The sequence below is a fragment of the Spirillospora sp. NPDC048911 genome, assembly GCF_043198015.1.
Classification (GTDB): Bacteria; Actinomycetota; Actinomycetes; order Streptosporangiales; family Streptosporangiaceae; genus Spirillospora.
Genome location: NZ_JBICUD010000011.1, coordinates 313934 through 427788, shown reverse-complemented (window position 1 = coordinate 427788; position 113855 = coordinate 313934). Strand labels below are relative to the sequence as shown.

General features: G+C 69.5%; 107 protein-coding genes and 3 pseudogenes (2 of these 110 running past the window's edge). 48 read left to right on the top strand and 62 right to left on the bottom strand.

Annotation, left to right across the window (positions count from 1 at the left end; translation table 11 throughout):
• On the top strand, positions 1-47 hold the final stretch of the coding sequence (locus tag ACGFNU_RS41180; RefSeq protein ID WP_392602046.1) for a phytoene desaturase family protein. The gene continues 1573 nt to the left of window position 1, outside the view; the window shows 47 of its 1620 coding nt (coding positions 1574-1620); its start codon lies beyond the left edge, outside the window; it ends in the stop codon at positions 45-47.
• A gap of 28 nt (positions 48-75) precedes the next feature.
• Here the strand turns inward: ACGFNU_RS41180 and ACGFNU_RS41175 are convergent, their stop codons facing one another.
• Complete coding sequence (locus tag ACGFNU_RS41175; RefSeq protein WP_392602045.1) at positions 76-564, bottom strand: SRPBCC family protein; 489 nt, start codon at positions 562-564, stop codon at positions 76-78.
• A 194-nt stretch (positions 565-758) separates the two neighbouring features.
• Here ACGFNU_RS41175 and rpsA point away from each other — a divergent pair, with 194 nt between their 5' ends.
• Positions 759-2231, top strand: coding sequence for a 30S ribosomal protein S1 (gene rpsA, locus ACGFNU_RS41170; protein ID WP_392602044.1), 1473 nt, complete (start codon positions 759-761; stop codon positions 2229-2231).
• 171 nt (positions 2232-2402) lie between these two features.
• Here the strand turns inward: rpsA and ACGFNU_RS41165 are convergent, their stop codons facing one another.
• Genes ACGFNU_RS41165 through ACGFNU_RS41150 form a run of 4 tightly spaced genes read right to left on the bottom strand, consistent with a single transcriptional unit; the run spans position 2403 to position 6874 of the window.
• Positions 2403-3758 carry a glycoside hydrolase family 36 protein gene (locus ACGFNU_RS41165; protein WP_392602043.1) on the bottom strand — a complete coding sequence of 452 codons (1356 nt, stop codon included), beginning with the start codon at positions 3756-3758 and terminating at the stop codon, positions 2403-2405.
• On the bottom strand, positions 3755-4612 hold the full coding sequence (locus tag ACGFNU_RS41160) for a carbohydrate ABC transporter permease (protein WP_392602042.1): 858 nt from the start codon (positions 4610-4612) through the stop codon (positions 3755-3757). Before ACGFNU_RS41160 ends, ACGFNU_RS41165 begins: the two co-directional genes overlap by 4 nt.
• Positions 4609-5556 carry a carbohydrate ABC transporter permease gene (locus ACGFNU_RS41155; RefSeq protein WP_392602041.1) on the bottom strand — a complete coding sequence of 316 codons (948 nt, stop codon included), beginning with the start codon at positions 5554-5556 and terminating at the stop codon, positions 4609-4611. Before ACGFNU_RS41155 ends, ACGFNU_RS41160 begins: the two co-directional genes overlap by 4 nt.
• Positions 5557-5560: 4 nt before the next feature.
• A complete protein-coding gene (locus tag ACGFNU_RS41150; RefSeq protein ID WP_392602040.1) occupies positions 5561-6874 on the bottom strand; it encodes an ABC transporter substrate-binding protein in 1314 nt (437 codons plus the stop codon).
• 148 nt (positions 6875-7022) lie between these two features.
• On the opposite strand from ACGFNU_RS41150, the gene ACGFNU_RS41145 reads away from it, so the two are divergent.
• The 10 genes from ACGFNU_RS41145 to ACGFNU_RS41100 all read left to right on the top strand — a co-directional run bounded on the left by ACGFNU_RS41145 (position 7023) and on the right by ACGFNU_RS41100 (position 16460).
• Positions 7023-7703 carry a FadR/GntR family transcriptional regulator gene (locus ACGFNU_RS41145; protein ID WP_392602039.1) on the top strand — a complete coding sequence of 227 codons (681 nt, stop codon included), beginning with the start codon at positions 7023-7025 and terminating at the stop codon, positions 7701-7703.
• A gap of 93 nt (positions 7704-7796) precedes the next feature.
• Positions 7797-8807, top strand: a complete 1011-nt coding sequence (locus ACGFNU_RS41140; RefSeq protein WP_392602038.1) for a LacI family DNA-binding transcriptional regulator — start codon at positions 7797-7799, stop codon at positions 8805-8807.
• 29 nt (positions 8808-8836) lie between these two features.
• Positions 8837-10099, top strand: a complete 1263-nt coding sequence (locus tag ACGFNU_RS41135; RefSeq protein ID WP_392602037.1) for an extracellular solute-binding protein — start codon at positions 8837-8839, stop codon at positions 10097-10099.
• Positions 10096-11190, top strand: coding sequence for an ABC transporter ATP-binding protein (locus tag ACGFNU_RS41130; RefSeq protein ID WP_392602036.1), 1095 nt, complete (start codon positions 10096-10098; stop codon positions 11188-11190). Before ACGFNU_RS41135 ends, ACGFNU_RS41130 begins: the two co-directional genes overlap by 4 nt.
• On the top strand, positions 11190-12128 hold the full coding sequence (locus ACGFNU_RS41125) for an ABC transporter permease (protein ID WP_392602035.1): 939 nt from the start codon (positions 11190-11192) through the stop codon (positions 12126-12128). The genes ACGFNU_RS41130 and ACGFNU_RS41125 overlap by 1 nt, the downstream gene beginning before the upstream one ends.
• A complete protein-coding gene (locus ACGFNU_RS41120) occupies positions 12125-13000 on the top strand; it encodes an ABC transporter permease (RefSeq protein WP_392602034.1) in 876 nt (291 codons plus the stop codon). The genes ACGFNU_RS41125 and ACGFNU_RS41120 overlap by 4 nt, the downstream gene beginning before the upstream one ends.
• A complete protein-coding gene (locus ACGFNU_RS41115; RefSeq protein WP_392602033.1) occupies positions 12997-13866 on the top strand; it encodes an SDR family NAD(P)-dependent oxidoreductase in 870 nt (289 codons plus the stop codon). Before ACGFNU_RS41120 ends, ACGFNU_RS41115 begins: the two co-directional genes overlap by 4 nt.
• Positions 13863-14765 (top strand): 5-dehydro-4-deoxyglucarate dehydratase, encoded by a 903-nt coding sequence (locus ACGFNU_RS41110; protein ID WP_392602032.1) that lies wholly within the window; start codon positions 13863-13865, stop codon positions 14763-14765. The genes ACGFNU_RS41115 and ACGFNU_RS41110 overlap by 4 nt, the downstream gene beginning before the upstream one ends.
• Before the next feature lie 35 nt (positions 14766-14800).
• Positions 14801-15826 (top strand): mandelate racemase/muconate lactonizing enzyme family protein, encoded by a 1026-nt coding sequence (locus ACGFNU_RS41105; protein ID WP_392602031.1) that lies wholly within the window; start codon positions 14801-14803, stop codon positions 15824-15826.
• A 97-nt stretch (positions 15827-15923) separates the two neighbouring features.
• The gene (locus ACGFNU_RS41100; protein ID WP_392602030.1) at positions 15924-16460 is read left to right on the top strand and encodes a molybdopterin-dependent oxidoreductase; all 537 of its coding nucleotides are present in this window, start codon (positions 15924-15926) and stop codon (positions 16458-16460) included.
• On the opposite strand, the gene ACGFNU_RS41095 is transcribed toward ACGFNU_RS41100, so the two are convergent.
• From ACGFNU_RS41095 to ACGFNU_RS41045, 11 genes are all read right to left on the bottom strand, one after another.
• Positions 16461-17282, bottom strand: coding sequence for an SMP-30/gluconolactonase/LRE family protein (locus tag ACGFNU_RS41095; RefSeq protein ID WP_392602029.1), 822 nt, complete (start codon positions 17280-17282; stop codon positions 16461-16463).
• A 49-nt stretch (positions 17283-17331) separates the two neighbouring features.
• The gene (locus ACGFNU_RS41090) at positions 17332-18495 is read right to left on the bottom strand and encodes an aldose epimerase family protein (RefSeq protein ID WP_392602028.1); all 1164 of its coding nucleotides are present in this window, start codon (positions 18493-18495) and stop codon (positions 17332-17334) included.
• Complete coding sequence (locus ACGFNU_RS41085) at positions 18495-19877, bottom strand: aldehyde dehydrogenase (NADP(+)) (RefSeq protein WP_392602027.1); 1383 nt, start codon at positions 19875-19877, stop codon at positions 18495-18497. Before ACGFNU_RS41085 ends, ACGFNU_RS41090 begins: the two co-directional genes overlap by 1 nt.
• Positions 19878-19915: 38 nt before the next feature.
• Complete coding sequence (gene mmsB / locus ACGFNU_RS41080) at positions 19916-21172, bottom strand: multiple monosaccharide ABC transporter permease (protein WP_392602026.1); 1257 nt, start codon at positions 21170-21172, stop codon at positions 19916-19918.
• Positions 21169-22743: a multiple monosaccharide ABC transporter ATP-binding protein gene (gene mmsA / locus ACGFNU_RS41075; RefSeq protein WP_392602076.1), complete on the bottom strand. Its 1575-nt coding sequence runs from the start codon at positions 22741-22743 to the stop codon at positions 21169-21171. Before mmsA ends, mmsB begins: the two co-directional genes overlap by 4 nt.
• Before the next feature lie 86 nt (positions 22744-22829).
• The gene (chvE, locus tag ACGFNU_RS41070) at positions 22830-23960 is read right to left on the bottom strand and encodes a multiple monosaccharide ABC transporter substrate-binding protein (protein WP_392602025.1); all 1131 of its coding nucleotides are present in this window, start codon (positions 23958-23960) and stop codon (positions 22830-22832) included.
• 24 nt (positions 23961-23984) lie between these two features.
• On the bottom strand, positions 23985-25001 hold the full coding sequence (locus tag ACGFNU_RS41065) for a hypothetical protein (RefSeq protein ID WP_392602024.1): 1017 nt from the start codon (positions 24999-25001) through the stop codon (positions 23985-23987).
• A gap of 53 nt (positions 25002-25054) precedes the next feature.
• Positions 25055-26062 carry a zinc-binding dehydrogenase gene (locus ACGFNU_RS41060; RefSeq protein WP_392602023.1) on the bottom strand — a complete coding sequence of 336 codons (1008 nt, stop codon included), beginning with the start codon at positions 26060-26062 and terminating at the stop codon, positions 25055-25057.
• Complete coding sequence (locus ACGFNU_RS41055) at positions 26059-27231, bottom strand: mandelate racemase/muconate lactonizing enzyme family protein (RefSeq protein WP_392602022.1); 1173 nt, start codon at positions 27229-27231, stop codon at positions 26059-26061. Before ACGFNU_RS41055 ends, ACGFNU_RS41060 begins: the two co-directional genes overlap by 4 nt.
• Positions 27232-27296: 65 nt before the next feature.
• The gene (locus ACGFNU_RS41050) at positions 27297-28325 is read right to left on the bottom strand and encodes a LacI family DNA-binding transcriptional regulator (protein ID WP_392602021.1); all 1029 of its coding nucleotides are present in this window, start codon (positions 28323-28325) and stop codon (positions 27297-27299) included.
• Between the two features lie 478 nt (positions 28326-28803).
• Positions 28804-29298 (bottom strand): SAM-dependent methyltransferase, encoded by a 495-nt coding sequence (locus tag ACGFNU_RS41045; RefSeq protein WP_392602020.1) that lies wholly within the window; start codon positions 29296-29298, stop codon positions 28804-28806.
• Between ACGFNU_RS41045 and ACGFNU_RS41040 the strand changes: the two genes are divergently transcribed.
• The 4 genes from ACGFNU_RS41040 (at position 29276) to ACGFNU_RS41025 (ending at position 31271) form a co-directional block, all read left to right on the top strand.
• Positions 29276-30124 (top strand): AraC family transcriptional regulator, encoded by an 849-nt coding sequence (locus ACGFNU_RS41040; RefSeq protein WP_392602019.1) that lies wholly within the window; start codon positions 29276-29278, stop codon positions 30122-30124. The two genes, ACGFNU_RS41045 and ACGFNU_RS41040, sit on opposite strands and share 23 nt — an antisense overlap.
• Before the next feature lie 29 nt (positions 30125-30153).
• Positions 30154-30360: a hypothetical protein gene (locus ACGFNU_RS41035; protein WP_392602018.1), complete on the top strand. Its 207-nt coding sequence runs from the start codon at positions 30154-30156 to the stop codon at positions 30358-30360.
• Between the two features lie 36 nt (positions 30361-30396).
• Positions 30397-30798 (top strand): helix-turn-helix domain-containing protein, encoded by a 402-nt coding sequence (locus ACGFNU_RS41030; RefSeq protein WP_392602017.1) that lies wholly within the window; start codon positions 30397-30399, stop codon positions 30796-30798.
• A 62-nt stretch (positions 30799-30860) separates the two neighbouring features.
• Complete coding sequence (locus ACGFNU_RS41025; RefSeq protein ID WP_392602016.1) at positions 30861-31271, top strand: VOC family protein; 411 nt, start codon at positions 30861-30863, stop codon at positions 31269-31271.
• 105 nt (positions 31272-31376) lie between these two features.
• On the opposite strand, the gene ACGFNU_RS41020 is transcribed toward ACGFNU_RS41025, so the two are convergent.
• Both ACGFNU_RS41020 and ACGFNU_RS41015 read right to left on the bottom strand, forming a co-directional pair.
• Entirely contained in the window at positions 31377-31607 is a 231-nt protein-coding gene (locus ACGFNU_RS41020; RefSeq protein ID WP_392602015.1) for a hypothetical protein, read from the bottom strand.
• An 89-nt stretch (positions 31608-31696) separates the two neighbouring features.
• Complete coding sequence (locus ACGFNU_RS41015; RefSeq protein ID WP_392602014.1) at positions 31697-33076, bottom strand: glycoside hydrolase family 16 protein; 1380 nt, start codon at positions 33074-33076, stop codon at positions 31697-31699.
• Between the two features lie 272 nt (positions 33077-33348).
• Here ACGFNU_RS41015 and ACGFNU_RS41010 point away from each other — a divergent pair, with 272 nt between their 5' ends.
• The 3 genes and pseudogenes from ACGFNU_RS41010 to ACGFNU_RS41000 all read left to right on the top strand — a co-directional run bounded on the left by ACGFNU_RS41010 (position 33349) and on the right by ACGFNU_RS41000 (position 35434).
• Positions 33349-34329, top strand: a complete 981-nt coding sequence (locus ACGFNU_RS41010; RefSeq protein WP_392602013.1) for a LacI family DNA-binding transcriptional regulator — start codon at positions 33349-33351, stop codon at positions 34327-34329.
• Positions 34330-34526: 197 nt separating this feature from the next.
• Positions 34527-34982 (top strand): annotated as a pseudogene (locus tag ACGFNU_RS41005) (histidine kinase dimerization/phospho-acceptor domain-containing protein); the annotation flags it as partial.
• A 347-nt stretch (positions 34983-35329) separates the two neighbouring features.
• Entirely contained in the window at positions 35330-35434 is a 105-nt protein-coding gene (locus tag ACGFNU_RS41000; protein WP_392602075.1) for a hypothetical protein, read from the top strand.
• A 2-nt stretch (positions 35435-35436) separates the two neighbouring features.
• On the opposite strand, the gene ACGFNU_RS40995 is transcribed toward ACGFNU_RS41000, so the two are convergent.
• On the bottom strand, positions 35437-36201 hold the full coding sequence (locus ACGFNU_RS40995; RefSeq protein ID WP_392602074.1) for a peptidoglycan recognition family protein: 765 nt from the start codon (positions 36199-36201) through the stop codon (positions 35437-35439).
• A gap of 14 nt (positions 36202-36215) precedes the next feature.
• Entirely contained in the window at positions 36216-36431 is a 216-nt protein-coding gene (locus ACGFNU_RS40990) for a hypothetical protein (RefSeq protein WP_392602012.1), read from the bottom strand.
• A gap of 402 nt (positions 36432-36833) precedes the next feature.
• On the opposite strand from ACGFNU_RS40990, the gene ACGFNU_RS40985 reads away from it, so the two are divergent.
• Positions 36834-37673 carry an IclR family transcriptional regulator gene (locus ACGFNU_RS40985; RefSeq protein ID WP_392602011.1) on the top strand — a complete coding sequence of 280 codons (840 nt, stop codon included), beginning with the start codon at positions 36834-36836 and terminating at the stop codon, positions 37671-37673.
• A 71-nt stretch (positions 37674-37744) separates the two neighbouring features.
• Here the strand turns inward: ACGFNU_RS40985 and ACGFNU_RS40980 are convergent, their stop codons facing one another.
• The 7 genes from ACGFNU_RS40980 to ACGFNU_RS40950 form a co-directional block, all read right to left on the bottom strand.
• Positions 37745-39076, bottom strand: coding sequence for a JmjC domain-containing protein (locus ACGFNU_RS40980; protein ID WP_392602010.1), 1332 nt, complete (start codon positions 39074-39076; stop codon positions 37745-37747).
• A gap of 20 nt (positions 39077-39096) precedes the next feature.
• Entirely contained in the window at positions 39097-40131 is a 1035-nt protein-coding gene (locus ACGFNU_RS40975) for a radical SAM protein (protein WP_392602009.1), read from the bottom strand.
• A 23-nt stretch (positions 40132-40154) separates the two neighbouring features.
• Complete coding sequence (locus ACGFNU_RS40970) at positions 40155-41435, bottom strand: MFS transporter (RefSeq protein ID WP_392602008.1); 1281 nt, start codon at positions 41433-41435, stop codon at positions 40155-40157.
• Entirely contained in the window at positions 41432-43894 is a 2463-nt protein-coding gene (gene lanKC, locus ACGFNU_RS40965) for a class III lanthionine synthetase LanKC (RefSeq protein WP_392602007.1), read from the bottom strand. Before lanKC (ACGFNU_RS40965) ends, ACGFNU_RS40970 begins: the two co-directional genes overlap by 4 nt.
• 170 nt (positions 43895-44064) lie before the next feature.
• Positions 44065-46578, bottom strand: coding sequence for a class III lanthionine synthetase LanKC (lanKC, locus tag ACGFNU_RS40960; protein WP_392602006.1), 2514 nt, complete (start codon positions 46576-46578; stop codon positions 44065-44067).
• Positions 46579-46666: 88 nt separating this feature from the next.
• Positions 46667-48178 (bottom strand): TetR/AcrR family transcriptional regulator, encoded by a 1512-nt coding sequence (locus tag ACGFNU_RS40955; RefSeq protein WP_392602005.1) that lies wholly within the window; start codon positions 48176-48178, stop codon positions 46667-46669.
• A 522-nt stretch (positions 48179-48700) separates the two neighbouring features.
• Entirely contained in the window at positions 48701-49579 is an 879-nt protein-coding gene (locus tag ACGFNU_RS40950) for a hypothetical protein (RefSeq protein ID WP_392602004.1), read from the bottom strand.
• A gap of 421 nt (positions 49580-50000) precedes the next feature.
• On the opposite strand from ACGFNU_RS40950, the gene ACGFNU_RS40945 reads away from it, so the two are divergent.
• Complete coding sequence (locus tag ACGFNU_RS40945) at positions 50001-50669, top strand: hypothetical protein (protein ID WP_392602003.1); 669 nt, start codon at positions 50001-50003, stop codon at positions 50667-50669.
• 6 nt (positions 50670-50675) lie between these two features.
• Here ACGFNU_RS40945 and ACGFNU_RS40940 read toward each other — a convergent pair whose 3' ends face one another.
• From ACGFNU_RS40940 to ACGFNU_RS40900, 9 genes are all read right to left on the bottom strand, one after another.
• Positions 50676-51437: a DeoR/GlpR family DNA-binding transcription regulator gene (locus ACGFNU_RS40940; RefSeq protein WP_392602073.1), complete on the bottom strand. Its 762-nt coding sequence runs from the start codon at positions 51435-51437 to the stop codon at positions 50676-50678.
• Between the two features lie 44 nt (positions 51438-51481).
• A complete protein-coding gene (locus tag ACGFNU_RS40935; RefSeq protein WP_392602002.1) occupies positions 51482-51751 on the bottom strand; it encodes an HPr family phosphocarrier protein in 270 nt (89 codons plus the stop codon).
• Positions 51752-51762: 11 nt separating this feature from the next.
• Positions 51763-52800, bottom strand: a complete 1038-nt coding sequence (locus tag ACGFNU_RS40930; protein WP_392602001.1) for a zinc-dependent dehydrogenase — start codon at positions 52798-52800, stop codon at positions 51763-51765.
• Positions 52797-53300, bottom strand: a complete 504-nt coding sequence (locus tag ACGFNU_RS40925) for a PTS sugar transporter subunit IIA (protein ID WP_392602000.1) — start codon at positions 53298-53300, stop codon at positions 52797-52799. The genes ACGFNU_RS40930 and ACGFNU_RS40925 overlap by 4 nt, the downstream gene beginning before the upstream one ends.
• Positions 53293-53604, bottom strand: coding sequence for a PTS lactose transporter subunit IIB (locus tag ACGFNU_RS40920; protein WP_392601999.1), 312 nt, complete (start codon positions 53602-53604; stop codon positions 53293-53295). Before ACGFNU_RS40920 ends, ACGFNU_RS40925 begins: the two co-directional genes overlap by 8 nt.
• 28 nt (positions 53605-53632) lie before the next feature.
• Positions 53633-54826, bottom strand: a complete 1194-nt coding sequence (mtlA, locus tag ACGFNU_RS40915; RefSeq protein WP_392601998.1) for a mannitol-specific PTS transporter subunit IIC — start codon at positions 54824-54826, stop codon at positions 53633-53635.
• 35 nt (positions 54827-54861) lie between these two features.
• Positions 54862-55794 (bottom strand): 1-phosphofructokinase, encoded by a 933-nt coding sequence (gene pfkB / locus ACGFNU_RS40910; protein ID WP_392601997.1) that lies wholly within the window; start codon positions 55792-55794, stop codon positions 54862-54864.
• A 407-nt stretch (positions 55795-56201) separates the two neighbouring features.
• Positions 56202-57104, bottom strand: coding sequence for an NAD(P)-dependent oxidoreductase (locus ACGFNU_RS40905; protein ID WP_392601996.1), 903 nt, complete (start codon positions 57102-57104; stop codon positions 56202-56204).
• Between the two features lie 11 nt (positions 57105-57115).
• Entirely contained in the window at positions 57116-57763 is a 648-nt protein-coding gene (locus ACGFNU_RS40900) for a helix-turn-helix domain-containing protein (RefSeq protein ID WP_392601995.1), read from the bottom strand.
• A 122-nt stretch (positions 57764-57885) separates the two neighbouring features.
• Here ACGFNU_RS40900 and ACGFNU_RS40895 point away from each other — a divergent pair, with 122 nt between their 5' ends.
• From ACGFNU_RS40895 to ACGFNU_RS40870, 6 genes are read left to right on the top strand one after another with little or no spacing between them, the layout of a single operon-like run.
• On the top strand, positions 57886-59220 hold the full coding sequence (locus ACGFNU_RS40895; RefSeq protein WP_392601994.1) for a M24 family metallopeptidase: 1335 nt from the start codon (positions 57886-57888) through the stop codon (positions 59218-59220).
• Complete coding sequence (locus ACGFNU_RS40890; RefSeq protein WP_392601993.1) at positions 59217-60197, top strand: thiamine pyrophosphate-dependent dehydrogenase E1 component subunit alpha; 981 nt, start codon at positions 59217-59219, stop codon at positions 60195-60197. Before ACGFNU_RS40895 ends, ACGFNU_RS40890 begins: the two co-directional genes overlap by 4 nt.
• Positions 60185-61165, top strand: a complete 981-nt coding sequence (locus ACGFNU_RS40885; protein WP_392601992.1) for an alpha-ketoacid dehydrogenase subunit beta — start codon at positions 60185-60187, stop codon at positions 61163-61165. Before ACGFNU_RS40890 ends, ACGFNU_RS40885 begins: the two co-directional genes overlap by 13 nt.
• Before the next feature lie 34 nt (positions 61166-61199).
• Positions 61200-62558 carry an amidohydrolase family protein gene (locus ACGFNU_RS40880; protein ID WP_392601991.1) on the top strand — a complete coding sequence of 453 codons (1359 nt, stop codon included), beginning with the start codon at positions 61200-61202 and terminating at the stop codon, positions 62556-62558.
• A complete protein-coding gene (locus ACGFNU_RS40875; RefSeq protein WP_392601990.1) occupies positions 62555-63412 on the top strand; it encodes a cupin domain-containing protein in 858 nt (285 codons plus the stop codon). Before ACGFNU_RS40880 ends, ACGFNU_RS40875 begins: the two co-directional genes overlap by 4 nt.
• Positions 63409-64092 (top strand): SDR family NAD(P)-dependent oxidoreductase, encoded by a 684-nt coding sequence (locus ACGFNU_RS40870; RefSeq protein ID WP_392601989.1) that lies wholly within the window; start codon positions 63409-63411, stop codon positions 64090-64092. Before ACGFNU_RS40875 ends, ACGFNU_RS40870 begins: the two co-directional genes overlap by 4 nt.
• Here the strand turns inward: ACGFNU_RS40870 and ACGFNU_RS40865 are convergent.
• Positions 64089-64400 carry a hypothetical protein gene (locus ACGFNU_RS40865; protein WP_392601988.1) on the bottom strand — a complete coding sequence of 104 codons (312 nt, stop codon included), beginning with the start codon at positions 64398-64400 and terminating at the stop codon, positions 64089-64091. The genes ACGFNU_RS40870 and ACGFNU_RS40865 overlap by 4 nt on opposite strands.
• Positions 64401-64753: 353 nt before the next feature.
• On the opposite strand from ACGFNU_RS40865, the gene ACGFNU_RS40860 reads away from it, so the two are divergent.
• The 4 genes from ACGFNU_RS40860 to ACGFNU_RS40845 all read left to right on the top strand — a co-directional run bounded on the left by ACGFNU_RS40860 (position 64754) and on the right by ACGFNU_RS40845 (position 69040).
• Positions 64754-65413 (top strand): hypothetical protein, encoded by a 660-nt coding sequence (locus ACGFNU_RS40860; protein ID WP_392601987.1) that lies wholly within the window; start codon positions 64754-64756, stop codon positions 65411-65413.
• A 163-nt stretch (positions 65414-65576) separates the two neighbouring features.
• Positions 65577-65954 (top strand): integrase core domain-containing protein, encoded by a 378-nt coding sequence (locus tag ACGFNU_RS40855; RefSeq protein WP_392601986.1) that lies wholly within the window; start codon positions 65577-65579, stop codon positions 65952-65954.
• A 735-nt stretch (positions 65955-66689) separates the two neighbouring features.
• Positions 66690-68576, top strand: coding sequence for a hypothetical protein (locus ACGFNU_RS40850; protein ID WP_392601985.1), 1887 nt, complete (start codon positions 66690-66692; stop codon positions 68574-68576).
• Positions 68573-69040, top strand: coding sequence for a hypothetical protein (locus ACGFNU_RS40845; protein ID WP_392601984.1), 468 nt, complete (start codon positions 68573-68575; stop codon positions 69038-69040). The genes ACGFNU_RS40850 and ACGFNU_RS40845 overlap by 4 nt, the downstream gene beginning before the upstream one ends.
• Before the next feature lie 175 nt (positions 69041-69215).
• Here ACGFNU_RS40845 and ACGFNU_RS40840 read toward each other — a convergent pair.
• Positions 69216-69926, bottom strand: a pseudogene (locus ACGFNU_RS40840) (IS256 family transposase); the annotation flags it as partial.
• A 107-nt stretch (positions 69927-70033) separates the two neighbouring features.
• Between ACGFNU_RS40840 and ACGFNU_RS40835 the strand changes: the two are divergent.
• Complete coding sequence (locus tag ACGFNU_RS40835) at positions 70034-71569, top strand: ISL3 family transposase (RefSeq protein ID WP_392601983.1); 1536 nt, start codon at positions 70034-70036, stop codon at positions 71567-71569.
• A 23-nt stretch (positions 71570-71592) separates the two neighbouring features.
• Here ACGFNU_RS40835 and ACGFNU_RS40830 read toward each other — a convergent pair.
• The 9 genes and pseudogenes from ACGFNU_RS40830 to ACGFNU_RS40790 form a co-directional block, all read right to left on the bottom strand.
• A pseudogene (locus ACGFNU_RS40830) lies at positions 71593-72105 on the bottom strand (transposase); the annotation flags it as partial.
• A gap of 192 nt (positions 72106-72297) precedes the next feature.
• A complete protein-coding gene (locus ACGFNU_RS40825; RefSeq protein ID WP_392601982.1) occupies positions 72298-73527 on the bottom strand; it encodes a glycoside hydrolase family 28 protein in 1230 nt (409 codons plus the stop codon).
• Between the two features lie 608 nt (positions 73528-74135).
• Positions 74136-75713, bottom strand: a complete 1578-nt coding sequence (locus tag ACGFNU_RS40820; protein WP_392601981.1) for a glycoside hydrolase family 28 protein — start codon at positions 75711-75713, stop codon at positions 74136-74138.
• 335 nt (positions 75714-76048) lie between these two features.
• Positions 76049-76969 (bottom strand): hypothetical protein, encoded by a 921-nt coding sequence (locus ACGFNU_RS40815; RefSeq protein ID WP_392601980.1) that lies wholly within the window; start codon positions 76967-76969, stop codon positions 76049-76051.
• Positions 76970-77265: 296 nt separating this feature from the next.
• The gene (locus ACGFNU_RS40810) at positions 77266-77448 is read right to left on the bottom strand and encodes a hypothetical protein (protein WP_392601979.1); all 183 of its coding nucleotides are present in this window, start codon (positions 77446-77448) and stop codon (positions 77266-77268) included.
• A gap of 442 nt (positions 77449-77890) precedes the next feature.
• Entirely contained in the window at positions 77891-78667 is a 777-nt protein-coding gene (locus ACGFNU_RS40805; RefSeq protein WP_392601978.1) for an aldo/keto reductase, read from the bottom strand.
• A 437-nt stretch (positions 78668-79104) separates the two neighbouring features.
• Entirely contained in the window at positions 79105-80013 is a 909-nt protein-coding gene (locus tag ACGFNU_RS40800) for a cyclase family protein (protein WP_392601977.1), read from the bottom strand.
• Between the two features lies 1 nt (position 80014).
• Positions 80015-80188 (bottom strand): hypothetical protein, encoded by a 174-nt coding sequence (locus tag ACGFNU_RS40795; RefSeq protein ID WP_392601976.1) that lies wholly within the window; start codon positions 80186-80188, stop codon positions 80015-80017.
• Positions 80189-80193: 5 nt separating this feature from the next.
• The gene (locus tag ACGFNU_RS40790; RefSeq protein WP_392601975.1) at positions 80194-81093 is read right to left on the bottom strand and encodes an LLM class flavin-dependent oxidoreductase; all 900 of its coding nucleotides are present in this window, start codon (positions 81091-81093) and stop codon (positions 80194-80196) included.
• A gap of 262 nt (positions 81094-81355) precedes the next feature.
• On the opposite strand from ACGFNU_RS40790, the gene ACGFNU_RS40785 reads away from it, so the two are divergent.
• The 9 genes from ACGFNU_RS40785 to ACGFNU_RS40745 all read left to right on the top strand — a co-directional run bounded on the left by ACGFNU_RS40785 (position 81356) and on the right by ACGFNU_RS40745 (position 93045).
• Positions 81356-82948 carry an ABC transporter substrate-binding protein gene (locus ACGFNU_RS40785; protein ID WP_392601974.1) on the top strand — a complete coding sequence of 531 codons (1593 nt, stop codon included), beginning with the start codon at positions 81356-81358 and terminating at the stop codon, positions 82946-82948.
• A gap of 6 nt (positions 82949-82954) precedes the next feature.
• Positions 82955-83911, top strand: coding sequence for an ABC transporter permease (locus tag ACGFNU_RS40780; protein WP_392601973.1), 957 nt, complete (start codon positions 82955-82957; stop codon positions 83909-83911).
• Positions 83908-84777, top strand: a complete 870-nt coding sequence (locus tag ACGFNU_RS40775; RefSeq protein ID WP_392601972.1) for an ABC transporter permease — start codon at positions 83908-83910, stop codon at positions 84775-84777. The genes ACGFNU_RS40780 and ACGFNU_RS40775 overlap by 4 nt, the downstream gene beginning before the upstream one ends.
• A 26-nt stretch (positions 84778-84803) precedes the next feature.
• Complete coding sequence (locus tag ACGFNU_RS40770) at positions 84804-85820, top strand: ABC transporter ATP-binding protein (protein ID WP_392601971.1); 1017 nt, start codon at positions 84804-84806, stop codon at positions 85818-85820.
• Entirely contained in the window at positions 85813-86649 is an 837-nt protein-coding gene (locus ACGFNU_RS40765; protein WP_392601970.1) for an ABC transporter ATP-binding protein, read from the top strand. Before ACGFNU_RS40770 ends, ACGFNU_RS40765 begins: the two co-directional genes overlap by 8 nt.
• Positions 86646-88757 carry a hydantoinase/oxoprolinase family protein gene (locus ACGFNU_RS40760; RefSeq protein ID WP_392601969.1) on the top strand — a complete coding sequence of 704 codons (2112 nt, stop codon included), beginning with the start codon at positions 86646-86648 and terminating at the stop codon, positions 88755-88757. Before ACGFNU_RS40765 ends, ACGFNU_RS40760 begins: the two co-directional genes overlap by 4 nt.
• Positions 88758-88815: 58 nt before the next feature.
• Positions 88816-90285 (top strand): hypothetical protein, encoded by a 1470-nt coding sequence (locus ACGFNU_RS40755; RefSeq protein ID WP_392601968.1) that lies wholly within the window; start codon positions 88816-88818, stop codon positions 90283-90285.
• Between the two features lie 181 nt (positions 90286-90466).
• Positions 90467-92248: a hydantoinase B/oxoprolinase family protein gene (locus ACGFNU_RS40750; RefSeq protein WP_392601967.1), complete on the top strand. Its 1782-nt coding sequence runs from the start codon at positions 90467-90469 to the stop codon at positions 92246-92248.
• Positions 92245-93045 (top strand): IclR family transcriptional regulator, encoded by an 801-nt coding sequence (locus ACGFNU_RS40745; protein WP_392601966.1) that lies wholly within the window; start codon positions 92245-92247, stop codon positions 93043-93045. Before ACGFNU_RS40750 ends, ACGFNU_RS40745 begins: the two co-directional genes overlap by 4 nt.
• 185 nt (positions 93046-93230) lie before the next feature.
• Here the strand turns inward: ACGFNU_RS40745 and ACGFNU_RS40740 are convergent, their stop codons facing one another.
• From ACGFNU_RS40740 to ACGFNU_RS40700, 9 genes are all read right to left on the bottom strand, one after another.
• Positions 93231-94157 carry a nitrilase-related carbon-nitrogen hydrolase gene (locus ACGFNU_RS40740; RefSeq protein ID WP_392601965.1) on the bottom strand — a complete coding sequence of 309 codons (927 nt, stop codon included), beginning with the start codon at positions 94155-94157 and terminating at the stop codon, positions 93231-93233.
• Positions 94154-95170 carry an agmatine/peptidylarginine deiminase gene (locus ACGFNU_RS40735; protein WP_392601964.1) on the bottom strand — a complete coding sequence of 339 codons (1017 nt, stop codon included), beginning with the start codon at positions 95168-95170 and terminating at the stop codon, positions 94154-94156. The genes ACGFNU_RS40740 and ACGFNU_RS40735 overlap by 4 nt, the downstream gene beginning before the upstream one ends.
• A 13-nt stretch (positions 95171-95183) precedes the next feature.
• Entirely contained in the window at positions 95184-95795 is a 612-nt protein-coding gene (locus tag ACGFNU_RS40730; RefSeq protein ID WP_392601963.1) for a TetR/AcrR family transcriptional regulator, read from the bottom strand.
• A 36-nt stretch (positions 95796-95831) separates the two neighbouring features.
• Positions 95832-97448, bottom strand: coding sequence for an amidohydrolase (locus tag ACGFNU_RS40725; protein ID WP_392601962.1), 1617 nt, complete (start codon positions 97446-97448; stop codon positions 95832-95834).
• Entirely contained in the window at positions 97445-98974 is a 1530-nt protein-coding gene (locus ACGFNU_RS40720) for an APC family permease (RefSeq protein ID WP_392601961.1), read from the bottom strand. The genes ACGFNU_RS40725 and ACGFNU_RS40720 overlap by 4 nt, the downstream gene beginning before the upstream one ends.
• 128 nt (positions 98975-99102) lie before the next feature.
• A complete protein-coding gene (locus tag ACGFNU_RS40715) occupies positions 99103-99936 on the bottom strand; it encodes an alpha/beta fold hydrolase (RefSeq protein WP_392601960.1) in 834 nt (277 codons plus the stop codon).
• On the bottom strand, positions 99933-100562 hold the full coding sequence (locus tag ACGFNU_RS40710) for an RraA family protein (RefSeq protein ID WP_392601959.1): 630 nt from the start codon (positions 100560-100562) through the stop codon (positions 99933-99935). Before ACGFNU_RS40710 ends, ACGFNU_RS40715 begins: the two co-directional genes overlap by 4 nt.
• A complete protein-coding gene (locus ACGFNU_RS40705) occupies positions 100559-101215 on the bottom strand; it encodes an RraA family protein (RefSeq protein WP_392601958.1) in 657 nt (218 codons plus the stop codon). The genes ACGFNU_RS40710 and ACGFNU_RS40705 overlap by 4 nt, the downstream gene beginning before the upstream one ends.
• Positions 101215-101877, bottom strand: coding sequence for an RraA family protein (locus ACGFNU_RS40700; RefSeq protein WP_392601957.1), 663 nt, complete (start codon positions 101875-101877; stop codon positions 101215-101217). The genes ACGFNU_RS40705 and ACGFNU_RS40700 overlap by 1 nt, the downstream gene beginning before the upstream one ends.
• A 74-nt stretch (positions 101878-101951) precedes the next feature.
• On the opposite strand from ACGFNU_RS40700, the gene ACGFNU_RS40695 reads away from it, so the two are divergent.
• Positions 101952-102851, top strand: a complete 900-nt coding sequence (locus ACGFNU_RS40695) for a LysR family transcriptional regulator (protein ID WP_392601956.1) — start codon at positions 101952-101954, stop codon at positions 102849-102851.
• Positions 102852-102885: 34 nt separating this feature from the next.
• Here the strand turns inward: ACGFNU_RS40695 and ACGFNU_RS40690 are convergent, their stop codons facing one another.
• Entirely contained in the window at positions 102886-103248 is a 363-nt protein-coding gene (locus tag ACGFNU_RS40690) for an amidohydrolase family protein (RefSeq protein WP_392602072.1), read from the bottom strand.
• A gap of 157 nt (positions 103249-103405) precedes the next feature.
• Between ACGFNU_RS40690 and ACGFNU_RS40685 the strand changes: the two genes are divergently transcribed.
• From ACGFNU_RS40685 to ACGFNU_RS40665, 5 genes are all read left to right on the top strand, one after another.
• Complete coding sequence (locus ACGFNU_RS40685) at positions 103406-104182, top strand: hypothetical protein (RefSeq protein ID WP_392601955.1); 777 nt, start codon at positions 103406-103408, stop codon at positions 104180-104182.
• Positions 104179-104544, top strand: coding sequence for a GntR family transcriptional regulator (locus ACGFNU_RS40680; RefSeq protein WP_392601954.1), 366 nt, complete (start codon positions 104179-104181; stop codon positions 104542-104544). The genes ACGFNU_RS40685 and ACGFNU_RS40680 overlap by 4 nt, the downstream gene beginning before the upstream one ends.
• Before the next feature lie 886 nt (positions 104545-105430).
• A complete protein-coding gene (locus tag ACGFNU_RS40675; RefSeq protein ID WP_392601953.1) occupies positions 105431-106198 on the top strand; it encodes an HD domain-containing protein in 768 nt (255 codons plus the stop codon).
• Entirely contained in the window at positions 106153-106566 is a 414-nt protein-coding gene (locus ACGFNU_RS40670; protein WP_392601952.1) for a hypothetical protein, read from the top strand. Before ACGFNU_RS40675 ends, ACGFNU_RS40670 begins: the two co-directional genes overlap by 46 nt.
• Positions 106567-106700: 134 nt before the next feature.
• Positions 106701-107360, top strand: coding sequence for a hypothetical protein (locus ACGFNU_RS40665; RefSeq protein ID WP_392601951.1), 660 nt, complete (start codon positions 106701-106703; stop codon positions 107358-107360).
• 181 nt (positions 107361-107541) lie between these two features.
• Here the strand turns inward: ACGFNU_RS40665 and ACGFNU_RS40660 are convergent, their stop codons facing one another.
• From ACGFNU_RS40660 to ACGFNU_RS40645, 4 genes are all read right to left on the bottom strand, one after another.
• Positions 107542-108174, bottom strand: a complete 633-nt coding sequence (locus tag ACGFNU_RS40660) for a group II intron reverse transcriptase/maturase (protein WP_392602071.1) — start codon at positions 108172-108174, stop codon at positions 107542-107544.
• A 131-nt stretch (positions 108175-108305) separates the two neighbouring features.
• Positions 108306-108992, bottom strand: coding sequence for a reverse transcriptase/maturase family protein (locus ACGFNU_RS40655; protein ID WP_392601950.1), 687 nt, complete (start codon positions 108990-108992; stop codon positions 108306-108308).
• A gap of 910 nt (positions 108993-109902) precedes the next feature.
• Entirely contained in the window at positions 109903-110439 is a 537-nt protein-coding gene (locus ACGFNU_RS40650; RefSeq protein WP_392601949.1) for a DUF3592 domain-containing protein, read from the bottom strand.
• A gap of 673 nt (positions 110440-111112) precedes the next feature.
• Positions 111113-112738, bottom strand: coding sequence for an acyl-CoA dehydrogenase family protein (locus ACGFNU_RS40645; protein WP_392601948.1), 1626 nt, complete (start codon positions 112736-112738; stop codon positions 111113-111115).
• 157 nt (positions 112739-112895) lie between these two features.
• On the opposite strand from ACGFNU_RS40645, the gene ACGFNU_RS40640 reads away from it, so the two are divergent.
• A complete protein-coding gene (locus ACGFNU_RS40640; RefSeq protein ID WP_392601947.1) occupies positions 112896-113612 on the top strand; it encodes a DUF1707 domain-containing protein in 717 nt (238 codons plus the stop codon).
• A gap of 23 nt (positions 113613-113635) precedes the next feature.
• On the opposite strand, the gene ACGFNU_RS40635 is transcribed toward ACGFNU_RS40640, so the two are convergent.
• Positions 113636-113855, bottom strand: partial view of a hypothetical protein gene (locus ACGFNU_RS40635; RefSeq protein ID WP_392601946.1) — the 3' portion only. 44 nt of this gene lie beyond the right edge of the window; 220 of the gene's 264 nt are visible here — the last part of the coding sequence; its start codon lies off the right edge, out of view; its stop codon occupies positions 113636-113638.

The following is a 113855-nucleotide window of genomic DNA, read 5'->3' as shown; positions in this document are numbered from 1 at the left end:
CTCCCGGCCTGTCGGCTCTCCAGCGCACCCTGATGCGCCCGCGCTGATCGCGTCGCTCAGCCGGGCACGCGCCGCCTAGCCGGGCACTTGCGCACTGGTGGGGCTGCCGACGGGGGCACCGGCGCCTGCCTGCTTCTTCTCCTGCACGAGGGCCGTCAGGTTGCGCAGCATCAGCCGGTTGCGCAGGTGCAGGATCATGTCGCCGGGCGGGCCGTGCAGCCCCGCGCTGATGCCGCGCAGCGGGTGCTCGTCGACGATGGCCACGGTGCCCTCGCCCCATTCGAGGAGCTGGAAGGCGACCCGGACGGTGCCGAGGAGCCCGACCTTGATCTCCAGTTCGAGCCGGTCGAGCGGCTCGCAGATCCGTACCACCGTCCGGTTCCGGTACTTCAGCGGACCCCAGCCGACGCTGAACTCGATCTGCGACCCGACGGCGGGCCAGGCGGGATCCTCGCGCAGGATCTCCTGGGTGCCGACCACCCAGTCGGCGTAGCGTGCCCCGTCCGCCAGGGCGGCCCAGACGGCCTCCCGGGGTGCGGCGAAATAGCTGTGTCGTACGGCCATTGCCACCGCCTACCCGCAGATATCACGAATTCACCCCCCAGAAAGGTCAGAAATCATCGGAAAAATTTTCGATCAAACCTATACTTGCCGGAACGAGCGCGATCCGCTGCCGCACGGTGAAGAGAGTGGGCCTATGACCGATTCGGCCGTCAGGGTGCAGACCGCCACCCTCGAACGGGCCTAAGGTCGGCTGCGTGGAAGACGAATACCCGGTCGAGAACTCATCTGAGCCGCCGCCCGCCGCCGTCCCGCCGAGCCCTGACGGGCCGGCCGTGGCGGACGGCGACCTTGTCGAAGGCACCGTCGTGCGCGTCGACGACGACCAGGTCATGGTCGACGTCGGCGCCGGGCACGAGGGTGTCGTCCCCGTCCGCGAGCTTTCGATCAGGCAGGACGTCGTGCCCGGCGACGTCGTGTCCGTCGGAGACCGCGTCGAGGTCCTCGTGCTCCAGAGGCAGGACGACGAGGGCCGCCTGATCCTGTCCAGGAAGCGTGCCCAGTACGAGCGGTCCTGGGGCACGATCGAGCGGACCAAGGCCGAGGACGGCACCGTCACCGGCACCGTCATCGAGGTCGTCAAGGGCGGCCTCATCCTCGACATCGGCGTGCGCGGGTTCCTGCCGGCCGCCCTGGTCGAGCGGCGGCGGGTCCGTGACCTGCGGCCGTACGTCGGCCGGGAGCTCGAAGCCAAGATCATCGAGCTGGACCGCAACCGCGACAACGTCGTGCTGTCCCGGCGGGCGTACCTGGAGCAGGCGCAGGGTGAGGCCCGCCGCACGTTCCTCGACAGCCTCCAGAAGGGCCAGGTCCGCAAGGGCGTGGTCTCCTCGGTCGTCAACTTCGGCGCGTTCGTCGATCTCGGCGGCGCGGACGGCCTGGTGCACGTCTCCGAGATGTCCTGGAAGCACGTCGATCACCCCTCCGAGGTGGTCGCGCCCGGCCAGGAGGTCACGGTCGAGGTGCTGGGCGTCGACATGGAGCGCAAGCGCGTCTCGCTGTCGCTGAAGGCCACCCAGGAAGATCCGTGGCAGCTGTTCGCCCGCACCCATCAGATCGGGCAGTACGTGCTGGGCCGCGTGACCAAGCTGATGCCGTTCGGCGTGTTCGTGCGGGTCGAGGAGGGCATCGAGGGCCTGGTGCACATCTCCGAGCTGGCCGAGCAGCATGTGGAGGTCGCCGATCAGGTCGTCCGGCAGAACGACGAGATCTTCGTGAAGATCATCGACATCGATCTCCGCCGGCACCGCATCAGCCTGTCCCTCAAGCAGGCCAACGCGGCCGACACGCGCGACGACTACTTCGACGCGACCCTGTACGGCATGCCCGCCGAGTACGACGAGCGGGGCAACTACAAGTACCCCGAGGGCTTCGACCCCGAGACGGGGGAGTGGCTCGAGGGCTTCGACGAGCAGCGCGACACGTGGGAGCGGCAGTACGCCGAGGCCTGGGACCTGTTCGAGCGTCACCGCGGGCAGATCGAGGCGACTCACCAGTCCGGGGAGTCCGGCGAGGAGCCGGAGGCGGGTGCGGACCCGGGCTCCGCACCCGCGGATGACGCCGAGCCCCCGTACTCCGACGGCGGAGAGACGTACTCCGGCTCCGATGACGCCGTGGCGACGGACGAGGCCCTCGCCGCGCTGAGGGAGAAGCTCATCGGGGGCCAGTAGACGGCGACAAGGCCTCAGCCGTGCCAACGGGGGCATGGCACGACCGAGGCCTTGCCTGGCGGGGGCCGGTCTGTGAGGAAACCCTGGCCCTCCCCAGCCCTTGCAGTCTCCCCCCGGCCGCGCCCCCGATCAATACGCCCGGACCGGATGGCGAGTTGTGGCCTAGATCCCCTAGCCGGCGGGCTTGAAGGGGGACGGGGGCGGGGTCGTGGCCAGGAGGCGGCGGGTGGTCTCCAGGCCCCACTCGTCGAGGTCGAGGACGCGGTCCGACGACGCGCGCAGCCCGCCGAAGCGTTCGACCGTCCGTGCCCACTCCTCCCGGTCCTCCATGGCGGGACGCGCGACGAGGCAGTCGGGGTCGTTCACCCAGAAGCGGCCGTGCTGCCAGGCCCGGGCGATGGTCGTCGTCGCGGCGGCGCGCTGGGAGGGCCGGGACATGTCGCCGGACGGCGGCTGCGTGGTGAGGCCGACGTCGGGGCCGACCCGCATCGCGTCCACCAGGCCGGCGCTGGGCAGGATCGGCGCGCCGCAGCCGAGCAGGTAGGCGCCGGATCCGGTCGCCTCCCGGATCACGTCGAGGCCGTGCCGGTAGGCGGCCAGGCCGGGCACGTCCGCGAAGCGCGGCCCGTCGAGCGCGCCCGCGTAGAGGAAGTCCAGCTTGAAGTAGTCGAAGCCGAGCTCGCGCAGGCGGGTGAAGACCTCCCGCAGGTAGGCCTCCGCGCCCGGGTGGGTGACGTCGAGGGCGCGCAGGCCCTGGTGCCAGTTCCAGCCGGCGTCGCCCATCAGCCACCCGGGATGGTCGCGGGCGAGGGCGCTGCGTTCGCCGGCGAGGAACGGGGCGACCCACACCCCGCACCGGTGGCCCGCGTCGCGGATGCGGCCCGCCAGCGCGGGGAGGCCGGCGAACGGGCCGGAGTAGTCGAGCCAGTCGCCGATCTCGGCCTGCCAGCCGTCGTCGATCTGCACGACGTCGACGGGCAGCTCCCGGTCCGCGATCGCGGCCACGTTCTCGATCACGTCCCCGGCGGTGACCCCGCCGAAGTAGTGGTACCAGGAGCACCAGACGGTCGGCGCCGCGCGCGGCGCCGGCATGCCCGCACGCGCCGCGAAGGCGTCCGCCCAGCCGGCCAGCGCGGACTCGATCGTGCCGGTGTGGCGGATCTCCTCGACCCCGCCGTCCGCCTCGATGCCGTCCGCGTCAGAGCCGTCCGCCTCGATGACGAGCCGGTCGCCGTCGAGGAGCGCCCGGATCGAGGGGACGCCGGTACGGCCGTCGCGCGCGGCGAACAGGCGCACCGGCGTGCCGTCGCCCGGGTCGACGGCGAGCAGGCCCTCGCCCTGGAAGCCGCGTGCCGGACCGGAGCGGCCCGGGCGCCAGCACATCGTCTGCATGACGTCGGGCCGCACGCGCGGCCGCTCGCCGGTCGCCGTCACGGGGTAGGCGGCGGACGGGCTCCAGCTCTGCCATCCGTGCTCGTACACGCGTCCCAGCCGGACGTCGACCGGCACCTCGGCGATGCGGTTCATCCCTTGGTCGCGCCTCCCGTCAGGCCCTTGACGAAATGTCTCTGCAGCAGCAGGTAGAGGATCAGCACCGGCAGCGTGGCCAGGAACATCATCGCGAAGACGCTGCCGAAGTCGGCCTGGTACTGGCCGATGGAGCGGTAGACGCCGGTGGTGACCGTGGTGCCCTGGCCGGGCCCCAGGATGATCAGCGGGTTGAGGAAGTCGTTCCAGATCCAGACCCCGAGGAAGATCAGCACGCTGGCGGTGGCGGGGCGCAGCAGCGGGAAGACGACCTGCCAGAAGATCCGCCACCGCCCGGCGCCGTCGATCGCCGCGGCCTCCTCCAGTTCCACCGGGATGGACCGCATGAACCCGGAGAACACGAACACGCCGAACGGCACGTAGTAGCCCACGTTGAAGAGCACCAGTCCCTGCACGGTCGTCATCAGGTGGAACGTGGAGAGGACCCGCGTGATGGGCAGCAGGATCACCTGCGGCGGGATCATCAGCCCGCACAGCAGCAGGAGCATGACCACCCGCGACCAGCGGCTGCCGGAACGCACCAGGTAGTGGCCGAGCATCGCCGACAGCAGGGTGAGGATCACCACCGAGAGCCCGGTGACGACGAGGCTGTTGGTGAGGCTCACCCAGAACAGCCGGTCGGGACGGCTGAGCACCGCCTGGATGTTGTCCAGCGTCGGCGGGAGGGGCAGCGACGCCGGTTCCTTGGCGATCAGCGGCCCGTCCTTGATGACGTTGACGCACGCCACGTACAGCGGGACGAAGAAGACCGTGCCGATCGCCAGCGCCACGAGCGGCCGCACCCACGGCGCCCGTTCCCCGCGCATCGCCGCCGCGGGCGAGAGCCGGGTCATAGCTGCACCTCGCGCCGTTGCAGGATCTTGAGGGCCACGGCGCAGGCGGCCGCGATGATGACCAGCATGACGATCGCCATGGCCGAGGCGTAGCCCTGCCGGTTGGCCACGAAGCCGGTCTGGATCACGTTGTAGGCGACCGTGGCGGTGGTGCCGGTGCCCGGCCCGCCCTTGGTGATGACCTGGACGTGGTCGTAGACCTTGAACGCCGAGATCAGCATCACCACCGTGTTGATGGTCAGCGCCGGGGCCAGCATCGGCCAGGTGATGTGCCGGAACCGCGACACCGGCCCCGCCCCGTCGATCGCGGCGGCTTCCTGGAGCTCGTGCGGCACGCTCTGCAGCCCGGCCAGGTAGACCACCACGCAGAAGCCGAGCATCTGCCAGGACAGGATGATCCCGAGCGAGTAGAGCGCGTACGCGGGATCCGAGAGCCAGCCCGGCGGCTCGGCGACGCCGAGCCCGCGCAGCGCCTTGTTGATGAGCCCGTCGTCGGCCATGAGCCGGATCCAGATGATGCTCACCACGACAGTGCTGAGGACGACCGGCGTGAAGAAGACGGTGCGCAGCGCGTTGTAGAACCAGCCGCGCCGGTCCAGCAGCACCGCGATCGCCAGCCCCAGCACGTTGGGCACCACGACCACGATGACGGTGAGGATCGTCGTCACCCGCAGCGAGAGCAGGAACTCCGGGTCCTGCATCAGGAGCCGGTAGTTGCGGAGCCCGACGAACCGGGTCGGCGGGCCGAACGGGTTGTAGTTGGTGAGGCTGTACCCGAAGCTCACGACGATCGGCGCGAGGACGAAGCACACGTACACCGTGATGCCCGGCGCGCCGAACGTGAGGAAACGCCACAGCTTTGGCCAGACCGGACGGCGGGCCCGGGTTCCCCGAGGCACCCGGGTCACGCCTCCGGTCTGGCGCGTCAGGACCCCCTGGTCCATCGCCTTAGGATCCCTTGGCCCATTCGGTGTCCAGGAACTTGCCGACCTGCTCCGGCGTCTTGCGGCCGGTGATCAGGTCCTGCGCGGCGGAGTCCCATTTCTCCACCACACCCGGGAGCATGCCGTCGTCTCCGGCCTCGAAGCCGAACGCGGGAACGACGGCCTTCGCCTGGACGCCCTGCCGGTACAGGTCGTAGCCGCTCTTGAAGACCGGGGCCGCGGTCGCCGGCGGCGTGTAGCCCTTGACCGCGGGGAAGAGCCCGTCGTTGGCGGTGGAGGTGTCGAGATTGGTCTTGTCGAGCTGGTAGCCCAAGGCGAACGTCTTGGCGGCGTCGAGGTTCTTGGCCTTGGCGCTGACCAGCAGGCCGCCGCCAGTGAACGCGGGCACGACGGGCTTGCCGTCCCCGGACGGCCAGAAGAACTGGCCGACCTCGAACTTCGGCTTGGTCTCCGGGTTGTCGGCCGCCGCCGCGAACCAGTTGCCCATCGCGTACATGGCGCCCTTGCCGTCCATGAACGCCTGCTGCGTCGCCGCGTAGTCGCGTGACAGGTCGCGCTTGTCGATGTAGCCCTTGCTCGCCAGATCGGCGAGCTTGCGGGCGCCGCTGACGAACTCGGGGTCGGCGAACTTCACCTTGTCCGCGCGCCGGTCGTGCATCCAGTTGGGGTTCTTGGCGTAGACCTCGGTGCCGAGGATGCCCGCCCAGGTCGGGCCGAGCGCGTCATGACCGCCACCGACGACCAGCGGGGTGATGCCCTTGCTCTTGAACTTGGCGCACGCCGCGAGGAACTCGGCGTACGTCTTGGGCGGGTTCGTGACTCCGGCCTTCTGAAAGAGGCTCTTGTTGTAGTAGACGACGGGGATCGTCTGCGTATTGGCCGGCAGCTGGTAGACCTTGCCGCCCACCGCGCCGTTGCCGGGGTTGGTGAAGTCCTTCAGCTCGTCCGGCCGCCAGGCGTACAGGTTGCCGCTCTCGGCGAACCCGGCCGGCGACACCGCCACCATCACGTCGGGGAACTGCCCGGACGTCAGGAGCTGCTTGGCGTACGCGGTGCGGTCCTGGGTGGGGGAGACGAGCTTCTTCACCTTGATGTCGGGGTGCTTGGCGGTGACGCGCTTGATGTTCGCGTCCCACACCTGGGGAGTGAGGTTCGGCGTCTCGAAGACGAGGAACGTGATCTCTTTCGAACCCGAGCCGGACGAGCCGCCCGAGTCGTCCTTCACCGAGCAGGCGCCCGCGCCGAGCGCCGCGGCACCGAGCACGAGACCCAGCGCCGCCGATAGCCTTGATGTCCGAGCCCCCGGACGTCGTGTCATGACCGGGTCCTCCCTTTCGCATCGTGAGCGGATGGAACTGGGTGGCCGGTAGGCGCATTAGATCCGACCTCTATGGCGCTGTCAACGGGGATCGATCAATGCTGTGGCATTCTCGGGCTCAAGACATCCGATCTATGGGGGAGCGGGCATGGCCGTCACCGATGAGGCGATCGAGCGGATCAAAGAGATGATCGTCTCCGGAGCGCTGCGTCCCGGCGACCGGCTCCCGCGCGAGGCCGATCTGGCGGCCCAGCTGGGCCTGTCCCGCAACTCGCTGCGCGAGGCGGTGCGCGCGCTGTCCCTGATGCGGGTGCTGGACGTGCGGCAGGGGGACGGCACGTACGTCACCAGCCTGGAGCCCAACCTGCTGCTCGACGCGCTCAGCTTCGTCGTCGAGGTCCACCACGACACGACCGTGCTGGAGTTCTTCGAGGTGCGGCGGATGCTGGAGCCGCACGCGGTCGCGATGGCGGCGATGCGCATGACCGACGAGCAGGTCGAGAGCCTGCGCGCCCATCTCGGCGAGGTCGGCGCCGACTCGTCGGCCGACGACCTGGTGGCCAACGACCTGGAGTTCCACCGGCGCATCGCCGAGGCGTCGGGCAACTCGGTGCTGTGCTCCCTCCTGGAGAACCTGGCGGGCCCGACGATGCGCGGCCGGATCTGGCGGGGGCTCACCCAAGAGGGCGCCTGGGGCCGGACGCACGCCGAGCACCAGGCCATCCTCGACGCGATCGCCGACCGGCAGCCCGATGTGGCGCGCGGCTGGGCGACCGTCCACGTCGCGGGCGTGGAGCAGTGGCTGCGCCGCTCCCTGCTCGACCCCTGATCCCCTGACCCGCCCGAGGGAATCGATCGCAGCCGGGAATTGATCGCGCCCCGGGGATTGACGCGTACCACAAACGTTTTCATACTCCCGGGCATGGGTGCTTCCGAGGACGGCGCCCGGGCGACGATCCGGGCGGTGGCGGCTCTGGCCGGTGTCTCCCCGTCCACGGTCTCGCGCACGCTCAACAACCCCGAGCTCGTCAACGCCGAGACCCGGCGGCGCGTGCTCGACTGTGCCGAACGGCTCGGCTACCAGCCCAATCGCGCGGCGCAGTCCCTCGTCCTGGGCCGCACGATGAGCGTCGGCCTGATCGTTCCCGACATCGCCAACCCCTTCTTCGCCCCGTTCATCAAGGGCGTCGAGGCCTACTTCCGGCAGACCGGCTACGCGGTCTTCCTCGCCGACACCGACGAGGACGCCACCACCGAGGTGCGGCTGGCCGAGGCCATGGTCGAACGCGCGGACGGGCTGATCCTGTGCTCGCCGCGCATGTCGGGGATGCGGGTGCGGTCGATCGCGGCCAAGACCCCCGTCGTGCTGGCCAACCGGCTCAGCCGCACGGTGCCGTCGATCACGATGGACGTCCGGCCGGGCATCGAGCAGGCGGTGACGCACGTCCACGCGCTGGGGCACCGGCGGTGCGCCTTCCTGTCCGGCCCGCTCGACTCGTGGTCCAACCGGCAGCGGCGCAAGTGCCTGCGCGCCGACTGCGCGGAGCGCGGCATCGAACTGGTCGAGCTCGGCCCGTACGAGCCCCGCTTCACCGGCGGCTACCGTGCCGCCGACGAAGTCCTGGCCGCGGACGTCACCGCGGCCTTCGCCTACAACGATCTCGTCGCGCTCGGCGTGCGGTCCCGGCTGTCGGACCGCGGCGTGCGCGTCCCCGGCGAGATGAGCGTGGTGGGCTTCGACGACATCCCGATGGCGTCGATGACCTCGCCGCCCCTCACCACCGTGGCGGTGCCGATCCCGGCCGTGGCCAGGACCGCCGCCGCGATGCTGCTCACGCGACTCGTCGGTGGGGCGCCGGGGGCGCCGCCACCCCCGCCGGCACCAGAGCTGGCGACCCGTCTCGTCATCCGGAGCACGACCGGGCCGACATAGGAGCCGGCTCGCCCAGGAGGACCACCCCCATGAGATCTCCGCGCCTCTCCGTCCCCTCCTTTCCTGCAGCCCCCTCCTCCCGTTCCGCCGTCTCCCTCGCCGCGGCGGGCTGCCTGCTCGCGGGCCTGGTGTCGTGCGGCTCGCCGGACTCGGGGGCCAAACCCGCCGCCGAGCCGGCGGCCGCCGACGTCAAGCTCCCGGGCAAGCCGGTCACGCTCAACATCGTCGACGTGGCCGGCAATCTGCAGCTCACCCAGCAGATCTTCGAGAACTACAAGGCGAAGAACCCCAAGCTCGTCAAGAACATCACCTACACCAAGGTCCCCGCGCCGGAGCTGGCCGGGAAGGTCAAGACCCAGCAGGACGCCGGGCGGCTCGACATCGACCTGGTGCTGACCGGCACCGACGGGCTGTCGGCCGGGCTGGAGCAGAACCTGTGGGTCGACCTGCTCGGCAAGTACTCCGACAAGCTGCCCGCCGTCAACAGCCTCTACCAGCCGCCCGCCGTCAAGATGCAGGAGCTCGCCAAGGGCAAGGGCGTCGTCGTCACCTACTACCCGTCGGGCCCGCTCATCGAGTACAACCCCAAGGCCGTGCCCAATCCGCCGAAGACGGCGCAGGAACTGCTCGCCTGGGCCAAGGCGCACCCGAAGAAGCTGATGTACGCGAGACCCGCCAACTCCGGGCCCGGCCGTACGTGGCTGATGGGCCTGCCCTACATCCTCAAGGACTCCAACCCCAAGGACCCCGTCGGCGGCTGGTCCAAGACGTGGACGTACCTGAAGGAGCTGGACAAGTACGTGGAGTACTACCCGACCGGCACGTCGCAGACCATGAAGGAGCTCGGTGAGGGGTCGCGCGACATCATCCTCACGACCACCGGCTGGGACATCAACCCGCGCGTCCTGCAGCAGGTGCCCAAGGAGATGAAGACCCAGTCCCTGAACGGCTTCACGTGGGTCACCGACGCCCACTACATGGTCGTCCCCAAGGGCATCTCGGGCGAAAAGCTCGGGCTGCTCGCCGACCTCATGAAGTTCGCCCTCACGCCCGAGCAGCAGGCGATCACCTACGACAAGGGCTACTTCTACCCGGGCCCGGCGGTGAACGGCGTGCCGGTGACGATGGCGCCGCCCGAGAGCCAGCAGGTCCTCAAGGAGTTCGGCCGGCCCGAGTACGAGAAGCTCATCGCCGACAATCCGAAGGTTCCGCCGCTGGAGTCCAAGGACATGGTCGCGGCCTTCGATAAATGGGACAAGGAGGTCGGCGGCCAGAAGGTGAAGAAGTCATGACGCCTGAGACCGTCACGGCGGGCGAGCGGCGTGCCGCGTTCGGGCATCTGCGGCTGGACGGCGTGACCCGCCGCTTCGGCTCGGCGGTGGCGCTCAGCGAGCTCGACCTGCGGATCGAGGGGGGCGAGTTCCTGGCGCTCCTCGGCCCGTCGGGCTGCGGCAAGTCCACCGCGCTCAACTGCCTGGCCGGGCTGCTGCCGCTCTCGGCCGGCTCGATCTGGCTCGACGGCGAACGCATCGACGGGCTGCCGCCGGAGCGCCGCGGCTTCGGGATGGTGTTCCAGAACTACGCCCTCTTCCCGCACCTGACGGTCCGCCGCAACGTCGCGTTCGGGCTCTCGGTGCGGCGGGCCGGCAAGGCCGAGATCAGGCGGCGGGTGGACGAGGCGCTGGCGCTGGTCGAGCTCACCGAGCACGCCGGCAAGCTGCCCGGCCAGCTGTCGGGCGGGCAGCAGCAGCGGGTGGCGATCGCCCGCGCCGTCGTGCTGCGGCCGCGGCTGGTGCTCATGGACGAGCCGCTGTCCAACCTCGACGCCAAGCTGCGCGTCCAGATGCGGACCGAGATCCGCAAGATGCACCAGGACCTCGGCCTGACCACGGTGTACGTGACGCACGACCAGGAGGAGGCGCTCGCCCTCGCCGACCGGCTCGTGGTGCTGCGCGCCGGGAAGGTCGAGCAGATCGGCTCGCCCGAGGAGGTCTACACCTACCCGTCGAGCACGTACATCGCGGGCTTCATGGGTTACCGCAACCTGCTGGAGCTGCCAGTCGTGACGACAGAGAACGGCAAGGTCGTGGTGGGGGAGGGCGCGTTCCGGCTCACCGGCGTCCCCCAGCAGGGCGTCCCCGGGCCGCGAGCGGTCGCCGCGGTGCGGCCGGAGGACTTCCGGCGCGCCGGGCCGGGCGATCTGAACACCTTCGACGTGCGGGTGGAGGTGTCGGAGTTCCACGGCCGGGAGGTGGCCGCCGAAGGGGTCACCGACGGCGGTCACGTCATCCATTTCCGGGTGCCCGAACGGGTCGCGCCGGGGGAGCGGATCGAGCTCGCGGTGCCGGTGGAACGGGTGCTCGTGTTCGGGGAGGGGGCGTGATGGCGGTCGACACCGAGCGAACGTCCCCGCCCGCGCCGCGGACGCCACGGAGGGCGCGCGGCGGCCTCCGGCACCGGCTGGCGGAACGCGGCGTCGACCGGGTGCTGCTCCTGCTGCTGCCGGCGCTGCTGGTCGTGATCGTGCTGTTCCTCTACCCGATGATGTACGGGGTCGGGCTCTCCCTCCAGCCGCAGAAGGGCGGCGGGACGCTCGCCAACTACCGCGTCTTCTTCGACGATCCCTATCAGCGCGACACCATCTGGAAGACGCTGCGGCTCGCGCTCCCCGCCGCGCTGATCAACGTCGGCGTCTCGGTGCCGATCGCGTACCGGCTGCGCGGCAGGTTCCGGGGGCGGCGGGTGCTGACGGCGATCCTCGTGCTGCCGGTGACGCTCGGGACGGTGCTGGTCGCCGACGGGCTGCTGCGCTACCTCGGGCCGAAGGGCTGGTTCAACCGGATCCTGCTGGACCTCGGCCTGGTCGACCAGCCGGTACGGCTGATCTACAACTACTGGGGCGTGCTGTTCTCGCTGATCATCACCGGTTTCCCGTTCGCGTTCCTGCTCGTGCTGGCCTACATGTCCGGCATCGACCCGACGCTGGAACGGGCGGCGGCGACGCTGGGCGCCGGGCCGTGGCAGCGGATCCGGCGCGTCCTGCTGCCGCTGCTGGCGCCCGGGCTGGCGACCACGTTCGTGCTGGCCTTCGTCCTGGCGTTCTCGGTCTTCCCGTCGGCCAACCTCGTCGGCGAACCGGCGGACGAGACGCGCGTGATGGCGATCGCGGCCTACCAGTCGGCGTTCGAGAAGTACGACTACTCGATGGCCTCGACGATCGCCGTGCTGATGGGCGCGTTCGAGCTGCTGGTCATCGCGGTCACGTTCGTGCTGCGCGGCCGTCTCTACACCGGTCCGGCGGCGGGAGGGAAGGGCTCATGAGCATCGCCGAATCCCCGCGGCGGCGCGGCCTGCCCGCCGGGCGCCTGCCCTTCGGGCGCGCAGGCGGCTGGCTCGTCTGGGGCTGCGTCGCGTTCTTCCTGCTCAACCTGGGCGCGCTGATCCTGTCGGTGGTGGTCAACTCGTTCGGCACCAGCTGGTTCGCCGGCTGGCTGCCGAAGGGGTTCACGACCGCGTGGTACTCCGACGCCTGGTCGGAGTTCGCGCTGGGCGAGGTGCTGCAGACGACGCTCGCGGTCACGCTCGCCGTCGTCGCGCTGTCGCTGCTCTTCGGGGTGCCCGCCGCGTACGCCCTCGCGCGCCGCGACTTCCCCGGCAAGCGGGTGGTGTTGCTGCTGCTCCTGCTCCCGGTGCTACTGCCGCCGATCACCTACGGCATCCCGCTCGCCACCGTGCTCTACAAGTTCCACCTGGCCGGGACGATGACCGGGGTCGTCGCCGCCAACCTCGTCCCGGCGCTGCCGTTCGTGGTGCTGGTGATGACGCCGTTCGTCGAGCAGATCGACACCAACGTCGAGTCGGCGGCGCGGATGTGCGGCGCGCGGACCCGGCAGGTGTTCGCCCGCGTCCTGGTGCCGCTCCTGCTCCCAGGCATCCTCGCCGCGGGCATCCTCGTCCTCGTCCGTACCGTCGCGATGTTCGAGCTGACCTTCCTCGTCGCCGACGCCGACAGCCAGACGCTCATCGTGGCGCTCTACAGCGCCGCGTTCACCCCGGGCATCCGCGCGGCCCAGGCCATCGACGCCATGGCCGTGATCTACATGGCGCTGTCGGCGACCCTGCTGATCATCGCGCTGGTGTTCGTCAACCCCACACAGATCGTGACCCAGGTGAAGGAGGCGACCGCCGAATGAGCGCCGTGAGATTCGACTACTGGGGCGAGCGGGTCCTGGTGACCGGCGCCGCCGGGCTGATCGGGCGCGCGCTGGTCGCGCGCTTCACCGAGTGCGGCGCCGACGTGGTGGCCGTGGACCGCGACGCCGACGGGCTGAAGGCCTTCCGGCACGTGCCACGGGTGACCACGGTGGCCGGCGACCTGGCCAGCGAGGAGGTCGCCGACGACGTCTTCGCCCGCCTCGACCGGGCCGGCGGCCTGGACGTGCTGGTCAACAACGCCGCGATCACCGAGGTCCGGACCCCGTTCATCGACATCGGCACCTCCCTCTGGGACGAGGTGATCGCCGCCAACCTGCGGTCGGCCTACCTCCTGTCGGTCCGCGCCGTTCGTTATTGGCGGGACGAGGGGCGCGGCGGAGTCATCATCAACATGTCGTCGCCGGGCGGCTCCCGGGCCCACGACGACCAGGCCGTCTACGACGTGGCCAAGGCGGGCCTGGAGGCACTCGCCCGCGCCATCGCCGTCGAGCTGGGCGGCCGGGGCGTGCGCGCCAACTGCATCGCCCCGGCGAGCGTCGTCGGCGAGACCCGGCCCGCCACCGACCTGCCCTCGGGACGGACGACGGCGCCCGAGGAGGTGGCAGACGCCGCCCTCTTCCTCGCCTCGCCCGCGGCCGCGCAGCTCAACGGGCACGTGCTCCGCGTGGACGGCGGCCTGCACGCCCGGCTGCGCACCGACCCGTCGCAGGAGCAGCAGCGGGACGCGGGCCCGCCATCGGGCCCGCCGCCAAGCCCACCACCGGAGCCGCCGCCGAGCCCACCACCGGGGCCGCCGCCGAGCCCGCCGGGAGCGAGCCTGCGGTGGGAGGGGAGCGACGCGTGAAGCTCGGCGGTGTCCTCTTCTTCCCGGTGACCCCGTTCGGCGCGGACGGGGGAGTCGCCGCCGGCGCGCTGGCCGAGCACATCCGCCGGGGCCTGACCCACGGCCCCGGCGGTGTGTTCGTGGCGTGCGGCACCGGCGAGTTCTCCGCGCTCTCGATCGCCGAGCACGACGTGGCGGTCCGCACGGCGGTGACCGCGGTCGCCGGCCGCGCCCCGGTGATCGCCGGGGCGGGCGGGCCCCTCGGCGCGGCCGTCCGGCAGGCCGCGCAGGCCGCCGAGGCGGGGGCCGGCGGCCTGCTGCTCATGCCGCCCTACCTGGCGCAGGGGCCCTACGCCGGCCTGCGCTCCTACGTCCGGGCCGTGACCGAGGCCGCCGCCGGACTCCCGGTGATCCTCTACCAGCGCGGCGGCGTCGTGCTCGACCCGGCCCAGGCGGTGGACCTCGCGCGCATCCCGGGCGTCGCGGGGCTCAAGGACGGCACCGGCGACATCGACCGCATGGCCCGCATCGTCCTCGCCGTGCGCCGCGAGCTGGGGCCCGACTTCACGTTCTTCAACGGCCTCCCCACGGCCGAGCTCACCGCCCCGGCCTACCGCGCCATCGGCGTGGACCTCTACTCGTCGGCGATGTTCGCGTTCGCGCCCGAGGTGGCGGCCGCGTTCCGCACGGCCCTCGACACCGGGGACGGCACGCGCGTCCAGCAGTTGACCGAGGGTTTCTACGCCCCCTTCGCGGAGCTCCGGGCCACGACGCCCGGCTACGCGGTGTCGCTCGTCAAGGCCGCCGTCCGGCTCAACGGGATCGATGTCGGCCCCGTCCGCCCGCCCCTGGCCGAGCCTTCCCCGCCGCATCTCGCCGAGCTGACCCGGATCATCGAGGCCGGACGGGCGCTCATATGATCACCGGGCTGAGCAGCACGCTCCACCCGGTTCCCATGATCCGTCCGTGGGGCCCGGAGATGACCCACATCCACGTCATCGTCACGGAGCTGACCACGAGCGACGGGCGCACCGGCACGGGGTTCTCGTGGGCGCCGTGGGTGGGCGGCCAGGCGATCCACGCTCTGCTCGAATCCGACATCAAGGACGCGGTCGTCGGCCTCCCCGTCCATCCCGGAGTGGTCTTCGACGAACTCTGGTGGCACCTGCACGAGGCGGGCCGGGGCGGCCTGGTCACCACCGCCCTCGCGGCCGTGGATCTCGCCCTCTGGGATCTGCACGCCGCGGACGGCCTGGTCGAGGCCCTCGGCCGCCGTCGCGACGCCGTCCCGGCCTACGGCAGCGGGGTCAACCGGCACTACACGCTCGACGAGCTGGTCGCCCAGGCCTGCCGCTGGGTCGAGCACGGCCACACCGCCGTCAAGATCAAGGTGGGCCTCGACGACCTGGCCGGCGACGTCGAGCGCGTCGCCGCCGTCCGCGACGTGATCGGGCCCGGCGCCAGGCTCATGCTGGACGCCAACCAGCGCTGGGACCTGCCCCGGGCCCTGCGCGCCATCGAGGCCTTCCGCCCCTACGACCCGTACCTCATCGAAGAGCCGCTCCCCGCCGCCGACGTCCACGCCTACGCCCGTCTCCGCGCGAGCATCGACGTCCCGATCGCCCTTGGCGAGAACACTTACACGCCCTACGAGTTCCGCGACCTCCTCGTCGCCGGCGCGTGCGACATCGTCCAGCCCAACGTGGTCCGTGTCGGCGGCATCACCCCGTTCCTGCGCATCGTCGAGCTGGCGCGCGCGTTCGACGTCCCGACGTTCCCCCACCTGCTTCCGGACATCTCGGGGCAGCTCGCCTGCGCGCTCCCGATGCCGGCGATGGTCGAGGACGTCGAGGACGCCTCGTTCGCCGCGCTCGGGCTCCTCCGCGAGCCGTATCCGGTCCGGATCGCCGGCGGCATGCTCACCACCGGCGGCCACCGGGGCCTGGGCCTCACCTTCGACCGCGCCCGCCTGGGATGTTAGGGAGGCCGCTTCCAGGTCAGATACATCGCGAGGCGATGTTTCCCAGGGAAGCGCTGAGATGGGGAGAACTGGGCGGAATTGACCGGATCGCTGACCCGTGATCCGATCCGGCGGCGAACTGGTCGAGACGGACTGGGACACCGCGATGGACCAGGTCGTCCGGAGTTCCCAGGACCTGCTGGGCGAGAAGGGGCCCGGCTCGATCGGCTTCTACACCTCCGGCCAGCTGTTCGCCGAGGAGTACTGCACGCTTTCGCTGATCGCCCATGGCGGCATCGGCACCAACCACCTGGACGGCAACACGCGGCTCTGCACCGCGACGGCGGCGGCCGCGCTGAAGGAGTCGTTCGGCTGCGACGGCCAGCCCGGCTCGTTCGCCGACGTCGACCACGCCGACGTGATCGCGCTGTTCGGCCACAACGTGGCCGAGACGCAGACCGTCTTGTGGGCGCGGATGCTCGACCGTCTCGCGGGGCCGGAACCACCCGCGCTGATCTGCGTCGACCCCCGGCCCACCCCGGCCGCGACCGTGCACCTGGCGCCCCTGCCGGGCACCAACGTCGCCCTGCGGCAGATGCGCTGGGCCAACGCCCTCATCAAGCAGGCGAGCCCCCAGATCCTTCTGCTGGGTTGATCAGCCGGGGAACGCGAAGGAGGGCAGACCCTGGCCCGCGTTGGGGATGACGAACAGCGAACCCGCGTGGGTGTCGTCCTCCGGGGCGCCGGTGGTCGCCGTGGTGACGTACAGGTCGCGCAGGTCAGGCCCGCCGAAGGCGCACGCGGTGGTCTGGCGGGCGGGGAGCTCGACGGTGCGGTCGAGGTTCCCCTCGGGGGTGTAGCGCAGGACCCGGCCGCCGCTCCACACGGCGACCCACACGCAGCCGTCGGCGTCCACGGTCAGGCCGTCGGGCAGGCCCGGGACCTCGGCGAACGGGTGGAACACCCCATCGGTGCCGAGGACGTCGATCCGGCGGGTGGGGGTGTCGACGTAGTACATCAGGCGGTGGTCGGGGCTCCAGCCGATGCCGTTGCTGACCGTGACATCGGAACGAACCATCGTGACGGCGCCGTCCGGGGCGATGCGGCGGAGCTTGCCGCCGCCGGGCGCCTCGTCGTAGCGCATGGTGCCCGCCCACAGCGCGCCGTCGGGGGCGACGGCCGCGTCGTTGGCCCGGCAGCCCTCCTCGGGCTGGTGAAAGAGCCAGCGGAACGCGCCGTCCGGGTCATGGAGCCCGACGCCGTCCCGCAGGTTGGCCACGAGGCCCCCGCCGGCCCGTGGCTTGGCCGCGCCGACATGCTGGCCGGCGCTGAAGACGTCATCGGAGCCCGTGGCCGGATCGTAGGTGTGGATCTCGGCGCCGAGCACGTCCACCCAGAGCAGCCGCCGGGTCGCGGCGTCCCAGGTGGGGCCTTCACCGAGCTGGGCCCGGGCGGCGAGGGCGATGTCCCATGTCATGAGGTGTCTCCGAGAAGGGCGGGCGGCGGGGCCGCCCGCCCTGGACGGGTCAGCGGGCGGAGAAGGCGTAGGTCGTGGTGGTGTCGTAAGTCTGGCCGGGCCGCAGCGTCGTCGACGGGAAGCCGGGCTTGTTGGGCGAGTCGGGGAAGTGCTGGGTCTCCAGGCAGAAACCGTCACCCTGACGGTAGGCGCGGCCGCTCGTCCCGACCAGCCGGCCGGTGAGGAAGTTGCCGGAGTAGAACTGCAGGCCCGGCTCGGTGGTCCGCACGTCCATGATCCGGCCGGTGCGCGGCTCGGTGACGCGGGCGGCGTTCTGCCCGTTCAGGACCCAGTTGTGGTCATAGCCGCGCCCGCGCACCAGCTGCGGGTGGTTCGAGCGGATCCGCTCGCCGATCTTGTGCGGCTTGGTGAAGTCGAGCGGCGTGCCCTTGACGGGGGCGAGCTGCCCGGTCGGGATCAGGCCGGTGTCGACGGGGGTGTAGCGCTTGGCGTTGATCCGCATCGAGTGGTCGTAGACGCCGCCGGAACCCTCCCCGGCCAGGTTGAAGTAGGTGTGGTTGGTCAGGTTGACCACGGTGGGCTTGTCGGTGGTCGCCTTGTAGGAGATCCGCAGCTCGTTGCGCGGGGTGAGGGTGTAGGTGACGGCGGTGGTGAGGTTGCCGGGGTAGCCCTCTTCGCCGTCGGCGCTGACGCGCGTGAGGCGCAGCGAGACGTCGCGGCCCTTCTTGACCGGCTGGGCCTTCCAGACCCGCTTGTCGAAGCCGTTCTTACCGCCGTGCAGGCTGTTGACGCCGTCGTTGGCGGGCACGTTGTAGGTCTTGCCGTCCAGGGTGAAGCTCGCCTTGCCGATGCGGTTGCCGTACCGCCCGATGATCGCGCCGAAATACGGGTTCTCGGTGGCGTAGGCATCGCTGAGGTAGCCGGCCAGCGACTTGAAGCCCAGCGCGACGTTGCCGCTGCGCCCGCGCCGGTCGGGGACGTCCAGCGACTGCACGATGCCGCCGTAGGTGAGGATGCGCACCCGCATCCCCCGCCCGTTCGACAGCGTGTAGCGCTCGATCTTGGTACCGGACGGAAGCGCGCCGAACGCCTCCTTGGAGATCTTCGGGGCGGCGGCCGGGGCGGCCGCGGCGGCGACGGCACCGGCGGGGATGAGGGCCGCCGCGGTGAGCACGGCGGCCGAGGTGGCCACGGGTCGGGGGGTGATCTTCATTAACGTCCTTTCAGGGGTGCGGGCAACAGCCGTGCAGGAACGTTCTGGTAGACGACGGGGACCAGGAAGCGGCGGATCGCGGTCGTGCCGACCGAGGTGTGCGAGGGCGCGGTGGTCGCGGGCCAGGGGCCGCCGTGGTGCATGGCGGCGGTGACCGCGACGCCGGTCGGCCAGCCGTTGAAGACGACACGGCCCGCGCGGTCGCGGACCTTGTCCAGGAGGGCGCCGGCGAGCCGGTCGTCTGCCGGCTCGGCGTGGACGGTGGCGGTCAGCGAGCCGGGCATGGCCTCGGCCGCGTCGAGCAGTTCCTCGTCGGTGTCGTACTCCACGATGAGCGTGGCCGGGCCGAAGTGCTCCTCCCAGAGCTCCGGCGTCAGGTCGCGTGCCGGGACGGAGAACACGGCCGGAGCCGGGTCGTCGCCGCCGTCCGGCCGCCTGCCCGCCAGCAGCGACACCCCGGGGCGCGCGGCCAGCTCGGCCACGCCCTCGGCGAAGGCGTCCTGGATGCCGCTCGTCAGGAGGGGATGCGGCGTCACCTCGCCGGTCAGGCCGTCCAGCATCTCGCCGAGACCGTGCCCCGCGGGGAGGAACAGCAGGCCCGGCTTGGTGCACAGCTGGCCGCTGCTGCTGGTGAACGACGCCGCGAAGCCGCGGGCGATCTCCTCGGCGCGCTCGCGCGCGGCCGAGGGCGTGACGAAGACCGGGTTGACGCTGCCGAGCTCGCCGTAGAACGGGATCGGGTCCGGGCGCCCGGAGGCCAGGTCGAACAGGGCCCGCCCGCCCCGGGTGGAGCCGGTGAAGGCCGCCGCCTTGATCGCGGGGTGCTCGACCAGCGCGCGGCCGGCCTCGAACCCCTCGACCATCGCGAACGTGCCCTCGGGCGCCTTCGCCAGCGCCTCCCGCACCAGCTCCGCTGTACGGCGGGACGTTCGCGGGTGGCCCGGATGCGCCTTGACGACCACCGGGCAGCCCGCGGCGAGCGCGCTGGCGGTGTCGCCGCCCGCGACGGAGAAGGCGAACGGGAAGTTGCTCGCCGCGTAGACGGCGACCGGTCCGATGGGCCGGTTGAGCCGGTACAGGGCCGGGTCGCCGTCCTCGATCACGATGTCGAGGAAGCCGCCGTCCTCGACGACGCCGGCGAACAGCCGGAGCTGCCCGGTCGTGCGGGCCATCTCGCCGGTGAGGCGGTCGGGCGCGAGCCCGGTCTCCTCGGCGGCCAGCGGGATCAGCTCGCCGGCGGCCTCGTCGAGCCGGTCGGCGATGCCGCGCAGGAACGCGGCCCGTGCCGCGAGGGGCACGGCGGAGAGGTCGCCGAATTCTGCGGCGGCGCGGCCGGCTGCCACGCAGGCGGCATCGACCTCCGCCACGGTGTGGTCGGTCATGATGTCCTTGAGATTCGGTTGGGCTGAGAGGCGTCGGGCTAGCGGAGCAGCGGGGCCCCGGAGCGGCGCTTGGTCCAGATGTCGAAGGCGACGGCGGCCAGCAGGACCAGGCCCTTGACGAGCATCACGCGCTCGCTCGGCGCGCCGATCAGCGACATGCCGTTGTTGATCACGGCCATGATCAGGCCGCCGGTGATCGCCCCGACCACCTTGCCCACGCCGCCCTGCACGGCCGCGCCGCCGATGAACGCGGCGGCGATGGCGTCGAGCTCGAACGCGTTGCCCGCGGTCGGGCCCGCCTGGTTGAGGCGGCCGGCGAAGATGACGCCGGCGAGCGCGCCCAGCACGCCCATGTTGACGAACAGCCAGAAGACGACCGACTTGGCCTTGACGCCCGACAGCACGGCCGACTGGAGGTTGCCGCCCACCGCGTAGATGTGGCGGCCGAAGACCGTCCGGCTCGTCAGCAGCGAGTACCCCAGCACGAGCGTGGCCAGCAGGACCAGCACCCAGGGCAGGTTGTGGAACCGGGCGAGCTGCACGGTGACCGCCATGATGAGCGCGCCCGCCGCGACGATCTTGGCGACGAACACCGGCAGCGGGTCGACCGTCTGCCCGTAGCCCTGGCGCGCCGCCCGGGTGCGCCACTGGGTGACCACGAGCGCGGCGATCACCGCGGCCGCCGCGAGCAGGCTGAACAGGTCGGCGCCGCCGAGCGGCCCCAGCGCGACGTTGCCGAGGTAGCCGCCGGTGAACCCGTTCGACAACGTGCGGACCGGGTCGGGGAACGGGCCGATGCCCTGGTTGCCGAGCACCGTCAGGGTCAGCGCGCGGAACAGCAGCATGCCCGCCAGCGTGACGATGAACGACGGGATGCCGAAGAAGGCCGTCCAGTAGCCCTGCCACGCGCCGATCGCCGCCCCGGCCACCAGGGTGATCACCAGCGCCAGCGCCCAGGGCACGTCGTGCTCGACCATGAGCGAGGCCGCGATCGCGCCCGTGACGCCGACGACCGAGCCGACCGACAGGTCGATGTGCCCGGAGATGATGATCAGGATCATCCCGATCGCCAGGATCAGGATGTAGGAGTTCTGCACGATGATGTTGGAGATGTTCTGCGGCTGGAGGAGGTCCCCTCCGGTCAGCACGGAGAACAGCACGACGATCAGTGCGAACGCGACGTAGATGCCGCTCTGCCGGAGGTTGAACGACAGCCGCGACGGTGGTGCGGGCCGGCCCGGCCCGGCCGCGGCGGATTTCGCCGTGGCGGTTGCGGAGGTGGCGGTGTCACTCATCCGGCCTGCTCCTTGGAGACGGTGGTGGCGGTATTGCCATTGGCGGTGTTGCCATTGGCGGTTGCGTTGAGATCCATGGTCATGTGGTGCATGAGTCGTTCCTGGGTGGCGTCCGCGCGGTCGACCTCACCGGTGATCCGGCCGGCCGCCATGGTGTAGACGCGGTCGCACATGCCCAGCAGCTCCGGCAGCTCCGAGGAGATCAGCAGGATCGCCTTCCCCTCGGCGGCCAGCCGATTGATGATCGAATAGATTTCGTACTTGGCGCCCACGTCGATGCCGCGGGTCGGCTCGTCCAGGATCAGCACGTCGGGATCGGTGAAGATCCACTTGGCCAGCACGACCTTCTGCTGGTTGCCGCCGCTGAGCTTGCCGGTCACCGCGAGGACGTCCGGCGCCTTGATGTTCATGCTCGTGCGGTACTCCTCGGCCACCTGGTACTCCTGGTGGTCGTGCAGCCAGCCGAACTTGGCCAGCTTGCCCAGGCCCGCGCCCGAGACGTTGGTCTTGATGGTCTGGATCAGGTTGAGGCCGTAGCGTTTGCGGTCCTCGGTCGCGTAGGCGAGGCCGTGCCGGATCGCCGCGCCGACCGAACGGGCCTCGATCGGCTTGCCGTCCTTGTAGAGGCGACCGGAGATCCCGGTGCCGTAGGAACGGCCGAACACGCTCATCGCCAGTTCGGTCCGGCCGGCGCCCATGAGCCCGGCCAGCCCGACGATCTCACCGCGGCGCAGCCGCAGGCTCGCCCCGGACACCACCGGACGGTCGGGCTGGGACGGGCTGTGGACCGTCCAGTCCTCGATCCGCAGCACCTCCTCGCCGATCTCCGGCTCCCGGGGCGGATAGCGGTGCTCCAGGTCGCGGCCGACCATCCCGGAGATGATCCGCTCCTCGCTGACCCCGCCGGTCGACGGATCGAGGGTCTCGATCATCCGGCCGTCGCGCAGGATGCTGATCGTGTCCGCGACCGCCAGGACCTCGTTCAGCTTGTGCGAGATGATCACCGAGGTGATGCCCTCGTCCCGCAGCCCGCGCAGCAGGTCCAGCAGGTGCGCGGAGTCCTCGTCGTTGAGCGCCGCGGTCGGCTCGTCGAGGATCAGCAGCCGCACCCGCTTGGACAGCGCCTTCGCGATCTCGACGAGCTGCTGCTTGCCCACGCCGAGGTCGGCGATCGGGGTCACCGGGTTCGCCGGCAGCCCGACCCGCTCCAGGAGCCGGGCCGCCTCGTGGTTGGTGCGGTTCCAGTCGACCACGCCGCGCCGGGCCTGCTCGTTGCCGAGGAAGATGTTCTCGGCGATCGACAGCTGCGGGCACAGCGCGAGCTCCTGGTGGATGATCACGATCCCGCGGGCCTCGCTGTCGCGAATCCCGTGGAACCGGCACGGCTCGCCGTCGAAGCTGATCTCTCCGTCGTACGAGCCGTGCGGGTACACCCCCGACAGCACCTTCATCAGGGTGGACTTGCCCGCGCCGTTCTCCCCGCAGATCGCGTGGATCTCGCCGCGCCGCACCGACAGCGTGACGTCTTCGAGTGCCTTGACGCCGGGGAACGTCTTGGTGATCCCCGTCATCGTCAGGATGCCGGCGGCCGGGACGTCGTCCTCGGGGAGGTCGTCGTCCCGAGCGCCATCGTTGCGAATGTCATGAGCCATGATGATCAGCCGAGCTGCGCTTGGGTGTAGTAGCCGGTGTCGAGCAGGGCCGACTTGACGTTGGACTTCTCAACGATCACCGGCTGGAGCAGCTGCGACGGGACGACCTTCTTGCCGTTCTCGTAGTCCTTGGTGTTGTTGACCGTGGGCTTGCCGCCCTTCAGCACGGTGTCGGCCATCTTCACCGTCTCGGAGGCGAGCTGGCGGGTGTCCTTGAAGATCGTGGAGTACTGCTCACCGGCGAGGATCGACTTGACCGAGGCCAGCTCCGCGTCCTGCCCGGTCACGATCGGGTACTTCTGCGAGCCGGTGCCGTAGCCGTTGCTCTTGAGCGCCGACAGGATGCCGATGGACAGGCCGTCGTAGGGCGACAGCACGCCGTCGACCTTCGCGCCGCCGCGGTAGGTCTTGGTGAGCAGGTCCTCCATGCGCTTCTGGGCGGTGGCCGGGTCCCAGCGCAGGATGGCGATGGTCTTGAAGTCCTTCTGGCCGCTCTTGACGACGAGGGTGCCCTTGTCGATGTAGGGCTTGAGCACCGACATCGCGCCGTTGTAGAAGAACGTGGCGTTGTTGTCGTCCGGGGAGCCCGCGAAGAGCTCGACGTTGAACGGGCCCTTGGCCTTGCCCTCGGAGCCGTCGGCGTTCTTCAGCTTGAGCCCGACGAGCAGCGAGGTCGCCTGCTGCACGCCGACCTTGAAGTTGTCGAACGTGGCGTAGTAGTCGACGTTCGGGCTGTTGCGGATCAGCCGGTCGTAGGCGATCACCGGGATCTTGCTGTCGGCGGCCTGCTGGAGCTGGGTCGTCAGGGTGGTGCCGTCGATGGACGCGACGATCAGCAGCTTGGCGCCCTTGGTGATCTGGTTCTCGATCTGGCTGACCTGGGTGGGGATGTCGTTCTCGGCGTACTGGAGGTCGACCTTGTAGCCGAGCTTCTCCAGGCTGGACTTGACGTTGTTGCCGTCGCTGATCCAGCGCTCGGACGACTTGGTCGGCATGGTGACGCCGACCAGGCCCCCCTTGGCGTCGCCCGCCGCCGGCTTCTTGTCGATGTCCTTCTCGGCGGAACCGCACGCGGTCGCGGCCAGGGTGGTGAGGGCGAGGGCGGTGACCGCCGTCGTGAGACGCCCGAGTTTCATGTCCTTCTCCTTGGGGTGGTGTTCTCAGGTGGTGAGCGCGGCAGCCTCGGCGAGCGGGAACCGCCGAAGCTGACCGGGGGTCCGGGATCCGAGCGGGGACATCCCGCCGTCGGCGCCGAGCCGGGCGAGGAGGTCCAGGACGAGCCGGCCGCGCCGCACGCGCTCGCGGCCGCTCTCGACGGCGAGCGCGTTCAGGTGCCGGCCCGCCGGGTAGATCGGCGCCGCGTTGCGCAGGCCGAACTTCAGATAGATGGGGGCGCCGCAGCGGATCAGCTCCGCCGCCTCGTACATCCGCACGAATCCGCCCAGGTCATCGGGCGTCTCCACGTAGAAGTCCATCGGGGCCCCGCTGATCGCGCGGATCTCGGCGATCTGGGCGAGGCTGAGGTCGCTGGGCACGTTCAGCGAGTCGCCGCCGAGCTGTTCCCACACGGCGTAGGAGGCCGGGTTGACCGGCCCCACCAGTGCCGAGACCTTGAACGTGGTGTCGGCGGGCAGGCGTCCGGCGGCGCGCATCCGGTGAAGCGTCCAGAGCACCCCCTCGTCCGCGACGAGCAGGCACCGCACGCCGAGCGCGGTGGCACGTTCCGCTTCCTCCACGCACTGGGCGAGCTGGTCGCGGCCCCGGGCGCGCGGCCCGGACGCCAGGTAGGAGCGGCCGCCGGCGCCCGGTTCCCAGGTGCCGCGCGGGCCGAGGAACAGGCACAGCTCGATGTCGTTCTCGTCGCAGGCCGCGACCATCTGGATGATCTCGGCGTCGGTGAGCATCCACACGCCGCTGCCCTGGCTGATGCGGTGCAGCGGGACCGCGAGCCGGGCGCTCTCGGCCAGGACGGCCTCCAGCACGGCGGGGCCCTCGCAGGACGGCAGCTCGGTCCGCCACGTCCCGCCGTCGGGGAACGCGTGCGCCGAGGACGGGACCGTCTCGGCGCGGGGCGGGAACCCGAGATCCTCCAGGGCGTGTTCGCCGGGCATGCGGGCCGCGGGGCGGCCGGCATACGTACCGGCGGCGTGCCGGTCGTTGATGGGCGAGGGAGTCATGGCGTCCTCGATCGATGCGATGGTTCGGTCATGGGTTCAGTCGAGGTCATGGGTCACTCGAGGTCGGGTCGGAGCAGGACCTTGCCCGCGTCGGCGGAGGCGCTCAGGCGCAGCGCGGCCTCGAAGTCGGCCAGTGGCAGCTCATGGGTGATCAAAGAGGCGGGCCGGAGCACGCCCGAGTCGAACGCGCGGACCGCGTAGGCCCAGTCCGCCGGACCCGCGCCGAAGACCGTGTGCAGTCGCAGGGCGCGTGTGACCAGCAAGGACGTGGCGACAGCGTCGGCGGGGTCGGAGGGAATGCCGGTGACCGCGACACGGCCGCCGCGGCGGGTGAGCGCCACCGCCGCGTGTGCGGTGCCGGGCGCGCCCGCGGTCTCCACCACGACGTCGAAGGTGCCTTCGGCGGCCTCGCCCGGGCGCAGGAACTGCGTCGCGCCCGCCTCGATCGCGGTCTCGCCGCGTTCGGCGCGCGGATCGATCGCCACCAGCCGCGCGGGGGACGCGGCGGACAGGAACTGCAGCGTGAGCATCCCGAGGGTGCCGGCGCCGACCACCGCCGCCGACTCGCCCGGCCGCAGCGAGACCTGCCGGACCACGGCGGCGATCACGGCGGCCGGTTCGAGCAGCGCGGCCGCGCGCAGGTCGGCGCCCGCCGCCAGGACGTGCAGCATGCGCGCGGGCAGGAGCAGATGGTCGGCGAACGCGCCGGGCCGGGTGAACCCGGTCTCGTCGTAGCCGGCCAGGCACAGGTTGGGCGAGCCATCGCGGCACGGGCCGCAGACCTGGCAGCCGCGGAAGCCCTCGCCGACCACCGGCGAGCCGACCATGGCCGGGTCGATCTGGGGGCCGACCGCCGCGACCGTGCCCGACCATTCGTGGCCGGGGACGATCGGGTACATGGCGAAGTCGGCCGGGCGGGTGCCGTCGTAGAGCTCGCGGTCACTGCCGCACAGCCCCGCGGCGGCGACGCGGACGAGGGCCTCGCCCGGGCCCGGCTCCGGCGGGTCGCCCGGGAGCACCTGGAAGCGGCCCGGCTCCGGCACCAGCAGCGAGCGGCTCACTTGCCGGTTCCCCGGCGCAGGTGCCAGTCCTCGGCGAACAGGTCGAAGTCCGCGTTCTGCTGCGGGAACTCGGCGACCGCGTCCAGATCGAGCTCGACGCCCAGGCCCGGCGCCTCGGGAAGCCCGAAGTAGCCGTCCACGACCTCGGGCAGCCCGGGGGCGACCTTCTTGATCGCGGCGTCGGCGAAGTCGTTGAAGTGCTCCAGGATCTTGAAGTTGGGCACGCAGACCCCGAGCTGGAGCGAGGCGGCGGTGAGCACCGGCCCGCCCACGTTGTGCGGGGCGACCTGGATGTAGTGGGTCTCGGCCGTGGCCGCCAGCTTGCGGACCTCGCTGATGCCGCCGCTGTGCCCGACGTCGGGCTGGATGACGTCGGCGGCCTGAAGTTCGAAGATCTCGCGGAACTCGATCCGGTCGTGGATGCGCTCGCCGGTCGCGATCGGCAGATCGGTGTGCTCGGAGACCTTGGAGAGGGCCTTCAGGTTCTCCGGCGGGACCGGCTCCTCGAGCCAGGCCGGGTCGTACGGGGCGATCAGCCCGGCCAGCCGGATCGCGGTGGCGGGGGAGAACCGGCCGTGCATCTCGACCAGCAGCTCGCGCTCGGGCCCGATCGCGTCGCGGACCGCCTCGATCAGGCTGATCGACCGCATCGTCTCGGCGTGGTCGAGCTCCATCTGGCCCGCGCCGAACGGGTCGAGCTTGAGCGCCTGGTATCCGCGCTCGACGACCCGCGTGGCGGCGGCGTGGAACTCCTCGGGCGTGCGGTCGACGGTGTACCAGCCGTTCGCGTACGCCTTGACGCGGTCGCGCACCTTGCCGCCGAGGAGCCGCCACACCGGCTGGCCGAGGGCCTTGCCGACGATGTCCCAGCACGCCATCTCCACGCACGCGATGCCGGACATGACGATCTCGCCGGCGCGGCCGTAGTCGCCGTACTTCATCCGGTGGACGAGGTCCTCGATGTCGAACGGGTCGCTGCCGACGACGTGCCGCCGCTCGGCCTCGGCGAGGTAGCCCCGGAGCGCCTCGGTGTGACCGAGCATCCTGGTCTCGCCGACGCCGGTCAGGCCCTCGTCGGTGTGCACGGTCACGAACGTGAGGTTGCGCCAGGGCGTTCCCACGACATGCGTGTCGATCTTGGTGATGCGCACGAGCTCTTCCTTACTCACTAGCACTAGTTTGCGTTAGCGCTAACATTCCGCCGCGCCGGTACGGGCGCGTTTCTCGTGGGTGGTCAGGTCCGAGGTCTGGGAGCGGTGCTCTCCCGGACCACCAGTTCGGGCTCGGCGGTGCGCCGGGGAGCTCCCGCCGCGCCATCGAGGCGTTCGAGCAACATCTGGAAGGCGTACCGCCCGACCTCGCCGAACGGCTGGCGGACGGTGGTCAGTGGTGGTGCGAAGTAGGGCGCCTCGGGCACGTCGTCGAAGCCCGCCACGCTCACGTCCTCGGGGACCCGCCGGCCCGCCTCGCGCAGCGCGCGCAGCAGGCCCAGCGCCATCGGGTCGTTGGCGGCGAACACCGCCGTCACCGCGGGGTCGGCGGCCAGCAGCCGGCCCTGCTCGTACCCGGACCGGGCGCTCCAGTCGCCGGTCAGCGGCGCGGGGATCTCCCGGCCGGCCAGCGCCTCCCGCCAGCCCGCGACGCGCGCCGCGGCGTCCACCCAGTCGGACGGCCCGGCCAGGTGCCACACGGTCTCGTGCCCGAGGTCCAGCAGATGGCGGGTGACCTTCGCGGCGCCCGCGTGGTGGTCGACGGCCGCCACGGGCAGCTGGAGGTCGTCGGCGGCCCGGACCGCCACCACCGGGAAGTCGCGCGGGAGCCTGCGCAGCTCGTCCACCGCCGACAGGTGCGGGGCGATGATGATGACGCCGTCGACCGACTGCGAGCGCAGCCGGTCGACGCCCGCCTCGATCGCCCCCCGGCTCGGCATGTCGAGGCTGGTGATCGTGGTGGTGTACTCCGCTGTGCGCGCGGCCAGCTCGATCCCGTGCAGGGTGGACGCGGGGCCGTACAGGGTCGTGTCGAAGCTGACCACGCCCAGGACGCCGGAGCGCCCGGTCGCCAGGACGCGGGCGGCGGAGTTGGGACGGTAGTCCAGCTCGCGCATGGCCGCGAGCACCTTGTCGCGGGTCTGCGGCCGGACCTTCTCGGGTGAGTTGAGCACGCGCGACACCGTCATCGCCGAGACGCCCGCCAGAGCGGCCACATCCTCCATGACCGCGCCGCGCGAACGGCCGGCGGGAGGAGGTGGGGCGGTGTTCATGTGATCTCCTGCACACTCGGGACGATGTCGGAATGTTTGCGCTAACTCCAGACCGATGTCAACACTTCGCCGCGAGATTCTGATAGCGCCAACATCCCACCACCCCCTGCCACAGCACCCCAAACCTGCACTGACCTGCACTTTCGCAAGATCACAAAGTGTGGATGGCGACCGGAATGTTATGCGCTAACACGATGATCAAGGCCGGTGTTCGCCCAGGTCGGACGCGCCTGATGCAGGGCGGGCAACATGCCTTATCAGAGATCCGGCGCCTGCGGGGGGCCGGTTTCGGACTGCCCGCACGGTCGTCGAACCCGGACGCACGGGGCATGTCTCCTTCGAAGCATCCGGTCGGAAATGAGGTTCTTGTGTTTGTTGGCCATCCTCCATAGCGGGCGTAGCCGGCGATGACGAGCACCAAAGACGCACACCGTCGCCCCGTCAAGGGGGCGACGGTATTCAGCGGGGTTGTGGGTACTCAGCGGGGTTTGTGCGCCAGGCCGCACAGCATCAGAGGCGCCAGCGCGAGCTCACTGGACACCGGGCCGTGATCCCGGCGCCATGGCGACATCGGTACGAGACCCTGCTCATCCAGGTCGAGCCCGTCGAAGAACGCCGCGATGGCCGCGCGAGACCGGAACCAGCCCGAGCCGAGCCCGGCGACGAGAGCCCGTTCGACGCCGGCCGCCTGGCGGGCGAGCGGTCCGCCGTCCGCCGGGACCGGGAAGTGGCTGACGGCCAGCATGGATCCGGCGGGGAAGCGCTCGACGTAGGCGCGGGCGATCCCGTGGGGATCATCGTCGTCGTGCAGGTGGTGCAGCACCGACGTGAGCAGGATCCCGGTCGGGCGGGACGGATCGAGCAGCCGGCGGGCCTTGGCGGTGCCCAGGACCGCGTCGGGGTTGCGGATGTCGGCCTGGACGACGGCGGTATCGGCATTGCTGGCCAGGGTGGCGTTCCCGTGGGCGATCACGGCGGGATCATGGTCGATCCGGCAGCGCACCGGGACGTACCAGCTGGTGGAATTCTGGTCCGAAGAGATCAAATACGCGCGGACCGCGCGCCAGGTCCGGGAGGACCCCGACGAGGACTACCGTTTCCTTCTCCCGCTCACCGGTGGCCTGGTGGTCCGCCAGGACGGCCGGGAGGCGCGGCTGACGCCGGGCAGCGGAAGCCTGATCACCCTGGGCACGCCGTTCGAGCTGCTGCAGCGGACGTCCACGCGGGCGTTCATCATGACGATCCCCGCCCGCGAGGTCGACGGCCCGCTGAACCTGCCGGCGCCGCTCGCCGCCGGTCTCGACCTGTCCTCGGGCATGGGCCGCGTGGTGACCGACATGGTGCTGGGGGCGGCCCGGGAGCGGAACAACCTCGGGCGCGTCCAGTTCGACGCCCTGAGCGACCGGATCGTCGAGCTGCTGTGCATGCTGGTGGTCGGGGACGACCGTCCGGAGGCGCCCGGGCACCTGGTCGAAGTGGAGGCGCTGGTGCGCCGGTACGTCCGTGCCCACGCGGCCGACCCCGATCTGAGCGGCGTCACGATGGCCAGGGACCTCGGCTGGTCGGTGCGGCAGGTGCAGCTGGCTCTGCAGCGAGCGGGAACCACGCCCCGGGAGCTGATCCGGGAGGAACGGCTCCGGCTGGTACGCGAGCGATTGCAGAACCCCGCGTACCGGCACATGACCATCACCGAACTGGCCCATGCGTCGGGGTTCTCGTCGGTCAGCGCGCTCAGCGGCGGATTCCGGCAACGGTACGGGGTGAGCCCGCGGGAGATGCGCTACGAGACGTCGTCCTGACCGGAGCTCCACGTCTCTATGGTGGGGAGATGGACGAGTCGCAGCCCAAGAAGCCGTTCTCCAAGCGGACCCGCACCAAGGAAGGCCGCACCTACTACGACAACGTGTACGCGTCCTCGCTCGAAGAGGCGTACGAGCTGTACGGCAAGAGCCGCATGGAGGGTGCCGAGGTCGACATCATTCCGGCCGATGCCGACGACCTGGAGAGAGGCGAGCGCGGTCTGAGCTACCCCTGAGCCGGGCATCGCCGCGATCACAGGGAGCATGGTGTGATGGGCGGCGTGAGCCGCGCAGCAGAAGAGAGCAACCGCCGCATGTTGCGGGCACGGGACGCGATGGATCGCTCCTACGCGCAGCCGCTGGACGTTCCGGCGCTGGCCCGGATCGCCCATGTGTCGCAGGCGCATTTCACGCGTACCTTCCGGGCCGCTTTCGGCGAGACACCGCACCGCTATCTGCAGCGTCGCCGCATTGAACGGGCGATGTTCCTGCTGCGGGAGACCGACCGCAGCGTGACGGACATCTGCTTCGCTGTCGGCTTCAACAGCCCCGCGACCTTCAGCCGTACCTTCCATGGCATCGTCGGCCGGTCGCCGCGGACCTATCGCAAGGAAGCGGTGACCCTCGGCGTGCCGACCTGCTTCACGATGGCATGGATGCGGCCCAATTCCTGACGGCCCGTGGCTGAGCAGTTTCGGACAAGTCTTCGTCCGGCCCGCTCGATACCTTGAGGCGCATGTTCAAGGCACTCACGCACTCGCAGATCTTCGTTCTCGACCAGGACGAGGCCGTCGGCTTCTATGTCGGCAAGCTCGGCCTGGAGGTCAACACCGACGTCGACCTGGGCTTCATGCGCTGGCTGACCGTCAGCGTCCCCGGTCACCCGGACCGGGAGATCCTCCTGGAGAAGCCGGGCGGCCCGATGATGTCGGAGGAGACGGCGCGGCAGGTCCGCGAGCTCGTCACCAAGGGCGCGACGGGCGGTCATCTCACCTTCAGCACCGACGACTGCCAGAAGACGTACGAGGAGCTGCTGGCCCGGGGCGTCGAGATCACCGAGGAGCCCGCCGAGCGCCCGTACGGGATCGACTGCGCCCTCCGCGACCCCTTCGGCAACAGCATCCGCTTCACTCAGCCGAAGCCCTGAGACCGCTCGCGGACGACGCGACCACGTTCTTCGTCGGCCCGCCCGGGAGGACTGACGCCGGCGATTCCCCGAGGGAGCGCCGGCGCCGCGTCGTGAGTCGTTGAGTCAGTCGTTGAGGCGCTTCTTCAGGAGCTCCTTGGCCTGCTCCGCTCCCTTGCGGCTCTCGGCCTGGGCGCGCTGGAAGAAGCTGGTCAGCTCCTGGTCGCCGTCCCGCTGGGCGTCCTGGATGTAGCTCTCGAGACGCAGGACGTTGCTGAGGCACGCCTCGGTGAACCAGATGAGGTTGTAGTCCTTGTCCTTGGTGCCGGTGACTTGGCCGGTCTCGGCGTCTGACATGGGATCCTCTCCTTCGCCTGATGGCAGCCGCCGCCTACCCGTGCCCGGGGAGGGGAAACCTCGGCGCCGGATACGGATGAGCCCCCTGGTCAGTGGCCGAAGTCGAACCAGTTGACGTTCACGAAGTCGGCGGGCTGGCCGCTGCTGAACGTCAGGTAGACGTCGTGCACGCCGGTCACGCCGGAGATGTTCGCCGGTACGGTGCGCCAGGTCTGCCAGCCGCCGGTGTCGCCGATCGCGAAGCTGCCGATCGGGGCGTTCGAGCGTGCGTCGAGGCGCACCTCGACCAGGCCGCTGACGCCGCCGCCCGCGCCGCTGGCGACGCGTGCCACGAACTGCCGGGCGGCTGACGAGCCGAAGTTCACGCCGCGGTAGAGCGCCCAGTCGCCGTTGGCGGCCCAGCCGATGTTCTGCCCGCCGCCGCTGTCGGAGGTGGTCTCCACGCTGAGACCGCTCTGGCCGTCGAACGACTCCGCCTGGATGGTGGCGTAGGCGTCCCGGTCGCCCGGCGGGTTCGTCGACCCGCCGCTCTGCCACACCGCGACGTAGTCGACGAGCATGGGACGGCCCGGCACGGTGGCGCCGGTCGGGGTCGCCTGGCCCGCGACGCCGTCGGGGAACGCGCCGCCCATGGCCACGTTGAGGAGCAGGAAGTAGCCGGCGTGGCCGGTCATGTTGTTCCAGGTGGCGGCGTCGAACTGGGACTGGCTGACGCTGTGGAACTGCTGGCCGTCGACGTACCACCGGAGCTGGTTGGGGCTGACGCTGCGGTCCCATTCGAACCGGTAGGCGTGCATCGCCGACTGGCAGGAGGAGCCGGGACACGCGCGGCTGGCGCCCAGCCCGGACGTCTCGTTGCACGGCCCGCCGGGGTTGACGCCGCAGTGCAGGACGCCCCAGACGGAGTTGATGCCGTTGACGTTCTCCATGATGTCGAACTCGCCGATCGCCGGCCAGTTCCAGTAGTTGCCGCGGTAGGGGGAGCCGAGGGCCCAGAACGCGGGCCAGTAGCCGAGCGCCTGGGAGCCGGTGACGTTCGGCATCTGGACACGGCTCTCGATCCGCAGGATCCGTCCGTCGGCCGGCTTGAAGTCGGCGCGCTGGGTCTCGATGCGCGCCGAGGTCCATTCGCCGGAGCCGGATCGGAGCGGCGTGATCCTCAGGTTGCCGCCGCCGTCGAGGCTCAGGTTGGCGGGGTCGGCGGTGTAGCGCTGGATCTCGCCGGTGCCCCAGTTGCCGGGGCCGCCGGGATAGCCGTGGCCGGTGTCGATCTGCCAGTTGGACGAGGAGGGCAGGGAGTTGGCGGGGCCGTCGAAGTCGTCGCTCCACACCAGGCTCCAGCCCGTGGGCGGCGGGGGAACCGAGGCGTGGGCGGTCAGGCTTGCTGCCGGAATAGAGAGGGCGGGGATCGAGAGGGAGACGAGTACCGCTAGCGCGGCTCTCCGCCATGAACGGGGTGGACGGGGCATGACGGGGCCCTTCCGCAGGGGGAGCAGGGGTGGTGCGAGAGGCGCCTGCGCGTCAATGTCATCCGCCGGTGACCTTCTGTCAAGAAATCGGGAGAGCGCTCTCCTGTCTAGACCAGTCGGCTCGTGGACGGCCTTGTCCAGCGCGAAGAACCGCAGCCCAGTGACGTTCGGCGCATCGAGCGTCGGCCACATGCGGACATCGGAAATCGTTCTCGCGTCATTGCCTCCGAGAATGGCCGTTCAGGAGAGCGCTCTCAACGGAAGCCCCGGTCATGAGACGACCCACGCTGGAGGCCGTGGCCGCGCGCGCCGGAGTCTCCCGGGCGACGGCGTCACGGGTGGTCAACGGCTCGGAGACGGTGCACGCCCAGATCCGCGACGCGGTGCTGCGCGCGGTGGACGAACTCGGGTACGTGCCCAACTCGGCGGCGCGCAGCCTGGTGACCCGGCGCACCGACTCGATCGGTCTCGTGGTCTCCGAGCCGCCCGCCGCCGAAGATCCGCTCTTCTCGGTGCTCGTCCGGGCGGTGGGCCGGGAGCTGGAGCGCGCCGGCAAACAGGTCGTCCTCATGCTGGCGTCCTCACCGGCCGCCTATGCCCGGATCGAACGGTATGTCGCGGGCGGCCACGTCGACGGAGTGATCCTGCTGTCGACTCACGGCGCGGACCCGCTGCCCGCCGCGCTCGCCCGTTCCCACGTGCCGGTGGTCTCGTACGGGCGTCCGGTCGCCACCGTCAGCCTCCCGTACTGCGACTGCGACAACGTCGGCGGGGCCCGCGCCGCCGCGCGCCACCTGCTGGACCGCGGCCGGTGGCGCGTCGCCGCCATCGCGGGGCCGCCCGACATGCCCGCCGGCCGCGACCGGCTGGCCGGCTACCGCGACGTGCTGTCGGCCGCCGACCGCCGTTCGCTCGTCGCCATGGGCGACTTCACCCGCGAGTCGGGCGCCGCCGCGATGCGCCAGCTGCTGCTGGACGGGCCCGACCTGGACGCGGTGTTCGCCGCGACCGACCTGATGGCGATCGGGGCCCTGCACACCCTGCGCCGCATGGGCCGCCGCGTCCCCGACGACGTCGCGGTGGTCGGCTTCGACGACATCGAGGAGGCCCGCTACACCGACCCGCCGCTGACCTCGGTGCGCACGCCGGTGGCCGCGGTCGCCGAGGCGATCGTCCAGCGGCTGCTGGGGCCGGGCCGCTTCGCCGAGCCGACCGTCCTGCCCGCCGACCTGATCGTCCGCGAGTCCTCCTGACCGCCTGCCTGGGATTCTCGGCCATTTCCCTGCTCGCTCCCCGTTGATCTCCGGCGCCGCCCGGACAGTCGATCCGTCTTCGCCCTTTCCCTGGCGCGTCACCGTCGCCGACAACGCCAGCACGGACGGGACCTTGCAGGTGGCGCGCCGGCTCGCCGCCGAACTGCCCGGGGTCGCTGGACACCGTCGACGGCGCGATGTCCAAGCTCCTGTGGCTGAACGCGGTCATCCTCGCGGTCACCCTGGCCGGGCTGGTGATGGTCGGCCGCTGGGTCGTCCGGCTGGGCCTGCTGCCCCTGACCCGGATGGAGGGCACCGCCGAACGCATCAGCGCCGGCAGCCTGGACCCGCGGCTCGGCGACACCGATCCGCGGACCGAGATCGGCCGCCTGGGCGGCGTGCTCAACACCATGCTCGAACGGCTGCAGGGCGCGCTCCTCGAACGCCAGTCGTCCGAGGCGCGGCTCCGCCGGTTCGTCGCGGACGCGGGACACGAACTCCGCACGCCGCTCACGTCCATCCAGGGCTTCGCCGAGCTCTCCCTGCGGCACCGCGAACTGCCCGATCATGACCGGCGCGAGGCGAACCGCCTGATCCGGCAGAACGCCGAGCGCATGAGCATGCTGGTCAACGACCTCCTCCTGCTCGCCAAGCTGGACGAGGAACCCGCGTACCGCAGGGAGGACGTCGACCTGCTGTCCGCCGCCGCCATCAGCACCGCCGCCGTCCGCCGTCGCGGCCATGCGATCGACCTCGGGCCCCTGACCGGCGACGCCGCGGAGCTGGAGCTGGTCGAGGCCACCGGCGACCCGCACCGGCTCCGGCAGGTCGTGGCGAACCTCGTCTCCAACGCCCTGACCCACACGCCTCCCCGCACGCCGATCCATGTCCGGATCGGCACGGCGAAGGCCGGCGCCCGCCACGGGACGGACCGCGCCGGCCGTACCAGCCCCTCCCCGATCCGGCGCGGGCGCGCGACCACGGCGGCAGCGGCCTCGGACTGGCCATCGCCGCCGCGATCGCGCACCACCACAGGGGCCGGCTGGAGCTCGACACCGGTTCAGGACAGGGCTGTACGTTCCGTCTCGTCCTTCGCCGGGACTGAACTCAGCGCTCGCCTGGAGCGGCGGCGGGGCCGTGGTCGAAGCGTGTGCCGGGCACGGGGAAGGTGCCCTGGCGGAGCGGGCGGAGCTCGCGGCGGGGGGACGCGACGTCCATGATGCCCGCGACCGCCTCGCGCAGGGCCGGGAGCATCGCGTAGAGCCGGTCGCCGGGGCAGGCCGTGGCGACGTAGTCGCGGTGGCCCACGATGGCCTCGTACGGGTCGAGGTCGTAGGTCTCGCAGAGCCAGGCGCAGGTCGCCGCGAGCTTCCACCACAGGCGCTTGGTGGGCACCTCGGTCAGGTACGTGCCCTCGTTCTCGATGCCGATGGTGTGGTCGTTGTGCCCGAGGGTCTGGGCGCCCCGCACGTGCCGGCGGGTGGCGATGGCCTCCAGGCTGCGGTTGCGTCCCTCCATGAGGAAACCGCCGCGGCTGATGGTGAGCTGCTGGCCGGTGTCGTCCCAGCCGTTGCCGTCCATGTGGAAGTTCTGGATGGCCCGGGACAGGACGAACGCGTGCTTCAGCGAGTAGTCCGTGGAGTTCTCCGAGGCGGTGTGGTGCACGACGATGTGGTCGGGAGCCGTGGGGAGCACGGTGGCGACGGCCTTCGGCGGCCGCGCCTCCCAGTTCGCGCGGGTGTAGACGCGGAAGCCGGACGAGGCCTGCGCCGTACGGGGGGTGAGCGGCAGCGCGCCGAGGACGGCGCCGCCGCCCACCGCGGCGGCGCCGAGGAGGAGCCCTCGGCGGTGAAGGCTGGGGGCAGGGTGCATGGCGGGGACTTCCTTCACGTATCCAAGTTGTTGATCTTCTCCTTAGAGATCATCCGATACTTCCGCGATCTTTCCCACCCCGCCAGAGCGGCGCTGCCCTCGACGGTCGCTCGCCCTTGCCGACCGCCCGCCCGGCGCAGGCCGCCGCGCTCGACCAGATCCTGGCCGAACTCGCCCGCGGCCAGCGGTAGCACTTTAATGTGGCAGATTCCGCAACGTGAGCTGGCCATGTTTGGTCATCGCTGACCTTTATTGGCCATTGCGTGGGTGGCCGGATCGCTGCTAATGAGCTTGCGTCTTCGTCAATCATTGGCGAGAGATCGCCGCAGCCGACGAAACGCAGCACGGCCGCCCGAGAATATGCCGAACAAATGGATGCGAGGTCGGGTCCGGCGTGGCACGGGAGGTGCCGACACCGAGGTCGGCACGTTCCAGGCGCCGCGGAGTTTGGGTATATCGGACTCTGCCAAATCTGGCCGGCGTCAATCGTCAGGCGAACCTAGGGGTGGCCGGTCCTTCTTTCATAAGGGGCAAAGTACGCAATTTCCCGGATGTCCTCCGACTGGCCGCGATGGCACTGTTCTCCAGGGCTCGCGCAGCCGCCGGCCCCCGTTGTGACAGGAGGTCGGCCGGTGAAACCGCCGCACGCGTTCAGAGGTGACGGTCATTGGCGCCACGGCTCTCGTGGTGATGAGGTCCGCGGCGGCTCCGGCGCCGGACCGGCGGGTTCCGGGGGCGGCCGGGGAGTGCTGCAGGGCGCCTTCGCGGTGTTGCAGCAGGTGGCCCGCTGCGGTGAGGCGGGCCTGACCGAACTGGCGGCCGCCACCGGGGTGCCCAAGGCGTCGGTGCACCGGCTGCTGGATCAGCTGGCCGGCCTGGGAATGGTGCACCGGGGCCCCGGTGGCCGCTACCGGGTGGGGGCGCGGGCGTTCGCGCTGGGGCAGGCGTGGGATCCGGCGCCCGTGCTGCGTTCGGCCGCCACCGCGCCGGTACGGCGGCTGGCGGCCGCGACCGGCGACAGCGTCTGCCTGGCGGTCATGGACGCCGCGGACGCGCTGGTCGTGGCCGGGATGCTCGGGCGGGCCGATGAGCTGATCTCGTTGCGTCCCGGGCTGGTGCTGCCGCCCGGAACCGCCACCGAGGCGGTCATCACCGCCGCCCGGCCCATGGTCACCGTCCCGCCCGGCTCGTCCCGGGCCGAGTGGATCCGGCGCGTCCGGCAGGCGCGCGATCAGGGGGTCGCCTTCGACCTGCAGGCGACCGAGCTGCCGGTGGCCTGCGTCGCCGCGCCGGTGCACGCGCCGGGCGGAGCGGTGGTGTCGGCGATCGGGGTGGTGGTCCTGGAGGCGCGCCGGCTGCCGGAGCTGGCCGGTGCCGTCCGGGACACCGCCGACAAGATCAGCGCCAACCTGGCCCGCATCCCGGGCGCCGGACGCGTGCTGGCGCCGCTCGCGGGCACAACGGAGCACTGACCGCCCCCGGCCTGCCGCACGCCGCCGCCGCTCGACGATCACCGCGGCGGCAGGCCGGGGGACGGTTCCGCTCAGGCCTCGATCGCCTCGTGGCCGGCGGCGCGGCGGATCAGGCGGGCGCGTTCCAGGAGGGGCAGGAGCGACCGCGCGTCGGGAGTGGAGAGGCCGGGCAGGTCGGACGGGGCGAACGCGGTCCCGATGGGCAGGTCGCCGATCCAGCGGCAGGCCGGGAGAAGCTCGGCACCGACCTTGAGGCTGGTGGTCTCGGTGTCGCCGAATCCGTAGGCGGTGATCGTCACCTGTGCCGCAGGCCCGTCGATCTCGTCCACACCGAGGGCCGCCTGGCCGCAGCGGACGAAGGGGGCTCCGTCCTCGGCCGGGCTCGCCGGGACGGGGGCACGGACGACGTCGCGCGGGTCGAGCCGGGACACCAGGTCGCGGAGGGCGGCATAGTCGCCGGCGAGCCGCTCGGCCGAGTCCGGCGCGTCGAAGCGGCGGGCCGGGCGGCGCCAGCGCTCGTCGCGCATGAGCTCGTTCCGCAGGACGGCCAGCATGGCCTGGATGCGCGCGGGCGTGTGGATGATGAAGTGCACCGACAGCGAGTTCTGGTCGGAGATCGTCTCGTGCCAGTAGCCGTGGGGAACGTGCAGGACGGCCCCGGGCTCCAGCTCGTAGGTGACCGCGTCGGCGGGCATCTCGGCGGGCGGCACGTCGCGGGTGTACGCGCGGAGGCCGGGATGGACGGGTTTGCCGGGCGCCCATCCGTCGAGCGGGCTCGGCGCGAAGTGGTTGGGGGCCAGGCGCCAGGTCTTCCGGCCGGAGAGCTGGACCGTGATGACGCTCGACGGGTCGAAGTGCATGGTGGTGACGGCGCCGGGCCGGTTGCAGTACAGCTGGGCGTGCACGCTGCTGCGCGGGATGTCGAACGCGGCCGCCATCTCGCGTTCGTGTCCGGCGAAGGCGGCGATGTTCCTGACGTAGATCGTCGTACCGCCCGCGTAGAACTGGGGCGCGGTCCGGCCGGCGATGGGCGCGCTGGTCGTCCCGCCGTCGAGCGTGGGAAACCAGGCGTACATCTCCGCGTCGCGGAGGGCGAGAACGTCCTCCGCCGAGTGGAGGCCGAACGCGTCGGCGAGCCGCGCCGCGAGGTCCGGACGCGGGCCCGTGCACAGCGGCCGGTGGCCGAGGACGTTGTCGGCGAAGTCGTCGAGCCCGTGCGGCCCGAACCAGTCCTCCAGCCCGAGGCGCGTCGACGGCGCCGCCGCCGGCGCAGGCCGGGCGTCCGGGCGCGGTGCGGGCTCCCGGGGGGCGGGGGCCCGCCCGGGTGAGACGACGCCCTTGCCGTTGAGCCGCCCGGCCTCGGACGTCTCGACGGCGAGGAGTTCTGCTTTGTGGCTCGTCATGGCGGTGCTCCTCTGCGCGTTCATCCGGTGAAGGCCGGCCGGCGGTCGATCCGGTCGCGCGTCTCGGCGGAGCCGAAGTGGTAGTCGATGCGCCGGGTCGCGACGGCCCACTCCGCCATGGTCCGCACGGGCTGGAGGGTCTCGGTCACGAACGGGTCGGTCCACCGGGCCACCGAGCGTTCCCAGAGCACGTGCGCCGGCTCGTCCAGCAGGTTTCCCACCGTGCCCTCGTAGGTCGGCATGCCCCGGACCTCCCCGTCCGGCTCGACCACCAGGGTCAGCGGGGCGATCCCGTCGCGGACGTGGTCGGGGTGCAGCATCTCCAGGTGGTTGTCGGTCGTCGACACGTCCACCGACGCGGGCGCCTTCGACTGGAGCCACCGGGCGAACGCGGGATCGGCGAGCCGTGCGGCCTGCTCGTCGGTGAGCAGCTCGTGCTCGGCGAATCCAGCGCGGGTGGCCAGGCCGGTGGGCACGCACGCGCCGAACGTGATCAGGCTCAGCCGGGGGAAGCGCGGCGCGATGGTCGCGCAGATCTCCGGGAGATGGTCGAAGTTGCTGCGTACCACGACCGTCTCCAGCCCGAACTTGATCGGCTTCCCGCCGCGCGCCGCCCGTTCTTCCGCGGCACGGTCCAGGAGGCTCAGCGCGTTGAGGGCGCGGTCGAACGAGCGGGCACGGCCGCGGATGCGGTCGTGGGTCTCCGCCGTGGCCCCGTCCAGGCTGACGGCGATGCCGCGCAGCGCGTCGATCCGCTCGTCCAGCATCTCCTGCTTGAGGGTCCAGCCGCCGGTGTAGACGACCACCGCGATGCCGGCCCGCGAGATCCGGTCGGCGATCTCGAAGATGCCGCGCACGGTCAGCGGCTCGCCGCCCGCGAGCGAGACCATCTTCGGCCGCAGCGAGATGATCGCGTCGGTGACGCGGAGCATGTCCTCGTGGCGCAGCTGCCGGGACGGGCGGCGGCCGGACTCGGAGTAGCAGTGCGTGCAGCGCAGCGGGCACGTGTAGGTGATGTCCCAGACGACGTCGTCGGGGCCGGTCGAGGTGTCCATCGAAGATCCTTCCGGAAGGGTGGTCAGGTCGTGGCGAGCCCGGTCGGCTCGCGCGTCTCCGGCGGCGGGGCGGCGGGCGGGGGCGCGGCGGGGATCACGAGGTCGGCCAGCGCCACGGCCCACAGGAAGGCGCCGAAGACGAGGAAGACCCCCGCGTGCGGCAGCACGCCGAGCATCCAGCCCGCCAGCACCGTGCCGGCCGGCGCGAAGGCGAAGTTCACGAGGTTGGCGGCGCTGTGCACCCGGCCCTGCAGTTCGGCGGGGGTCATCAGGACCTGCTGCGCCGCCAGCAGCACGCTCGCGGCGGTCACCAGCACCGAGCACGCCGCGAGCAGGGCCGCCAGCACCAGGCCGTCGCCGGTCAGGGCCATCGCCGGGACGAGGCAGGCGCAGGTCAGCGTCGCGACGATCACCATGGGCCGGACCGCGAAGCGCCCGTTCAGCCGGGGCGCCAGCAGCGAGCCCGCCAGCGAGCCGACCGAGGTCAGCCCGATGATCACGCCGATCGACAGGCCGGACGCCGACCGCAGCGACGCGACGATGATGATGGCCAGCATGAGCCCGTCGAAGGCCAGCTTCAGCAGTGCCGCGATCAGGATCTGGCGCCGCAGGTAGCGGGCGGACCGCAGGAACCTCGCGGCGGTGGCGAGGTCGCCGGCCATGCCGCGCCGCCGCCCGGTGGCCTCCGCCTGCGCCTCCGCCAGCGTCGGGGCCGTGGCCGTCGCCGTCACCCGGAGCGAGGTGCGCAACGCCATGATGCTCAGCGCCGACATCGCGAAGGAGAAGACGTCGAACCACAGCGGCAGGCTCGGCGACACCATGTAGAGGAGGCCGCCGAACATCGGCCCGAGGATGTAGGTCACCTGGCTGCGCGCCTGGAGCACCGACACGGCCGCGACCATCCCGTCCCCGGGGACGATCTCCCGCAGCGCCGCGGGCCCGGCCGCCGTGAACGGGGCGCCGAGCAGCCCGAGGACCGTGCAGTAGAGCAGGAAGAGCGTGAGCGAGGCGGAACCGGTGAGGAGCGCCGCGGCCAGCGCGACGGTGGCGGCCAGCCGGCCGAGGTCGCAGCTCACCATGATGGCGCGCCGGTCGTACCGGTCGACGATGACCCCGGCGGGCACGAACGCGGCGACCTGCACCGTCGTCCACACGGCCTCCACCACCCCGACCGCCAGCGGCGATCCCGTCTCGCGCAGGACGAGCAGCGGGATCGCGACGGACGAGGTCTGGGAGCCGAGCTGCGACAGTCCCTGGCCGGCGCACAGCAGCTGGAAGTCCCGGTTGCGCCACAGGCCGCTCATCCCGGCCTCCCGCCGATCAGCGGCAGCGGGCAGGGCACGCCCTCGATCGCCGCGTGCGCCGCGAGGAGGACACCGGCCGTTCCGGTGCCGAGGTCCATGGACAAGCGCTGGGGCACGGCTCCCGCGAACGCACGGTGCCCGTGATAGGGGGCCTCGTGGACGGCGAAGCGCCGCAGGTGCAGGTCCAGGATCCGCGGGTCGCCGTTCAGCCGGGTCGCGCAGGCCAGCAGGCCGGCCCGGCCATTGAGCAGCCCGGCGGCGGGCGTCAGCTCGACCTCCAGATCGCCGAGCAGCCGGTCGCGGGCCCGCGCGAACCGCGGGTGATCCCGATGGGCCAGGTACTCGTGCAGGGCGAGGGCGCGCCCCGCGGTGCCGCTCTCCAGGTCGAGGCCCGCCATGGGGGAGTCGTCGTCCCGTGCCAGCAGGGTCTCCGCTGCGGTCAGATGATCCGGCGCACCCGTCGTCTCGAAGAGGCGGACGAACAGCAGCGCGGCACCGGACCATCCGTGCATGAGGCCAGGCCGTACGCCTGCGGCGGGCAGCGCGAGCAGCCGGTCGGCGATCTCGGCCGCACGTCCGGTCTCGCCGAAACGCAGCAGCGCGAGACCCACCCCGGAGAGCCCGCCGAACAGGCCGGGACCGCCGGCGGGAAGCGTCAGGACCCGGTCGAGCAGGTCACGCGCGTCCCGCCCGTACCCGAGGTCGTCGAGAACGCAGGCCACGCCCGCCAGCCCGTCGTACAGCCCGGGGCGCGGCCAGCGGAGCCGCGCGCTCTCGCGGATCAGCCAGGCCACATGCTCGGGGAACTCGGCATGATCGCTCAGTCCGGTGGCGTGCAGCGCGTGGAGCACGCCGGCCGCGCCGAACGCCAGGGTGGTGCCCTGCCGGTCGAACTGCCGGAAGTCGCCGGGGAACAGCCGGTCGCGCCGCTCGGGTGTCGCGGCGCAGACGATCGCGTCCCGCAGCGCGCCGAGCCAGGACGCGTCACCGAGCCCGGACGCGTCACCGGGACGATCGCAGCCGGTGGCCGCGGCCGAGGAAGGGCGTCGGCCGCCGGTGGTCGAGGACGGCCGCTTGAGCCGGTGGCGCAGGCGGTCGGCGAAGCCCGGCGGCAGCGGGAAGGACTCCGCCGCGAGGTCGATGAGCTCGCCCGCCTTGCCGGGGGACAGGCCCATCAGCGGCGTGAGCGGGACGAACATCGACAGCCGCAGGCAGTTCAGGGCGTACTGGTCGATCGCGATCCCGGTCCTCGCCCAGCTCGCCGCGAAGCCCGGGGTGGCCAGGCCGGGCCGGTGGTCCTCGGCCATGTCGAAGGCCGTCTCGAAGTCCACCAGGACGACGTCGCCGCCGGGACGGAGCAGGATGTTGCCCGGCTGGAGGTCACCGAACACGACTCCCCGGCCGTGCAGCTTCGCCAGCGCGGCGGCCACGCCGTCCAGCACACCGAGCGCCCACGACGTGTACGCGGCGCGCCGCTCCGGATCGGCCCCGGCGCGCAGCAGCGGGTTGCGGGCCGCCACGGCGTCGGCGAGCCGCTCCCCGTCGATGAACTCCGTGGCCAGGAAATGGTGTTCGGCCCAGACTCCGCCGCCGAGGACCCTCGGCGCGATCCCGAGGCCGGCGGCACGTTCCAGCATCGCGCGTTCGCGGCCGAGCCGGGCGACCGCGTCGGCGCCCTCCTCGTCCAGCCCCGCGTGCGGGCGGGCCTCGCGGAGGACGACCGTCTCCCCGGACGCGCGGTCGACCGCGCGGTAGATCCCGCCGCCGTTGGAGAAGTGCAGGGCCTTCTCCACGCGGTAAGGGAAGCCGGTGGTGTCTGCAGAGGTCTTTCCCGCCGCGACGAAGTCGGGGACGCGCACCCAGGACGGCACCCTGAAGACCGGGCCCCGCCGATCCTGGACCAGGCGGCCGTCAGGATCCCGGATCGCGAGGACGTGCTCCCCTTCGGGAGACAGGCAGTAGTGCTCCTGGAAGCCGCCATAGCGCAGGTAGAGGGGGCTCTCGCCCCAGCGGAGATCGCTGAGCACGCGCGGCCCCCGGCGGTCGGCGAGCGCGATGGAAAGGTCGTCCAGCACCTGGCGGAGTTGCGCGTCGTCCACCGGATAGAGCGTGATGAGCTTGCCACTGGAGGTACGCGCGGCCTGCTTGCCGTTGACGATGTGCACGATGCGATCGCTGCGCAGGAACTTCGCCGCGACCCGGTGCCGCAGGCAGTAGTCCGCCACCGTCTCGACTGTCTCTTCGGCCTCGTCACGAGCTACCGAGACGTGTACCTTCCAACCTTGCTCAGGCAGCCGGACGCCTGGCGGGCGCAGGTAGACCCAGCCGCCGTCCAGCGAGCGCTGCCAGCCGTGCGGCAGCGGCCGCGTCGCCACCGGAAAGCGGTCGGCGGCGTCGTCCACATTGGCCAGCAGATCGACGAAGACCGGATCCACCATCAGGAAGGTCTGAGCGAGCACACGGGTCTCCAGTGCCATGTCGGATGGGGCCGGCCGGCCGTCCGGAGAAGGACGGCCGGCCGGCTCTTTCAAGCGCGGCTGGGCCGTGCCGTGGGAGAAATCCGCTCACACGGCTGGGCTTCGCCGGTTCTTGTCAGGAAGCGCCCAGCCAGCTCGAGTTGTGGCTGTTGTTACACGGCCAGGCCTCTTCCTGGCTCTCGGTCTCCAGCTCCTGGAGCTCGTAGATCTCGTCCATGCGTGTCACCTCCTCTCGCGACGCGGTGATGACCGGGCGCGTCCACGTGCAGGAGCCCGGAGGGCCCCCGCTCGAACGCGCACCGGAGCGCGAGGAGGATCCCGGCCGAACCGGTGGCGAGATCCAGGGAAAGGCGCAGCAGGCCGGTGCCGGGGAACGCGAGCCGCCCGCCGTGGAGCCGGGCGTGCACGGCCAGCCGCCGCACCTGGGACCGGGCGGCCCGCTCGTCCGCCGCCGAGCCGAGGCCCATCAGCGTGGTCACGAACCCGGCGCGGCCGTCGAACAGGCCGGGGAGCCGGACGAAGGCCGGTGCGCAGGCCCGCCGGATGCCGTCCAGCGCGGCACCCTCGGCAGCGGACGGACGGTGCTGGAGGTAACGGTGCAGGACGAGTGCGATTCCAGCGCTTCCGTCCCGGACATACGGCAGGTTCTGCTTGCCGTTGAAGAGGAGCAGCGCGCCGTCCGAGTCGGACCGGCACCGGCTGAGCTCCTGCCTGAGCGCAGACTCTGCCTGGGCCAGCCAGAACGGGTCGCCGGTCGTCTCGTACAGACGCACGAACAGCAGGGCCGGCCCGCTGGATCCGGTGAACAGGCCAGGCTCACCGGGCGAGCTGCCCAGCCGGTGCCCGGCGCGCGTCGCGCGGTCGAGGTACGAGCCGTCGCCGGTCAGCTCGGCGAAATGCAGCCAGTTCAGCGCGATCCCGGACAGACCGCTGGCCAAGCCTTCAGGGAGATCTTCCTCGGTCTGATCGGCGCGGGCGAGCATCTCCAGCGCGCAGTCCCTACGCCCAAGCTCCGCCAGCACCGCGGCCACCCCGTGCAGCCCGTCGTACAGCCCTGGGCGGGGACGCGGATCACGCCGTGCCGCGCTGACCAGCCAGTCCACGTAGATATCCGGGACCTCGGCGCCGACCAGGTGGAGCGCGTGCAGCACTCCGGCGGCGCCGTGGTCGAACGCGTGCCCGCCGATGCCCCAGGGCCCGGGGCTCCCGGGAAAGAGCCGGTCGGGGCGGCCGGGCGTGGCGTCCGCGTGGAGGCCCGCCACCAGCGAGTCCCGCAGCTCAGGCCAGCTCGACCGTTCCAGCATCGCGGCGGCCTCGTCCCGGCCCCCGTCTCCGCCCAGCGCACGCACCAGCCCGGCCCCGAACCCGGGTCGCACCGGGAACTCGTCGTCGATCACCGCCGCCAGCGTGGGCAGCTTGCCGGGGGCCGGCGGGTTGATCGGCAGGAACATCCAGAGCCGCAGGCAGGCGAGCAGGTAGTGGTGCCCGCCCTCCCGATGCCCAGGTGGCACCGAGAAGGCGGGAGATCCGCCGGGGCCGGTGTGTTCGAGGCCGACGAGCGTGACGCCGCCGGGCCGCAGGATGACGTTCTTGGGGTGCAGTTCGGTCAGCTGGACGCCGCGGCCGGCGATCGCGTCCAGCGCCCGCCCGACCTGCGCCGAGACCTCGACCGCCCACTCGGCGTACGCCCGGAGCCGCACCTCCGGAACACCTTCATGCCCGAGGGGATGACGAGCGAGCACCTCATGGAAGAGGCTCGTCCCGGCGACGTACTCCTCGATCAGATAACGGTGCTCCCAGACATCACGGCAGCCGATCAGCTTGGGAACGCAGTCCAAACCTTCGAGCCGTTCCAGCGTGCGGCGGTGCCGAACGAGCCGCTCGACCGCGTCGACGCCCTGCTCGTCGAGCCCGGCGTGAGGCCGGGCCTCGCGCAGCACCCATTGACCAGACCGGTACGTGCCGCCGCCGTTGGAAACGTTGAGGACCTCGTCGATCCGATACGGGAACCGGATCTTGGGCTGCGTCAGATGCGGCCGCACCGCCTCGGGCACGCTCACCCAGTCCGGCACCGTGAACACCGCGCGGCGCGGTGCGGGCTCCAGGTGCCCGGTGTGATGGCGGAAGGCCCGCACCGGTTCCCCGTCGGCGTCCGCGCAGGTCAGGTCGGAGTCGTAGCGAACATACAGCGGGCCCACTCGCCTGGCACCCAGCGGGGCAGGCCCCGCGACGCCCGCGAGCCGCCCGGAGAGCTCCCGGAGAGCCGCGTCCAGCTCGGCATCGGTCACGGGATAGAGCCGTGCCAGCACACCACTGCGCAGCCGGTCGGCGGCGTCGGCGTTCCACGTCCGGACGGCCGCCTCGCTCCGCAGGAACCGGAACCCGATCCCGGCGTCGGCGCAGTAGTCCCAGACCCGTTCGACGGTCTCGGCGGCGGTGGGCGGCGCGCTGGAGACGTCGATCCGCCACCCCTGCTCGGGGTACCGGCCACTGGCCGCCAGCACGATCCACAAGCCGGCTTCGCCGCGGGTCCAGCCCTCCGGCGCGGGCTGGTCGGCTTGGGGAAAGCGGCTGCCCTCGTCCGCCATCCGCTCCGGCGCGTCGAAGAAGTCCGGATCGGCGAGGCAGAACGACTCGTAGCGCTTCAGTGTCGTCGGCGTTCGCACGAGAGGCAGCTTGCGATGGCCCCCGAACCCGGGTCGACCATAGTTCCACTCAGCGGACCACGCCCCTCAGAGCACGGCCCGGGCGACGCTATTGAGCTCCGTCACCCGGCGTCTGAATGAACTGACGTGCCAGTTCCTCGACGCTCAGCTGATCGCCGGGGTCGATGAAAGTGAGCAATACGGCGAGCGCACCCTTGTGCAGGAGATTGTGCTGATGTTCATAGTCGCGAGAACCCGAATGGATGCGGAGAGCCGCGGACTCCGCCATCATGGAAAATATCTCGACCAGTTCTTCGACATCGACGCCGGGACGCAGTTCCAAGTCGTTGATCGAAAGTATCTCGTCATAGATGGGAATCCACTCCGCGCGGACGGACTGAAAGATGTTCTCCCTCGCCTTTTCCAGTTCAGGAAAGCGCGGTGCACATGCCATGGCGAGCAGATATGTCGACCTGGCGGGATTGGCCAGAGAGTTGTTCAGTTCGTGCCGGCTGAGTTCCCGGGCGACGTCGACGGGATCTTTGGTGTTCGATACGAGAGCCGCCGCGCTCCGCCTTGACTGCGGCTGCCAGAATCGCACCCACAATGAATAAGCCAGCAGATCCACGAGAAAGTCGGTCTTGTCGGGCCATCTGGCGGAGAACGTCAGCTGGTTCGCCTGCGGGAGCCCGCGGTCCCGGCCTTCCTCGATCGTCCGCCGCGAGAGGAGCTCTCCGTGGTCGTCGAGAACCGGTTCGAGAGCACGACCGCCGTCCGCGGCCGTGGTGACCTCGCTGAACTCACTCGCGGCAATCTCCAGACCGATCCGCAAATACTCCCTGGTCAGACGGCTGTTGGCCAGGAGGTGCCGGTCGGGATCGGGGTCTTGACCCATCAACCGGCTGAGGACGCGCGAAAGATCATCGACCGGCGGCAGACCGTGCGCGCCGGGTATCCGCTCGGCTTCCCGCGCACCGTCCGCCCTGGCTGCCGACGTGTCCATCAACTGCCGCAGCATGGTCAGAGCGGTCTCGTGCGCCGACTCGTTCGGGAAGGAGAGCGAGCGGGTCAGCAGCGCGTTCGTATAGTAAGCGGCCGAATCCGCGGCGGAGAGATCAGCCAGAAAGAGTTTGTGTCTCTGACCGTACTCGATCAAAGTGGTGAGGAGTCCTGACAGCGGCACGAGCCCTTGTATGTCCTCCCCGCTCGCCCCATGCTCTGGACCAGGCGGTGGCGCGTCGGCCACTCTCCGGTCATGTTCCTGCGTCGCGATCACGAGAGACTCTGTCAGAGTACGTCGCCGCCGCGCCAGATCCGCCAGCTCATAGAAGTGCCGGTGGATCGCCAGGATCGGATCTTCACCACGATTGACGTCGCTGGTCACGGCCGCGCTACGGCGTCTGATCAAAGGCGCGTACACGTGGCCGAGCAGGGTCTGTTTGTTCTTGAAATGGTTATATGCGGTGGCCGGGCTGACACCTGCCAGCCGTGCCACCTCTTCCAATTTCGTGCCATGCCAGCCGCGTTCGGAGAACAAAGCACGTGCGGCAATGAGCAACGCGGCCCGTGTTCGTCTGCGCTTGGTTTCGGCGGTGCGCTTTCTCGAATCAGGTTCGGTCACCGGGGTATCGTAACACCGCAAGTATGATCGGTCGGTAGTCGAGCAGTTACCGTCGACCGTCAATTAGTTTGGTATTCAGTTTCTGACGGACTCGCTCCTATGAGCATTCATGGCCCACTCAATTCTTCTGGGTGGGCCCCGCCCGCAGGTCCAGGGCCGCCGGGCCGCACCCGTGCCCGCGCCGATCCCGCTCCATCTTGGTCGCCAAAATGGAGGATGACCTAGTTTGACGGTGTCATCTGGAGCCCGCTATGGTGCCTAAGGGGCAAATGTGACGGTGGGTGTTTATCGGTACTCTGTCCGTAGCGCCACCTGCATGCCCCATTTGTCCAACCTTGACGGTTATGGCTGCACGGCCCCTCCGTGCCCTGGGCTCGCATCGAGTAGTCGCGGCGTGCGGGCACCTTGGAGAGAGGACAGATTTTGGGCAACGAATAATATAAATACAGCAGCAGCCACGACATGCGGCCAGCGCATATCGTGGCTGTCTGCATTTCGATGATGCGGCCGAATTGGCCCTCTTTAAGTAGGCCACTTCCAGCCGACGCCATAGAAGATGTTGTTCTGCAGGGGTCCTCCCTCGAAGATTTTACACAAATAGTTCCTGTCGTCTAAAATGTCGAGGTGACGTTCCTCGTCGGGGTTCGGTTCCATTTGACCTCCCATGGAATTTGGAGAGGAGAACCACCATGCCACGGTGGGTGCCATGCCGGCGTCGAAGATGAAATGGAACTCGGCGCGAGTCGTCGTTTCTCCTCGCGCTTGCCACCTGAACACGGGATCGCAGCGGTTTTCGCTTTTTACGGCAACTTCATAACTGAAGGAATATAGACCGTCCTCCGGTCTGAGGTGCCTCAGTATCGCGAGGGTCGCGAGCAGGCATCCGCTGGTCGACTCTTTCACCTCGACGACTTTGCAGCCGACGAGATCGCGGAGGGTGAGGATCCCGGTCCGGCTTTCGCTGTAGTACTGATGGGCGATCGAAACCTGATCATCGGCTCCTGGTGCCGGTGCTCTCACCCAGCGGGTCACCTTGTTGCTCGTGAGCGAGCCGCTCGCTGAGAACCGGCACACGAAAGCGATGCCCTCCGTGGCAAGAGTGCACGGACCAGGGGCCTCGTCGATCAGTGACACCGAGGCGTACTCGGCCAGTAGTTGCGCGACCAGCCTTATGCCTTCGTTCTCTCTGCGTTCCAGCGTGCGAAGGCTGTCCACGTGGAGGCTTCGGATGTCCGGATCGGTTGATCGCCGCAATGCCTCGTTGTAACTGCTCCGGCGTAGTCTGACCAGCCTCGCCATATGCCTGGTGTCGAGCCGGAGCGCGACCAGTAGCGCGTCCCTGTACTTGGGGTCACTGAGGGATCCGACGACTCTCTTCAGCTCTTCGACGCAAGTGTCCACGGTGTTGTGCTGATGCCCACGAGTCACACGTTTCTGCAGGGCCGACCATAGTTCTGGACATTCCATAAGGCGTTCGGGTGTGCAGCCAATGTCCTGGCGAAGTTCTCGAAGGCATCGCTCATAGGCCGGTCGTACGCTCGTCATTTTCTCGGCCATGGCCGTACCTTCCGCGTACCTTCGCCGTACCTGGCTACCCAAGCCGTTCGTAATCTGATCGTTTACCGGCGGCAGATCCTTGATTAGCCTGGAACGTGATGGTCGCACGGGGTGAACATCGATAGTAGGTATTGTGACGCAAACCTAAGGGCCGCTCACGGGGTCGAGTGATCATGGTTCACGCAGGTCGAGCCGCGTGACACCGTGCCCTTCGGGCGGTAAATCTCAAGGTCAATCGCGCCAAGTGTTCCTGAGGTGATGAGCCGTGCAGTCGGATGGAACAGGCAGAGTCGTCGCGTCCACCTTCCTGGAGCCATCGGCCGGATCCGGCCGTGCCCGGCTCACCTATCACTTTCTTCTTGCCGTCGATATCGAGGGGTTCAGCCGCCTGTGCGTGCTGGACCAGGTGCGCGCGCAAATCGAACTCGCGCATGCCCTCCACACCGCCTGCGAGCGAAGCGATCTCGACCGCGGCGCCTGGTGGAGGCAGCCTGCCGGAGATGGGGAACTGGCCGTCCTGCCGGCGGATGTCGATGGTCTGCGGCTGGTCGCCGACTACCCGCGCGAGCTGAATGACGTCCTCACGGAGATCAATCTGGAGCGGCCTCCCGAGCAGCGCCTTCGGGTCCGGCTCGCCATCCACCACGGGACGCTGGTGGAGGGGATCTTCGGCCCCGCCGGCCATGCCCCCATCGTCGTCTCCCGGCTGCTGGACTCGGACGAGCTCCGTCGCGAACTCAGAGATGCTCCGGAGCTCGATCTCGCGCTGATCGTGTCCGCTCAGGTCTACGAAGAGATCATTGAGTCCCGGATGGCCGGCCTGGATCCAGGCGTGTTCCATCCTCTCGTCGTCACGGCCAAGGGCAAGACTTATGTCGCCTACACCCGGCGTATGAATGCCTGCGTCGCCCGAGAGATTCAGACGTCAGCGTGAAGTCGTTCAGGCGCGGATTACTTCGGGGCCGGCGGCGGCCAGTTCGGCGGCCAGCTCGGTGTCAAGGCCGGTGTCGGTGATGAGGACGTCGATGTCGGTGAGCGCGCCGAACCTCACCAGGTAGTCGTTGCCGATCTTGGTGTGGTCGGCGAGCAGGATCCGGCGGCGGGACGAGGCGATCATGGCGCGTTTGACGGCGGCCTCGGCCTGGTCGGAGGTGGTCATGCCGTGCGCGGCCGAGCAGCCGTTGGTGGCCATGAACGCCACGTCCACCCACAGGTCGGCGAGCGGCCGCAGCACCCAGTCGTCGACGGTGGCGAGGGTGCGGCCGCGGACCCGGCCGCCGAGCATGATGACGTTCAGGTTGGCGCGGGTGGCCAGCGTGGTGGCGTGCGGCGGCGAGTTGACGATGACGGTGAGCTCGCGGTCGGTGGGCAGCAGCTGGACGAGGCGGGCGGTGGTCGTCCCGGCGTCGATGATGACCGAGCCGTCGGCGGGCAGCTCGTTCAGCGCCGCCTTGGCGATCCGCTCCTTCTCCTCGGTGAGGACGGCGTCGCGGGCCGCGAGGGCGGGCTCGAAACCCAGGCGCTCGACCGGGATCGCCCCGCCGTGGACGCGCCGGACCGTCCCGGCGCGCTCCAGCACGGTCAGGTCGCGGCGGATCGTCTCGGTGGTCACGCCGAACTCCTCGGCCAGGGCGACCACGTCGACGCGTCCGTTGGCGCGGGCCTGCCCGAGGATCGCCTGCTGCCGTTCTTCGGCGTACATCTCCACCCGTCCCATCGTGTGGGTCCATTCTGCCGGGGGCGGGGTCAGTCCGCGTCCAGGTCCCGGGCGAGCAGCGCGGCGAGCTCGTCCAGGGCGGTGCCGGCCTGGTCGCCTTCGGCGCTCAGGACGACCTCGGTGCCCTGGACGGCCCCGAGGGCCAGCACGCCGAGCATGCTGGCGGCGGGGACGGGCGCGCGGTCGCCGACGCCGATGAACACGGGGACGGGCTGCCGCGCGGCGGCCTCGACGAAGATCTTGGCCGGCCGGGCGTGCAGGCCCTGGGCCGAGGCGATGGTGACGGTTCGTTCAAGCACGGGTTCCTCCGTCAGGGCTCGATGGTCACTTTGATCGCCTCGCCGCGGGCGACGAGGTCCAGGGCGTCGTGCACGGCGGTGAGCGGCAGCCGGTGGGTGATGAGGTCCTCGACGGGGACGCGGCCGCTGCCGATCATCTCCAGGGCGCGGGCGTTGTGGGCCGGGCTGGAGCCGTTGGCGCCGACCAGGGTCAGCTCGCGGTAGTGCACCCGGTTGGAGTCGCACGCGATGATCGGATCGTCCTTGGGCAGCCCGCCGAAGAAGCTGATCCGGGCGCCCGGCGCGGCCATCTCCATCGCCGTGAGCTGCGCGGCGCCGGACGCGGCGGCGGTGATGGCGACGTCGACGCCGCGGCCCTCGGTGAGGTCGTGGACGGCCTCGACGACGTCGGTGTCCTCGGTGGCCCAGATCGCCGCGTCGGGCTTGACGAGGGCGGCGGCCTGGTCGAGCCGGTCCTGGTTGACGTCGATCAGGAACACCCGGGCGGCGCCGCGGGCCCGCGCCACCCGGACGTGCAGGCAGCCGACCGGGCCCGAGCCGAAGACCACGACGTCGTCGCCGTCGCGGACGTCCGCGAGCTCCTGGCCGTTCAGCACGCAGGCCAGCGGCTCGGCGACGGACGCCTCGGCGAACGAGACGTTGCCGGGGATCCGGTTCACCCCGTCCACCGCGAGGACCTTGGCGGGCACGATCATGTACTCGGCGAACGCGCCGTCGTAGTGGTAGCCCATCGACTCCTGCCGCGCGCACACGGTCATCCGGCCGCGCCGGCATTCCGGGCACTCGCCGCAGGGGATCGCGGCGATGACCTGGACCCGGTCGCCCGGCTCCCAGCCCGGCACGTCCCCGGCGACCACCTCGCCGGCGATCTCGTGGCCCATCACGCGCGGCGGCGCGATGTGGTGATGCCCGAAGCGCGAGATCTTGACGTCGGTGCCGCAGGTCGAGCAGTTGCGGACGCGGAGCTTGAGCTCGCCGGGACCCGGCTCAGGCTCGGCGGAGTCCTCCAGGCGGATGTCACCGGGAGCGTAGAAACGAGCGACCTTCACAGTGCGGATTCCTCTTCTGTCGGTTGCAGGAGGCGGACGACCTCGTCCGCGGTGCCGGCCTCGCGCAGGCCCCGGGCCTTCTCGGGGTCCAGCAGGATCTGGGCGAGCTCGGCGAGGATCGCCATGTGCCCGTCGCCGCGGGCGGCGATGGCGATCGCGAGGGTGACGGGGTGGCCGCCCCAGTCGACGCCGCCGGGGAACTTCACGACGGCGAGCGCGTCGCGCCGTACCGAGTCCTTGCCGGCCGCGGTGCCGTGCGGGATGGCCACGCCCTCGCCGAGATGGGTGGAGATCGACCGTTCCCGGTCCAGCATGCTCTCGATGTACGCGTCGGTGACGGCGCCGACCTCGGCGAGGAGGCGGCCGCATTGGCGGATGGCGTCGTCGCGGTCGGCGGCCACCGCGTCCAGGCGGACGGCGCGCGGGTCGAGCAGCGCGGCGGGCGCGGCGGCAGGTTCGGCGGCGGGCTCGATGGTGGGCTCGATGGTGGGCTCAGCCACTGAGATCGCCGCCCTCCTTGATGGCGGCGATCACCTTGTTGACCGCCGGATCGCCGATGTAGACGTCGAACGCGACGACGACGGTGTCCGGCGCCCCGCGCCGGGCCCGCTGAGCCAGCCCGGCGTGGCAGACCACCACGTCGGCGTCGCCCGGGATGGAGTCGACGGGGGTGTGCTCCACCGTGACCGGCTCCTTCTTCAGCGCCTTGCGCAGCTGGCCGGCGAGCATGACGCTGCTGCCCATGCCCGCGTCGCAGGCGATGACGAGCTTCTTGATGTCCTTGCCGTTGATGCTGGTCGCCATGATCGGATCTCCAATGGGGGGGGTGCGGCTAGGAGGCGGTCGGCTGCGCGGCGGGTTCGGCCTTGCCGTCGCCGGTGTCCGGGCCTTCTGTGTCCGGGCCTTCCGTGTCCCGGCCGTCGCCGGCGTCCTCGGTCTCGGTGGCGGACGCGTCGCCGTCCTCGGCCGGTTCGGCGAGCCTGCCGAAACCGAGCAGGGCCGCGCCGACGCCGAAGGACACGGCGATCGAGGCGAACACCCCGGTGTAGATGCCGATCCAGTTGCTGACGCCCTTGGGGGTCTGGGCGAGGTAGGCGAAGATGCTGCCGGGCGCGGGCGTGGCGACCAGGCCGGTGTCGAACGCCAGGAAGATGGCCACTCCGGTGGCGCCGCCGGCGATGGCGGCCAGGATCATCCTGGGCTTCATCAGGATGTACGGGAAGTAGATCTCGTGGATGCCGCCGAAGAAGTGGATGATCATGGCGGCGGGCGCGGTGGGGCGCAGCTTGCGCGGTCCGAAGAAGAAGTAGGCGAGCAGGACGCCGAGCCCGGGGCCGGGGTTGGACTCCAGGGTGAACAGGATCGACTTGCCGTGCTCGGCGGCCTGCTGGACGCCCAGCGGGCTGAGCACGCCGTGGTTGATGGCGTTGTTGAGGAAGAGGACCTTGGCCGGTTCGATGAGGACCGAGGCGAGGGGGAGGACGTCGTTGTCGACCAGCCACTCCACCGCGTCCCCGGCGGAGTTGGTGAGCGTCCGGACGACCGGGCCGATGGTCAGCTTGCCGACGACCGCCATGCCGGCGCCGATGATGCCCGCGGAGAAGTTGTCCACCAGCATCTCGAAGCCGGGCCGGATGCGGTCCTCGACCAGCCCGTCGAAGAGCTTCAGCAGGTAGGCCGCCAGCGGGCCCATGATCATCGCACCGAGGAACATCGGCTGCTCGGCGCCGACGACCACGCCCATGGTGGCGACGGCGCCGACCACGGCGCCGCGCTGCCCGTGCACCATCCGGCCGCCGGTGTAGCCGATCAGCATCGGCAGCAGGAACTTGATCATGGGGTCGACCAGCTCGCCGAGCTCCTTGTTCGGAGTCCAGCCGGTCGGGATGAACAGCGCGGTGATCAGGCCCCAGGCGATGAACGCGCCGATGTTGGGCATCACCATGCCCGCCAGGTAGCCGCCCACGCGCTGGACGCGCGCCCGTACGCCGTCACCGGTGACTTTGGGGGTGTACGCAGTGGCCATCACGGCCTCCTGTCGATCGGGGGGTGGGACACGAACTAGGCGAGGGGCATATCCGGATCCGGCCGGTGGAGTCGTACGTCGTCGCGGTCGATGTCGGAGGGGCCGGGCATGCGGCTGGCGGGCAGCCGGACGGCGGCGGCCCCCCAGGCCAGGCCCTCGGCCAGCGCGCGCGGCCCCCGCGCCCCGGCCGAGAGGAAACCGGCGAGCAGGGCGTCGCCCGCGCCCACCGTGCCCTTCGGATGGGCCACCGGAGCCGTGCCACAGGTGATGCCGTCGTCGTCGACGAGCACCGCGCCGTCGGCGCCCAGGCTGACCAGCACGGCCCTGGCGCCGAGCGCGCGCAGCTTCGCCGCCGCCTCGACGACGTCCGAGAGCCGGTCGAGCGGGCGCCCGACCGCCTCGGCCAGCTCCTCCCGGTTCGGCTTGATCAGGTCGGGCCCGGCGCCGACGGCCGCCATCAGGGCGGGCCCGCTGGTGTCGACGGCCACCCGGATGCCCTCGGGAGCGAAGGTCTTGCAGAGCTCGGCGTACAGGCCCTCCGGCACACCGGGCGGAAGGCTGCCGCAGGCGACGACCCAGCTGGCCCGTTCGGCCTCGGTCACCACGACCTCGGCGACCGCGTCCAGCTCGGCGTGCGCCAGCGGCCCGCCCGGCTCGTTCAGCTTGGTGACCACACCACCGGGCTCGGCGATGGTCACGTTCGATCGCGTACGCCCGGCCACCGGCACCGCGTGCACGGTCAGCCCCTCGGCCAGCAACATCCGGTGCAGCTGGTCGCCATCAGGGCCACCGACCGGGAGCACCGCCGCGGAGGGCACCCCGTTGGCCAGCAGCGCCCGCGAGACGTTCACGCCCTTGCCGCCGGGATCCAGCCGCGCCGACCGGGTCCGGATCACGGCGCCGCGCGTCAGCGCGTCCACCTCGACGGTCCGGTCGAGGCTGGGATTCAGCGTCAGGGTCACGATCACGCCGGAACCGTCCGGGCTCGACCGGGCCCGCCCCGCCGCTCCACAGCGCGCATGTTGTTTCCCTCCGCCTCATGTTGATTTATCTTTGTTTACGCCCGCTTGATTGGAAAGTCAACAGCCACACCACGGATTCGGAAGGGGGCTCTCGCCGAGGTCAACCCGAGTCGTGGCCTGGTGGCCCTTGCGACGACATGCCTACTCTTGGTAGTTGTTTGTGTGCGATGCGTGGTGATGGCGGCCTTCAGGGCCACTCGCACGCCCCCCGACCGAAAGGCCACTCGCATGTCTTCGTCGCAGACCGGAGACCTCGGCGGCGATGGCAGGGTCCAGATCCGTATCCTCGCCGGATACTCGTCCTGGGGCTATGGGGCTGCCCAGACCGTGTACCTCGGGGCCGCGTCGACGGGTTAGGCGTCGGGGTCGACGTTCTCTGGTGTGAGTTCCAGGCCGGCTGCTTTCGCCTGCAGATCGAGAAGGATCGCGAAATCCTCGTCGAGGCGGCCTGACTCCACCATCGTCCGGATGATTTCGGCTGTCAGTTCCACCACGGGCGTAGGCGACTCAAGGTCTCGGGCGGCGGACAGGCCGAGGTCGAAGTCCTTCTGCAGGAGCGGCGGCGTGAACGTGGGCGTGTAGTCCAGGTTGACGAACGCGTTGGTCTTGTAGCGGGTGAACGTCGAGCCCAGAACGCTGTTGTTGATGAATTCCAGAAGGGCGTGCCGGGGGACGCCGCCCTTTTCGGCCAGCACGGTGATCTCCGCCAGCGTCTGGGTCAGCACGCCCAGCAGGAGGTTGTGGGCGATCTTCACGAGGCGGGCGACGTCGCCTTCGCCCGCGTACGACACCGACCTGCCCAGCCGGGCGAGCAGGGGCGCCACCTCGTCGTAGGCGTCCCGCCGTCCGGAGACGACGAGGGCCAGCCCTCCCGCGCGGACGGCCACGGGGTTCCCGCTGACCGGGGCCGCGAGGAACTCGGCCCCGCGTTCGGCGCATTGCCGGCGGACCGACGCCGACGCCTCGGGGGAGACCGTCGAGCAGTCGACGATCACGCTCGGTACTCGGGACGCGGAGAGAAGGCCGTTTTCGCCTAGGAGGACGTCGTGGAGAGCCGTGTCGTCAGAAACCATCGTGAACACGACGTCTTTGCCGCGCAGGTCGTCCAGCGTTTGTGCCACTGCGGCACCGTGCTCGCGCAAGGGCTCGGCCTTGGCGGCCGTACGGTTCCAGACGGTCAGGTCCACCTCGGCGCCGGCCAGCCGCTCGGCCATGGCCGTGCCCATGCGTCCCGTGCCGATCCAGCCGACGTGCATGGGTCTTCTCCTCAACGTGGCCAGGCGGTCTCGGTCTCGTGGACGAACCAGACGCCCACGGCCGGGACGTCCCCCTCATTGCGGTAGCGATGCGGTGTGACCGAGGGGAAGGACACCGCGTCGCCCGGCTCCAGGCGATGGGTGTCGAAGCCGAGCGTCAGCGTCAGCTCGCCCTCGATCAGGTAGCCGTGCTCGACGCCCCCGTGCCGCATGAGCTTTCCGGTGCCCGAGGACGATCCGCCCGGCGCGTAGGTGACGAGCAGGAAGTCCACGTCCGTGCCGGGTACGTGGCCGAGCCGCTCCCAGGTGACGCCTGACTCCAGCTCCAGCACCTCGCGCTCGCCCGGCCGCACGAGCGGCCCCGTGCCCGGCCCTGTGTCCGGGACCGCCGGGCGGAGTGCCTCGGCCACCGCTCCCGCAGGGGGAACGGGCACGACGACGGCGGGGGACACCTCGGCCGCGTCGAAGACGTCCTCGACGGAGATCTCCAGCGCCTGGGTGATCGCGTACAACGTGCTCACCGACGGCTGGCTCTTGCCCGTCTCGATCTGCGAGATCAGGCTCGCGGACACGCCGACGGCGCGCGCCAGGGCGCGCAGGGACAGGCCGCGCTTGCGCCGCTCCTCCCGGATGCGCGCGCCGACGGGCGGAACGTTCATCGGCGGCCTCCTTCCGGTCCCGAGCGTACAGCAGTAGTGAACATGACGAACGAACGTCCAGCGGTATTGACAGCAATGTTCAGTGCTACTTCACTCAGAAGCACGCTGGGAGGTGACCCGCCATGGCGATCAAGACCTTCGGGCCGAACGCCGTCGACTGGGAAGAGCGCATCGACCTCGATCGGCTCCGCCGCGACCGGCTGACCAGGCTGCGCGCCGAACTCGCCCGTTCCGAGCTCGGCTCGGTGCTCTCGTTCGACTTCGCCAACATCCGCTACATGACGGCCACGCACATCGGCACGTGGGCCATGGACAAGCTGATCCGCTTCGCGCTGCTCACCCGGGACGGCGATCCGGTCATCTGGGACTTCGGATCGGCCGCGCGCCACCACCAGCTCTACAACCCGTGGCTGGGCGACGGGGCGCGCGCGGGGATCTCCACGCTGCGCGGCGCGTTCCACCCGGACGCGGGCATCGCCGCCGACGTGGCGCGCAAGGTCGCCATGGTGCTCCGCGAGCACGGCCTGGCCGACGCGCCGCTGGGCGTCGACGTCGTCGAGCCGCCGGTGCTGTTCGCGCTGCGGGACGAGGGCATCGAGGTCGCCGACGGGCAGCAGGTCTTTCTGGAGGCCCGCCGCGTCAAGACCCGCGACGAGATCTCGCTGCTCACCCAGGCGTGCTCCATGGTGGACGCGGCCTACGAGGAGCTGTACGGGTTCCTGCGTCCCGGCGTCCGCGAGAACGAGTGCGTCGGCCTGGTCAGCAAGGTGCTCTACGACCTCGGCAGCGAGTACGTCGAGGGCGTCAACGCGATCTCGGGCGAGCGCTGCTCCCCGCACCCGCACGTCTACAGCGACCGGCTCGTCCGCCCCGGCGACCCGGCGTTCTTCGACATCCTGCACAGCCACCTGGGCTACCGCACCTGCTACTACCGCACGTTCGCGGTCGGCAGCGCCTCGCGGGCGATGCGCGACGCGTACACGCGCTGCCGCGAGTACATGGACGAGGCGATCTCGCTGGTCAAGCCCGGCGCGACCACGGCCGACATCGTGTCGGTCTGGCCGCGCGCGCAGGAGTTCGGGTTCGCCGACGAGACCGCCGCGTTCGCGCTGCAGTACGGCCATGGCGTCGGCCTGTCGATCTGGGAGAAGCCCATCTTCAGCCGGCTCGTCTCGCTGGACCATCCCGAGACGCTGGAGCCGGGGATGGTGTTCGCCCTGGAGACGTACTGGCCGGCGTCCGACGGCTGGTCGGCGGCCAGGATCGAGGAGGAACTCGTCGTCACGCCCGACGGTTGCGAGGTCATCACCAAGTTCCCCGCCGAGGACCTGCTGGTGGCCGGGCGCCGCTACTGGACCGCCGCCGGACCCCTCGACACCCTGCGTGAGCCCGAGTCGCACCTCAACCGGCCGGACGGGAGCTCACGTCACGACCGGCCGAACGGGGGCCCGCGGTGATCGGTGCGGAGGAGCTGCTGGGGCTGTACGAGCGCATGGCGCTCATTCGCCGTACCGAGAAGGCCGCGCACGACCTGTTCATGGCGGGCCTCGTCAAGGGCACGACGCACCTGGCGGCCGGGCAGGAGGCGGTGGCGGTCGGCGCGTCCGCCGTCCTCCGGTCCGACGACTATGTGTTCGCGACGTACCGCGGCCACCACCACGCCATGGCCCGGGGCGCGACCGCCGAGGAATGCCTGGCCGAGCTGATGAGCAAGGCCACCGGGGTGTGCCGAGCCAAGGGCGGCTCGATGCATCTGACCAAGGCGTCGGCCGGGATGCTCGGGTCGTACGCCATCGTGGGCTCGCACCTGCCGATGGCGGCGGGCGCGGCCTGGTCGGCGAAGCTGCGCGGCACCGGGCAGCTCGCGGTGGCGTTCTTCGGCGACGGCGCCACCAACATCGGAGCGTTCCACGAGGCGCTCAACCTGGCGGTCGTGTGGTCGCTGCCCGTGCTGTTCGTCTGCGAGAACAACTTCTACATGGAGTACACGCCGATCGGGCGGGTGACGGCGGTCGCCAACCCGGCGGCCGACCGCGCGCCCGCGTACGGGCTGAAGGGTGAGGTGATCGACGGCAACGACGTGATCGTGGTCGCCGAGGCCGTCGCGCGTGCGGCGGCCCGCGCCCGCGACGGCGGCGGCCCGTCGCTGATCGAGGCGCACACCTACCGGCACTACGGGCACAGCCGCACCGATCCGGCGAAGTACCGGCCGGGGGAGGAGGTCGAGCGGTGGCTCGCGCACGATCCGCTCGACATTGCCCGGTCGCGGCTCGAATCCCTCGGCGTCCCGGCCGAGGCAGTGGCGGAGGCAGACGAACGCGCCCGCGCCACCGTCGAGGCGGCGGTCACGGCCGCCAAGGAGGCGCCCGGCGCCGATCCCGCCGAGGCGTTCACGGACGTGTGGGCCGACGGAGGCGCGGCATGGCGGACGTGATCACCTACCGGGCGGCGGTCGCCGAGGGCATCGCCCGCGAGATGCGCCGCGACCCCGCCGTGGTGTGCCTCGGCGAGGACATCGGCGAGGCCGAGGGCGTCTTCAAGACGACCGTCGGCCTCTACAAGGAGTTCGGGCCGAGCCGCGTCTGGGACACCCCGATCTCCGAGCAGGCGATCGCCGGCGCCGCGATGGGCGCGGCCATGACCGGGCTGCGCCCCGTCGCCGAGATCATGTTCAGCGACTTCCTGGCCTGCTGCTGGGACTACCTCGCCAACGAGATCCCCAAGGTCAGGTACATGACCGGCGGGCAGGTCACCGTCCCGCTGGTGGTGCGGACCGCCAACGGCGGCGGGCTCGGCTTCGGCGCCCAGCACTCGCAGGCCGTGGAGAACTGGGCGCTCGCCGTGCCCGGACTGAAGATCGCCGCGCCGTCGACCGCCGCCGACGTCATCGGCCTGATGGCCGCCGCGATCCGCAGCGACGACCCGGTGGTGTTCTTCGAGCACAAGGGCCTGCTGGCGGCCGAGGGGCCGCTGCCGGACGGCGGCCACGTCGTCGAACTGGGCCGGGCGGCCGTGCCGCGCGCCGGCGACGACCTCACCATCGTCGCGCTCGCCTCCACCGTGCCCACCGCCCTCGCCGCCGCCGACCGGCTCGCGGCGAGGGACATCGATGCCGAGGTCATCGACCTGCGCTGTCTCGTGCCGCTCGACATGGCCGCCGTGCTGGCGTCGGTCGGGCGCACCGCCCGGCTGCTGATCGTCGAGGAGAACCCGTACCAGGGCGGCTGGGGTGCCACCGTCGCGTCGATCGTCGCCGACGAGGGGTTCGAGCTGCTCGACGCGCCCGTCCGCCGGGTCGCCGCCGCCTGCGTTCCGCTGCCGTTCGCGGACGCCCTGGAGGACGAGGTGATCCCGACCGTCGACAAGGTCATCGAGGCCGCACAGGCCCTCGTCCGCTACTGATCCCACCCCCTTTCCGGAGTTTCTGGAGGCGGCCATGACCCCGTCCACCACACAACGCACGCTTCTCCGAGGCGGCCACGTCCTCACCATGGACCCGGCCCTGGGCGACCTGCCGACCGGGGACATTCTGATCGAGGGCGACACGATCGCCGCCGTGGACCGGCGGATCGACGTCGACGCCGAGGTGGTCGACGTCGGCGGGCGCATCGTCATTCCCGGTTTCGTCGACACCCACCGGCACACCTGGGAGGCGGCCATTCGCGGCTGCGCGCCGAACGCCACCCTGGACGACTACTTCGTCGAGGTGCTCGACACCTTCGCGCCCGTCTACGGGCCGGAGGACGTCTACGCGAGCAACCTCGCCGGGGCCCTCGAATGCCTGAACGCCGGCATCACCACGCTCGTCGACTGGTCCCACATCAACAACACGCCCGACCATCCCGACGCCGCGATCCGCGGCCTGCAAGAGGCCGGGATACGGGCGCAGTACGCGTACGGGTCGGCCAACACCTCGCTGGCCGACTACTGGTTCGAGAGCAAGCTGGTCATACCGAAGGACGACGTGGCGCGGATCCGCAGCACGTACTTCTCCTCCGGCGACGGCCTGCTCACCATGGCGCTCGCCACGCGCGGCCCCGGCTTCTGCCTCGACGACGTCGTCCGCGCCGAATGGGCCCTCGCCCGCGAGCTCGACATCCCGATCACCGTGCACGTCGCGATGGGCCGCCTGGCGGGACGCTTCGGCATGGTCAAGCAGCTGGACGCGCTCGGCCTGCTCGGCGCCGACACGACGTTCATCCACTGCTGCTACCTCTCCGACGAGGAATGGCGGCTGGTCGCCGACAGCGGCGGCACCATCTCGATCGCGCCCCAGGTCGAGCTGCAGATGGGCCACGGCTGGCCGCCCGTCATGAAGGCCGTCGAGAACGGGCTGCGGCCCAGCCTGTCGATCGACGTGGTCACCACCGTCCCCGGCGACATGTTCACCCAGATGCGCGCGGCGTTCGGCGCGGAGCGCGCACGGGTCAACGCGGCCTGCTGGGAGGCCGACACCCCCGTCCCGGAGTCGATGCTCACCGCCCGCCAGATGCTGGAGATGGCCACGATCCACGGCGCGCACGTCGCCGGGCTCGAAGACCGCACCGGCTCGCTGACGCCCGGCAAGCAGGCCGACATCGTCGTGCTGGACGCCTCGTCGCTGAACATGGCGCCCGTCCATGACCCGGCCGCCGCCGTCACGCTGTGCGCCGACGTCTCCAACGTGGAGACCGTCATCGTGGGCGGGGCCTTCCGCAAGCGCGACGGCCGCCTGCTGGCCGACGCCGGCCGGGCACGCGGCCTCGTCGAGGCGTCCCGCGACCGCGTGGTCGCCGCCGTGAAGAGCAAAGCATGACGGTACGACACATCGTGAGCCGGGCGGCGGAGGCCGACTTCGCCGTCCGGGCCGACGGCTACCGGGTGCGGTCGGCCGTCGGCGAGCACGCCGGCGCCGTGCACACCGGCTTCGAGATCTGCGAACTGTCGCCGGCCGGAACTTTGACCGCGCACATGCACTCGTTCGAAGAGTCCTTCTTCATGCTGGAAGGCGCGGCCGTCCTCACCACACCAGAGGGTTCCACCCGGCTGGCTCCGGGCGACTACGGCATCGTCCCCGTCGGCGTGCCCCACACCTGGACCAACGACAACGACGTGCCCTGCCGCTGGGCGCAGATGCAGGCGCCGCAGCCCCGATCGCGCTACGGCGACGACACGTTCCCGGTGCCCTCGCCTCCGGCGACGGCCCCGGTTCCGGTGGACGTCCGCGACCCCCGGACGCGCCGCCACGGGCACATCGAACCCGCCAACATGGACCCGGAGAAGCAGTCCCAGGACCTGCTGGCCGTGTCGGCGAGCATGCGCACCGCCCTGCTCGTCTACAGCGGCATCACCGTCAAGATGATGGTCGACGGCGACCTCGGCGCCCGGCTGTCGACCATGTTCATGGTCCAGTACGAGCCCGACGGGGTGGCGGGCCCGCACGACCACCCGTTCGAGGAGACCTACCTCATCCTCGAGGGCCGTACCGAAGCGGTCCTCGACGGCGAGCGCCACCTCCTCGGCCCCGGCGACATCGCCTGGGCCGGCGCGGGATGCGTCCACTCCTTCACCAACGCGGGACCGGGACGCGTGCGCTGGCTGGAGACGCAGGCCCCGCAACCCCCGTCCCGCCACTCCTACCGATTCGCCCGCGACTGGGAGCCGCAATGACCAGCATCGTGATCGTCGGCGGCACCTCCGGCATCGGCCGTGAACTCGCCCGCCACTACGCCGCCGAAGGCGCCGACGTCGTCATCACCGGCCGGGACGCCTCGCGTGCCGCCACCGCAGCGAAGGAGATCGACGGCGCCGGCAGCGCCGCGTTCGACCTGACCCGTCCCGACGAGATCGCGCCCGCGCTCGCCGGCGTCGAGCACGTCGACCACCTCGTGCTCACCGCGATCGACCGCGACCACAACACCGCCGCCGGCTACCGCCTGGACGGCGCGCGGCGCCTGGCGACCCTCAAGCTCGTCGGCTACACCGAGGTCGTGCACGCGCTGCTTCCTCGCATGGGCCACGACGCCTCGATCGTCATCTTCGGAGGCCTGGCCAAGGACCGCCCCTACCCCGGCTCCACCACGGTATCCACCGTGAACGGCGCCGTGATGGGGCTCGTCCACACCCTCGCCGTCGAGCTGGCGCCCATCCGGGTCAACGCCATCCACCCCGGCATCGTGGGCGACAGCCCCTTCTGGCGTGACAAACCCCTGGAGGCCGTCATTTCCCGAACCCCGCTGGGCCGTCTCGCCACCATGGCGGACGTGGTCGACGCCGTCGCCTTCCTCCTGCGCAACCGCTCCGTCAACGGCGTGAACCTCAACATCGACGGAGGCTGGCTCCTGACCTAGGCGGTCTTCGGGGTGGCCCGCTCGATGATGGGGGAGAGGTCGAGGCCGGGCGGGAGGGTGCCGTAGGCGTGGCCCCAGTCGCCGGCCAGGCGGGTGGCGCAGAAGGCCTCGGCCACGGCGGGGTGGCCGTGGCGGACCAGGAGGGACGCCTGGAGGGTGATGGCCAGGTGCTCGACGCGGCGGGCGCGAAGCTCGATCGTCTCCAGGTCGGTGAGGGAGTCCTTGGCCTGCTGGACGGCGGTGTCGGCACCGGCGGCCGAGGTGACCTCGTCGAAGAAGGCCTCGACGACCCGCGGTTCCTTGAGCATGGCCCGCAAAACGTCCAGCGTGCCTGAGCCCTACCATCTCCACAGCGACACCTGAAGCGCCTAGAATTTCAATGTATCTGCAGGTCAGAGGCGTGTTGATCTAGGTCTGGTGTAGGGCTCTGTCGGGCAGTCCGTTAGCCGATTCGCTAGCCGATGATCAAGCTGGGGCATCGGATGCGGCAACCTTACGTGACCAAGAAAGTCAGCAAGCGGACAGGCGAGACCCGCTACACGGCGATGTACTACGACGCCACGGACACCCCCGCTCGGCCGGCACCTACGACGAGGAACAGGAAGCACGAGAAGCAACTCGAAAGGCCCAGGAGCGCCCCTCGGGCGACTCACTGGACTCGATGACGCCGGCCGAGAAGCGGAAGGTCACCTTCGAGGAGTTCTGGCCTATCTTCCAGCGGCATCACCGCGTCGAGCCCAACACGATGCAGCAATACTTCTCGGTCTGGATCAACCACATCCACCCCTTCCTACGGGCCAAGCACATCGCGACGTTCGACTCGACCCAGGCCATCAAGTACTTCACGGCCTTGACCGAGACCGGCCGGAGCGTCAACACCAGAAAAGCCGCCAGATCCACACTGTCTGCGATGATCGGACTGTCGAAGCAGATGAACTACCGCGACGACAACCCGGTCAGTGGCCTCAACGTCGGCAAGCAAGCGGCTAACAAGGTCATCAACGAGACGGTCTTCTGGACGATGGTCTCGCACCTGCCGCTGGAACCCAGAAGCTGTTCGCCGAATACATCTTTTCGACCGGGGTCCGATTCTGTGAGGCCATCTCCTTCCAGGAAGGCGACCTGGACTACGACACGTGCATGCTGTCCGTATGTCGCTCGACCGTTGAGGTGGCCAGGCAGTTCCATCCAACTGGCGGCCGCTTCCTCACGCGCGAGTACACCAAGAACAGCGAGCACCGGCGCTTCAAGATCGGTCGCCCACTCGCTGAGAAGATCAGAGAACATGTCCGGCGGTATGGCATCGAACACGGCGACCTGATCTTCCCCGTACGACTCTTCATGCCGGACACCGCCTGGGTGAACCTGCCCCGCTGCACCGAAGAGGAAATGCGCACAGCGGCCAGGACCAAGTTCGTCTCGCCCGTCACCGGCAACCTCGTCACCCACGCCAAGGCCAGCACCTATCGCAAGCATGGCTGCCGGTGCGGCCCCTGCGTTCAGACCTACCGAGACGAGCGAGCAGAGACCCGCATCCGAAAAATGGCCCGCAGGGGCAATACACCAGTTTCCGCTTCACCGCGCACCTGGTGCGGGCCGGGATCGACGCCTCCATCGGCACCGTCGGCGACGCGCTCGACAACGCACTGATGGAGTCGGCGATCGGCCTGTACAAGACCGAGCTGATCAAACCGCGCAGGCCGTGGAAGAACCTGACCGGCGTCGAACTGGCCACCGCCGAATGGATCGACTGGTACAACACCACCCGGCTCCACGGTGAACTCGGCCACATCCCACCCGACGAATACGAGGCCACCTACTACAAGGAACACACAGAACCGCAGGTCACAGTCGCAATCTAAAGCCTCTACAGAAACCGGGGCGCTTCAGATTGTGCTGTACCGGTCGGTCTTGTCGGGCTGGTCGTAGGCGCGGTTCAGAATTTCCTGCGTCGCTACTGGATGACCTGTCCGAGCGGGCGGGCGAAGAGGTATGGAGCCGGGCACGTTTTCGTCCACGGTGCCGTGATGGGTCACGGTCTCGGCATGGAGCGGGGTGAGCCCGGCCGCTTCAGTCGCCCCTTGACGGCGTCAAGGGGCAGGAGGGGTGGGCGCTGAACTGCGGTGCGGAAACCACCCGGGCACTGTTCCTCGAACAGTTCGGCGACCCGAACATGACCATCAGAGACTTCCACGCATGTCCCGCATCCCACGTTCGGCATCATCGACTGCCCGCGCGGTGGTGTGAGTGCAGTGCCAGGCGCGCGCCGTGGTCGAACCCCGAGTCAGGCATCTGGTGCGGACCCGGTTGGGGCTGCCCGGTCGTTGTTGGCCTCCGGTGAGCTGGCATCGGGGCTTGGACTCCAGTACAAGGGCATCGGTTTACTCGTGCAGAGGGCCAATCCAGTGACTCTTGTCATCTATCCGGCCGATTGATCCCCCAATCCGTTGACCCTAGCCTTGTTCAGCTTTGCCTCCCGCTTGGGCCTTTAGATCCAAGTGACCGATTCTGACGTTCTCTGATGAGACGTTTCCCCAGAGAGAACCCAGTTGCTTCTTACTGACAGACGCTCGGCGGGCCGCGCTATCGCGTTGGTGATGGCTGTGCTCGTCTCTTTCATGTCCTTGAGTTGGCTCAACGGCCGAGCGGGTGGCGTTGGGACTGTTGCCCGCGCCGACACGGCTGCGCCGGAGTCACAGTTCGTTCCGCTGAACGCGGTCAAGCTGTTGGACACCCGCGATGGCACAGGTACAACGGCCGGGCGTGTTCCCGCGATGGGATCGGTGACCTTCCAGGTCACCGGCCGCGTCGGCATCCCGTCCAGTGGAGTGACGGCCGTGGCGCTCAATCTGATCGCCCTTGGTCCGGACAAGGTCGGCTGGCTGACTGTAGAGCCGTCCGATCAGCCGGGCGCGCCGCGGTCGCTGACTTTCCAGGCCGGTGAGACCACCGCCTCGGAGGACTTCACCCAGATCACTGGCTCCGGCCAGGTCAAGATCACCAACCATAGCGACGGTGACATCGGCCTCGCCGTAGCGGCCGACGGCTACTTCAAGGATGCTGCCGATACCCAGGCGGGCAACGAGTACTACCCGGTCGCGGCCCAGTACCTCTACGACACTCGTCCCGGCACCAGCACCGGCAGTCCCGCGCGGACGACTCCTATCCCGGCCAACTCCGCGGTCACGATCGACGTCTCCGGCCAGCGAGGCATTCCCGCCAGCGGCGTCACGGCGGTGGCCATCAACATCGCTGCTCGCGATCACACTGCCAAGGGCTGGCTGTCGGCTCATGCCTCCGACCAGCCCGATCCTTATGTCTCGACGATCGACTACACCCCGGGTGAGACCAATCAGGCTTTCGAGGTCGCCGCGCTCACCGGGACAGGCAAGTTGACCATCAGCAATCACGGTTCCAGCGCCGTGAACCTATCGATCGCCCTGAGTGGCTACTTCCAGGACGCCGCGCAGCCCGGCGGTGCCGGCTATCGACCGGTGCCCGCGCAGAACCTGGTGAGCACGATCATGGGTGTCGGCACCGAGGGCGGTAGCGAGCAGCCTTTGGCGGCTGGCGCTTCCCTGACCTTGGACGTCACCACCGCCGCTGAACCCGCGGGAGTGCCCGCGCACACGGTCGTGGCTGCGGCCATCAACGTCGGCGCCCAGGGACCCACCGCCAAGGGCGGCCTGACGGTCTACCCAACCGGAGACCCTGACCCTTTCATTCCCAGCGTCACCTTCGACGGCAACGGTGAGACCAACAACAGCTTCGCCACTGCGATGCCCGGCGATGACGGCAAGCTGACCGTCACCAACCACAGCACCCAGCCCGTTCACGTGCAAGTCTCGATCCGCGGCTATTACACCGTGGTCGGCGGGTACCCTCCACTGCAAGCCACGTTCAAGATCACCTTGGACGACAACGTGCCGGTCAGTTCGCTTCCCGCCGATGAGCAGCAGCAGATCGCCGACCTTGAGGCGGCTTCACCTGTTGTCGAAGACGCAGGCGAGGATCTGACGCCTGAAGAGGCCGCGCTCATGGAGGCAGGGGCCGAGGAAGAGACACCCATGGCCTCACTTCGCGCGCTGCGGCCGCCGCCGCCCGACAACAGCAGCGCGCCTTACCGGCTGCGATGCCACTATGGCAACAAGAAGTTCTCCGATCGCAATGGCACCATGCACATGCGCAACAACTGCCGCTACCGGACGATCAACTGGGGATACAAGATCTCCGGAACCGTGCGAAAGATCATCGTTTCCCGCGTTCAGGAGCGCGGTATGGGGTGGGCGAAGAACGGCAGAACGATGCCCCGGGGCGCTCCTCACAACGTCCGCGAGGACTACTTCTTCCATGGCACCTTCAAACCCATCGCGATCAACGACGTGATCGACTACTACAACTACATGAGCTTCAGGATCCGGATCGGCACGCGCACCGGCTACGGCTCGATCACCGTCGCCGGAAGCATCTGGGCATCATCGTGACCTGCTCCCTCAACCAGGCGCTCGGCTGGGCCGAGGAGATCCTCCGTCAACTGAGCCCGCCCGGTGACTACCGGCTCTTCGCCGAAGAACACACCGAAACAGCTGGGGAAGCAACCAGCTCCGCTGGTGCGTACTCCTCGAACCTCACCATCACCTGGGACGAGATGGAACCACAGAGCACACCGGTGCAGTCCGGCGGCGAGTTCGTGATCTGGCTGGAGATGGACGGCGGCTCGGTAGGCGCGGTGTTCCAGGAGGACGAGGCGGAAGCGGAGGTCATCGCGCGCCTGGCCGACCAATTCCAAGATTACGTTCTGGAAGTCAGCGGCTCACCGGCTCCTCCCTGTCCAGAACATCAACATCCGCTCAGCGCGGTGGTGGTGGCGGGTAAGGCTCTGTGGACATGCCCGAAGGTCGAGAACCATTTCTCTCGACCCATCATTTCCGCGGCGGCGACCCACTGAACATCTGACGATCTGGGGCGGCCGGCTAGGAGTCCGGTCTCCCTAAGTCGGCTGGGTGACCTCTCCGAGCGCGGAGCCGCCCGCTGCCTCTCATTCCTGATCCCTTGATCCACAGTGATCGATCGGGCGGTGGCGGGGTCTGTTCAGTAAACGGTGGAACTGGATCTTGAAGGGTTTAACTGCGGGTGGTGGACAGGCGGCCTTCGAAGGCGATCTCGAAGGCGTTGAGTGCGGGCTTCCATCGCTGGACCCAGCGTTTCTGGCCCTTGCCGGTGGGGTCCAGGCTCATCACTGCCAGGTAGATGCACTTGAGGGCGGCCTGCTCGTTGGGGAAATGGCCGCGGGCGCGGACGGCCTTGCGGATGCGGGCGTTCACGCTCTCGATGGCGTTCGTGGAACAGATGACGCGTCTGATCTCGGTGTCGAACTGCAGGAACGGCACGAACTCGGCCCAGCTGTTCTCCCACAATCGCACGATCGCCGGGTACTTCTCGCCCCAGGCCTCGGCGAATTCCAGGAACCGGTCTTCGGCGGCCTCGGCGGTCGGGGCGGTGTAGACCGGCTTGAGCGCACGCGCGATGGCGTCCCAGTGCTGGCGGCCGGCGTAGCCGAAGCTGGCCCGCAGCAAGTGCAGGATGCACGTCTGGGTGATCGCCTGCGCCCAGACCGCCTCGATCGCCTCCGGCAGGCCCTTGAGCCCGTCGCAGACGACCATGCACACGTCCTCGACACCACGGTTCTTGATCTCGGTGAGCACCTGCAGCCAGTATTTGGCGCCCTCGCCACCGTCACCGGCCCACAGCCCGAGGATGTCGCGGCGCCCGTCGACGGTGACGGCCAGCGCGACATAGACCGGCCGGTTGGCGACCTTCCCATCGCGGATCTTGGCTCTGTCGCAAAGCCCGTGATCTTGGCGATGCGGGTGCGAGAAGATGATCTCTGTGTGATTCGGATGTTGTCGAGCTTTTCTTCCCGCAATGGGCATCGCTGCAGGTGGAGCAGTGCGAACGACGTGACGGTGCTGTGGTGGTCCGGGCGAGAGCGAATTCGGCGGTCGCGTCGTGCAGGCGGTGCGACGCGGTGTCGGGTCGACGGCATGGTTGGTATGTGCGGCGCCTTCAAGATGTCGCGGTGTCCGGCTGTCGCGTGGTGCTTGAGTTGAGGGTTCGTCGTTTCCGGTGTGTGAGCAGCGAGTGTCCGGTGAAGACGTTCACCGAGCAGATCCCGGGACTGACTCGGCCGTATGCCCGGGCGACCATGTCCTTGCGTGATCTGCTCACCGAGATCGGGCTCGCGCTTGCCGGCCGGGCGGGAGTTCGGATGGCTGCGATCTTGGGGATCGCGGTCGGCAGGGACACGCTTTTGCGGCTGGTCAGAGCGATCCCGGACCCGCCTGTCGACCAGGTTCGCATCCTGGGGGTGGACGATTTCGCCATTCGGCGCGGGCATAACTACGGAACCATCATGATCGATCTGGAAACGCCTCGTTCGGTCGACCTCATCGATGGCCGGGACGGCGACGCTCTGTCCGCATGGTTGCATTCCCGGCCGCTGCCGGAAGTGATCTGTCGAGACAGAGCCGGCGGTTATGCGGAAGGAGCTCGGCAGGGAGCGCCGGACGCATTGCAGGTCGCCGACCGTTTCCACTTGTGGCGCAATCTCGGCCAAGCGGTGGAGAAGGACGTCTCGGCAGCCCGGACGGGCTTGGCGGCGGTGTTGGCGGCCGCTTCGGAGTCACGGCGCACCAGCGACGCCCCCACTGTGGTCAATCATCGTGAACTGCAGGTCGTGGCACGGATCCGGAAGCATCATGCCGCCGTGCACGAACTCCTCGATCAAGGACTGAGCAAGGCCGCGATCGGGCGGCGACTCGGTCTGCACCAGGCGACGGTCCGCAAGTTCGCCAACACGACGGTCGAGGAGGTCACCGCCGCCAACCGGCAGCGCGCCAGCATTCTGGACGGCTATCACGAGCATCTGCACCGCAGATGGAACGAGGGCATCCGCAACGCCACCCAGCTCACCAGAGAGATCACCGCGCTCGGCTATCGCGGAACAGCACAACAGGTCCGACGCTATCTACGTCGTTTCCGGCCTGCTGGAACAAGCGAGGTCGAGATTCCACCTCCCCGGCCACCGGCCGTCCGGGACCTCACACGCTGGATCATGTCCCATCCCGAAAACCTTGACCAGGACTCCACCACCAGATTCCGGGAGATGCAGCGGATCAACCGAGATCTACAGAGGCTGACCAGGCATGTGAAGGATTTCGCTGTGATGCTCACCCAACTTGAAGGCCACCGGCTTGACGACTGGATCACTCTCGTCGAAAACGATTCTCTCACCGCGATCGCCGGGTTCGCCCGAAATCTGCGGCGTGACTACGACGCCGTCCGCAACGGACTGACCATGTCCCATAGCTCAGGCCCAGTCGAAGGGCACGTCAACCGCGTGAAAATGCTGAAACGCCAAATGTTCGGAAGAGCAAAGCTCGACCTCCTCCGAAAACGAACGCTTCACACCGCGTGAGACCACGGACTTTGCGACAGAGCCCGGATCTTCACGTTCACAGCGTCGATGAAGACGACTGGGTAGACGCGGTCCAGGGGCCGGTTCTGCCATTCGGTCATGCCCTCCACGACCCGGTCGGTGATCGTGGTGATCGTCGTCTTGGAGACGTTCGCGCCATACACCTCGGCCAGATGCGCGCTGATCTCGCCATGGGTGAGTCCCTTCGCGCTCAGCGATAGCACCATCTCATCCACGCCGGTCAGCCGACGCTGCCGCTTGCGCACCAGTTGCGGCTCGAACGAGGCGTCCCGGTCGCGGGGCACAGCGACCTCGACCGGCCCGACCTCAGTGATCACGGTCTTGGGCCGGCGACCGTTACGGGAGTTTCCGGAATTGTCGCCCGCCTGGTCGTGCTTGGCATAGCCCAGGTGGGCGTCCATCTCGCCCTCCAACGCCGACTCCAGGAACACCTTGGTCAACTGCTGCAGCAGCCCGCCCTCACCGGTCAACTCCAAGCCCTGATCGCGGGCCTGGTCGGCCAGCCGCCGCAGCATCTGCACATCCAGTGCACTGACACCGGCCTCGTCCACAGCCCCGGACACCGTCTGCTCGGGCGCCGGTTCGGGCGTCGGCTCGGCGGCCGCATCGATCGTCGTCTCACTCATCGGGGGGTGCCTCCTCCGGAGGGAACCATCAGTCCCTCACGTCTCTGGAGTTACACCGTTCAACGTACAGACCCGGGTCGGTCAGTCGGCGGTGACGATCTTGCCGTTGATCTTGACGTTGGTGAAGACGAGGCCGTCGACGTTCTTGATCTTGTTGGACGTGCTGGAGACGCCGTTGAAGGAGCTGTCCCTGACGGTGAATCCCTTGATGTGGTCGCTGGACAGGCCGCTGACGTCGAAGACGAGCGGGGCCTTGGTGCAGGACGAGTTGGTGATCGCGAAGGGGCCGAACGCGGGTGGGTGCGAGCCGGTCTGGCTGTTGTAGGTCATGGTGATGAAGACGACCGAGCGTGCGAAGGTGCCCGAGAAACCATCCAGGTTGATGTTCTGCGAGAAGCCACCGCGCTGGGTGTTGGACTTCACGTAGAGCGCGAACTTGGTCGAGCCCTTGACCGTGCACTTGTAGGCGTACACGTTGCGGATGCCGCCGGTCTGTTCACTGCCGCAGGTGATGGCGCCCCAGTTGCCGTTCATCGTGCAGCCGAAGACGACCAGGTTCTGGCAGGGCACGTTGACGCGCCGTCCGTCCTCGTCACGGCCGGACTTGATGGCGATGTTGTCGTCGTGGGCACCCAGGTCGCAATTCTTGATGACGACGTGGTCGCACGACTCAGGGTCGCAGGCGTCAGTGTTGTTGTGGGACGTGCTGGGGTCGGTCGAGACAGCGTCAACGGTGACGTTCTTGCACAGCGTCGGATGCAGTTGCCAGAACATCGAGTTCCTCAGCTTGACGCCCTGGATGAGGACGGTGTCGCATCCGTACGGCTCGACGAAGGCGGATCGCATCGAGTGGCCCGAGCCCGGTACGACGCGGTCGTGGGGATCGGTCTTGCCCTTGCTGATCAGGGACTCCAGGTACGAGCGGTCCGAGCCCTTGTTCCAGGACGAGGTCGAGCCGGCGTCCAGGGTGCCGCTGCCGGTCAGCGCGATGTTCGTCTCTTTGTAGGCGTAGATCATCGGTGATCGGTTCATGCACTCGATGCCCTCGTAGCGCGTGAGGACGGTGGGGAACTTGCTCGTGTCGCCGGAGAACTTGAGCGTCGAACCCGACTCCAGGTGCAGGTCGACGTTGCTCTTCAGGTAGATCGCGCCAGTGACGTAGGTTCCGCTCGGCACGATCACGTGACCGCCGCCTGCGGTCGAGCATGCCTGGATCGCGTTCTTGAAGGCCGTGGTGTTGTCGGCCTTGCCGTCTCCCTTCGCGCCGTAGGCGGTCACGTTGAACGTCGTGGCCGGGAACGAGGGCAGCATGGTCTCGGCGACGATCGTCCGGGCCTCTGGCCAGGGCAGCTCATCCGCAAATACATCCGATGACTGAATCCAGTCCGCCCTGGAGGCGATCGGGCCCGTGATGGCAGAGCCAGCCAGACCGACGCCGATTCCAAGCACGTTTCTGCGGGTGAATCGACCTTTCATCGCGAGCCTCCTCGTGGGAAGTATGGGCTGCAGATGCTTCCCATTCAAGCAGTTCACCGATAAACATCCAATGTTTGACACCAGATGTGTATACCAGGTGGTCTGGCCCCTGTGGGCGTCCAGCCGGGTGGGCACCGTCGGCAACGTGCCGCTCGACAGGCTTAGCAATGAAGTACGCCGTCGCCCGCTGGGCTGGTCGTATGCCGGGACGGTGTGGCCGGAAAGGGCTCGCAGCTCACGGAGCACGCGGTGGAGGTCGCACGACTCCTACCGGGCTCGCCCATGGCGAGTCCTGGACGGTCGGTGCCCAGATGTCGGTACGTGGCCTGGCGATCGATCTCGAGAAACAGCGGTTCAGTCTGGCTTCGGCGTGGGCCGATGCTGTATGCCAAAGGCCCGGGAGAGTCTCCCGGGCCTTTTCTTAGCGTGGGCCGACCGTGTTCTCACAACTCCAGATGGTCGGCGTGACTCTTGTGGGTGTCGGGAACGGGCGGGGTGTGGGTGACGGTGAAGTCGTCCACGTCGTCCAGGACGAAGGTGGGAACCTGCGGCACCTTGTCGCAGCGGTCCTTGGCGAAGCGGACGTGGGCGGCGTCGCGCAGCACGATCGCCGGGCGGATGTCCTTCTGGTCGAAGGCGATGTCCACACGGTCGAGCTCGATGTTACGGGCGTGGCGAACGAAGAACCCGAAGGCCGGCAGGGTCCCGAACATCGAGGGCTCGGGGTAGGCGGTCTCCAATTCGGGCGGGTTCGAATTGGCGTCCGCCGGGGTGAGGCCGCCGCGCAGCCGATGCCGCACGTTGCTGATCCGGACGTTCTCGATGTCGTGACCGGGGATGCCGGAGATCGTGGACGGGTAGCGCGGATCGGCGTCGACGGTGGTCACATCGCTGATCTCGACATTGCGCAGCCGGCCGACCGGCACGCCTGCGGGACCTCGCATCCGCGCGCCCAGGCGGAGGAAGAACGGCATCTGCGGCTGGTCCATCGTGAGCCGACGGGCGACCACGTTGTCCAGCAGACCGCCGTCGACGGTCTCCAGCGCCAGGCCGCGGCAGTGCTCGAACGCGACGTCCTCGATGAGGACGTTGCGGAATCCGCCATTGGACTCGGTGCCGAGCTTGACCCGACCCGTCCGGCCGTAAGGTCCGACCTTTTTCGTTCCATCGAGCAGCGTGCCGAGGTCGTAGCCGCTCACCCGGCAGTCCGCGATCCGAACGTTCCTGGTCAACCGGGCCTCGTTCAGGCCGTACGAGCTCTTGAGCACGATCGCGTCATCGTTGGGCGAGTTCACGACGCAGCCGGTGATCTTCACATTGTGGCAGCAGTCGATGTTGATCCCGTCGCGGTTGGTGTCGATCGTGAGGTCCCTGATCACGAAGTCGTCCACACCCGTCGGGAGGATTCCGAAGTGGCCGCAATTGAACAGGGTCAGGTCGCGGATGACGACCCGGCGGCACAGCTTCAGCGAGATGGCCTTGTTGCCCTGCAGCGGCGCGGACTCCCGAGAGCCGCCGGACACCAGGCCGGAGCCGTCGATCACCCCGTGGCCCATAAGGGCGATGTCGGTCAGGCCCTCGCCCCAGATCAGGCTGTTGTGCCAGTGGCTGTGACCGAAGTCCTGGTATGGGTTGCCCGCGCCGGGCTCGGCGGGATCGTACCCCTGGGTCCCGGTCGGCCGGGCCGCCAGCAACCGTGCCCCGCGTTCCAGATAGAGAGTGACGCGACTTTGCAGGTGAATCGAGTAACTGGCGTAGACCCCGGGCGGGAAGTAGACCGTCGCCGGTCCTTCCTCGGCGGCCTTCTCGATCGCACGGTCGATGGCGGCGGAGTCGATGGTGACGCCGTCGCCCTTCGCACCGAAGCTTCGTACATCGAACACCGGCCTGCGCCCGGTCACTGAGGCGTGTCCGGGCACGGCCAGCCCCAGCCCGGCCACCCCCATCCCCAGCCCGGCCACCCCCGTCCCGAGAACCTGCCGCCGATTCCACAACGCGCCCATCGCCGTACCTCCGTCCACGGGCGGTGCTCCAGAACCCAACAAAACATCGGATGTATCGCTCGTCAAGGAAGAGCTGAAAGCGCTTACCACCACCAACCTGCGGGTACAGCCAGCTGACGTGATCGGCGAACCCGGGCCGGCGACACCGCCGGCCTCCCACGCGACCTGGCTGGCCGCAGTCTGGCTCGGCGCCCTCATAGTTCTCGGGAGCACGCTCGGCGGCATGAGCGGACGTCTGCGGCCCGCCGGCTCATGGCTTGATGCTCGACGGCTGTCGGTGTGCACCGCCGTTGGATGACTGTCGAAGGTTGTGCCCATGCGGGATCTGGCGGTTCGAGTCTGGCTGACGGGCGCTAATCGGACGCGTCTGGAGCTGCTCGGACGAGTTGGGCATCGGGACCACGCACGATCAGCTGGACGCCTCTGCGTCCGGCGTCGCCGCCTGCCGGGTCCAAGAAGTACAGGCCGACGGCGGCGTCGGCAAGGTGCCGCCATCTGATCGGCTCGCCCGCGAAATCGTCGCCGCTGCGGCCAGTCCACAGTGAGGCGACGGCGCGGGCGAGGTCAGCACACAATGCGGGCGAAAGGAGCCTTACGCCCGCGGCGTGGGGACTTCCGGCCGTTCCGCCGACCCATGCGTGGCCGGTGACGACGCCGACGAGCCGTCCCGGTGCGCTGTCCCACAGCAGCAGGCTGGCGCCACCACCCGTGACGCGGGTCCGCAGCAATGCCCGGCCGCGGCGGGCGTCGGCGCCGTAACCGATGCGGTTTGCGATGGCGGTCAGGGCGGCCGGATCCCCGTCGGCGGAGCCGACCAGCAGGTCTACGCGGACGCCACGGGTCACGGCGTTGGCGCAGCCCGCGGCCAGGGCTTCGAACACGTCCGACCCGTCGAGACGGGCAATGGCCAAAGCGACGCTAGTCCGTGCCGACTGGAGCGCCCGGGCCAGAGCGGCTGCGTGCGCCTGCTCGCCGCGCAGCACGTCGTCGGCGGCGAGCAGGACGGTGGTGCCGCGCTGGTGTACCCGTTCTTCGTTGGTCACGCCCAGGAAGCGGCGCCGCGCGGGGCGGGCCGTTCCGCGAGACGTTGCGAGCGTGCGAGGGGAGCTGCCGACCGCTGCGGCCAGGGCCGGGGCTGCAAGAGCGTGGCGCCAGGGCGGCGGCAGGCTGAGCACCTGCTTGGCGTCGATGTCGACGTCGAGGGGGGCGCCAGTGCGCGTCGCGGCTGATCTCCTCGATTCGGCCGATTCGGCGCACCCATTCACCGGCTTCACGGTGCAGGAGCTTCTGGACCTGCGCCTCGTCGACAGAGTCGCGCACGACCCTCGTCCCAATCCTGGGGGCGGTCACCCCCGCCGAGTCGCGCCAGCTCACCGCCACGATCACCGACCTCCTACACCCCCTTCGGGCACGGACGGATAGCCGGCAGCGCAGGACGACGTTCGCCATGGTCCTGCACCCCGACCCGCCCATGTAGTCGGCATCCGCTCATGCCGCGAGTCGGCCTGGTATCGGCGGGCTGCTGGTGGTGGAGTCTGCGGTCGCCGGACCGTCATGGCCGCGGTCGGGGTCAGTAGATCGGGCGCTTGAAGGTGAAAGTGATCCAGTCGCCGTAGTGGCCGTGGCTGACCGCCTCCCAGCCGTCGGCGGAGTAGGCCGCCAGCAGGGCCTCCACCGAAACCCAGTCATCGGGGCTGCCGGCGTCGTACGGGTTGTAGACGGCGTAGGCGTGCTCCCAGCGTGGCTCGGACATCGCGGCTCTCCTTGCGCCGGGGGCGCGCTCCCGATCGTCGCCTCCCGGCCAGGCCGGAGGCGGCAGGAACGGGCAGCGGGGTCGGGGACGCTACCACTGTCTCAATGGGATCGTCTCACCCCGGCCGTTGCTGGGAAAGACGCGGCTAAACCAGGCCGCCAAAAGGATCATCTCCGGTTCTTCGGGTACTGCGTCCTGGTTGACGTTCGTGCAGCGGGGATATCAGGTCGGTGGGTCCCAGAGGGTGGTCAGGGTGAGTTGCCCGAGGTTCGGTGACTTCAACTAGTTGGCGCACCGCACGCCGAGCCATGTCGCCGTTGCTGGTTGGCTGCGAGCGCACTCTCGTGTTGTCGGCCGCACTGGTAAGTCGCGGTGCTGGGATGGAGTGGTGTCGTCTTGTCGGCGGCGGCACGTTTACGCGCCGCTCGCTTGCCGTTTTCGGTCAGCTGGTTCGGGCGAGGGCGTCGATCGCGGTGACGTCTTCGGCGGTAAGGGCGAAGTGCTCCAGGTCGAAGTTGGCGGCGATGCGTTCCCGGCGCGATGACCTGGGGAGGATGACGATGTCGTGTTCCAGTTGCCAGCGCAGGACGACTTGGGCGGGCGTGACTGCGTGCCGTTCAGCGATCTCGTTGAGGACTGGGTGGCGCAGGTCGGTGTTCTTCAGGCCGCTGTAGCCCTCGATGACCACTCCTCGACGACGGTGCTCGTCCAGCAGGGCAGGGTCGTGCCGTCCCGGGCTCCATGGAATCTGGTTGACCGCCGGCTGCTGTCCGGTGGCCTTGGTCAGCAGGTCGATCAGGGCCGGGCTGTAGTTGCTGACCCCGACAGTGCGGACCAGTCCTGCGTCCTTGGCGGCCAACAGTTCCTGCCAGGTCGAGACGAGCTCGTCCCGGCCGGTCGGCCAGTGGATCAGCCAAAGATCCACATAGCCGGTGTCGAGCAGGCGAAGACTGGACTCCAGGGTGCGACGGGCACGCCGCGCGTCCTGTGGGCGCAGTTTGGTGGTGATGAAGACCTGCTCCCTGTCCACGCCGCTGTCCCTCACGGCCCTGCCGACCTCTGACTCGTTCTGATACAACGTCGCGGTATCGACATGCCGGTAACCGACCTCCAGCGCCGCGCGCACCGACTCGTACGCAATGTCGCCCCGCAGCTGCCAGGTACCAAAACCGATCAACGGCAACGCGATATCACCAGGAAGCTTCGTCGTCCACGTCATACATGGCATTCTCTCCCGACCTCTGCGCCTTGATCGACGACACGCGCCACAGCTGTCGCCGCAGCGAGATCGACACCAACCCGTCCACGCTCTACCGCTCTTCGAGAACGAGTCAGTGACCAAAGGCCCCTGCGGCGGACGCCAAGGTACGTCCGCTGATGCTGGTGGGGGTGGGTCTTTGGTCTATGCGCATCCTCGGCGCCGGGGCCGGTGACCTTGACCCGGTGCTGGGCCGCCCGTCCCGGCGCCCGTGCCCGCAGGCGATCGCGGTCTGCGCCGAGTTGTACGACATCGACCTCCGGGTCCGCCGGCTGGTGCGGCAGGCTCTCGACAACGGGACAGCCGACGTCAGGTTGTGGAACACCGGCGACGGTGCTCGTGGGAAGCCGCCGAGATATTTTCGCGCGGCGACTTTCACTGAGAGCCTTTCTTTTATCTCAGAACACACAGATGGGATTGACGGCTGCTCCAGTGGCCCGGGGTAGGCGGATCGGTGCGACCGTCAGCAGGAATTCCCACCGGTCGTAATGCCGGCACGTCACTGCCAGTTCCTCGACTTCCGGCCAGTCGAGCAGGATCAGTCCCATGGAGGGCATGGCGATGTGGTGAAGGGGCATCTGGATCATGTCGCTGGGGTAGGGGATGAGCTCGACGCAGTCGCCGCCGTAGACCGCCACCTCGCGCTCGTGCATCCACTCCACGCAGCGAGCTCCCAGACCGGCTCTGGTGTCGGCCGAAAGCGGGCCGTGCTCGGCCTCCCAGCGACGCAGACCCGTACGGACGAGGAGCGCGTCGCCGCTCTCGACGTGCACGCCGCACAGTTCCTCGGCCGCATGGAGGTCTTCGACGCCGATGAGATGGTCCGGTTCGAGGTACTCCACGTCCAAGGCCCGGGCGACGTCGAGCAATACGCCGCGCGTGAAGATGCCGTCGCGCATCGCGTGGATCGAGCCGAAGGCGAGTCCGTCGTGGTACTGGACGTCCTCCACGTGGCGGCCGTTGTACAGCCTGCCGTTCCACGTCGAATGGCAGACCGCGTCGAGGTGGGTCATCGTGAACCCGTGCGGTGCGATGCCGACGTAGTCCGAGGCGTAGGTGGGGCCGGGGCCGGCGAACAACATCCGGTGGTCCACGGCCTCGCCCGTCGCCGGATCCGGGGTGGCGCTGAGGTCTCGTGCGATGGAGAGGGTCTCGCCCGATCGGACGAGCGCCGCCGCCGTGCGCCGCTTCTCCGGCGTGATGTAGTTGAGCGTCCCCAGTTCGTCGTCGTGTCCCCACCGCCCCCGGTTGGAGACGCGTTCGGCGAGGGCGAGCAGTTCCTCGTCGGTCATCTCGTGGTCGCCCATGTCAGTCACGTCCCTCAACGGCGTGCCCGTCCGCACTGGTGGGCGAGGCGTCGCGTCCGCGACGGGTCAGTTCGAGCCGCAATCGTGCGCCGACCAGGGCGGCCGCGGCGACGGCCGCGGGGGCCGCGAGGAAGATCTCCTCGACGGGAAAACCGCCGATGTGCGCGAGTGGCATCGAGTTCAGTTCCTTTCTGGCAGCGTGAGGCGTTCCACGGCTCCGTGTTCGGCGAGGGCCTCCATCTGCCCGCGCTCGTCGCGCCCGACGGGCTGGATCGTCAGGGCTCGCGCCCCCGCCGCGCGAAGCGCGGTGAGGCGTCCCTCGATCTCGGCCGGATCACCGGCGATCACCGCGTCGCCCGGAGGCGGACCGCCGCCCGTGGCGGACCGGAACCAGGCCTCGATGTCGCTCGGACGCTGGCCGATCGCCACGTAGGAGCGCTTGGCGATCATGAAGTCACCGGGTTCCCGGCCGTGATCCTGGAGTGCGTCCAGGATGAGCGCGGCCCCTTCGGCGAAGCGATGGTGATCCGCTCGGCCCGAGCCGATCCAGCCGTCCGCGATCCGCGCGGCGCGGCGCAACGCGCTCGGCGCGCTCGCGCCGATCCAGATGGGGATCGGTGCCTGAACAGGAGTGGTTGCGGGCTGTAGCCCGGCGAACGATTCGGAAGCGGGATCCCCGGGCCCGGCGGTGCCGTTCCACAGCCGCCGTAGCAGCGCGATGGCCTGTTCGAAGCGCTCGGCACGCCCGGTTCGCGGGCCTCCGAGGTCGGCCCCGCCGAGCCCGAGGCCGAGCGTCACACGTCCGCCGCTCAGCCGGTCGAGCGTGGCGATCGACCTGGCAAGGGGCACGGGCTGGTAGTGGAGGAGGGCCAGGACGTTGCTGCCGAGGCGCATGCGCGTCGTCTGCGTCGCGGCCACGGCGAGGACCGCGAGGGGATCCAAGGAAGGCCGGCTCAGGGGCCCCTCCGCCACCCACACCGAGTCGTAGCCCGCCTGCTCCGCGCTTGCCAGGTACGCGAGAAGTCCACGCGCACTCGTCGCCCCGCCGTCACGCGTCTGGGGAAGCCCGATACCCATCATGGCGGCATGTTAGGTCGGCAAAAGCCCTGTTTGACAGCAACTATCCGCATTGCGGAAAAGCGGTGCACGTCCCTTGTCAACGATCGTGACGGCTGGCGACCATGCGCTATGCGTCGGTATCCGGCAGTTCGCGGGCCGTACCACGCTTGTTCGGCATCGCCTTGCTTCCGCATCGCGGGTGCGGTCCAGGGGCGACGCCCGAGACCTCGATACAGGAGGGCTGACGATGGTACGCAGGCGTGGAGTGCTGGTCCTTGGCTGTGTGGCAGCGGCACTCGTGGCCACCGGCTGCGGCGGAGGGAACGACTCCGGCGGGACTGGTGGCCGGATCGAGCTGGTCAGCGCGCTTCCTCGGGCCACGCAGCGCGTGGACCTCGTGAAGTGGGCGCTTCCCTTCGGCGAGCCGTTGACCCTGGATCCCACCAAGGCCTTCGGCGAGTCGGAGGAGACGGTGGTGTCCAATCTCTGCGAGGGCCTGCTGCGTATCGGGCCGGACTTCTCCGTGCGCCCCGGGCTCGCCACCAGCGCCGACTGGACCGACGCGACGACGTTCGTCATCAAGCTCCGTAGCGGGGTGAGGTTCTGGGACGGGACGCCGATGACCGCCGACGACGTGGTCCATTCGATGGAACGCAACGTGGACCCGAAGGTCCAGGGCGCGTACGGCGCCGTCTACCGGAGGGTCGAGAGTTTCCGGAAGACCGGGCCGCTGCAGGTGACCGTGAAGTTCAAGCAGCACGACGCGCAGTTCCGGAACGCGATCGCCTCCCATGGGGGCGCGGTGGTCCAGAAGGCCTTCGCCGCCAAGGCCGGGAAGGGTTTCGGCACGCCGGCGGGCGGGGTGATGTGCACCGGCCCGTACAGGCTCGTGAAGTGGTCTCCGGGTGACAAGATCACGGTCGCCGGGAATGACGGCTACTGGGGCGGCGCACCGAAGGTGGGAACGCTCGACTTCCGCTTCATCACCGACAGTTCGACGTTGACCAGCGCCTTGCTGGCGGGGGAGGTCGACGGGACTTTCAACGCCCCCGTCGAGAGCGCGAAGGCGTTCACGAACTCAGGTCAGGGCACGCTCTGGGTCGGTCCTTCGAGTATGTTCATCGGATTCTTCCCGACGACGCCGCACGGGCCCGCGGCCGACGCGAAGGTGCGCCAGGCGCTCAATCTCGCGATCAACAAAGAGGCCTTCATCAAGAACGTCCTGCGCGGCTACGGGCAGCCGCTCAAGACGATGACGCCGCCCATCGTCTGGCAGAGCATTCCCGGACACGAGATCTACCAGAGCGCCTACGACCGCCTGCCCGGCAACGCCCACGATCTCACCAAGGCGAAGGCTCTGATCGCCGAGGCCAAGCCCTCGAAGAAGACGCTCGTCTTCGCGGCGAAGGGCGGCGACACCTTGGCGGTGCAATCCGCGACGCTCGTGCAGGCGGCGGCCCGCGAGCTCGGCTTCGACGCCAAGATCAAGACGCTCCAGCCCACCGACTTCGACGCCTTCTTCTTCGACCAGAACAAGCGCGAGTCCGTCGACTTCGTCATCTCCCCCGGGTGGATCGAGGTTCCCGGCGCGCTCTACTACGCGCCGGAGTACGCGCTCAAGACCGGATTCTTCAACTACTCGAAGTATGACAACCCCCGGGTGACCAAGCTGCTCGACGACGCCCGCGCGTCGACCGATCCGAACAAGACGGCGCAGTTGTTCAGCGAGGCGCAGGCGATCTTCGCGCCGGACCAGCTCATGGCCACGATCGCGACCAACTACTCGCGGGTCTTCCTGAACAAGCGCCTCACCGGCGTCACCACGTCCTCGGCGTTCCTGACCTCGCCTTGGGCGGCCTCTCTGGGCGGGAAGTAGGTAGTGATGGCCACGGTGATGTTGTTCACGGCACGGCGGCTCGCCGGTGTTCTGGCGACGCTGCTGGTCACCAGTGTCGCGATCTTCGGTGCGCTGGCGGTCGCACCGGGCGACCCGGCGGCGGCCCTGGCCGGTGGGACGCTTCCCAACGCGGCCACGCTCGCGGCGATTCGCGCCGAGTACCACCTCGACGATCCGTTCTGGACGCAGTACTGGCACTGGCTCTCAGGATTGCTGAGCGGCGATCTCGGTACGTCGGTGGTCTATCGCAGTGACGTCTCCAGCCTTCTCGCGGGCCGCACGGTCAACACTCTGATGCTCGTCTGCTACGCCGGTCTGCTGATCGTGGGATTCGGTGTCGGAGCCGGCGTCCTGGCAGCGCTGCGCGGCGGGCGGGTCAACACCGGCATCACGGTCGGCACCACCGTCGCGATGGGCGTGCCCACGTTCGTGCTGGCCATCGTGCTGATCTGGATCTTCGCGACCCGGCTGTCCTGGTTCCCGATCTACGGTTCCGGTGACACGTTCACCGGCAAGCTCCGGCACCTCACTCTCCCCGCGATCGCGCTCAGCTTCAGCTACATCGCCTATGTCGCGCGGATCACGCGCGCCGCGGTCGTCGCCGAGCTCCACTCCGAGCACGTGGACACGGCACGCGGCCGGGGCCTGCCCCATCGCACCATCATCCGCCACCACGTCCTGCGCAACGCCGCGGGGCCCATCACCACCATCTCAGGGACGATGATCGCCAGCCTGGTGGCGGGCACGGCGGTCGCCGAGGCGGCGTTCGGCGTCAACGGACTCGGCTCGCTCCTGATCCAGAGCGCCCTGCGCCAGGACCTCGCGGTCGTGCAGATCCTGTCGATGTTCATGGTCGGCGTGTTCGTCGCGGTGAACACGCTCGTGGACGTGGTGAACGTCGCGCTCGATCCCCGGCTCGCGAAGGGAGGCCGGACCGCATGAGCGCCGCACAGGTGATGATGAGGCCCAGCCGAGGCGTGATCATGCGCCGGACGGCGGCGTTCGGGCCCCTCACGGCCGTGGCCGCCGGCGTCTGCGTGCTCCTGGTGCTGGTCGCCGTCTTCGGACCGGTCATCGCGCCCCACGACGCGACCGCGATCGACCCTCTCGCGATCCTCGCCCCGCCCTCTCCGGACCATTGGCTCGGGACCGACGGCACGGGCCGCGACATCCTCTCCAGGCTGATCGTCGGCACCAGGCCCAGCCTGGCGGGACCGGCACTCGTGATCGTCCTGTCCGCCCTGGGCGGCACGCTGCTGGCCATCCTCAGCGCGTGGCACGGCGGCTGGATCGATGCCGCGATCGGCCGCCTCATCGAGGTCACCTTCGCCTTTCCGGGTCTCATCCTGGCCGTCGTGGCGGCGGCCGTCTTCGGCTCGGGATTCGTGGCGCCCGTGATCGCGCTATCGATCGCCTATGTGCCGGTACTCGCCCGGGTGCTGCGGGCGGCGGCCCTGAAGGAGCGCAGCCTCCCCTACATCGACGCCCTCCGCGTCCAGGGTGTCTCGGGTTGGGTGATCTGTGTGCGGCATCTGCTGCCGAACCTCCTCCCGCTGATCGTCGTGCAGTGCGCCGTCGGCTTCGGCTACGCGATGCTCGACCTCGCGGCGATCTCCTACCTCGGGCTCGGCATCCAGCCCCCGGCGCCCGACTGGGGCGTCATGATCGCCAACGGCCAGCCGTCGATCGTCGGCGGCTACCCGCAGCAGTCGCTCTACGCCGCCATCGTCGTCGTGGTGGCGATGGTCGGCTTCAACCTCGTCGGCGAGCGGCTCGCCCGCCACTTCGACATCGAAGGCCGCGCATGAAAGAGCCAACTGAGCCAATTCTGAGCATGGACATGCTTCCGAGCGAGGATCCGCTCCTGAGGATCGACGATCTGCGGCTCGAGCTGCCGATCCAGGGGGAGATGAAGATCGCCCTCCATGGCGTCGACCTGGAGGTCCACGCGGGGGAAGCGGTCGGGCTCGTCGGTGAGTCGGGCTCGGGCAAGTCACTGACGGCACGGTCGATCATGCGCCTGCTGCCGCACGGCGCGCGGCTGCGCGGAGACATCCGGCTGGGCGGCGTCTCGGTCCCGGGCCTCGACGGCGACGGCCTTCGCCGGATGCGGGCGCGGGAGGTCGCGATGATCTTCCAGGACCCCCGCGCGCACATCAATCCGGTGCACACGATCGGCGACTACCTTACCGAGGGCCTGGTCCGGACTCGCGGCGTGAGGCGGCGCGACGCCGAAGACAAGATCGCCGGATTGTTGCGGGAGGTCGGCATCGCCGACGCCGGGCGGCGCATGCGCCAGCGACCGTGGCAGCTGTCCGGTGGCCTCCTCCAGCGGGTGATGATCGCGGGCGCGCTGGCGGCCGAGCCGCGGCTGATCCTCGCCGATGAGCCCACCACGGCGCTCGACGTCACCACGCAGGAGGAGGTGATGGCGATCCTGGACGAGCAGCGCCGCGGCCGGGCGCTCGGGCTGCTCTTCATCACCCACGACCTCGAGCTCGCCGCCGCCGTCTGCGACCGGATCGTGGTCATGTACGCGGGCAGGATCGTCGAGCAACTGCCCGCGGCCCACCTGCGCGACGCCGCGTCCCACCCGTACACCGAGGCCCTGCTCGCGGCGAGACCCAGCATCGACGAACGGCGGACGCGACTCGTCGCGATTCCGGGGCGGCCGAGCTCCGCCTTCGAAGCGGGCGACGCCTGCCCGTTCGAGGCCCGCTGCCCGCACGTCGAAGAACGCTGCCGGACCGAGCGTCCGGCCTTGCGGCCGGTCGGCGAGTCGCTCGTCGCGTGCCACTTCGCGGAGGACGTCCATGCCGCATCCGCTCCCGAGGAGCCCCTCAATGCCTGAACCCGTACTCGAGGCCCGCGGGCTCGGCAAGACCTTCCGCGTGCGCCGTGCCGACGCGCCCGGCAAGGAGGACCTGGTCGCGGTCGACGGCGTGTCGTTCTCGATACCGGCCGGTGGTTCGCTCGCGCTCGTAGGTGAATCCGGGTCGGGGAAGTCCACCTGCGCAAGGATGATCGTGGGCCTGGAGCGGCAGTCCGCCGGCGAGATCAGCGTCGTCGGCGAGCGGTGGCAGAGCGGGCGCCTGAGCACCCGCGAGCGCCGGCGCCGGGGCGGCATCGTGCAGATGGTCTTCCAAGATCCGTATCTGTCGCTCGATCGCCGCCAGCGGGTCCGGGACGCCATCGACGAGTCGTTGCGGCTCCACGCTCGCTCGCTCGGCAGGGCCGCGCGCCTCGCCCGCGTCGACGAGTTGCTCGACAAGGTCGGGCTCGACGTCCGGCAGGCCGCGGCGCTGCCCCGGGCGCTCTCGGGCGGACAACGCCAGCGGGTCGCGATCGCCCGCGCTCTCGCGGCCGAACCCCGGCTGCTGATCCTCGATGAAGCGGTCGCCGCGCTCGACGTGTCGATCCAGGCCCAGGTGCTGAACCTGCTCGCCGAGATCCGCGAGCGCACCGGCGTCGCCTTCCTCTTCATCTCTCACGACCTCGCCGCGGTACGCCAGATCTGCGACACCGCGGTCGTACTCCACCACGGGCGCGTCGTCGAGGAGGGACAGGTCGAGCAGATCATTGAGTCGCCCAAGGCGGACTACACGCAACGGCTGATCGCCTCGATCCCCCGAGCGGGGTGGCGCCCGCGCCGCAGGATCGTCGTGGCCAAGCCCGCATGAGTACCAGGCCATTCTCGAAGGGAAGCCCAATGTCGTTCACTATCGCAGTCGATGCCGGCGGCACCTTCACAGATGTCGTCGTGTCCGGTGAGGATGGGCGACTCGTGCTCGGGAAGAGCCCGACCACGCGCAACCGGATCTTCGAGGGACTCAGCGCCGGGCTGGAGATGGCGGCCGAGCAGATCGGCCTCTCGGCAGGCGCCGTCCTCGAACGCTGCGACCTGTTCGTCTACGCCACGACCCACGCCACGAACGCGATGCTGACCGGTCACGTCGCGAAGACGGCGTTCCTGACGACGTCCGGCTTTCCGGACACGCTGGTCCTGCGCCAAGGCGGGAAGCAGAGCGCGTACGACTTCACGCAGCCGTTTCCCGCTCCGTACATCCCGCGCCGGCTCACCTTCGAGATCACCGAGCGTGTCGATGCCGACGGCGGTGTGGTCACGCCCCTCGACCGGGAAGGGACACGGACGCTCCTCCGGAAACTACGCGATCGCGGGATCGAGGCGGTCGCGGTGTCCTTCATCAACTCGGTCACCAACGCCGTGCACGAGCAGGCGGTCGGCCGGTTGATCGAAGAGGTGCTGCCGGGCGTCCCGTACACCCTCTCCGCCGAGCTCAATCCGATCGTCGGAGAGTATCCGCGGTCCTCGTCGGCGGCGATCGACGCGTCGATCAAGCCGTTGATGCAGCGCCATCTTCTCGGAGTACGCGACGATCTCCGTGCCGCCGGGTTCGACGGCGAGCTGCTCGCGGCGTCGTCGTCCGGAGGGACGATGCACATCGAGGATCTCGTCGAACGTCCCATCTACACGCTCAAGTCCGGCCCGTCGCTGGCGCCGGTCGCCGCCCTCCGATACGGCTCCGCGGAGACGGGGATCGAGGACATCGTCGTCGCGGACACCGGAGGGACGAGCTTCGATGTCAGCCTCCTGCGCGGTGGACGGATCAAGTTCACGCGGGACACCTGGCTCGGGCCCAAGTACACGGGTCACCTGACCGGGCTGTCATCGGTCGACATCCGCAGCGTCGGGGCCGGCGGCGGCTCGATCGCATGGATCGATCCCGGCGGCCTGCTGCGCGTCGGACCCGAGAGCGCGGGCGCCGAGCCGGGCCCGGCGTGCTACGGCCGGGGCGGGGAACACGCGACGGTCACCGACGCGGCGGTGGTGCTCGGTTACATCGACCCCGGCTTCTTTCTCGGCGGCCGCATGAGCATCGATGTCGAGGCGGCACGCAGGGCGCTCGCCCCGCTCGCGGAGAAGCTCGGCGAATCGCTGGAGCGCACCGCGTTCGGAGTGATCACCGTGGCGAGCGAGCGGATGGTCCTGGCGATCCAGGACATCACCATCAGCGAGGGCGTCGACCCGCGGGACAGCCTCATCGTCGCCGGCGGCGGGGCCGCCGGCCTCAACATCGGGCCGATCGCCCGCGAGCTCGGTTGCCGCCGGGTGCTCATTCCACGGACATCCGGCGCGTTCAGCGCGTGCGGCGGCCAGTTCTCCGATGTCGTCTCGGAGACATGGCGCAGCCACGAATTCCTGTCGGCGGACGGGTCGGTCGATGCCGTGAACGTCGTCCTCGACGAGATCGACACCGAGCTCGACGACATCGCACAGCGGTTGCGTCAGCGCGGGTTCACCCGATTCCAGCGCCACTATCTCGTCGAGGCCCGCTACCCCGGCCAGTTCTGGGAGCTGGAGGTCGAACTGCGGTCGTCCCGGCTGAAGAGCGAGGCGGACGTGGAGTCCCTGCGGCGCGCGGTCGGCGCGGCGCACGAACGGGTCTTCGCCGTGGCCGGCGAAGGTGACGTCGAATGCCTCGTCTGGAAGGCACGACTGACCGCGGCGGTGGAACGGCGGTCGTCACGGCCGGCCGGTCTCGACGCCGCGACCACCTCCTCCCCGGAGCCTTACCGCATGAAGGAGGGCCACTTCGGTGACGGCAGGGCCTCGGAGATGCCGGTGTTCCTGGGCGACTCGCTCCTGCCAGGACACCGGATCGAAGGGCCCGCACTGATCCTTGAACCCACCACGACCATCGTCGTCTACCCCGACGCCGACGTCGAGCTGACCGGCCAGGGCCACTACATGATGCGGCTCGGCTGAGGACCTCACGCCTCGCCACCGTCACCCGCCAGCGCACCCGCCCAGAGGAGACCCCGACTTGACCACGAACCACTTCCACCCGCCGGCCTTGCACGCGAGCCGCCCGCCCCGCTGCCCGCCGTTCGTCACCGTCGACCGGCCGGCGGACCTGCTGCCCTACTTCGACGCGGTGGCCCGCCGCCCGTACAACCCGGGATTGTGGCCGGCATGGGATCTGCAAAAAGACGAACGAGTGTTGTTGCGGGTGACCAACTGGCACGACCCCTGGGTGATCGAGGCGGCCGAAGAGACGTTGCGTCGTTTCGGCACGCGCTACGAGATCCAGCATGAGGACAAGGGGCCGATCCCCAAGTGGCAGGGGCACGACGAGGTCGACTACTACCTGGCGCGCACCAAGGAACTGATGCGCTGGATGGACGAGTGGGAGGAGTGGGACGCCGCGGGCCGCTACGACAAGGTGCTGATGGGCTATGGGGGGCCGGTTCTCGCGGAGCGCAAGATCAAGATCCAGCGTATGCCGTTCATCACCCGGGAGATGGTCGCGTCGCCGGCGCACGTCTATCCGCATGAGCTGCTGACCGCGATCGACCGGTGGACGTGGGAGCGCGTGACGAAGGCTCGGCGCGTGCACCTCACCGACCCTGAAGGCACGGACATCTGGTTCACCAATCACGACGCCTACTACGACTCCGACCGCCGCTACTACGCCGATGAGTGGGTGCGCCGTTCCTATCCGCAGAACGTGGCCTACGGCCGTACCTACCTGCCTGGACACGTGTGGGGACGCCCGTCCTTCCACATCCCCCAGGAGGACGGCCACGGAGTGATCGCGGGCACGATGAACCACATCGCGCCATTTCCGCGCGTGGAGATGACCGTGGACAAGTCACGGATCGTCGCGATCGACGGCGGTGGCGAGTTCGGCGACAAACTGCGCGAGCTCAAGGCGAAGACCGACCCGTTGTCCTACCCGGGCTACGCCCAGCCGGGGATGTTGCAGTGGTGGGAGGCGTCGATCGGCACGAACCCGAAGATCCATCGCCCGCGGGACGGCTATCCCGAGGGCTACAACTGCGGCCTGTACGAGCGCATGCGCAGCGGCATCGTGCACATCGGCTTCGGCACGGTGATCTCCAGCGACTTCGAACGCCAGGCCGAACGGCTCGGGCTGCCGGTGGGGCACTTCCACGTGCACCTCAACTTCCCCACCTACCATGCCGAGATGGTCGACGGGTCGGAGGAGCTCATCATCGACGCGGGACGCCTGAAAGCCCTCGACGACCCGGCCATCCGCGCTCTCGCCGCCCGCTTCGGCGATCCCGACGAGTTGCTCGCGGAAGATTGGGTCCCGGCGATTCCCGGGCTGAACATGACCGGCGACTACATGCGCGACTATGCGGCCGACCCGATGGACTGGACGGTCACGGAGTTGCACGTGTGCCGGCGGTACCACCCGCTGTTCATGAAGATGATCGCGCCCGAGACGGACGGCGACATGGCCTCGGCGTGCGCGCACAGCGGACACTGAGCCGTCCTCCGCATTGCGGGACAAGAGCCGATCACATAGGCGCTGATCGGCTCATGAGGCCTCCGCATTGCGGAGAAGCCGCCGTCCGAGTCTTCCGTTCGGGAAACCCTCGATGGATACTGTGCGAACGGTCGTTGACTCGAGTTTCTGCTGGTCAGACGTCTTTTGGAAAGGGGGACTCGTGCGAGCCACAGATCCCATCCTGCTGGCAGTGATCGCCAATCGCTTCGAGGCGATCGTGCGGGAGATGACGCACACGCTGCAGAAGGCGGCGTATTCCACCCTCATCAGCGTCTCACGCGACTTCTCCTGCGCGATCGTCACAGGCGATCACCAGCTGCTCGCGTCCGCCGAGGGCCTGCCCGTGCAGAACTACGGTGCGGAGATCCAGACGAAGTCGATGTGCGACCTGCACTCAGACCTCCGGCCGGGGGACGCCTTCCTTCACAACGATCCTTATCTGGGCAACTCCCACGTGCCGGACCTCGGCGTGCTCGTGCCGGTCTTCGCTGAGGGGCGGCACCTGTTCACCGCGGTCGCGAAGGGCCACGTCGTCGACTCCGGAGGGCCGAATCCGGGCAGCGAGTCGATGGACGCCAGGGACACCTACAGTGAGGGAACGCTCGTTTTCCCAGCCGTCCGGGTCGAGCGCGACTACCGCGAGATCGAGGACATCACGCGGATGGCCCGCCAGCACGTGCGCTTCCCCGAGCTCTGGTACGGCGACTACCGGGCGATGCTCGGGGCCGTCCGCACGGCGGAGCGGCGCCTTGCCGAGCTGGTCGGCAAGTACGGCGCCGACCTGGTGGTGAGCGCCGCGGCCGAGTGGCTCGACTACTCGGAGCGGATGATGGCCAGCGAGGTGTGCAAGATCCCGGGCGGCCGGATCGCGGGCGAGGCGCGGCTGGATCCGCTGCCCGTCGCGCCGGACGGGATCCCGCTGCGCGTCGAGATCACGGTCGACGAGCAGGCCGGCCATATCGACGTGGATCTGCGGGACAACATCGACTGCCTGCCGGCGGGAATCAACGCCTCGGTGGCCGCCACGCTGAGCGCGGTCATGCAGGGCGTCTTCAGCGTCGTCGATCCGGGTGTGCCGCACAACGCCGGATCCTTCCGGCGGGTACGGATCCACCTGCGGGAGAACTGCATCGTCGGCATCCCCCGGTTCCCGGCGTCGTGCTCGATGGCGACGTCGATTCCCACGAGCCGGCTGATCAACCTGGTCCAATCGACGTTCTCGCAGCTGGGTGAGGGATGGGGGGTCGCCGAGGGTGGCGTCGACCTCGGCGCCTCCTACCCCGGGATCACCGGTTTCGATCCGCGGCGCGGTGTGGATTACCACGCGTTCTTCCCGGTCGGCAACAACGGGGGACCGGCCTCGCCGCACGCCGACGGCTGGGTGACGTACACGATTCCCTGCGTCGCCGGCCTGTTGTACCGCAACAGCGTCGAGAGCGATGAGCGGCGGTTCCCGGTGCGGTTCCGCGCGCTGCGGATCGTCCCGGGGAGCGGCGGTCCGGGGCGATTCCGCGGGGGCCCCACGGTGGAGGCGGCCTTCGGTCCCACCCTGGCCCCGATGTCCGTCTCGTCGTTGTCGGACGGCTACGAGACCCCGGCGCACGGCGTGCGCGGGGGAGCGGCCGGAAGCCTGGCGGCCAGCTACAAGGTCGATCTGGACGGCGACAGGGAACAGCTCCCACCGGCCTTCGACGTCGAGCTCGCACCTGGTGAGCACGTGATCGGCTACGCCTGCGGTGGTGGCGGTTATGGAGATCCGCTGGAGCGCGATCCGCAGGCGGTGCTCGAGGACGTCGAGGAGCGCTGGGTGCCGTTCGAGGACGCCCTCGACGTCTACGGTGTCGTGCTGAGCCCGCGGGAGGACGAGCGGTACGAGGTCGACGTACCGGCGACGTCGGACCTGCGACGGCGTCGCCGTCCGCTGAGTGCCACGGCCCGATGATGGACGCGGAGGCCGGCGCCGGCGAGCCCGCTCGTGACTCTCGTGACCGCAACTCGGTCGCCTCGGTCGAGAAGGCCATGGCGTTGCTCGTCGAACTGGCGCGCGCCGGCCGCCCGCTCCCGCCCTCCCGGCTGGCCGCGCTCTCGGGCATCAGCCAGACGGGGGTGTACCGCCTGCTTCGCGCCTTGGAGAAGACGCGGGCGGTCGAGCACCTGCCGAGCGGTGAGTACGTGCTCGGGTTCCTCGCGCACGAGCTGGCCGCCGCTTTCGACGGCCACGCGCGGGTCAAGCTGGCCGCCGCCGGCGCGATGCTCGAGCTGCGCGAGATGTGCGGCGGCGAGACCGTGGGCTTGTACGTGCGGGTCAATATCTCGCAGTTCGCCTGCATCGAGACGCTGCCGGGGCACGCTCCCATTCGCCACGCGGAGCTCCTCTACCGCCCGATCCCGATCGTGCGCGGTGGCACGAGCCTGGTGCTGCTCGCCGACACCTGGAACCACTACGGCCAGGCATTCGTCGAGCGCTATCTCTCCGGCCTGCGCGGAGACCTGAGACCGCAGCCGTGCAGTACGCACCTGGAGATGATCGAACGGGTGCGTGATCAGGGTTACGCGATATCGCACGGCCAGCGTGTCCCCGGGCTGAGCTCCATCTCGGCTCCGTTGCGGGGCAAGTTCGACCAGGTGCTCGCCATCCTCACCCTGTCGGCCCCGACGACGCGCCTCAACGGCGCCGCCGTCAACGCGTGGCGCCCGAAGGTCGTGACGGCCGCGCGTGAGGTGGCCGCGAGCCTGTAGTCCCGCCTGCGAGGAGGGACCTACCGGCTGCTGTGACCCGCGGTCGCGCCGCGCGCCACCCGCTCCGCGCGGCCCTCGGCCACGACACCTTCTGATCTTGGTCCAGATGAACCGGCGGGGATGGGTGTTCCAGTCGGCGACGCGTGGAGGTGCGGATGTCCGCTCGCGCGGCGCGGTCGTCCTCCCTAACTGTTGGTGAGGGTTCGGTAGGTGTCGGGGCGGCGGGTCTGGAGGAAGGGGAAGAGGGTCAGCCAGTCGCGGCGTTGGTCGAGGTCGAGTGCCGCGATCAGGACGGCGTCGCCCGCTCGGGGGGCCTCGGCGAGGATCCGTCCGTAGGGGTCGGAGATGAAGGAGTGGCCGTAGAAGGTGATCAGGCCTTCCTGGCCCCAGCGGTTGGGGACGACCATGAAGGTGCCGTTGGCGATGCCGTTGCCGACGATGACCTGCCGCCACAGCGGTGCGGTGTCGAAATCGGGGTGGTCGGGTTCCGAGCCGATCGCGGTCGGGTAGGCGATGATGTCCGCCCCGGCGAGCGAGTAGGCCCGGGCCACCTCGGGAAACCACTCGTCCCAGCAGGTCGGCATGCCGATCTGTGCACGCCCGGCCAGGTCCACGGGCTGGTAGGCCTCGGGGGAGGCGGGGCCGGGCCGGAAGTAGTGGTCCTCGTAGTATCCGGCGGTCCGCGGGATATGGGTCTTGCGGCGGCGGCCGACCAGCGTGCCGTCCGGTGCGACGAGGATCGCGGTGTTGAAGCCCAGGCCGTCGGTGCCGGGGCTGCGTTCGAAGAGTGACGCGTGGACGTGGATGCCGGTCTCGAGGGCGGCGTCGCGGGCGAAGGTGCGGGTCGGGCCGGTCTCGATGTCCTCCGCGGTGGCGGTGGCGTCGCCGTTGGGCCGGGTGTCGGCCGGGTAGCGGGAGAGGGTCAGCTCGGGCAGGAAGACGGCCTTGGCCCCAGCGCCCGCGGCGGCACGGATGCCGTCGAGAAGGGTCTGCTTGTGCTCTGCGGGGTCGGGGTGCCAGCTGGTCTGCACGACCGCGACGGTGAGGGTGCCGCGTTGCGGCGGGTCGACACGGGCCGGTGACTCGGCGGGCTGCGCGATGATGAGTTTCATCGTGTCTCCTGGAGAGGTTGTTGCTGGGTGACGCAGTGGACGCCGCCGCCGAAGCGGAAGATGTCGCGGGCATCGACCAGGACGATCTCGCGGCCCGGATAGGCGAGGCTCAGCACCCGGGCGGCGTCGGCGTCGCGTGGGTCGTCGAAGGCGCACAGCACGACCACTCCGTTGGCGACGTAATGGTTGACGTAGGAGTAGTCGACCAGCTCCCCGTCCACCTCGGTGACCGTGGGCGCGAGCAGCTCGATCACCTCCAGGCGCCTGCCACGGGCGTCGGTGGCGGCACGGAGGATCTCGGCGGCCTCCTGGCTCACTTCATGATCGGGGTGGCCCGAGTCTGGCTGTGTGTGCACGACGACGCTGCCGGGGCGGGTGAACGCGGCGACGATGTCGACGTGCCCGCGCGTGCCGTACTCGCCATAGTCCGCGGTCAGGCCCCGGGGGAGCCAGATCGCGGTGCTGGTGCCGAGACGGGCGTGCACCTCCGCCTCCACCTGCTCGCGCGACCAGCCGGGATTGCGGTCGGGGTCGAGCTGGACGGTCTCGGTGAGCAGCACCGTCCCGGCGCCGTCGACGTGGAGGCCGCCGCCTTCCTGGACCAGTGGCGAGCCGATGTGCGGCACGCCGGCCAGGCCGGCGACCCGCCGGGCCACGTGCCGGTCCGCATCCCATTTCGCCCAGGACTGTGCGCCCCAGCCGTTGAAGGTCCAGTCGACCGCGCGTATGCCGCCGTCCGCTGCATGGACGAAGCTGGGGCCGCTGTCGCGCAGCCACGCGTCGTCGAGAGGCACCTCGACCGTGGCGATCCGCGGGTCCAGAAGATCGGTGCGGTCACCCGGATTGATCAGCATGGTCACGGGCTCGTGGCGCACGATGGTGTTGGCGACCGCCGCCCAGGCGGCGCGGGCGGCGGCGAGTTCGGAGGCGTCGCCGAACGTGTCGTTCGAGGTGGGCCAGGCCATCCAGGTACGGGCGTGCCGTGCCCACTCGGCGGGCATACGGTCGCTCACATCCACGGTCCCTTCATTTGATGAGCTGGGCGAGACCGGTGAGGAGAAGCCCGAGGCCGATCTCGAAGGAACGCTGAGCACGGTCGCCGGGCTGGGCCCGCGTCGCGGCGATCGCGGCGCTGAGGGCCGATTCCGGGTCGCCGGAGTCGGCCCAGACGTCCAGCGGCGCGCTGGCGTCCAGCGCGGATCCGAGAATGAAGCAGTCCAGGACGCTGACCGCGTGCAAGAGGTCCTCAGGAGCGAAACCGGCTCGCCGCAGCACGGCGGCCAGCGCTTCGTAACTGGCCACCGTCTCCGGCGCGGTGACGGTCTGGAGAGTGAGCAGTGGCACCAGGTGCGGATGCCGCGCGAAGCCTGACCGGTAGCGGTGGGCCCACTGCTCGGTGTACTGGCGCCAGTCCAGGTTCTGGTCGAGCGGGCTGGGGACCTCACGGCTGAGCAGCCCCCGGATGCCTTCGATGACCCCTTCCCGGCCACTCGGGAAATGGTGGTAGATCGACGACACGCTGACGTTCAGCGTCGCGGCGACTCTCGGCAGCGACAGCCCACCGGTCTCATCGATCTGGCTGAGCGCCGCGGCGGCGATCTGGTCGCGGGAGAGCAAGGGGGCACTGGGGCGCGGCACGGCTGGTCAGCTCCTCGGATGGTCTGTCGGCGCTGTTCATCGTGACACCCGCGCACCGGCCCGGTGAACGACTTCCCCCTCGACCAAGGTCAGCAGGACCGGGGAGTCGGCGAACTCGTCGGGATCGGCGGTGAGCGGATCGAGTTCGAACGCGGCCAGGTCGGCCACGAACCCGGGAGCGACCCGGCCGCTGCGGTCTGAGAGCCCTGCGGCCGCGGCGGCCTGGGTGGTGAACCCCTCCAGTGCCATCCGGGCGGTGAGCGCCTGTCCGGGAACGACCGGCTCGGTGTTCCGCCGGCCGGCCGGGCGGCGGAGCCGGGCGTCGGCGATGATGGCCCGCGGGTCGAACGGGGCGATCGGCCAGTCCGAACCGAGCGCCAGCCGGGCCCCGTGTTCCCGCAGGTCCCGGCAGCGAAACGCTCGCTGCGCGCGGTCCGGTCCGAGGCGGCTCGACCAGTTGTCGCTGTGGTCGGCCCGCGTGTAGTGCGTGCAATGGGTCGGCTGCATGCTCGCGGTGACGTCGAGAGCGCGGAACCGCGGCAGCAGATCGGCGGGCATGGTCTCCAGATGCTCGATGCGGTGCGGTACCGGCGAACGTCGTGGCAGATCGCTCAGCGTCTTGAGCACGTACTCGATGCCCGCGTCGCCGATCGCGTGGGTGACCGTGGGAACTCCCCTCGCGGCCAGATGACGCACCGCGGCGGCGTACTCGGCCGGATCGGGCCACAACGGCGCGATGGACTCCCCATGGACGTCCGGTTCTGTGAGCCATGCCGTACCGCCGTCGATCGTCCCGTCGATCATGAACTTGGCACCGTCCACGCGCCAGCGGCGCCCGCACAGGCGTTGTTGTTCCAGGACGCGCGCCAGGTCGGCGGTGGAGGAACCCGGCGTGACGAACGTCGCGAAACGCCATCGCATCGGCAGCGAGCCGGATGCTTCCAGGGCACGGAACAGCTCCAGCGCGTCGCCCTCGAAGTCCATCGCGTTCCCGGCGGTGTAGCCGACCGCGGCCATCTCGTTCAACAGGTCGAGCAGGCGCCGCCGCCGATCGGCCGGGTCGCCGGCCGGCAGCAGCGCCCGGACGAGCGCCATCGCGTCGAGTTCGAGCAGGTGCCCGGTCGGCCGGCCGTCCGGACCGCAGACGATCGCGGCGCCGGAGGCGAACTCGCGGGGGCCTGTGATGCCGGCCAGCGCGAGGGCTTGCGGGCTGGCCAGCGCGGAGTGTGCGTCGACGAAGGTCAGGTAGACCGGGACATCCGTCCCGAGGGCCTCGACGAGGGGCCGATAGGTGATCGGGGCGCCGCCGAAGGCGTCCGGATCGAGACCCCAGCCACAGATCCACCCATCGCGAGGCGCCGCGCGCAACGCGCGGATCAGCTCGTCGATCGTGGACACCGCCGAGAGGTCGGCGCCCTGGGTGAGGCCGAGGCCCATCACCGGATGGGAATGGCCGTCGACGAGGCCGGGCGTGACCGTGGCGTCGCCGAGTTCGATCACCTCGGTGTGGTTGGCGCGCCAGTCCCGGGCGTCCTCCCGGGTGCCGAGAGCGGTGATCACTCCGGCGCGGACGGCGAGCGCGGTGACGGCGGGCCCCGGCGCTCCCATCGTGTGGATCCGGTCGGCCATGATGATGAGATCTGCGCTGGTCACGCGGGTGCCGCTCCTGCCTCTGCGGTGGGGTCCTCCGGTTCGAGCACGAACTTCCTCCGGGTCGTGGTCTCGGCGCGGCGGACGTCCTCGCCGCCGATCAGAGCGTGGATGTCAGGACGGTGCTTCTTCAGGTGGAGGGCCCAGGACACGCCGGCGAGGAGCACGGCGGGGACCAGCCCGGCCAGGGACGCGTTCGTCGTCGTGGCGGCGCCGGTCAGCAGGTCGAGGCGCTTGACGATGAACCAGAGAGCACCGGCGAGCAGCACTGTGGCCAGCGCCGCGCACACCATCGCCGGTCCGCTTCCTCGTACCCCCCGGTGGCGCAGGAAGTAGGCCACCACCGCTGCCGAGGTCAGCATCTGGAGGAGCAGGACACCGATCGCGCCGGGCATGTTCACCAGCAGCACGAGCTGGTGGTAGGGGTCCGCGCCGGCGATCGCGAACGCGGTGACCACGACCGCGGCCAGCCCGCTCTGCAGCGCACCGGCGTTCGCCGGTGACAGGAACCTCGGGTGCGACCGGCCCAGCGCCCTTGGCAGCAGCCCGTCGTTCGCCAGGGAGAAGGCGTAACGGTTGATCGCGTTGTGGAACGCCAGCTGCGCGGCCAGGACGCTGGTCAGCACCAGGACGTACATGACGTCGCTGGCCCAGACGCCCACATAGGTGTCCATGGCGGCGAAGAAGAGGCCGGGCGGGTCGGCGGCGGCGATGGCGACGACCTTGCCGTCCCCGAACGCCTGCACCACGGCCCAGCCCGTCAGGCAGTAGAACAGCCCGAGGAATGCCACCGCCGCGTATGTGGCGCGGGGGATCGTCCGGTCCGGCCGCCGCGCCTCGCTGCGATAGAGAGCGGTCGACTCGAAGCCCATGAACGCGGCGAAGCAGAATCCCAGGATCGCCAGCATGCCCGGGTGCGAGAGGGCGTCCGCCGTGAACGTGCCCGCGGTCAGCCCGCCGGCCCCTCCCTGCACCAGCACCGCGACCACGAGCAGCACCAGGATGAGCGTCTCGGCGACGATCAGGACGCCGAGCACCTTCGCTCCGACGTCGATGCCACGCCGTCCGAGCGCCCAGACCAGCACGATGCCGACCCCGGCGAACAGCCACCAGGGGGCGCTGCCTCCGGTGAAGCGGTGGTACGCGGCGGCGAACTGCGTGCCGAGCAGGCCGTACACGCCGATCTGGAGCGTGTTATAGGAGAAGACCGCCAGCAGGCCGGCGGCCGCGCCGAGCGTCCGGCCGAGTCCGAGCGTGATGTACGAGTAGAAGGCGCCGGCACCTCGGGTGTGGCGGGTCATCGCCATGAAACCGACCGCGAAGATCGCCAGCACGCCGCCGGCGATGAGGTAGCCGGCCGGGGCGCCGATGCCGCCGATCGAGATCGCCAGCGGTGCGAGGCCGACCATGATCGTCAGCGGCGCCGCGGCGGCGACGACCATGAAGGTGATGCCCGTGGTGCCGAGGGCGCCTGCCTTGAGCTGGGCCTGTGGAGGTGTCGGGGGCTGTGCCTGCGCGTCGGTGACCACATGGACTCCCGGGGCGAGATGGGAGGAGCTGGTGGCGCGACTGTAATCGAATCGATTTCGGTTTGTCGATGACCGCGAGCAGAAATTCACTCATGCGGAAACGGGCAGACCTGCCGTTGCCTTCCTGCTCAGCGTGCCTGTCCCTGCTGGACGAGCTCGGCGATCCGTTCCCACATCGCCACCGGGTTGGCGTACATCGGCCAGTGCCCGCTGTGCGGGATCTCCGCGAGTTCCACGCCGCCCGCAGCAAGCTTCGCCAGGTAGGACAACGTGGAGTTCTCTTCGCCGTACATGAACATGCGCGGGCAGGGCAGGCTCAGGAACTTGGCCATCAGGTCGCCGTGGTCGGAGAGATCGACCATCGATTCGAAGATGCCGCGTACCGCACCCGGACGTACCTTGCTGTCCAGGCTCGCCGCGTAGAGGGCGCTGGAGGTGGACGGCGAACGGCGGGCCCGTTCGATGAAGCCGGCGAAGAAGCCATCGTCGTCGTCCGAGGGATGGCTGAGGATCTGGCGGCTCAGGAAACAGTCTTCGGAGGCGAGGTTGCCCTCGATGTCGACGAAGCTCAGGACGCGGTCCGGTTCGTGATGCGCGAGCATCAATGCGGTCAGGCCGCCCATCGAATGCCCGATCAGGTGGTAACGCCGTATGCCTGCGCGGCTCAGCATGGCCTGTGCGGTTTTGACCAGGAACGGGATGGAGATGCTCGACAGGTCCTCGCAGAAGGTCTCGCCGCATCCCGGCGCGTCGTAGGCGAGGAATGGACGTCCCGTGAAGGCCGCCTGGCCTGCGATGCCGACGTAGTCCTCCTTGGTCGAGCCGAAGCCGTGCAGGAAGACGACGGGAGCCATGTCGCCGTCCCGGCTGACCGTGGCGACCTTGAGGCCTACGCCATCGACCCGCAGGTCTACCTGCTCGTGGGTGACGTCCGCGACCGCGACGATGGGGTTCTGGTTCATGCAGGCAGGCCGTAGTAGTTGAGGGTGGTCGTGCCGGTGCGGATGGCGGCCAGGGCACGTTCCTCGGCGGCGACGCGGGCGTCGGCTCGGTCCAGGGTCGTGGCCGCTGCCGGTGCCGGTATGACCACCACGCCGTCGGTGTCGCCGACGACGAGGTCGCCGGGCCCGACGACGGCCCCGCTCACGCGGATGGGGACGCCGAACTCGCCCGGATGCTCCTTGCCGGTGCCGACCACGGTGATGTGGCGGGCGAAGACGGGGAAGCGCAGCGCTGCCAGTTCGCTGACGTCGCGGACACCGCCGTCGATGACCAGTCCGAGGATGCCCCGCTGCCGGGCCGCGACGGCGAGGATCTCACCCCAATGTCCGTGCCGGGCACCTTGGAGATCGGCTACCAAGACGCTGCCGACCGGAGCGGTGGCCACCGCACGGTGCAGCGCGAGGTTGTCGCCGCCGATGCCCCGCACTGTGAACGCCGGTCCCGCCACCCGGGCCCCCGGCCAGACGCCGCGCAGAACCGGATCACAGGCACGGGCGGTGGCCGAGGACGCCTCGTAGAGCGTTGCCGCGCTGTGTCCGCGTGCCGCGTCCGTCGCTCTCGCGTCCGTCGACGCCGTCTCCGTCATGATCGCCTCGTCTGCAGGGTGTGATAGCCGAAGGTCTCGCGGGCCTGGCGCAGCGTGCCGCCCGCGCGGACGGCCGCCACGATGCCGGCCTCGACGCGTTCGATGCGTTCGGCGGTCTCGATGACCCGCTCCGCCTCGGCGGCGGGGACGGCGACCACACCGTCGGCATCGGCGCACATGAGGGTGCCGGGGCAGATCTCGACGCCCGACACGGTCACCGGCTCACCGATGGCCGCCAAACTCACCCGGTCCTTGCCGGTGCGCATGAAGCGCCCGCGGCTGAAGATCGGGTAGTTCTGCGCCAGGGAGGCCGACACGTCTCGGCAGGCCCCATTGATCACGGTGCCGGCGATACCGCGGACCGCGGCGACCTCGGTCATGATGCCGCCCCATACCGTGACGTCCGTGCGGGCACCGTTGTCGATCACGATGACCGCACCGGGCGGAACGTCGTCCAGGAAGTCGCCGACCGTGCCGTCGATCGGCGCGTAGCGCACGGTGAAGGCCGGGCCCACGGCGCGGAAGTCGTTCGACAGCGAGGAAAGGCCGTGCAGGGCGCCGCTGATGCCTCCCCGGTCGAGGGCGTCGGAGATCGCCGCAGTGGGCAGGTCTCGGAGCCGGTCCATGACCTCCTGCCTGGTGCTGGTCTCCATCACCTGGCCTCCGTCCCGGCCAAGCGGGCGTCCCGCATCGCCTGCGGCAACGGGACGCCGGCCCGTACCTCCGCCTCGATGGCCGCCTCACGTTCGGCGAGGCGCTGAGCCGCATCGAGGACTTCGGTCGCGCGCTCCCGGGGGACGACCACCACTCCACCCTCATCGGCCACCACCACGTCGCCCGCGCGGACACGCACACCGCCGATCGAGATCGGCTCCCCGGTCGACCTCTGCCGGAGGCGACCGCGCGCGGTCGCCGGTACCTGGGCCCGGGCGAAGACTGGAAAGCCGAGGTCCCTGGCCTGGGCCACGTCCCGGCACGCGCCGTCGGTGATGGCACCCCGCACCGAGCGGACGGCGGCGCCGACACTCACGATCCCGCCCCACGATGACACGTCGGTGCGGCCGCCGTTGGCGACCACGATGACGTCGTCGGGACCGGCCTCGGCGATCGCGCCGGTGAGGATGTGGGAGCCGTCGTGCTCCCCGCTCAGCGATTCGAGTTCGACGGTCACCGCGAACCCGGCCACCTTGGGCCGCCCCCACATCGGCCGGAGGCCGCCCTGGCCCGGAGGAAGCCCGCAGGCGTCCAGAGCGTCGGACACGGTCGCCGTGTCCAGCGCCGTGAACTGCTCCAGCAAGGTCGCTTCAGCACTCATGCCTCCCAGTGAAACCGGGTCGGTCCATATACTGAAGGTCTGATTTCCTCTCTCATTGATATGCGGAGCGACTGTTGATCGAGGTCCGCCAGGCGCGCTACTTCCTGGCCGTCGCCGACACCCTGCACTTCGGCCGCGCCGCGGAACGGCTCGACATGTCGCAGCCGCCCCTGAGCCAGGCGATCCTCCAGCTGGAACGCCAACTGGGCGTCACCCTCTTCGACCGCGGCGGACGCAAGGTGACGCTCACCGAGACCGGCCGAGCGTTCGCCGCCGAATGCCGCAAGCTCGTCGCGGCCGCCCGGCACGCACAGGACGTGGCCGCCCAGGCCGAGGCAGGTCTGGCCGGCACCCTGCGCATAGGGGTGGTGACCTCCGCTCTCAGCGAGCCCTTGCTGAGCACCCTGGCCGACTTCCGGCAGGCCCGCCCCCGCGTCGATCTGCAGATCACGGAGGTGGACACGGCCTCGGGCCAGCAGGCCCTGCTCCGGCACGAGATCGACATCGCCGTCGTCCGGCCCGGCACCCCGGTCCGGGGCCTGCGCGTCGAGCCCTGGCGCCACGATACGTTCGTGATCGCGCTGCCACCCGGCCACCCCCTCGCGGCCGGCGCCCCGAACCCCGTCCACCTGGCCCGCTTCGCCGACGAGCCCTGGGTGTGGCTGCGCCGCGAGGCGTCGCCGGACTACCACGACCAGCTCATGGCCACCTGCCGGAGGGCCGGATTCAGCCCCGGCGTCCGCCACCTCGCCAACTCGATCTTCACCCAGCTGGCCATGACGGCTTCCGGCCTGGGCGTCACCCTCGTACCGAACGTGACGGTCCGCCAGATCCAGCCACCCGCTCCGTACCGTCCCCTCACCGACCGCGCCGACATCGTCGAACTCTCCCTCGTATCACGAGACGGAACCCAAGAACCGCTGGCGCAGCAGTTCTTGCGCCTCGCCGCAGCCCACCCGCAGCGGACACCGTGACACCCAACCCGGCGGTGCCTGGTCCGGCAGCTCGTTACAGGCCTTTCAGGTTGGACTGGCAACAGCACTTTCCGCCCTGCAGGCAGGCGACGCGGTCATGTGACCTGGGCAAGGCGGTGGGTTTGGTGGATGAGCCGGAGCGGTGGACGACGCGACCGCCGAGGACGGTGGCGGCGATGGGGAGGTCGACCAGCCGCTGCGGGTCGCTGCCCAGGACGTCACCGGCGACGATGCAGACGTCGGCGGCCATCCCGGGCTGGAGGACGCCTTTCCAGCGCTCGGCGTGGTCTTGCCAGGAGGAGGTTCGGGTATAGGTGGCTGCGAGGATGCGGGCGCGGAGGACTGAGCGGGGACGAGGACGACGTGTCCCGATGTCGGTTCGAGCAGCGGCGCCCATCGGCCGGCTCACGCCGAGGATCGCCTAGCTAGCCGGCGCGCACGCCAGCCTGGGGTTTGGTCTGGTCACGGTGACAGCGTCCGACTCCGGTTGACTTTGACGCATGCTATGACTCATCTTATTGAGACAAAGGTTGCGACATTCGGAGGTGGGTGGCATGCGGCAGGCCGATCACACGGAGGCCGGGCGGTGGCTGGCCCGGCATGGCTTGGCCGACGCCGAGCCGACACCACTGCTCGCGGCGCGGCTGGCGGTGCGGCGGCGCGCCAAGGCCTGCGACAGCCTCCTGCTGGCCGCGTTCCTGCTCGGCGCGGCGCTCACGCACGCGTTCAAGCTCACGGTCGAGCCGCCCTCCTGGCTGCCGCTGCTGGTGCTGGCGGCGCTGGTGACCGGGTTGCTGGTGGCGCAGTGGCTGCTCGGCTGGTGGGTGCGGCGCGTCGACCGGAGGGCCGGCGCGCGGCTGTCGCGGCGGGTGGCCCACCCGGTCGAGCTCGGCTGGCGGGCTGTGCTGGGCCGGCCGTACGCCCTGTTCACGGTCGCGACCTACACCGGCGCCGTGCTGCTCGCGGTGAGCGTGCTGCCGGTCCCGGACGCCACCTTGCGGTACGGGGCGATCATCGTGCTGATCAGCCTCGCCGGCGTCGGCGCGGGCATCGTCATGCAGTTGCGCCAGGTGCTGGCGAGCCCGGCCGTGGCCGACGACGAGGCGTCGCTCACGGCCGATGTCATCATGCGGGTCGAGGACGCCCGTGCTCTGGTCACCCCCAGCCTGGTGTGGTCGCTGCCGGCCATCTTCCTGGTCGGGGAGTCGCTCGGCTGGTGGAACGCGGTCTCGATCGCGCTGGTGGTGGCGGGCGTCAGCGCGCTCTGCCTGATCCATGCCCGGACCACGGGGGTCGGGACGGCGGCGCGGCGGGCCATGGCCACCCGATGATCGTCATCGACGCGGCCTCGCCGACGCCGCCGTACGAGCAGCTCCGGGCCCAGCTCGCCAGGCAGATCCAGGACCGTTCGCTCGCCGTCGGCACGAGGCTGCCGACGATCCGGCGGCTCTCGGCCGACCTCGGTCTCGCCGTGAACACCGTCGGCCGGGCCTACCGGGAGCTGGAGGAGGCCGGGCTGATCGAGACCCGCGGGCGGGCCGGCTCGTTCGTCTCGTCCGCCGGCGAGCAGACCCTGGAGCGGGCCCGCGCCGCCGCCCGCGACTATGCGGCGGTCATCGCCAGCGTCGGCATCGACACCACCGAGGCGATCCGGATCGTCGAGGCCGCACTGGGCCATGCTCCAAGCCCATAAGGCCACCGGTTGCTCGCTGCCACAGCATCCTCGACCGGAATTGCTCAATGGGTGTCGGCGTGCTCGGTACTGTGCCGGCACGCCGAGCGCTGACAGGACGATCCGCTCGCCGACAGGATGCCCCGTCCTTGCGGCTGCGGCGCGATTCACGGTGACTCAGGGCCGCGCGTCGCGCCTACCCCTGACACAATCAGGACACGAGCGCTGGCGAAGCCGTAGGGCGGCAACCTGCACCACAGACGCACGCTGGCCTGTTCGGCAACGCAGCCGACGACCGGCTCTCCAGCCACCCGGCCGACGGGCTCGCGATCGGCGGGTGGCGCGCGGGCGATCACTAGCGCCATCATCTCCAACGCACTCACCTGCCGCAGATCGCGTAGGCATTCGTGTCGATGAGCGGGCCAACCGGGGCTACGCCTCACTCGCGCCGTCGTCCTCTGCCGGTCAGCGCACTCCACTGGTTCACCGCCGCGACAGGTTCATCTGCCGCGGCAACCATCTCGACGTACAGGGGTGTCGCCGCGGCTCGGAGCCTGCCGTCTTGCGCATAGCCCAGGACAACGCACCGCATTTGGCGGCCCACCGGGGGCCACGGCTCACCTGGTTCGTCTGTGATGTATGAACTGTCCACGAATCCGCGTTCGCCATCCTCGGATTCGATCAGAAGCCCGTACCGGACGTGGCCGACCACCGAGCAGCGAACGACGTCGTACCTACGCCGAGCCCGTGACGCCATCTGGCCTCCTCACAACATCCTCGCATGCCGCCGTCCGTGTGCTTGGGCTTGGTTCTCAGCAGCCTGGGTCCGGCGATTAGGGTGTCGCTCCAGTGGCGGGATCTGAGGTCTGCTGGAGCGGTGGCCCGGATCGGCGGAGACTGTCGAGCCATGGGTGGTTTTCTCCAACTTCCGACGGAGATCATCGGCATCGGGCTCGCCGGGCCCGACATCGAGTTGATCGAACGCGCCTACGCGGTGGCCGCGTACTGGCATCGCGACCAGCGGCAAAAGAGCGGCGTCCCATACATCCAGCACCCTGCGGCGGTCGCCACCATCGCGGCCAGGATGAGCATGGGCGTGACCGGAGTCTGTGCAGCGTTGTTGCACGACGTCATCTCCGACACCGACTGTCCTGCCGCCGAGCTACGCCGGGAGTTCGGCAAACAGATCACCGGCCTCGTGGAGGGCGTCACTCTGTGGGAGGCCACTGGTTCGTATTCGACCACCGCAGAGCTCGTTGACGAGCCGGTACAGATGCTCAAGCTGGCCGACCGCCTGCACAACATGCAGACGATCAGTTACCTGCCGCAAGACAAACGCGAGCGGCGATGCCAGGAGACCCTCGAGTTCTTCGTGCCACTTGCCGCAGGCAACTTCACCAGCTCGCCCTCGACCCTCCAGGCCAAAGCCGCGCGGCAGTCGCCCAGCCACAACTGGCCTATGAGCGTGCCATCGTCGCCGTCGACATCGAAAACTCCACCAGCCGACCCGACCACATCAAAGCCCGGCTACGGCAGGCTCTGTACGAATTGCTCGAAGACGCCCTTCATACAGGCGGACTCACCGCCGAGGAACACGACCCCTTCCTCGACCGCGGGGACGGAGCACTCGTGCTCATCCATCGGGTCGATCAAGCGATCCAGGTGCGTCTCCTGACCGAGGCGGTTCCCCAACTCGGCAGACTGCTGGCCCGACATAACGCCCAGCAACCCGAGCATCGATTCCGGCTCCGCGTGGTGGTCCATGCCGGACAGGTCTACTACGACCACCGAGGATGCTTCGGCGAAGCGGTGGATTTGGCCTTCCGGCTCCTGGAGGCCCCGCAGTTGAAGCAAGCGCTGCGCCTGACGGCCGCCCCGCTGGTGCTGGTGGTGTCCGAAGACGTCCACCGTTCCGTCGTGCGAGATGGCCGTGCCGGCATCGATGAACAGACTTTCACGCCTCGTGTGGTCGCCGACGTCAAAGGACGCCCACGCCGCGGTTGGGTAAGCGAGATCGATCCGCCGAACGCCGAGGCCCACTGAGCAGTACTCGCTCATGCCGCCAACCGGATCAGCGAAAGGGATCTTTGGACACCCATCTCTGACCAGACGCCGTCGTCGTATCGATGAGCGGCCCCGCGACCGGGCGACAAGAGTGGGCCTGCGATCATCGGGACATGGGTGATTGGGAGCTGTTCCTCCAGGAGGTTTCCTGGTTCCTCCAGCCAGGCGAGAGCTTTGCGCTGGGCGAGGCGCAGCCGTGGACCCGCGGTTCGATCGAAGGCTTGCCCGAACTGTCCGCGCTCTTCGCCTCGGCGACGCTCACCCCGGTCTCCGTCGGAGGCATCGTCTACGAGTTGCTGGCATGGGGACCACCGGACGGTCGACGGGGATGGCTCTGCCGCCCGCCCGAGGACGTGGACAGCGGGTCTATCCCGGAGACGCACAGAAGGTTCTGGAAGCTCTGTGGCGGGATCCTCGAGAGGTTCGGTGAGCCCGCCACCTGGTGGACCAACCAGGACGAGGTGCTGACGGCCGATGCGACACGCGTAGAACTCGCGGACGTTCTGGCCGACTATGCGTGGCTTTGGGAGGGCGACGGCCTGGAGGCCTCCATCAACCCGGATGAGTACTACGCCGTCGCCGTAGAGGCGAACGGGAATCTGACGCTGGCGCATCGTGGCAACGGTCGGCTGATCCTTTTCGCGCCGGACCACGCGTTCGCAGGTGTCACGCCGATGCCTGGCTCCCCGCCGTACTCGCTGCTCACCATCGATGAGGTACCCGACCTCGCGGCCTGGATAGAGGTATGCGCTGCGGCCTGGCGACACCAGTAGGCCGACGAACACGAGGAACCACCGGCCGCCCGGTCGCCGGACGGATCCGCTCAAGACCGGCGACAAAGGACGGTTGGGTAGGCCGCACGGCGAGGTGCCCGCGGGTTCGCGGGTCCTTTTCCGTGCGGCCCCCCGCCGAACCGGACGTGCTCGCTTTCCAAGCATCCGGCTCTCTGGTGAGCTATGCCGTGGTCGCGGTGGATGGATGGTCGGCGTGGATCAGCTCGTGGCAGGATGTGCAGACCACCAGGGTCTTGCGTCTTCTCTTGGCCATGAGGCTGTCCCAGGCCGGCCGGTCCGGGCCGGGAGGTGCGAGATCGGCGAGCCGGGCGGTGTGGTGCACCTGCACCTGGTCGCCGTTGCCGCAGAGTTCGCACCGTCCGCGCAGGAGCCGGGTGATCAGTTCCTTGCGCGGGTGGGGTCCCCGGCCGGGGGCGCGGTCGGTGATGACCGCGTTGGCCTGCCGCTTTAGGGGGATGCCACCACACCGTGCGGTCAGGGGCTTTTGGTCGTGCCCCCGGGCGCGGACGGCTTGGTAGCAGATACGCGGCCCGTGCGGCGTCTGGATGGTGGCCCGGTGCCGGGCGGCCATCTTGGTCGCCGTGGAATCGTGCTTGGCCGCGAGCGTTCTCAGCAGCGAGGTTTCCATGACCCAGCGCAGCCGTTCCAGCCGGTAGAGGTCCCCGGCGTGCAGGTGGTACTGGACGACGCCCCGGTAGGTGGCCCCGTAGGCCGCGACGATGTCGTAGTCGTCGAGATGGCACAGGGCGCGGAGCGGCGCTGGTTTACCGCCATGAAGGTAGGGGCGGCACATGGCTTTGATCACCGTTTTGGGCACGCGCAGCGCGATGCCGCCGTTGATGGTTTTCCGGCCGCTGGTCCCGGCGTGCCAGGTGGTGATCTCGTATCCGAGGAATCGCGTCGCGCCGGTACGCGCGTGCGTGATCAGTGTTTTGCTGTCGGACAGTTCCAGGTGGAGTTCGTCCCGCAGGAACTGGGCCAGACGTTGTTTGATCTCCTCGGCCTCGGCTTTGGGCCCGGCGAATCCGAGCAGCGTGTCATCGCGGTAGCGCACGTACCGGAGTCGGCGATAGCCGGGATCGTCGGACACCACGCTGGGCAGACGGGCCAGCCGAGCGCGCAGCATGCGTGTCCTTTCCCGGTCGCCTTTCTTGCGGGCACGCGCCAGCGCGTGACGCACTTTCTCGTATTCGGCGTTCCGGGCCCGCTTGCCCCTCGGGTGTAGTGCGGGATGAGCGTATTCTTGACAAAGTTATCCAGCTTGTGCAGATAGATGTTGGACAGGACGGTGGACACGCCAGCGCCTTGCGGGACCCCGCTGAGGGTGGCATGCCACGTCCAGTCCTCCAGGTATCCGGCTTTGAGCATGTTGCGCGTCAGCCGCAGAAACCGGTTGTCGTGGATCTTCTCCGACAGGATCGACAGCATGGCCTGATGGTCGAAACTGCCGAAACAGTCGGCGACGTCTCCTTCGATGAACCAGGCCGTTCCGGTCCAGCGACATGCCGTCCACATGCCGTCCACGGTCTCTTTGGTGGCCTCGGGTGTCATCGCGCCGTGGTTGGCATACAGGCGCCCGTAGGCCAGCAGATACAACTGCGGGTTGAACAACTGCCGGTACAGCTCCGGCAGTCTTTCCTGCCGCGTTCACGGAGGACACCCAGTACCGTTTCGGCGCTTTGCATTTCGCATACCTTTCGGTCTCGATGTCCGTATCACCTGTTCCCCTTCGCCCTGTGAGCGGCTTTCCCGCTCTCCCTGGCAGGTCGTTACTCCTGCGACTACTATGGGAACTCCGTCGCCATGGGACTTGCGTCCGTTAGGCGATCCCGCGTTCGTCTTCGTCATGCGTGGTAGCGCGACTTAGGTGGCCCACTCATCTCCTTGAATGTCCTCGCTGGACATCGCTCCGCGTCCGGAGGGTGCACCGACCAGAGTGCGAGATCGGCACAGGACACGGCGTCGGCATCGGGTATCTTTCCGACGGGTGGGCATTTGCACCTTCTGGAGATTAGGCTTCAGGCAATCCAGCTTTCACCGTATCGCGCGGGTCTCCCGGCGCCCCGACCCTGATACCTGGACCGGCCACCGGTTTCCTGGCATGCTATTGTCCCCTTAACCTTTCGGCGCCGGGTAAGCCATCAGACCCAAAGAAATCCCTCCATTCTTTTCCGGCTGCACCGGGGATATGACAAAGCGCCTCGCGGCGCACCACTCTTCTGCCGCCGACAGCGTGTCGTGCCGATCGTGGGCAGTGTTCGTGCTTGCCGAAGAGCGGTCATTGGTGACCAGGCGACCAACCAGGGCGTTCGACCGTATTGGCGAACACGGAGTCGGATGTGTCGTGACTCACCTCGCCGGCAGGCGGCCGAAGATGAACTGGATACACGGGACCGCGTCGGCGGAGACTGAGTTGGGGCGGCAGAACGTGGCCTGTCACATAGTTACGGTCCGTGAGTCGCCGACTGACTGCTCGGCGGCGATGGCGCGAGCCTGCACTGATTCTCTGGATTCTGCTGGTTCAGGACTGACGGTTGAGCACCCGGTGCAGCAGCCAAGGGGTCCATAGGGCGGCCAACATGGCGAGTGCGGCGAGCCCCGCGATGCCCTGGAGGAGCGGTGCGGCAAAGTCGGGGCAGAGGCGGGCGTCCTGGGCGTAGGAGTCGGGGTCGCGCGGGGCATAGCAGACGGTCACGCGATCACCCTGGGCGGGAAAGTCCTCCCAGGCGGTGATCTTTGCGGACACCGTGTGGCTGTCGCGCGTGGTGAACCGCACGTTGGCGTAATCCCCGCGCTTGGCCCGCACGGCCTTCTCGACTTGTCCGGTGGTCAGCGCGCGCTCGTCGCGCAACACGGCCGCTTCCTGGTAGGCGAACCCTGCAAGGACCAGAGTGTAGGTGGCGAACGCCAGAAGTATCACGGTGAGAAGAATGCGCACGGCTGGCCAGCCGTGCAGCGGCTTGCTGTCCCGAGCGTGCTGACTGTCGCCGTTGGTGGCCAGCCTTCGGTCACGTCTGCGCTCGATCGCGCTGCGCCACCCGCTTTCGTGCTCACTCATGGCACCCATGGGGCGCGCGGGCGAATCCGGCGGTTCACCACCAGTCCATGGTCATTCAGTTCTGGCGCTGGATTCCTTCTGTCCGCTCGGTCGTAGGAGGCGCACTCTTTCGCCGCAGGTAGCGCTCATTCGAGGCTTATTGCAAGAACGAGACCAGCTAAGGCCATAGGGGACACGCCGCACCAACATGTGGGCAGCTGTGCCTAGGTTCACCCGACGATGCACTCAGGGTGCCGACCCCAGCCGGTTTGGTCGTCAATCCGCAGGTCGACGATTGTTTGAGCAGCCGGACCAGTTCCGCGTTCTTGTTCGACTTTGTTATCGCTTCGGGCCACTCAGCTGTCCTCACCTAGGGCCGCAACGTCTCGTGGGTTCATGCCGGGTTCTTTGGCGATCTCTGCAATCGGCCTGCCCGACGAACGCACCAGCGCCGCCCTGTACTTCCGCCGGGCACCCGTAGGGCAGAGCTGGCTGGCGGTCCATGTGTATGCCAGGGGAAGCATCGGCGGAACCTCCCTGGCACGGCTGCACTCAACTCGTGGAGGCTCCATTGCAGGCCATAAGGGCGTGTGTTCTCCGCTCCTACTAGCCGGTACGTCAGCCGATGATCTTTGGGATCTGGGTGCGTGAGGGCTGGGGCTTCGGTTTCGGGCTTGCCTTTGGCGGGTTTTCTTCAGGTGGTCTTGGGGGTGGCTCGTTCGATGATGGGAGCCAGGTCCAGGCCAGGCGGGAGGGTGCCGTAGGCGTGGCCCCAGTCGCCGGCCAGGCGGGTGGCCACGAATGCGTCGACTACGGCCGGGTGGCCGTGTCTGACCAGGAGGGACGCCTGGAGGATGATCGCCAGTTGCTCGACGACGCGGCGGGCGCGGAGCTCGATGGTGGCGATGTCGGTGAGAGAGTCCTTGACGTCGCGGACGGCCTCGTCGAGGCGAGGGTCGGCACCGGATGCTTGTTCGATTTCGGTGAAAAACGCCTCGATGACCTGCGGTTCTTTTGCCATGGCTCTCAAGACGTCTAGCGCGGCTACGTTGCCTGAGCCTTCCCAGATGCCGTTCAGGGGCGACTCCCGGAAGAGGCGGGGCATGCCGGACTCTTCGACGTAGCCGTTGCCGCCCAGGCATTCGAGGGCTTCGGCGGCGTGGCCGGGCGCGCGCTTGCAGATCCAGTACTTGCTGACCGCGAGGCCCAGGCGCTTGAAGGCGGTCTCGGCCTCGTCGCCGCGCACGGATCGGTCGGTGGCGCCGGCCAGGCGCATCATGACGGTGGTGGCTGCCTCGGACTCGATGGCGAGGTCGGCGAGGACGTTGCGCATGAGGGGCTGGTCGACGAGGTACTTGCCGAACGCCCGCCGATGGGTGGCGTGGTGCGTCGCGGTGACGACGCCGTGGCGCAGGCCCGACGCGGCGCCGATCACGCAGTCGAGGCGGGTCATGTTGACCATCTCGATGATGGTGCGGACGCCGCGGCCCTCGTCGCCGACGCGATAGGCGACGGCGTTCTCGTACTCGATCTCGGACGAGGCGTTGGAGTGGTTGCCGAGCTTGTCCTTCAGGCGCATCAGCCGGAGGGGGTTGAGCGAGCCGTCGGGCAGGACGCGGGGGACCAGGAAGCACGTCAGGCCGTTGGCGGTCTGGGCGAGGGTCAGGAAGACGTCGCACATGGGGGCGCTCGTGAACCACTTGTGCCCGACCAGCCGGTACGTGCCGTCGGAGCTGGGCGTGGCCTGGGTGGTGTTGGCGCGGACGTCGCTGCCGCCCTGCTTCTCGGTCATCGACATGCCCGCCAGGAGGGCCCTCTTGGTGAGCGGGGCACGGAGACCGTAGTCGTAGGTCTGCTCGGTGAGGAGCGGCTCGTACTGGGCGGCCAGGTCGGGGTTCTGGCGGAGGGCGGGAACGGCGGCGTACGTCATGGAGATGGGGCAGCCGTGGCCCGCGTCGACCCGCCAGGTGTAGAACTTCGCGGCGCGAGCGACGTGGGCGCCGGGGCGAGGGGAAGCCCAGGGAGCGCCATGCAGACCGTGGGTCACGGCAACGTTCATCAGCTCGTGCCAGGCCGGGTGGAACTCGACCTCGTCGATGCGGTGCCCGTAACGGTCGTGCGTGCGCAGGACGGGCTTGTGCTCGTTGGCCAGCCGTCCCCACTCCTGGGCCTCGTGCGTTCCGGCGAGGCGGCCGAGCTCGTGGATCTCCGCGGCCGCCCAGTCCGCGCCCTCGCGCCGCAGGGCGTCCAGCAGGGCCGGATCGTCCGCGACGTCATGATCGACGAGCGGGGGAACCTGGTTGATCACCTCGTGCGTCATGGCGCCGCCTCTCCCGGTCTTACAGAAATTCATCACCTGAGAGAAAAGTGTAGTACGTCGCCGGCGAGGTGAATACGGGGCATCCTCCTGAAGACCGGGGGTGATCTCGTTCGTGGGTCGGATTGCCCGGGCACGCGGGGGGCATACCTTCGAAGTCATGAGTCAGCCCAGTCCGCAGCCGGGGAAGCCGTCGTTGCGGCTCCCCTCGCAGGACCCGGCGGGACAGACCCCGCCGGATCCGGCGATGGAGCACCCGCGCGTCGCGCCCGAGTCCGTTCGTGCCTCCGACGCCGAGCGGGAGGCGGTGGTCGAGCGGCTGCGGGTCGCCTCCGTGGAGGGGCGGCTGACGTTCGAGGAGCTGACCACGCGGACCGAGGCGGCCTACGCGGCCGTGACCCGGGGCGATCTGGAGACGATCACCGCGGACCTGCCGGGCATGGGGGCGCCGGGCGCCACGCCCGCGCCGCTGCAGGTCCAGCGCCGGTTCAGCGCGATCATGGGCGACTGCAAGGAGCGCATCTCCGGGCGCATCGACGCCGAGCTCACCGCGCTGGCGGTGATGGGCGACGTCGTGCTCGATCTGCGGGGCGCGCAGGTCCCGACCGGCGAGGTCTCGATCGTGGCCACCGCGGTGATGGGCGATGTGAAGGTCATCGTGCCGGACGGGGTGACGGTCGACCTGAGCGGCTACGCGTTCATGGGCAGCCGCAAGGTGCAGGTGCGCGAGGCGGCGCCGGGACCGCGGGTGCCGGTGGTCCGCGTCCAGGCACAGGCGATCATGGGCGATGTGAAGATCGTGGACGACGAGCACCACGCGCCCGTGCGACGGGCCCTCACGAACTGGTGGGAAGATCGCAAGGGCCCGCAGGGCTAGCCGGTCGAAGCGGGCTCAGCCCGTCAGGCGGAGGTCTTCCGGTTGTATGCGGTGCGCGCGCCGAGCCAGGCGGTGTAGACGGCGGCGCCGACGAGCCCGGCCTTGCGGGTCTTCTGGGTGGTCAGGGCGAGGCCGAGGGCGAGTTCGGTGGCCCCGTTGCGCTTGATCCACGCGTCGGTGTCGTTCGGGAAGGCGAGCTTGGAGACGGGCTCGAACGCCTTCGGAGCCGCGAAGTGAGCGGCG

What these genes read in the sequence shown, in the direction of transcription:
- ACGFNU_RS41175 (WP_392602045.1), bottom strand. Translation starts at nt 564, where the DNA reads ATGGCCGTACGACACAGCTATTTCGCCGCACCCCGGGAGGCCGTCTGG.
- ACGFNU_RS41165 (WP_392602043.1), bottom strand. Translation starts at nt 3,758, where the DNA reads ATGAACCGCATCGCCGAGGTGCCGGTCGACGTCCGGCTGGGACGCGTG.
- ACGFNU_RS41160 (WP_392602042.1), bottom strand. Translation starts at nt 4,612, where the DNA reads ATGACCCGGCTCTCGCCCGCGGCGGCGATGCGCGGGGAACGGGCGCCG.
- ACGFNU_RS41155 (WP_392602041.1), bottom strand. Translation starts at nt 5,556, where the DNA reads ATGGACCAGGGGGTCCTGACGCGCCAGACCGGAGGCGTGACCCGGGTG.
- ACGFNU_RS41150 (WP_392602040.1), bottom strand. Translation starts at nt 6,874, where the DNA reads ATGACACGACGTCCGGGGGCTCGGACATCAAGGCTATCGGCGGCGCTG.
- ACGFNU_RS41145 (WP_392602039.1), top strand. Translation starts at nt 7,023, where the DNA reads ATGGCCGTCACCGATGAGGCGATCGAGCGGATCAAAGAGATGATCGTC.
- ACGFNU_RS41140 (WP_392602038.1), top strand. Translation starts at nt 7,797, where the DNA reads ATGGGTGCTTCCGAGGACGGCGCCCGGGCGACGATCCGGGCGGTGGCG.
- ACGFNU_RS41135 (WP_392602037.1), top strand. Translation starts at nt 8,837, where the DNA reads ATGAGATCTCCGCGCCTCTCCGTCCCCTCCTTTCCTGCAGCCCCCTCC.
- ACGFNU_RS41130 (WP_392602036.1), top strand. Translation starts at nt 10,096, where the DNA reads ATGACGCCTGAGACCGTCACGGCGGGCGAGCGGCGTGCCGCGTTCGGG.
- ACGFNU_RS41125 (WP_392602035.1), top strand. Translation starts at nt 11,190, where the DNA reads ATGGCGGTCGACACCGAGCGAACGTCCCCGCCCGCGCCGCGGACGCCA.
- ACGFNU_RS41120 (WP_392602034.1), top strand. Translation starts at nt 12,125, where the DNA reads ATGAGCATCGCCGAATCCCCGCGGCGGCGCGGCCTGCCCGCCGGGCGC.
- ACGFNU_RS41115 (WP_392602033.1), top strand. Translation starts at nt 12,997, where the DNA reads ATGAGCGCCGTGAGATTCGACTACTGGGGCGAGCGGGTCCTGGTGACC.
- ACGFNU_RS41105 (WP_392602031.1), top strand. Translation starts at nt 14,801, where the DNA reads ATGATCCGTCCGTGGGGCCCGGAGATGACCCACATCCACGTCATCGTC.
- ACGFNU_RS41095 (WP_392602029.1), bottom strand. Translation starts at nt 17,282, where the DNA reads ATGACATGGGACATCGCCCTCGCCGCCCGGGCCCAGCTCGGTGAAGGC.
- ACGFNU_RS41090 (WP_392602028.1), bottom strand. Translation starts at nt 18,495, where the DNA reads ATGAAGATCACCCCCCGACCCGTGGCCACCTCGGCCGCCGTGCTCACC.
- ACGFNU_RS41085 (WP_392602027.1), bottom strand. Translation starts at nt 19,877, where the DNA reads ATGACCGACCACACCGTGGCGGAGGTCGATGCCGCCTGCGTGGCAGCC.
- mmsB (WP_392602026.1), bottom strand. Translation starts at nt 21,172, where the DNA reads ATGAGTGACACCGCCACCTCCGCAACCGCCACGGCGAAATCCGCCGCG.
- mmsA (WP_392602076.1), bottom strand. Translation starts at nt 22,743, where the DNA reads ATGACGGGGATCACCAAGACGTTCCCCGGCGTCAAGGCACTCGAAGAC.
- chvE (WP_392602025.1), bottom strand. Translation starts at nt 23,960, where the DNA reads ATGAAACTCGGGCGTCTCACGACGGCGGTCACCGCCCTCGCCCTCACC.
- ACGFNU_RS41065 (WP_392602024.1), bottom strand. Translation starts at nt 25,001, where the DNA reads ATGACTCCCTCGCCCATCAACGACCGGCACGCCGCCGGTACGTATGCC.
- ACGFNU_RS41050 (WP_392602021.1), bottom strand. Translation starts at nt 28,325, where the DNA reads ATGAACACCGCCCCACCTCCTCCCGCCGGCCGTTCGCGCGGCGCGGTC.
- ACGFNU_RS41035 (WP_392602018.1), top strand. Translation starts at nt 30,154, where the DNA reads ATGGACGAGTCGCAGCCCAAGAAGCCGTTCTCCAAGCGGACCCGCACC.
- ACGFNU_RS41030 (WP_392602017.1), top strand. Translation starts at nt 30,397, where the DNA reads ATGGGCGGCGTGAGCCGCGCAGCAGAAGAGAGCAACCGCCGCATGTTG.
- ACGFNU_RS41025 (WP_392602016.1), top strand. Translation starts at nt 30,861, where the DNA reads ATGTTCAAGGCACTCACGCACTCGCAGATCTTCGTTCTCGACCAGGAC.
- ACGFNU_RS41020 (WP_392602015.1), bottom strand. Translation starts at nt 31,607, where the DNA reads ATGTCAGACGCCGAGACCGGCCAAGTCACCGGCACCAAGGACAAGGAC.
- ACGFNU_RS41015 (WP_392602014.1), bottom strand. Translation starts at nt 33,076, where the DNA reads ATGCCCCGTCCACCCCGTTCATGGCGGAGAGCCGCGCTAGCGGTACTC.
- ACGFNU_RS41010 (WP_392602013.1), top strand. Translation starts at nt 33,349, where the DNA reads ATGAGACGACCCACGCTGGAGGCCGTGGCCGCGCGCGCCGGAGTCTCC.
- ACGFNU_RS40995 (WP_392602074.1), bottom strand. Translation starts at nt 36,201, where the DNA reads ATGCACCCTGCCCCCAGCCTTCACCGCCGAGGGCTCCTCCTCGGCGCC.
- ACGFNU_RS40990 (WP_392602012.1), bottom strand. Translation starts at nt 36,431, where the DNA reads ATGGCCAGCTCACGTTGCGGAATCTGCCACATTAAAGTGCTACCGCTG.
- ACGFNU_RS40980 (WP_392602010.1), bottom strand. Translation starts at nt 39,076, where the DNA reads ATGACGAGCCACAAAGCAGAACTCCTCGCCGTCGAGACGTCCGAGGCC.
- ACGFNU_RS40975 (WP_392602009.1), bottom strand. Translation starts at nt 40,131, where the DNA reads ATGGACACCTCGACCGGCCCCGACGACGTCGTCTGGGACATCACCTAC.
- ACGFNU_RS40970 (WP_392602008.1), bottom strand. Translation starts at nt 41,435, where the DNA reads ATGAGCGGCCTGTGGCGCAACCGGGACTTCCAGCTGCTGTGCGCCGGC.
- ACGFNU_RS40940 (WP_392602073.1), bottom strand. Translation starts at nt 51,437, where the DNA reads ATGTACGCCGAAGAACGGCAGCAGGCGATCCTCGGGCAGGCCCGCGCC.
- ACGFNU_RS40920 (WP_392601999.1), bottom strand. Translation starts at nt 53,604, where the DNA reads ATGGCGACCAGCATCAACGGCAAGGACATCAAGAAGCTCGTCATCGCC.
- mtlA (WP_392601998.1), bottom strand. Translation starts at nt 54,826, where the DNA reads ATGGCCACTGCGTACACCCCCAAAGTCACCGGTGACGGCGTACGGGCG.
- ACGFNU_RS40905 (WP_392601996.1), bottom strand. Translation starts at nt 57,104, where the DNA reads ATGCACGTCGGCTGGATCGGCACGGGACGCATGGGCACGGCCATGGCC.
- ACGFNU_RS40900 (WP_392601995.1), bottom strand. Translation starts at nt 57,763, where the DNA reads ATGAACGTTCCGCCCGTCGGCGCGCGCATCCGGGAGGAGCGGCGCAAG.
- ACGFNU_RS40895 (WP_392601994.1), top strand. Translation starts at nt 57,886, where the DNA reads ATGGCGATCAAGACCTTCGGGCCGAACGCCGTCGACTGGGAAGAGCGC.
- ACGFNU_RS40885 (WP_392601992.1), top strand. Translation starts at nt 60,185, where the DNA reads ATGGCGGACGTGATCACCTACCGGGCGGCGGTCGCCGAGGGCATCGCC.
- ACGFNU_RS40880 (WP_392601991.1), top strand. Translation starts at nt 61,200, where the DNA reads ATGACCCCGTCCACCACACAACGCACGCTTCTCCGAGGCGGCCACGTC.
- ACGFNU_RS40875 (WP_392601990.1), top strand. Translation starts at nt 62,555, where the DNA reads ATGACGGTACGACACATCGTGAGCCGGGCGGCGGAGGCCGACTTCGCC.
- ACGFNU_RS40870 (WP_392601989.1), top strand. Translation starts at nt 63,409, where the DNA reads ATGACCAGCATCGTGATCGTCGGCGGCACCTCCGGCATCGGCCGTGAA.
- ACGFNU_RS40865 (WP_392601988.1), bottom strand. Translation starts at nt 64,400, where the DNA reads ATGCTCAAGGAACCGCGGGTCGTCGAGGCCTTCTTCGACGAGGTCACC.
- ACGFNU_RS40860 (WP_392601987.1), top strand. Translation starts at nt 64,754, where the DNA reads ATGACGCCGGCCGAGAAGCGGAAGGTCACCTTCGAGGAGTTCTGGCCT.
- ACGFNU_RS40850 (WP_392601985.1), top strand. Translation starts at nt 66,690, where the DNA reads ATGGCTGTGCTCGTCTCTTTCATGTCCTTGAGTTGGCTCAACGGCCGA.
- ACGFNU_RS40825 (WP_392601982.1), bottom strand. Translation starts at nt 73,527, where the DNA reads ATGCTGCCCTCGTTCCCGGCCACGACGTTCAACGTGACCGCCTACGGC.
- ACGFNU_RS40810 (WP_392601979.1), bottom strand. Translation starts at nt 77,448, where the DNA reads ATGTCCGAGCCACGCTGGGAGCACGCCTACGCCGTCTACAACCCGTAC.
- ACGFNU_RS40805 (WP_392601978.1), bottom strand. Translation starts at nt 78,667, where the DNA reads ATGACGTGGACGACGAAGCTTCCTGGTGATATCGCGTTGCCGTTGATC.
- ACGFNU_RS40800 (WP_392601977.1), bottom strand. Translation starts at nt 80,013, where the DNA reads ATGGGCGACCACGAGATGACCGACGAGGAACTGCTCGCCCTCGCCGAA.
- ACGFNU_RS40795 (WP_392601976.1), bottom strand. Translation starts at nt 80,188, where the DNA reads ATGCCACTCGCGCACATCGGCGGTTTTCCCGTCGAGGAGATCTTCCTC.
- ACGFNU_RS40790 (WP_392601975.1), bottom strand. Translation starts at nt 81,093, where the DNA reads ATGATGGGTATCGGGCTTCCCCAGACGCGTGACGGCGGGGCGACGAGT.
- ACGFNU_RS40780 (WP_392601973.1), top strand. Translation starts at nt 82,955, where the DNA reads ATGGCCACGGTGATGTTGTTCACGGCACGGCGGCTCGCCGGTGTTCTG.
- ACGFNU_RS40775 (WP_392601972.1), top strand. Translation starts at nt 83,908, where the DNA reads ATGAGCGCCGCACAGGTGATGATGAGGCCCAGCCGAGGCGTGATCATG.
- ACGFNU_RS40770 (WP_392601971.1), top strand. Translation starts at nt 84,804, where the DNA reads ATGGACATGCTTCCGAGCGAGGATCCGCTCCTGAGGATCGACGATCTG.
- ACGFNU_RS40765 (WP_392601970.1), top strand. Translation starts at nt 85,813, where the DNA reads ATGCCTGAACCCGTACTCGAGGCCCGCGGGCTCGGCAAGACCTTCCGC.
- ACGFNU_RS40760 (WP_392601969.1), top strand. Translation starts at nt 86,646, where the DNA reads ATGAGTACCAGGCCATTCTCGAAGGGAAGCCCAATGTCGTTCACTATC.
- ACGFNU_RS40745 (WP_392601966.1), top strand. Translation starts at nt 92,245, where the DNA reads ATGATGGACGCGGAGGCCGGCGCCGGCGAGCCCGCTCGTGACTCTCGT.
- ACGFNU_RS40740 (WP_392601965.1), bottom strand. Translation starts at nt 94,157, where the DNA reads ATGAAACTCATCATCGCGCAGCCCGCCGAGTCACCGGCCCGTGTCGAC.
- ACGFNU_RS40715 (WP_392601960.1), bottom strand. Translation starts at nt 99,936, where the DNA reads ATGAACCAGAACCCCATCGTCGCGGTCGCGGACGTCACCCACGAGCAG.
- ACGFNU_RS40710 (WP_392601959.1), bottom strand. Translation starts at nt 100,562, where the DNA reads ATGACGGAGACGGCGTCGACGGACGCGAGAGCGACGGACGCGGCACGC.
- ACGFNU_RS40705 (WP_392601958.1), bottom strand. Translation starts at nt 101,215, where the DNA reads ATGGAGACCAGCACCAGGCAGGAGGTCATGGACCGGCTCCGAGACCTG.
- ACGFNU_RS40700 (WP_392601957.1), bottom strand. Translation starts at nt 101,877, where the DNA reads ATGAGTGCTGAAGCGACCTTGCTGGAGCAGTTCACGGCGCTGGACACG.
- ACGFNU_RS40690 (WP_392602072.1), bottom strand. Translation starts at nt 103,248, where the DNA reads ATGGGCGCCGCTGCTCGAACCGACATCGGGACACGTCGTCCTCGTCCC.
- ACGFNU_RS40685 (WP_392601955.1), top strand. Translation starts at nt 103,406, where the DNA reads ATGCGGCAGGCCGATCACACGGAGGCCGGGCGGTGGCTGGCCCGGCAT.
- ACGFNU_RS40680 (WP_392601954.1), top strand. Translation starts at nt 104,179, where the DNA reads ATGATCGTCATCGACGCGGCCTCGCCGACGCCGCCGTACGAGCAGCTC.
- ACGFNU_RS40675 (WP_392601953.1), top strand. Translation starts at nt 105,431, where the DNA reads ATGGGTGGTTTTCTCCAACTTCCGACGGAGATCATCGGCATCGGGCTC.
- ACGFNU_RS40665 (WP_392601951.1), top strand. Translation starts at nt 106,701, where the DNA reads ATGGGTGATTGGGAGCTGTTCCTCCAGGAGGTTTCCTGGTTCCTCCAG.
- ACGFNU_RS40660 (WP_392602071.1), bottom strand. Translation starts at nt 108,174, where the DNA reads ATGTGCCGCCCCTACCTTCATGGCGGTAAACCAGCGCCGCTCCGCGCC.
- ACGFNU_RS40650 (WP_392601949.1), bottom strand. Translation starts at nt 110,439, where the DNA reads ATGAGTGAGCACGAAAGCGGGTGGCGCAGCGCGATCGAGCGCAGACGT.
- ACGFNU_RS40645 (WP_392601948.1), bottom strand. Translation starts at nt 112,738, where the DNA reads ATGACGCACGAGGTGATCAACCAGGTTCCCCCGCTCGTCGATCATGAC.
- ACGFNU_RS40640 (WP_392601947.1), top strand. Translation starts at nt 112,896, where the DNA reads ATGAGTCAGCCCAGTCCGCAGCCGGGGAAGCCGTCGTTGCGGCTCCCC.